Annotated in this window: 112 protein-coding genes, 4 tRNA genes and 1 pseudogene (2 of these 117 cut by a window edge); 46 read left to right on the plus strand and 71 right to left on the minus strand. The window is 40.0% G+C overall.

Translation table 11 applies throughout. From position 1 onward, the window contains the following. The 4 genes from mgtA to cspE form a co-directional block, all read right to left on the minus strand. On the minus strand, positions 1–2,353 hold the 5' portion of the coding sequence (gene mgtA / locus M998_RS04130) for a magnesium-translocating P-type ATPase (RefSeq protein ID WP_068907691.1). 350 nt of this gene lie to the left of the window's left edge; only the first 2,353 of its 2,703 coding nucleotides appear in the window; it begins with the start codon at positions 2,351–2,353; its stop codon lies off the left edge, out of view. A gap of 207 nt (positions 2,354–2,560) precedes the next feature. Continuing rightward, positions 2,561–3,259: an MgtC family protein gene (locus M998_RS04135; RefSeq protein ID WP_068442489.1), complete on the minus strand. Its 699-nt coding sequence runs from the start codon at positions 3,257–3,259 to the stop codon at positions 2,561–2,563. A gap of 507 nt (positions 3,260–3,766) precedes the next feature. Further along, the gene (gene dsrB / locus M998_RS04140; RefSeq protein WP_068442487.1) at positions 3,767–3,958 is read right to left on the minus strand and encodes a protein DsrB; all 192 of its coding nucleotides are present in this window, start codon (positions 3,956–3,958) and stop codon (positions 3,767–3,769) included. Between the two features lie 127 nt (positions 3,959–4,085). Beyond that, positions 4,086–4,298, minus strand: a complete 213-nt coding sequence (gene cspE / locus M998_RS04145) for a transcription antiterminator/RNA stability regulator CspE (protein WP_068442486.1) — start codon at positions 4,296–4,298, stop codon at positions 4,086–4,088. Positions 4,299–4,779: 481 nt separating this feature from the next. Between cspE and M998_RS04150 the strand changes: the two genes are divergently transcribed. From M998_RS04150 to M998_RS19805, 7 genes are all read left to right on the plus strand, one after another. Continuing rightward, a complete protein-coding gene (locus M998_RS04150) occupies positions 4,780–5,283 on the plus strand; it encodes a YlaC family protein (RefSeq protein WP_068442485.1) in 504 nt (167 codons plus the stop codon). A gap of 136 nt (positions 5,284–5,419) precedes the next feature. Continuing rightward, positions 5,420–5,495, plus strand: a tRNA-Asn gene (locus tag M998_RS04155). 344 nt (positions 5,496–5,839) lie between these two features. Next, positions 5,840–5,915: transfer RNA gene (locus M998_RS04160), tRNA-Asn, on the plus strand. A gap of 268 nt (positions 5,916–6,183) precedes the next feature. Beyond that, positions 6,184–6,259 (plus strand) — tRNA-Asn (locus M998_RS04165). A 198-nt stretch (positions 6,260–6,457) separates the two neighbouring features. Continuing rightward, a complete protein-coding gene (gene pyrC / locus M998_RS04170; RefSeq protein WP_068442484.1) occupies positions 6,458–7,507 on the plus strand; it encodes a dihydroorotase in 1,050 nt (349 codons plus the stop codon). 211 nt (positions 7,508–7,718) lie between these two features. Further along, positions 7,719–7,973 carry a biofilm formation regulator BssS gene (bssS, locus tag M998_RS04175; RefSeq protein WP_068442482.1) on the plus strand — a complete coding sequence of 85 codons (255 nt, stop codon included), beginning with the start codon at positions 7,719–7,721 and terminating at the stop codon, positions 7,971–7,973. 238 nt (positions 7,974–8,211) lie between these two features. Then, complete coding sequence (locus M998_RS19805) at positions 8,212–8,805, plus strand: LuxR C-terminal-related transcriptional regulator (RefSeq protein ID WP_068442479.1); 594 nt, start codon at positions 8,212–8,214, stop codon at positions 8,803–8,805. A gap of 47 nt (positions 8,806–8,852) precedes the next feature. Here the strand turns inward: M998_RS19805 and trhO are convergent, their stop codons facing one another. Next, positions 8,853–9,899, minus strand: coding sequence for an oxygen-dependent tRNA uridine(34) hydroxylase TrhO (trhO, locus tag M998_RS04185; RefSeq protein WP_068907693.1), 1,047 nt, complete (start codon positions 9,897–9,899; stop codon positions 8,853–8,855). Positions 9,900–10,168: 269 nt separating this feature from the next. Between trhO and M998_RS04190 the strand changes: the two genes are divergently transcribed. Beyond that, the gene (locus tag M998_RS04190) at positions 10,169–10,804 is read left to right on the plus strand and encodes a DUF1007 family protein (protein WP_068907694.1); all 636 of its coding nucleotides are present in this window, start codon (positions 10,169–10,171) and stop codon (positions 10,802–10,804) included. Next, on the plus strand, positions 10,795–11,826 hold the full coding sequence (locus tag M998_RS04195) for a nickel/cobalt transporter (protein ID WP_082912995.1): 1,032 nt from the start codon (positions 10,795–10,797) through the stop codon (positions 11,824–11,826). Before M998_RS04190 ends, M998_RS04195 begins: the two co-directional genes overlap by 10 nt. 166 nt (positions 11,827–11,992) lie before the next feature. Here the strand turns inward: M998_RS04195 and ttrA are convergent, their stop codons facing one another. From ttrA to ttrB, 3 genes are read right to left on the minus strand one after another with little or no spacing between them, the layout of a single operon-like run. Further along, positions 11,993–15,067 (minus strand): tetrathionate reductase subunit TtrA, encoded by a 3,075-nt coding sequence (ttrA, locus tag M998_RS04200; protein ID WP_068907696.1) that lies wholly within the window; start codon positions 15,065–15,067, stop codon positions 11,993–11,995. Next, entirely contained in the window at positions 15,060–16,106 is a 1,047-nt protein-coding gene (gene ttrC / locus M998_RS04205; RefSeq protein ID WP_082787539.1) for a tetrathionate reductase subunit TtrC, read from the minus strand. Before ttrC ends, ttrA begins: the two co-directional genes overlap by 8 nt. Beyond that, positions 16,088–16,825, minus strand: coding sequence for a tetrathionate reductase subunit TtrB (gene ttrB / locus M998_RS04210; RefSeq protein WP_068442468.1), 738 nt, complete (start codon positions 16,823–16,825; stop codon positions 16,088–16,090). The genes ttrC and ttrB overlap by 19 nt, the downstream gene beginning before the upstream one ends. A 328-nt stretch (positions 16,826–17,153) precedes the next feature. Between ttrB and ttrS the strand changes: the two genes are divergently transcribed. The 7 genes from ttrS to M998_RS04245 all read left to right on the plus strand — a co-directional run bounded on the left by ttrS (position 17,154) and on the right by M998_RS04245 (position 25,494). Next, the gene (gene ttrS / locus M998_RS04215; RefSeq protein WP_068907698.1) at positions 17,154–18,911 is read left to right on the plus strand and encodes a tetrathionate respiration histidine kinase TtrS; all 1,758 of its coding nucleotides are present in this window, start codon (positions 17,154–17,156) and stop codon (positions 18,909–18,911) included. Positions 18,912–19,017: 106 nt separating this feature from the next. Continuing rightward, positions 19,018–19,614 carry a tetrathionate respiration response regulator TtrR gene (ttrR, locus tag M998_RS04220; protein ID WP_068907699.1) on the plus strand — a complete coding sequence of 199 codons (597 nt, stop codon included), beginning with the start codon at positions 19,018–19,020 and terminating at the stop codon, positions 19,612–19,614. 162 nt (positions 19,615–19,776) lie between these two features. Next, positions 19,777–20,724 carry an LpxL/LpxP family Kdo(2)-lipid IV(A) lauroyl/palmitoleoyl acyltransferase gene (gene lpxL, locus M998_RS04225; RefSeq protein ID WP_068442461.1) on the plus strand — a complete coding sequence of 316 codons (948 nt, stop codon included), beginning with the start codon at positions 19,777–19,779 and terminating at the stop codon, positions 20,722–20,724. Positions 20,725–20,783: 59 nt separating this feature from the next. Then, positions 20,784–22,010, plus strand: coding sequence for a multidrug efflux MFS transporter MdtG (mdtG, locus tag M998_RS04230; protein ID WP_068442459.1), 1,227 nt, complete (start codon positions 20,784–20,786; stop codon positions 22,008–22,010). A gap of 518 nt (positions 22,011–22,528) precedes the next feature. Then, positions 22,529–24,061, plus strand: a complete 1,533-nt coding sequence (locus M998_RS04235) for a peptide MFS transporter (RefSeq protein ID WP_068907701.1) — start codon at positions 22,529–22,531, stop codon at positions 24,059–24,061. Positions 24,062–24,180: 119 nt separating this feature from the next. Beyond that, on the plus strand, positions 24,181–24,972 hold the full coding sequence (locus M998_RS04240; RefSeq protein WP_068907703.1) for a PhzF family protein: 792 nt from the start codon (positions 24,181–24,183) through the stop codon (positions 24,970–24,972). A gap of 114 nt (positions 24,973–25,086) precedes the next feature. Next, positions 25,087–25,494, plus strand: a complete 408-nt coding sequence (locus tag M998_RS04245) for an acyl-CoA thioesterase (protein WP_068442453.1) — start codon at positions 25,087–25,089, stop codon at positions 25,492–25,494. 120 nt (positions 25,495–25,614) lie between these two features. Here M998_RS04245 and M998_RS04250 read toward each other — a convergent pair whose 3' ends face one another. Beyond that, the gene (locus tag M998_RS04250) at positions 25,615–26,943 is read right to left on the minus strand and encodes an SLC5/6 family protein (protein ID WP_068442450.1); all 1,329 of its coding nucleotides are present in this window, start codon (positions 26,941–26,943) and stop codon (positions 25,615–25,617) included. A 902-nt stretch (positions 26,944–27,845) separates the two neighbouring features. Here M998_RS04250 and M998_RS04255 point away from each other — a divergent pair. Further along, complete coding sequence (locus M998_RS04255; protein ID WP_068442447.1) at positions 27,846–28,415, plus strand: tetratricopeptide repeat protein; 570 nt, start codon at positions 27,846–27,848, stop codon at positions 28,413–28,415. Positions 28,416–28,788: 373 nt separating this feature from the next. Then, positions 28,789–29,226 (plus strand): universal stress protein, encoded by a 438-nt coding sequence (locus tag M998_RS04260; protein ID WP_068442444.1) that lies wholly within the window; start codon positions 28,789–28,791, stop codon positions 29,224–29,226. 305 nt (positions 29,227–29,531) lie between these two features. Here M998_RS04260 and agp read toward each other — a convergent pair whose 3' ends face one another. Then, positions 29,532–30,785 carry a bifunctional glucose-1-phosphatase/inositol phosphatase gene (gene agp / locus M998_RS04265; RefSeq protein WP_068907705.1) on the minus strand — a complete coding sequence of 418 codons (1,254 nt, stop codon included), beginning with the start codon at positions 30,783–30,785 and terminating at the stop codon, positions 29,532–29,534. Positions 30,786–31,237: 452 nt separating this feature from the next. Between agp and M998_RS20040 the strand changes: the two are divergent. Further along, positions 31,238–31,372 (plus strand): annotated as a pseudogene (locus M998_RS20040) (GNAT family N-acetyltransferase); the annotation flags it as partial. After that, the gene (locus M998_RS04270) at positions 31,369–31,929 is read left to right on the plus strand and encodes a GNAT family N-acetyltransferase (protein WP_197467556.1); all 561 of its coding nucleotides are present in this window, start codon (positions 31,369–31,371) and stop codon (positions 31,927–31,929) included. The pseudogene M998_RS20040 and the gene M998_RS04270, both read left to right, overlap by 4 nt. Positions 31,930–31,963: 34 nt before the next feature. Here M998_RS04270 and M998_RS04275 read toward each other — a convergent pair whose 3' ends face one another. Beyond that, positions 31,964–32,332, minus strand: a complete 369-nt coding sequence (locus M998_RS04275; RefSeq protein ID WP_068442439.1) for a winged helix-turn-helix transcriptional regulator — start codon at positions 32,330–32,332, stop codon at positions 31,964–31,966. A gap of 103 nt (positions 32,333–32,435) precedes the next feature. On the opposite strand from M998_RS04275, the gene nfsB reads away from it, so the two are divergent. Continuing rightward, on the plus strand, positions 32,436–33,089 hold the full coding sequence (gene nfsB / locus M998_RS04280; protein ID WP_068907706.1) for an oxygen-insensitive NAD(P)H nitroreductase: 654 nt from the start codon (positions 32,436–32,438) through the stop codon (positions 33,087–33,089). Between the two features lie 100 nt (positions 33,090–33,189). On the opposite strand, the gene fdnI is transcribed toward nfsB, so the two are convergent. Genes fdnI through fdnG form a run of 3 tightly spaced genes read right to left on the minus strand, consistent with a single transcriptional unit; the run spans position 33,190 to position 37,782 of the window. Further along, a complete protein-coding gene (gene fdnI, locus M998_RS04285; protein ID WP_068907708.1) occupies positions 33,190–33,843 on the minus strand; it encodes a formate dehydrogenase-N subunit gamma in 654 nt (217 codons plus the stop codon). Then, entirely contained in the window at positions 33,836–34,723 is an 888-nt protein-coding gene (gene fdxH / locus M998_RS04290; protein WP_166696242.1) for a formate dehydrogenase subunit beta, read from the minus strand. The genes fdnI and fdxH overlap by 8 nt, the downstream gene beginning before the upstream one ends. A gap of 11 nt (positions 34,724–34,734) precedes the next feature. Next, a complete protein-coding gene (gene fdnG / locus M998_RS04295; RefSeq protein WP_111750961.1) occupies positions 34,735–37,782 on the minus strand; it encodes a formate dehydrogenase-N subunit alpha in 3,048 nt (1,015 codons plus the stop codon). 383 nt (positions 37,783–38,165) lie between these two features. On the opposite strand from fdnG, the gene M998_RS04305 reads away from it, so the two are divergent. Further along, entirely contained in the window at positions 38,166–39,341 is a 1,176-nt protein-coding gene (locus M998_RS04305; RefSeq protein WP_068907709.1) for a hypothetical protein, read from the plus strand. Positions 39,342–39,397: 56 nt separating this feature from the next. Here the strand turns inward: M998_RS04305 and M998_RS04310 are convergent, their stop codons facing one another. Then, positions 39,398–39,664, minus strand: coding sequence for a DUF2798 domain-containing protein (locus M998_RS04310; RefSeq protein WP_068442421.1), 267 nt, complete (start codon positions 39,662–39,664; stop codon positions 39,398–39,400). Positions 39,665–39,981: 317 nt separating this feature from the next. On the opposite strand from M998_RS04310, the gene M998_RS04315 reads away from it, so the two are divergent. Further along, positions 39,982–40,680, plus strand: coding sequence for a GNAT family N-acetyltransferase (locus tag M998_RS04315; RefSeq protein ID WP_068907711.1), 699 nt, complete (start codon positions 39,982–39,984; stop codon positions 40,678–40,680). A 5-nt stretch (positions 40,681–40,685) separates the two neighbouring features. Here M998_RS04315 and dmsD read toward each other — a convergent pair whose 3' ends face one another. The 4 genes from dmsD to dmsA all read right to left on the minus strand — a co-directional run bounded on the left by dmsD (position 40,686) and on the right by dmsA (position 45,320). Next, complete coding sequence (gene dmsD, locus M998_RS04320; RefSeq protein WP_068442416.1) at positions 40,686–41,306, minus strand: Tat proofreading chaperone DmsD; 621 nt, start codon at positions 41,304–41,306, stop codon at positions 40,686–40,688. Between the two features lie 81 nt (positions 41,307–41,387). Beyond that, a complete protein-coding gene (locus M998_RS04325; protein ID WP_068907713.1) occupies positions 41,388–42,245 on the minus strand; it encodes a DmsC/YnfH family molybdoenzyme membrane anchor subunit in 858 nt (285 codons plus the stop codon). 1 nt (position 42,246) lies between these two features. Further along, a complete protein-coding gene (locus M998_RS04330; RefSeq protein WP_068442410.1) occupies positions 42,247–42,864 on the minus strand; it encodes a DMSO/selenate family reductase complex B subunit in 618 nt (205 codons plus the stop codon). Between the two features lie 11 nt (positions 42,865–42,875). Continuing rightward, the gene (gene dmsA, locus M998_RS04335) at positions 42,876–45,320 is read right to left on the minus strand and encodes a dimethylsulfoxide reductase subunit A (protein WP_068907715.1); all 2,445 of its coding nucleotides are present in this window, start codon (positions 45,318–45,320) and stop codon (positions 42,876–42,878) included. A 669-nt stretch (positions 45,321–45,989) separates the two neighbouring features. Between dmsA and rhaB the strand changes: the two genes are divergently transcribed. The 6 genes from rhaB to rhaM all read left to right on the plus strand — a co-directional run bounded on the left by rhaB (position 45,990) and on the right by rhaM (position 52,193). Then, positions 45,990–47,438 (plus strand): rhamnulokinase, encoded by a 1,449-nt coding sequence (gene rhaB, locus M998_RS04340; RefSeq protein WP_068907717.1) that lies wholly within the window; start codon positions 45,990–45,992, stop codon positions 47,436–47,438. 45 nt (positions 47,439–47,483) lie between these two features. Continuing rightward, entirely contained in the window at positions 47,484–48,734 is a 1,251-nt protein-coding gene (locus M998_RS04345; RefSeq protein ID WP_068907719.1) for an L-rhamnose isomerase, read from the plus strand. A gap of 10 nt (positions 48,735–48,744) precedes the next feature. Next, a complete protein-coding gene (gene rhaD / locus M998_RS04350; protein ID WP_068442400.1) occupies positions 48,745–49,566 on the plus strand; it encodes a rhamnulose-1-phosphate aldolase in 822 nt (273 codons plus the stop codon). A gap of 73 nt (positions 49,567–49,639) precedes the next feature. Next, positions 49,640–50,674: an L-rhamnose/proton symporter RhaT gene (rhaT, locus tag M998_RS04355; protein ID WP_068442397.1), complete on the plus strand. Its 1,035-nt coding sequence runs from the start codon at positions 49,640–49,642 to the stop codon at positions 50,672–50,674. A 41-nt stretch (positions 50,675–50,715) separates the two neighbouring features. Next, positions 50,716–51,867, plus strand: coding sequence for a lactaldehyde reductase (fucO, locus tag M998_RS04360; protein WP_068907721.1), 1,152 nt, complete (start codon positions 50,716–50,718; stop codon positions 51,865–51,867). A gap of 11 nt (positions 51,868–51,878) precedes the next feature. Then, complete coding sequence (gene rhaM, locus M998_RS04365; RefSeq protein WP_068907723.1) at positions 51,879–52,193, plus strand: L-rhamnose mutarotase; 315 nt, start codon at positions 51,879–51,881, stop codon at positions 52,191–52,193. A 37-nt stretch (positions 52,194–52,230) separates the two neighbouring features. Here the strand turns inward: rhaM and M998_RS04370 are convergent, their stop codons facing one another. The 9 genes from M998_RS04370 to M998_RS04410 form a co-directional block, all read right to left on the minus strand. After that, positions 52,231–53,082 carry a helix-turn-helix domain-containing protein gene (locus M998_RS04370; protein ID WP_068442385.1) on the minus strand — a complete coding sequence of 284 codons (852 nt, stop codon included), beginning with the start codon at positions 53,080–53,082 and terminating at the stop codon, positions 52,231–52,233. A 42-nt stretch (positions 53,083–53,124) separates the two neighbouring features. Beyond that, positions 53,125–53,934, minus strand: a complete 810-nt coding sequence (gene rhaS, locus M998_RS04375) for an HTH-type transcriptional activator RhaS (RefSeq protein ID WP_068907725.1) — start codon at positions 53,932–53,934, stop codon at positions 53,125–53,127. Positions 53,935–55,754: 1,820 nt separating this feature from the next. Continuing rightward, positions 55,755–56,222: a DUF1643 domain-containing protein gene (locus M998_RS04380; RefSeq protein ID WP_068907726.1), complete on the minus strand. Its 468-nt coding sequence runs from the start codon at positions 56,220–56,222 to the stop codon at positions 55,755–55,757. Between the two features lie 638 nt (positions 56,223–56,860). Then, a complete protein-coding gene (locus tag M998_RS04385) occupies positions 56,861–57,433 on the minus strand; it encodes a cytochrome b/b6 domain-containing protein (protein ID WP_068907728.1) in 573 nt (190 codons plus the stop codon). 345 nt (positions 57,434–57,778) lie between these two features. Next, complete coding sequence (locus tag M998_RS04390; RefSeq protein WP_068907730.1) at positions 57,779–57,967, minus strand: hypothetical protein; 189 nt, start codon at positions 57,965–57,967, stop codon at positions 57,779–57,781. Positions 57,968–58,158: 191 nt separating this feature from the next. Next, positions 58,159–58,434 (minus strand): hypothetical protein, encoded by a 276-nt coding sequence (locus M998_RS04395; RefSeq protein WP_068907732.1) that lies wholly within the window; start codon positions 58,432–58,434, stop codon positions 58,159–58,161. Further along, positions 58,418–58,639 carry a hypothetical protein gene (locus tag M998_RS04400; RefSeq protein ID WP_068907733.1) on the minus strand — a complete coding sequence of 74 codons (222 nt, stop codon included), beginning with the start codon at positions 58,637–58,639 and terminating at the stop codon, positions 58,418–58,420. The genes M998_RS04395 and M998_RS04400 overlap by 17 nt, the downstream gene beginning before the upstream one ends. Then, entirely contained in the window at positions 58,626–59,045 is a 420-nt protein-coding gene (locus M998_RS04405; protein WP_068907735.1) for a DUF5681 domain-containing protein, read from the minus strand. The genes M998_RS04400 and M998_RS04405 overlap by 14 nt, the downstream gene beginning before the upstream one ends. 37 nt (positions 59,046–59,082) lie before the next feature. Further along, positions 59,083–59,271 (minus strand): hypothetical protein, encoded by a 189-nt coding sequence (locus tag M998_RS04410; RefSeq protein WP_068907737.1) that lies wholly within the window; start codon positions 59,269–59,271, stop codon positions 59,083–59,085. Between the two features lie 642 nt (positions 59,272–59,913). Here M998_RS04410 and M998_RS04415 point away from each other — a divergent pair. Then, positions 59,914–60,333, plus strand: coding sequence for a hypothetical protein (locus M998_RS04415; RefSeq protein ID WP_068907739.1), 420 nt, complete (start codon positions 59,914–59,916; stop codon positions 60,331–60,333). 69 nt (positions 60,334–60,402) lie between these two features. Continuing rightward, on the plus strand, positions 60,403–60,774 hold the full coding sequence (locus M998_RS04420; RefSeq protein WP_068907741.1) for a hypothetical protein: 372 nt from the start codon (positions 60,403–60,405) through the stop codon (positions 60,772–60,774). A 233-nt stretch (positions 60,775–61,007) separates the two neighbouring features. Here M998_RS04420 and M998_RS04425 read toward each other — a convergent pair whose 3' ends face one another. The 19 genes from M998_RS04425 to M998_RS19245 all read right to left on the minus strand — a co-directional run bounded on the left by M998_RS04425 (position 61,008) and on the right by M998_RS19245 (position 73,665). Continuing rightward, complete coding sequence (locus M998_RS04425; RefSeq protein WP_068907742.1) at positions 61,008–61,580, minus strand: hypothetical protein; 573 nt, start codon at positions 61,578–61,580, stop codon at positions 61,008–61,010. Positions 61,581–61,953: 373 nt separating this feature from the next. Beyond that, positions 61,954–65,298 carry a coiled-coil domain-containing protein gene (locus M998_RS04430; RefSeq protein ID WP_068907744.1) on the minus strand — a complete coding sequence of 1,115 codons (3,345 nt, stop codon included), beginning with the start codon at positions 65,296–65,298 and terminating at the stop codon, positions 61,954–61,956. 11 nt (positions 65,299–65,309) lie between these two features. Beyond that, a complete protein-coding gene (locus tag M998_RS04435; RefSeq protein WP_068907746.1) occupies positions 65,310–65,651 on the minus strand; it encodes a hypothetical protein in 342 nt (113 codons plus the stop codon). After that, complete coding sequence (locus M998_RS19235; RefSeq protein WP_074379423.1) at positions 65,651–65,824, minus strand: 3-hydroxybutyryl-CoA dehydrogenase; 174 nt, start codon at positions 65,822–65,824, stop codon at positions 65,651–65,653. The genes M998_RS04435 and M998_RS19235 overlap by 1 nt, the downstream gene beginning before the upstream one ends. Positions 65,825–66,006: 182 nt before the next feature. Further along, complete coding sequence (locus tag M998_RS04440) at positions 66,007–66,522, minus strand: putative periplasmic lipoprotein (RefSeq protein ID WP_068907748.1); 516 nt, start codon at positions 66,520–66,522, stop codon at positions 66,007–66,009. Between the two features lie 70 nt (positions 66,523–66,592). Further along, complete coding sequence (locus tag M998_RS04445; protein WP_068907750.1) at positions 66,593–66,814, minus strand: hypothetical protein; 222 nt, start codon at positions 66,812–66,814, stop codon at positions 66,593–66,595. 12 nt (positions 66,815–66,826) lie between these two features. Next, positions 66,827–67,264 (minus strand): ProQ/FINO family protein, encoded by a 438-nt coding sequence (locus M998_RS04450; protein WP_068907752.1) that lies wholly within the window; start codon positions 67,262–67,264, stop codon positions 66,827–66,829. Then, a complete protein-coding gene (locus M998_RS04455) occupies positions 67,264–67,578 on the minus strand; it encodes a hypothetical protein (protein ID WP_068907754.1) in 315 nt (104 codons plus the stop codon). The genes M998_RS04450 and M998_RS04455 overlap by 1 nt, the downstream gene beginning before the upstream one ends. Before the next feature lie 464 nt (positions 67,579–68,042). Beyond that, complete coding sequence (locus tag M998_RS04460) at positions 68,043–70,736, minus strand: DUF927 domain-containing protein (protein WP_068907757.1); 2,694 nt, start codon at positions 70,734–70,736, stop codon at positions 68,043–68,045. Then, positions 70,733–71,077: a hypothetical protein gene (locus M998_RS04465; protein WP_068907759.1), complete on the minus strand. Its 345-nt coding sequence runs from the start codon at positions 71,075–71,077 to the stop codon at positions 70,733–70,735. Before M998_RS04465 ends, M998_RS04460 begins: the two co-directional genes overlap by 4 nt. Before the next feature lie 14 nt (positions 71,078–71,091). Further along, the gene (locus M998_RS04470) at positions 71,092–71,688 is read right to left on the minus strand and encodes a hypothetical protein (RefSeq protein WP_082912997.1); all 597 of its coding nucleotides are present in this window, start codon (positions 71,686–71,688) and stop codon (positions 71,092–71,094) included. Then, a complete protein-coding gene (locus M998_RS04475; protein WP_068907761.1) occupies positions 71,688–71,882 on the minus strand; it encodes a hypothetical protein in 195 nt (64 codons plus the stop codon). Before M998_RS04475 ends, M998_RS04470 begins: the two co-directional genes overlap by 1 nt. Beyond that, a complete protein-coding gene (locus M998_RS19640) occupies positions 71,882–72,055 on the minus strand; it encodes a hypothetical protein (protein WP_169817208.1) in 174 nt (57 codons plus the stop codon). The genes M998_RS04475 and M998_RS19640 overlap by 1 nt, the downstream gene beginning before the upstream one ends. Further along, complete coding sequence (locus M998_RS04480) at positions 72,052–72,636, minus strand: ORF6N domain-containing protein (RefSeq protein ID WP_068907762.1); 585 nt, start codon at positions 72,634–72,636, stop codon at positions 72,052–72,054. Before M998_RS04480 ends, M998_RS19640 begins: the two co-directional genes overlap by 4 nt. Beyond that, a complete protein-coding gene (locus tag M998_RS04485; RefSeq protein ID WP_068907764.1) occupies positions 72,633–72,842 on the minus strand; it encodes a hypothetical protein in 210 nt (69 codons plus the stop codon). The genes M998_RS04480 and M998_RS04485 overlap by 4 nt, the downstream gene beginning before the upstream one ends. Next, entirely contained in the window at positions 72,839–73,018 is a 180-nt protein-coding gene (locus M998_RS04490) for a hypothetical protein (protein ID WP_004906531.1), read from the minus strand. Before M998_RS04490 ends, M998_RS04485 begins: the two co-directional genes overlap by 4 nt. Then, a complete protein-coding gene (locus M998_RS04495; protein ID WP_068907766.1) occupies positions 73,015–73,275 on the minus strand; it encodes a hypothetical protein in 261 nt (86 codons plus the stop codon). Before M998_RS04495 ends, M998_RS04490 begins: the two co-directional genes overlap by 4 nt. A 2-nt stretch (positions 73,276–73,277) precedes the next feature. Beyond that, positions 73,278–73,451: a DUF4222 domain-containing protein gene (locus M998_RS19240; protein WP_004265088.1), complete on the minus strand. Its 174-nt coding sequence runs from the start codon at positions 73,449–73,451 to the stop codon at positions 73,278–73,280. After that, the gene (locus M998_RS19245) at positions 73,444–73,665 is read right to left on the minus strand and encodes a host cell division inhibitor Icd-like protein (RefSeq protein WP_232007512.1); all 222 of its coding nucleotides are present in this window, start codon (positions 73,663–73,665) and stop codon (positions 73,444–73,446) included. Before M998_RS19245 ends, M998_RS19240 begins: the two co-directional genes overlap by 8 nt. A 136-nt stretch (positions 73,666–73,801) precedes the next feature. Here M998_RS19245 and M998_RS20045 point away from each other — a divergent pair, with 136 nt between their 5' ends. Continuing rightward, positions 73,802–73,981, plus strand: a complete 180-nt coding sequence (locus tag M998_RS20045; RefSeq protein ID WP_111751002.1) for a hypothetical protein — start codon at positions 73,802–73,804, stop codon at positions 73,979–73,981. Positions 73,982–74,402: 421 nt separating this feature from the next. On the opposite strand, the gene M998_RS04505 is transcribed toward M998_RS20045, so the two are convergent. The 7 genes from M998_RS04505 to M998_RS04535 all read right to left on the minus strand — a co-directional run bounded on the left by M998_RS04505 (position 74,403) and on the right by M998_RS04535 (position 79,000). Further along, positions 74,403–74,999 (minus strand): BRO-N domain-containing protein, encoded by a 597-nt coding sequence (locus M998_RS04505; RefSeq protein WP_068907769.1) that lies wholly within the window; start codon positions 74,997–74,999, stop codon positions 74,403–74,405. Positions 75,000–75,011: 12 nt separating this feature from the next. Beyond that, the gene (locus M998_RS04510; RefSeq protein WP_068907771.1) at positions 75,012–75,407 is read right to left on the minus strand and encodes a PM1773 family protein; all 396 of its coding nucleotides are present in this window, start codon (positions 75,405–75,407) and stop codon (positions 75,012–75,014) included. Beyond that, on the minus strand, positions 75,407–75,625 hold the full coding sequence (locus tag M998_RS04515; protein WP_068907773.1) for a helix-turn-helix transcriptional regulator: 219 nt from the start codon (positions 75,623–75,625) through the stop codon (positions 75,407–75,409). The genes M998_RS04510 and M998_RS04515 overlap by 1 nt, the downstream gene beginning before the upstream one ends. A 124-nt stretch (positions 75,626–75,749) precedes the next feature. Beyond that, complete coding sequence (locus M998_RS04520; protein ID WP_082912998.1) at positions 75,750–76,520, minus strand: hypothetical protein; 771 nt, start codon at positions 76,518–76,520, stop codon at positions 75,750–75,752. Beyond that, positions 76,513–77,313, minus strand: coding sequence for a hypothetical protein (locus M998_RS04525; protein ID WP_068907775.1), 801 nt, complete (start codon positions 77,311–77,313; stop codon positions 76,513–76,515). Before M998_RS04525 ends, M998_RS04520 begins: the two co-directional genes overlap by 8 nt. Positions 77,314–77,526: 213 nt before the next feature. Then, positions 77,527–78,738, minus strand: coding sequence for a tyrosine-type recombinase/integrase (locus M998_RS04530; protein ID WP_068907777.1), 1,212 nt, complete (start codon positions 78,736–78,738; stop codon positions 77,527–77,529). 174 nt (positions 78,739–78,912) lie between these two features. Further along, a tRNA-Ser gene (locus tag M998_RS04535) sits at positions 78,913–79,000 on the minus strand. Positions 79,001–79,183: 183 nt separating this feature from the next. On the opposite strand from M998_RS04535, the gene tusE reads away from it, so the two are divergent. Further along, positions 79,184–79,513, plus strand: coding sequence for a sulfurtransferase TusE (gene tusE / locus M998_RS04540; RefSeq protein ID WP_068442337.1), 330 nt, complete (start codon positions 79,184–79,186; stop codon positions 79,511–79,513). Positions 79,514–79,520: 7 nt separating this feature from the next. On the opposite strand, the gene M998_RS04545 is transcribed toward tusE, so the two are convergent. Further along, positions 79,521–79,799 carry an acylphosphatase gene (locus M998_RS04545; protein ID WP_068442335.1) on the minus strand — a complete coding sequence of 93 codons (279 nt, stop codon included), beginning with the start codon at positions 79,797–79,799 and terminating at the stop codon, positions 79,521–79,523. A gap of 256 nt (positions 79,800–80,055) precedes the next feature. Between M998_RS04545 and hspQ the strand changes: the two genes are divergently transcribed. Further along, on the plus strand, positions 80,056–80,376 hold the full coding sequence (gene hspQ, locus M998_RS04550) for a heat shock protein HspQ (protein WP_175403138.1): 321 nt from the start codon (positions 80,056–80,058) through the stop codon (positions 80,374–80,376). A gap of 68 nt (positions 80,377–80,444) precedes the next feature. Here hspQ and M998_RS04555 read toward each other — a convergent pair whose 3' ends face one another. Next, the gene (locus M998_RS04555; protein WP_068907779.1) at positions 80,445–80,858 is read right to left on the minus strand and encodes a CoA-binding protein; all 414 of its coding nucleotides are present in this window, start codon (positions 80,856–80,858) and stop codon (positions 80,445–80,447) included. A gap of 114 nt (positions 80,859–80,972) precedes the next feature. Here M998_RS04555 and M998_RS04560 point away from each other — a divergent pair, with 114 nt between their 5' ends. Then, on the plus strand, positions 80,973–81,431 hold the full coding sequence (locus M998_RS04560; protein ID WP_068442331.1) for a methylglyoxal synthase: 459 nt from the start codon (positions 80,973–80,975) through the stop codon (positions 81,429–81,431). A gap of 64 nt (positions 81,432–81,495) precedes the next feature. Here the strand turns inward: M998_RS04560 and helD are convergent, their stop codons facing one another. After that, positions 81,496–83,550: a DNA helicase IV gene (helD, locus tag M998_RS04565; protein WP_068907780.1), complete on the minus strand. Its 2,055-nt coding sequence runs from the start codon at positions 83,548–83,550 to the stop codon at positions 81,496–81,498. 122 nt (positions 83,551–83,672) lie between these two features. On the opposite strand from helD, the gene yccS reads away from it, so the two are divergent. Then, entirely contained in the window at positions 83,673–85,823 is a 2,151-nt protein-coding gene (gene yccS, locus M998_RS04570; RefSeq protein ID WP_145980648.1) for a YccS family putative transporter, read from the plus strand. Between the two features lie 120 nt (positions 85,824–85,943). Here the strand turns inward: yccS and M998_RS04575 are convergent, their stop codons facing one another. After that, a complete protein-coding gene (locus M998_RS04575; protein ID WP_068442324.1) occupies positions 85,944–86,546 on the minus strand; it encodes a TfoX/Sxy family DNA transformation protein in 603 nt (200 codons plus the stop codon). Positions 86,547–86,777: 231 nt separating this feature from the next. On the opposite strand from M998_RS04575, the gene sulA reads away from it, so the two are divergent. Both sulA and ompA read left to right on the plus strand, forming a co-directional pair. Continuing rightward, positions 86,778–87,299 (plus strand): SOS-induced cell division inhibitor SulA, encoded by a 522-nt coding sequence (sulA, locus tag M998_RS04580; protein ID WP_068442306.1) that lies wholly within the window; start codon positions 86,778–86,780, stop codon positions 87,297–87,299. A 355-nt stretch (positions 87,300–87,654) separates the two neighbouring features. Beyond that, a complete protein-coding gene (ompA, locus tag M998_RS04585; RefSeq protein ID WP_068907782.1) occupies positions 87,655–88,716 on the plus strand; it encodes a porin OmpA in 1,062 nt (353 codons plus the stop codon). A 140-nt stretch (positions 88,717–88,856) separates the two neighbouring features. Here the strand turns inward: ompA and matP are convergent, their stop codons facing one another. Next, positions 88,857–89,324, minus strand: a complete 468-nt coding sequence (matP, locus tag M998_RS04590; RefSeq protein ID WP_068907784.1) for a macrodomain Ter protein MatP — start codon at positions 89,322–89,324, stop codon at positions 88,857–88,859. 174 nt (positions 89,325–89,498) lie between these two features. Between matP and M998_RS19255 the strand changes: the two genes are divergently transcribed. From M998_RS19255 to fabA, 3 genes are all read left to right on the plus strand, one after another. Further along, positions 89,499–89,675 carry a GhoT/OrtT family toxin gene (locus M998_RS19255; RefSeq protein WP_073890131.1) on the plus strand — a complete coding sequence of 59 codons (177 nt, stop codon included), beginning with the start codon at positions 89,499–89,501 and terminating at the stop codon, positions 89,673–89,675. A gap of 192 nt (positions 89,676–89,867) precedes the next feature. Continuing rightward, entirely contained in the window at positions 89,868–91,604 is a 1,737-nt protein-coding gene (locus tag M998_RS04595) for an AAA family ATPase (protein WP_068907786.1), read from the plus strand. A gap of 85 nt (positions 91,605–91,689) precedes the next feature. Continuing rightward, the gene (gene fabA / locus M998_RS04600; protein ID WP_068442293.1) at positions 91,690–92,208 is read left to right on the plus strand and encodes a bifunctional 3-hydroxydecanoyl-ACP dehydratase/trans-2-decenoyl-ACP isomerase; all 519 of its coding nucleotides are present in this window, start codon (positions 91,690–91,692) and stop codon (positions 92,206–92,208) included. Positions 92,209–92,440: 232 nt separating this feature from the next. Here fabA and rmf read toward each other — a convergent pair whose 3' ends face one another. The 6 genes from rmf to rlmKL all read right to left on the minus strand — a co-directional run bounded on the left by rmf (position 92,441) and on the right by rlmKL (position 100,528). Continuing rightward, positions 92,441–92,611, minus strand: coding sequence for a ribosome modulation factor (gene rmf / locus M998_RS04605; RefSeq protein ID WP_068442291.1), 171 nt, complete (start codon positions 92,609–92,611; stop codon positions 92,441–92,443). 362 nt (positions 92,612–92,973) lie between these two features. After that, the gene (gene pqiC / locus M998_RS04610; protein ID WP_068907788.1) at positions 92,974–93,528 is read right to left on the minus strand and encodes a membrane integrity-associated transporter subunit PqiC; all 555 of its coding nucleotides are present in this window, start codon (positions 93,526–93,528) and stop codon (positions 92,974–92,976) included. Further along, complete coding sequence (gene pqiB / locus M998_RS04615; protein ID WP_068907790.1) at positions 93,528–95,177, minus strand: intermembrane transport protein PqiB; 1,650 nt, start codon at positions 95,175–95,177, stop codon at positions 93,528–93,530. The genes pqiC and pqiB overlap by 1 nt, the downstream gene beginning before the upstream one ends. Next, entirely contained in the window at positions 95,174–96,448 is a 1,275-nt protein-coding gene (pqiA, locus tag M998_RS04620; protein ID WP_073890127.1) for a membrane integrity-associated transporter subunit PqiA, read from the minus strand. Before pqiA ends, pqiB begins: the two co-directional genes overlap by 4 nt. Before the next feature lie 51 nt (positions 96,449–96,499). Beyond that, positions 96,500–98,407, minus strand: coding sequence for an ABC transporter ATP-binding protein (locus M998_RS04625; RefSeq protein WP_068907792.1), 1,908 nt, complete (start codon positions 98,405–98,407; stop codon positions 96,500–96,502). A gap of 12 nt (positions 98,408–98,419) precedes the next feature. Further along, positions 98,420–100,528 (minus strand): bifunctional 23S rRNA (guanine(2069)-N(7))-methyltransferase RlmK/23S rRNA (guanine(2445)-N(2))-methyltransferase RlmL, encoded by a 2,109-nt coding sequence (gene rlmKL / locus M998_RS04630; protein WP_068442284.1) that lies wholly within the window; start codon positions 100,526–100,528, stop codon positions 98,420–98,422. Positions 100,529–100,627: 99 nt separating this feature from the next. Between rlmKL and M998_RS04635 the strand changes: the two genes are divergently transcribed. After that, entirely contained in the window at positions 100,628–101,743 is a 1,116-nt protein-coding gene (locus M998_RS04635) for a YcbX family protein (RefSeq protein ID WP_068907794.1), read from the plus strand. Between the two features lie 143 nt (positions 101,744–101,886). Here the strand turns inward: M998_RS04635 and M998_RS04640 are convergent, their stop codons facing one another. From M998_RS04640 to pepN, 3 genes are all read right to left on the minus strand, one after another. Further along, on the minus strand, positions 101,887–102,432 hold the full coding sequence (locus M998_RS04640) for a cell division protein ZapC (protein ID WP_068442281.1): 546 nt from the start codon (positions 102,430–102,432) through the stop codon (positions 101,887–101,889). Positions 102,433–102,679: 247 nt separating this feature from the next. After that, positions 102,680–103,690 carry a quinone-dependent dihydroorotate dehydrogenase gene (gene pyrD / locus M998_RS04645; protein ID WP_068907796.1) on the minus strand — a complete coding sequence of 337 codons (1,011 nt, stop codon included), beginning with the start codon at positions 103,688–103,690 and terminating at the stop codon, positions 102,680–102,682. Positions 103,691–103,991: 301 nt separating this feature from the next. Further along, complete coding sequence (gene pepN, locus M998_RS04650) at positions 103,992–106,610, minus strand: aminopeptidase N (RefSeq protein WP_068907798.1); 2,619 nt, start codon at positions 106,608–106,610, stop codon at positions 103,992–103,994. A gap of 461 nt (positions 106,611–107,071) precedes the next feature. On the opposite strand from pepN, the gene pncB reads away from it, so the two are divergent. The 4 genes from pncB (at position 107,072) to M998_RS04670 (ending at position 113,376) form a co-directional block, all read left to right on the plus strand. Then, positions 107,072–108,286: a nicotinate phosphoribosyltransferase gene (pncB, locus tag M998_RS04655; RefSeq protein WP_068907800.1), complete on the plus strand. Its 1,215-nt coding sequence runs from the start codon at positions 107,072–107,074 to the stop codon at positions 108,284–108,286. Between the two features lie 487 nt (positions 108,287–108,773). Continuing rightward, positions 108,774–110,174 carry an asparagine--tRNA ligase gene (gene asnS, locus M998_RS04660; protein ID WP_068907802.1) on the plus strand — a complete coding sequence of 467 codons (1,401 nt, stop codon included), beginning with the start codon at positions 108,774–108,776 and terminating at the stop codon, positions 110,172–110,174. A 571-nt stretch (positions 110,175–110,745) separates the two neighbouring features. Continuing rightward, a complete protein-coding gene (locus M998_RS04665) occupies positions 110,746–111,876 on the plus strand; it encodes a porin (protein ID WP_269459834.1) in 1,131 nt (376 codons plus the stop codon). A 309-nt stretch (positions 111,877–112,185) separates the two neighbouring features. Then, positions 112,186–113,376, plus strand: coding sequence for an amino acid aminotransferase (locus M998_RS04670; RefSeq protein WP_068442239.1), 1,191 nt, complete (start codon positions 112,186–112,188; stop codon positions 113,374–113,376). Positions 113,377–113,466: 90 nt separating this feature from the next. On the opposite strand, the gene M998_RS04675 is transcribed toward M998_RS04670, so the two are convergent. The 3 genes from M998_RS04675 to ldtD all read right to left on the minus strand — a co-directional run. After that, entirely contained in the window at positions 113,467–114,114 is a 648-nt protein-coding gene (locus tag M998_RS04675; RefSeq protein ID WP_068907807.1) for an MBL fold metallo-hydrolase, read from the minus strand. A 39-nt stretch (positions 114,115–114,153) separates the two neighbouring features. Further along, a complete protein-coding gene (mepK, locus tag M998_RS04680) occupies positions 114,154–114,702 on the minus strand; it encodes a peptidoglycan L,D-endopeptidase MepK (protein ID WP_068442233.1) in 549 nt (182 codons plus the stop codon). A gap of 294 nt (positions 114,703–114,996) precedes the next feature. Further along, on the minus strand, positions 114,997–115,343 hold the end of the coding sequence (gene ldtD, locus M998_RS04685) for a L,D-transpeptidase LdtD (RefSeq protein ID WP_068907809.1). Its footprint extends 1,414 nt past the window's final position; the window shows 347 of its 1,761 coding nt (coding positions 1,415–1,761); the start codon falls outside the window, past its right edge; the stop codon is at positions 114,997–114,999.

Here is a 115,343-nt window from a genome sequence, read left to right on the forward strand (position 1 = left end):
ATGTCGTAATATCAAAAATAGAAGATGTTGGGCCAATCCAAAGCATAAATCGCCCAATATTTTTTGCATCCCACTTTCGTGGACGCTTTAAGAACTCTTTATCCATTTTATCCCACGGCAAAGCGAGTTGGGAAATATCATATAACAGATTTTGAACCAGCAAGTGGATCGCGAGCATCGGTAGGAAAGGAATAAATGCACTAGCAATTAATACAGAAAATACATTTCCAAAATTAGAACTTGCAGTCATATTTAAGTACTTAATAATATTACCGAAAGTTTCTCTTCCTTTTATTACTCCTTGCTCTAATACCATTAAATCTTTTTCAAGTAAGATAATGTCTGCCGATTCTTTAGCAATATCCGTTCCTGTATCAACAGAAATTCCTACATCAGCATCGCGCAAAGCTGGCGCATCATTGATTCCATCACCTAAAAAACCAACAGTATGTCCATTTGCCTGTAATAATTTTAAGATCCTCGATTTTTGTAATGGTGTTAACTTACAAAAAACGGAAACTTGCTCTACTTTTTCACTCAGTTCTTCGTCACTCATTACTTCAACTTCAAGCCCTGTCATGATTTCACTGATATTCAAACCGACATCATGACAAATCTTTTCAGTGATAACCGCATTATCCCCTGTCAAAACTTTTACTGTGACACCATTTTCACGTAGTGCAGCAATTGCTGTGATAGCACTTTCTTTTGCCGGATCAAGAAAAGTAAGAATACCTTGCAGTTCAAGCTGTTGCTCCGCTTGGGCAGATAACGGTAAGCTTGCCTCCGCACTATTTAGTGGACGTGTGGCTAATAATAAAACTCTAAACCCTTGTTTATTATAATCACTTACAAGCTCACTAATTCTTACTCTGGCTTGCTCATCTAAAATGAATGACTCACCGTTTTGTTGATAACTTTGACAGGCGACCAACATTTCTTCAGCTGCGCCTTTACAGATAAGTAAAGCATCGCCTTCCGGTGTTCTTACCGTGACAGATAATTTGCGGCGAATGAAATCAAAAGGAAGTTCGTCTATTTTTTGATAAGCCTTTAATTGCTCGACTTTTTCATTACCTCGACCTCGCCGAATAATGGCTTGGTCCATCATATTTTTAGCACCGCTTTGATGGAAGCTATTTAACCATGCTAATTGCAAGATTTTGCTATTTTTCAATCCATTACTATCGAGATAATGTTCCAAAATAATGCGGTCTTGTGTCAATGTACCTGTTTTGTCCGTACAGAGTACATCCATAGCCCCAAAATTTTGAATGGCATTAAGTCTTTTAACAATCACTTTGTGCTTAGACATCGCGATTGCCCCTTTAGCAAGGTTAGAACTGACTATCATTGGTAACATTTCGGGCGTTAAACCGACGGCAACTGCCAGCGAAAACAAGGTTGCCTCGAACCAATCACCTTTAGTAAACCCATTGATTAATAAGACTATAGGAACCATGACTAACATAAACCGTATCAGTAGCCAACTCACACTATTCACACCGCGATCGAAAGCGGTTTGAGCTCGACTACCGACAATACTTTTCGCCAGTGAACCTAAATAGGTTTTCCCTCCTGTTGCAACCACGATCCCTCTCGCTGTCCCACTGGTTACGTTAGTCCCCATTAAGCAAATATTGGAAATCTCTAATAATTCATTCTCAGAAGGAGAAACTGGCTCAATGTTTTTCGCTGAAATATCACCCAGCGTGTCATATTTTTCTACAGGGATAGATTCCCCTGTCAAAATAGCTTGGCTAATAAATAAGTCTCTTGATTCAACCAGTTTTAAGTCTGCGGGAACCATATCCCCTGCGGATAATAAAACAATATCACCAGGAACTAGGCATTTGATTGGAACTTCTTTACGCGAGGAACGCCCTGTTTTATTGTCTCGACGAAAAACAGTCGCGGTTGTACGAACTAAAGATTTCAATGCTTCTGCAGCTTTATTGGTTCTGTATTCCTGCCAAAAGCGGAGTAATCCACTCAGAAGAACCATCGTCACAATAATAATAACACCCGTTAAATCAGTCTCTTCACCGTGTTGCTCAGGGATAAAATAGTCGGTAAAAAAACTCACAATGGCTAATACTATCAATACAAAAATAAAGGGATTTTTAAATGATGCGAGTAGCTGTTTCCACGCTGGAGGCGCTTTTTCATGAGCCACTTCATTTTCACCTTCGGATACTAAGCGATCCATCGCTTCGTTCTCAACTAGGCCTAATAGATTAGTTTGGTACTCATTGAGAACCTGCTCAATCGTTTTATTGGCTTGTTCACCAACAATATATTTTTGACGCGTAGGCGCTTTGGCACTTTTGCGTTGATGCCTTATTTCAGTCATAACGTTGTCTCTACGACGCACTAATGTGCATTTTCAAACGCTATCTAACTGAAAATAAATATGATTACTCTAAATAATTCAAATCATATATAAATCACTGATTGAAATATAATGAGTATATTAACAGTTAGATAGCTCCCGTTTATATCTCCATGACGGAGGGTGATCGTCCATTTCGGCTCCTATAGTTAATTAATTTTTTGGCACTTAAGCTGGTAGCTCTGATGCCACTTTCCAGTTGATAGCACTAACACTCTGCTCAAGGCTAATTCGGCATACCAATGCTTCGATCTCTTTTTGCTCAAGCGGTGTTGCCAGAAATTCTGCACAAACCTCAAGCTGTTCCGGCTTCAAGGTATCGGCACTACTGAGTGATTGCAGGCGAATATGTAATCCATTAATCGCTTGTAGAATTAATGTTCTCACTAAAATTTCATCGCCTTGATGGCACATAACGCGAATTTTATAACACTGTTCCACATCGAGGGCTTGCTGCTGTGGTTGTTTATTAATTCGTGATGCGGCTTCTCTTAATAAAATATTGGCGCAAAGAATTAATAAGGTCGCCATAAAAGCCAACGAGTACTGACCAAGGCCACATAAAACACCAATTCCAGCGGAACACCAAAGTGTGGCAGCAGTATTGAGACCACGAATGTTCATACCTTCTCGCATAATGACCCCGGCCCCAAGGAAACCAATTCCCGACACAACTTGTGCCGCAATACGGCCGGGACTATCAGGGGAAGTTGTCACCGAACTAAGAATGAAGACTGCCGCACCGGTTGCAACTAATGCATTAGTTCGTAAGCCAGCCATACGCTGACGCCATTGACGTTCTGCGCCAATTAATGCGCCTAAAAACATTGCTGCAACAAGATTTAGAATATCAGGAGTAAAAAGCATAATTGCTCCTCCAAAAAAATAATTTGGATAACGAAATATGCTTAACTATGCCCTAAATAAATTGAGTTGAAGTTAGACGGCTCATTATAAGCCTCGATATTAACGAAGAATATCCTACAACTTGAGATATAGCGGGTATAAAAGCATATAGCCCTAATATCGAATAAAATATTATTCAATATTTATTGGCTATTGCCTGGAGGGAAAAGAGAATAAAAATAGACCAACATAATATTCACCCAATACAATAAACGCTTCATTAAAAATGAATCATTACTGAATATAATACATTAGGGAGTATGCTTGATGGTAACATCAGATACCGCCCGCCATGGTGGCAAGCAGTTAAAAGAAAAGACGATTAATTACTTGCCATAATTTAAGTTTTTAGTACAACTCTGACTGTCCAAGTAATTGTCTCCGAAATAAAATCTGTCTGGAGTATAGATGTGGAAATTTTGTAAGTAAAGAACAAAGTTTTAATATATTTTAAATTATCTTATTCCCCTACCCTTCAATAGGGGTAACAAAAATCCCAGCATCACTTTCTTTTTCATTAAAAAACCAAATACCGCCGGGATATTCTGGCAAAGAAATTAAATACATAATTCCTTCATTAAAAGGTTCAATCAATAATATGGTGCCTTCACGGCGCGCTTGACCATCCGTTTTCACATAAACTCGATCATTAACTTTCATTACGTACTGATCCCCTCGCTAAAGTTCATCTTTAAAACATCATATCTTCAAGATGTAAATGTAACCCAAACGAAAAAGCCCGTCATTATAAATGACGGGCTTTAGAAAATTTGTTACGTAATTTAGCTTAGATAGCGTTTACGTTTGCAGCTGCTGGACCTTTAGCACCATTTTCAATGGTGAATTCAACATTTTGGCCTTCGCCCAATGTTTTGAAACCAGCGCCTTGAATGGCAGAGAAGTGGACGAAAACGTCTTTGCTACCGTCAGCAGGAGTGATGAAACCGAAACCTTTAGACTCGTTGAACCACTTAACTTGACCTTTCATTTTGTCGGACATTTGACTTTTCCTATATAACATCAAAAAAACTTGCCTTTTGGCATATATGGCCAGAGTCAACTATTTAATCGGGGAAACACTAAGATGAAGCGTCAAGGACAAAGGCTATCAGGGATAACATTCTCTTTAAAACACACTAACTCAGTACTCGTACATCAAATAGGACTGCTAAACAGGCCGATACACATTAACTCATGACTTAAAGATAATAGCAACTATTTTGTACATGAAAATCCTAAAATTATGTGGCTTTTTCGATTGTGTCACTTTCCGCTATTCTTTCATTAACAATAGCACTGCATTTTATTGATAGATTACAGATTTTTTTAAATTCAAACGCCATTTAGAAGAGTAAAATAAGTAAGAAAAATCCGATATAATGACAATATTATTAAATATTTTTTTTAACTGATATATAACAATTCAATCTACGCATGATACCCTCATACCATAGATATCTTACTCAGAGAGTCATCACATCATGGATACTATCAAACAAATACTTGTCGACGATTTAAACACCATCAATAAAAATGAGAAACGTGATGGAAAACCTTATTTCAATAGCCAATTTTTAATTGGCCACCCTTATTTATGTGTTGGAATGATTGCAGCTTATATTCCACTCGCCATTATCCTTTGGTATGCCCCTTATTTTGGTCCTTATTGGACGCTTGGTATCACCTTATTATTTTTAATTTTAGCTAGCGTTCTCTTATTTGATGTTAAGCCTATCTACCGTTTTGAAGATATTGGCATTCTAGACTTACGCGTTTGTTATAATGGCGAGTGGTTTGTAACGGAAGCTGTATCTGATAATGCAATTAATAAAATACTTGAATCAAAAGAAGTTAACAGTGCAATAAAGCAAGAAATCTCTCGCTTGCTTGCCTTGAAAGGTATGATTTCATTTTATGATATATACCACATTGCATTTCCAGAAGTTTCAGTCCCGACACAAACAGCTTTCGCTGCTCAAAATTAATGCGATATCAATAGACTAGAGTGAAATTCAATCACAATGAGCAGTGAGTGAGCAACTAAATTTTTTTTGTATTTTTATCATTGACAGCTTGAGGCGATATCGTTAATATTCGCCTCGTTCTCAGGAACGAAGTAATTCCTCCATAGTTCAGTTGGTAGAACGGCGGACTGTTAATCCGTATGTCGCTGGTTCGAGTCCAGCTGGAGGAGCCAAATTTAAAAAGCCTGCCTTGTGCGGGCTTTTTGCTATCTACCTTTCTATCCCACAACATACCTAATCAAATTACCAACTTCTTTTCACTATCATGTGAATAATTAACTACACCGATAATGAAGTTTAATTTCATGCCTAGATCGCCTCGTACAAATTTCTTCTATTGTTTTCTTTTTCATCTTCCGCGAATTTTGCCCAAATTTATTGCTTATTTCCGCCTTCCTAGTAGAGATAATCATCAAATTGTTTACTTTACACCCATTCAGTCATTTTTTTAATTTTTATACTTTACAAGCGGAGGTAGGATAGGTAATATGCGCCTCGTTCTCAGGAACAAAGTAATTCCTCCATAGTTCAGTTGGTAGAACGGCGGACTGTTAATCCGTATGTCGCTGGTTCGAGTCCAGCTGGAGGAGCCAAATTTAAGAAGCCTGCCTTGTGCGGGCTTTTTGCTGTTTATCATTTAGCCACCAAGTTCGTACTCTTCTTTTCTTTATATTTGCCACTTTTTTTATCACCCCCAGCGCTTTTCATCCCCTTATTTTTTCACAAAAAAAAGTGAATACCTTTATTTTCGATGAAACTTACAACGATTCGAGCACATAACAGGCAGTCAGCCATTTTTTACGATATTCACCTTTGACATTAGCAATCGGGGGCGCTAATATCCTCTGCGTATTAAGGAGTTCCTCCATAGTTCAGTCGGTAGAACGGCGGACTGTTAATCCGTATGTCGCTGGTTCGAGTCCAGCTGGAGGAGCCAACTTAATATCCCTTTCTTGTAATACCCTTATTTATATATCCTAGTATTAAACAATACCTACCCTTAACGTTAGTCCTCCTAATAACCTCTAAATTGTTCATAATTAACATAGCTATTTTATTGCTTTCACTTTATCATTCTATCCCGGCCTGAGCGCTTCGCTCATCAATATTTCCTCCCCTTTATGGAGCCGGTTTAATGACAACTGTAACAGCCCTAACAATCCGCCGCCCAGATGATTGGCATGTACATTTTCGCGATGATGATATGTTAAAAACTGTCGTACCGTTTACCAGTGAGTTTTTTGGTCGCGCTATTGTCATGCCTAATCTTGTCCCACCAATTACAACAATTAAAGATGCTAAAGCGTATCGTGAACGTATCTTACAAGCTGTTCCTGCGGGTCATCAATTTGCGCCGCTAATGACCTGCTACCTTACAGACAGTGCAGATGCTAAAGAGATAATCCAAGGCTTCCACGAAGGCGTATTTACTGCATGTAAATTATACCCTGCCAATGCAACGACTAATTCAAGTCATGGCGTATCCGATATTAACAATATTTATCCTGTCCTAGCGGCAATGGAAGAGGCAGGAATGCCGCTACTGATCCATGGCGAAGTGACTGCAAGCCATATTGATATTTTTGATCGGGAAGCACTGTTTATCGAACAAGTGATGCTGCCACTTAGAGCGCGATTCCCTCAACTAAAAGTTGTATTTGAACACATTACGACAAAAGAAGCCGCGCAATATGTCCTTGAAGCTAATGAGTTCACTGCTGCGACATTAACGCCGCAGCATCTGATGTTTAACCGTAATCATATGCTTGTTGGTGGTATTAGACCTCACCTATTCTGCTTACCTATTTTAAAACGTAATATCCACCAAGAAGCCTTACGCTCTGCTGTCGCTTCTGGCTGCGAACGTTTCTTTTTAGGCACGGACACCGCACCACATATTCAATCACGTAAAGAATCTTCTTGCGGTTGTGCTGGTGTGTTTAACTCGCCAACCGCACTTCAGGCTTATGCGACTGTATTTGAAGAATTAGGGGCATTAGAGCACTTTGAAGCCTTCTGTTCACTGAATGGTCCCAAGTTTTATGGGTTACCGATAAATGAAGGTTTTATTACATTAACGAAAGAAAACAATATCACTTGTGATTCAATTAATTGTGTCGGTGATAAGCTAATTCCTTTTCTTGCTGGCGAAGATTCACACTGGTCTATTTCTATCCATCAATAAGACAGATAAATGGGAAGATCCCCACCTTCCCATTTACTTTTTCAAATACCAACCTTTCCTTTAGCAATTTCTGTCATTAATACAAAAAAACTTTTATTTGCTATCTTATTAGCAAAATCTCCTTATACTCAATAAGGTTCATACCCGCACTTTGCTCTTAGTCAGTTATAGATATTCTTTATTTATCACGATGTTTGATTAGGAGGTTTTTATGAATAGAAAAAATGATGTGATCCAAACTCATCCTGTTGTGGGTTGGGACATCAGTACTGTCGATGTGTACGATGCAATGATGTTACGCTTGCATTACCTCCCAGAACAAAATGAAAATGTACAAAGTGCCGTTGTTGATAAAACTATGTGGTTAACCACTGATGTAGCTAAACAACTGATTGATATTCTTCAAGCGGGTATTGATAAGATTGAATCTGGTGAATATACCGAGTTTAATTTTAAAACGCACTAGTGAAACCAATGGATATTTGATAACTTTCAAATATCCATTGCAAACCAATTAACACGACGCATTCTTCGCATGAATAATTACATCTAATATTCCCGCATTATATTATTTAACAAATAAAACCATTAATTTATAATTAATTGCAAATACAGATGTTATTTATTGTTTTTATTATTACCTAGTTGACTTCCATATCAATTCCAATTTATTGTAACACTCTTTCCGAACAAGGATGTTCCCTATGCGAATATTAGTTATTGATGAGTGTTATTATACCCGACTTGGCATTACTGAATATTTATCTTCTAATAAAAAATTAGAATTCATTAGTACAGGGTGCATTAATGATGCGATTGAATTCATAAAAAACAACTCACCAATCATTGTATTGGTCAACCTTACTTACTATTGTCATTATTCAAACTACTGCCCTACGTTAAGAAATCTATTAACTAAGAATAATAACATTAGATTTTACATTTATATAAACGCACCTTATCCATCAACCGACAGACCCTTGTTATTAAAAGACAATTTTTTCATTATGTCTAAAAATATTATCATTCAAACTCTCGACAAAGTGATTCTTGAATTTGAGCAAATTGAAAAAATCACTAAACTTGCTAATAATTCAGACTCATCAATTTTTACAATAAAAGAACAGAATATAATTAATAACTGGATGAATGAAACACCAAATCATATTATTTCTAGAAAGCTAGGCATTAGCAACAGTACTGTTTACTCACAAAAGAGGCATATTACATCAAAAGTTTTTGTTAAAAATAGAATTGAGCTTTTTTTCATTTACAATGTATTTAAATATTTATATTAAAAAAGCCCTTATAAAAGGGCTTTAATTATCATCAACAATAATGTGAATTATTTTCCGTTATTCAATAAGCCATCGGATAAGCGGTGGCGTGATTTATTAAATATTTTATTACTAACTTCACGCCCAGCTCGACGGGCACGTTGCTCTTCTTCTGGAAGTTTCATTTCTTCCGTACAATAAGCGCTACAGCAGCCTTCATATTTTTCTACACAAGTTGGACATTGGATAAAGAGTAAGTGGCAACCATCATTACTGCAGTTAGTATGTGAATCACACGGCTCACCACATTGGTGACATTGTGCCAGCATATCTTCAGTTATACGCTCGCCCATACGGTTATCAAAAACAAAGTTTTTACCTTTAAAACGTAATGGTAAACCTTGTTCTTTTGCTTTACGCGCATATTCAATAATGCCGCCTTCCACGTGATAAACATTTTTAAAACCGTTATGCAACATGTAAGCACTCGCCTTCTCACAACGAATACCACCAGTACAATACATCACAACGTTTTTATCTTTTTGTTCTTGCAGCATTTCAACAGCCATTGGCAGTTGCTCTCTGAAAGTGTCAGATGGCACTTCTATCGCATTTTCAAAGTGGCCCACTTCGTATTCATAATGATTACGCATATCGACAAAGACTGTATTTGGGTCATCAATCATGTCGTTAACTTCGTGAGCTTTTAAGTACTGCCCTGTATTTGATGGGTCAAATGACTCGTCATCAATACCATCAGCAACAACTCGCTCACGCACTTTCATACGTAATACCCAGAACGATTTGCCGTCATCATCAATGGCAATATTGAGACGTAAATTATTTAATGCAGGCATCGTGCTATAAATAAGCTGACGTAAGGCGTCAACGTTTGATTCTGGCACGCTAATTTGTGCATTAATGCCTTCTTTCGCAATATACACACGGCCAAAAACACCTAGCGCTTTAAATTGTTGATACCAATTATTGCGAAAAGCTGCAGGATCTTGGATGTTAAAATATTTGTAAAAAGAGATGGTCATACGCGGCTCGGTTTCTGCCAACATACGCTCTTTTAAAATTTTGTTTGAGATTTGGTTATGTAACACTGGCATGGTGTTCTCTTTTCCTTTGTAACTAATTAATATTTAAAGCTTAAAACTATATGATGTCCACGAGGTGTCCATACTTGTCTATTATCGCAGTTATTATGCTAATAAAAAACCATGTTAATAAAAAACCTTTTATTTGAAGCGATACTGTTAAGCAGATTTATCTAAAATAATTTGAGCTGTTATTTATCGATAATTTTTTAATAAATAAATTCCCTCCACTTTTGATGTTATGTTATAACATGAAAAACATACGTGATTAGAATATGACAATGACACAACTCAACGCTTTGCTTCTTATAATTTTATTCTCTTTTTCGCTAAAGTCGCTTGCTCATCCTCATAGCTTTATTGAAATGCAGGTGGCAATTGAAACAACACAAGATAATTATTCAGGGTTATCCTATACGTGGAAAATGGATCCGATGACTTCGGCTGATATTGCTTATGAATTGAAAGGGGTAAAAAAGGATGACCCACGTTGGAAACAGCAAGAAGCCATAATAATGGCGAATGTCTTAATGCAAAATTATTTTACAGATTTTTATTATCAAGGGAAAAAAGTCAGCTTTAAACAAATTCCTAATAGTTATCATTTGGAAAAAGAAGGGTTTCAATTAATTTTTTCATTTAATACTTCATTTGTTAGTCCATTGCCCATTAAAGATTCTCAAGTTGAAATGTTGACTTATGACCCTACTTTTTATGTCAGTATGACTTACCAAAATCGACAGCAGATAGTGCTACCTTTAGAAGTTGCCGCTAATTGTACGCTAGTATTAAAAGAAGCAGAGATCACAGATGCGATGCGAACTTACGCATTCTCATTGGATACCGAGCAATCTCCCGATGAAGATCTCGCGCTTGGTAAACAATTTGCCCAAAGGATCAATATTCAATGTCCTTAAATCAATCACATACTGCTTTCCCAACAAAGTCTGCGATTATTTATGCCATCGTGATCATCATGATTTTGTTGGGTGGATGGCAAATTTATCAACATTGGGGGATGTGGTTAAAACAGAGTATTTTCTGGCAAAAACAGCTTAATCAAGGCTTGTCCGCGCTACTTCAAGAAACCACAGAAGCACCACTTTATGCTGGCTCAATGCTTGTTGGGGGGAGCTTTTTATATGGATTATTGCATGCATTGGGCCCTGGTCATGGTAAATTAATCATCACGACCTATATTGCAACACAAGCCACTCATCTAAAACAAAGTGTTATCATTAGCTTACTGGCTTCATTGCTGCAAGGCATTGTCGCAATTGTGCTAGTCTCAACGATTTTGATTTTATTCCAGCTTTCGACCAAGCACCTCAACCAAGCCAGTCAATATGCGGAACAATTTAGCTATATACTGGTGATGATGCTCGGCGCGGGATTATGTTTAGCTGCAATACGCCAGTGGTGGCGATTAAAAAACAAACCTCACCCCTCTTTTCAAACGATCAAATATATTCAGTCTTTAAATGAAAATGTATCTTGTATTGTTAGCCCCACCCATTTACAGACACAAGATCAATGTCATTGTGGGCACAAACATGTTATTCAGCAAAGTGAATTACAACAATCTATCAAATCTAACATACTGATTATTTTATCTATGGGAATACGCCCCTGCTCTGGTGCGCTACTCGTTTTATTATTTTCATATGTTATTGATGTCTATCCTTGGGGAATTATCGCAGCTTTAGCCATGGCTGCCGGAACAGCGATGACTATCTGTGGTATCGCGATATTTGTTCATTTCATGCGCTACAGTGCCTTTAAATTTTCGCAATCTAATGGCATTCGGCTGCATCCTTACTGGCATGTGGGATTAAAATTATTTGCAGGTATGATTTTTATTTTGATGGGATTGTTGATGTACCAAAGTTTAATGATGAGTGACATAGCGTCTCCGTTACTTTCTCCTCGACCCCGTTGACCAAAAGAAAAAAGGGAGGGCTCCCCCTCCCAGGCACTTGCCGAAGTTACGATGCGGTAGCCACATCGTATTTGCGCAATGTCAACTGCTTAAAATAAGGATTGCAACTCATTCGCTATGCAGGGCCAACTCGCTGCAATCCCTTACTACTTCTTACTGTTTATAACTAACCAATTAACTCAATACGTGCGGGTAAACCTTGTCTTACCGAGGCACCGGAGACCCAATCTAACCATGTATTTGCAACCTCACGGGTTGGGTCGGCGAATCCTAAATCGTTTAAATTGATACCTGAACCATTGGCGGCATTCATTGGCATTGGATTACCATCTAAATAATGCTGTTTAGCCCCCATTTCGGTATGACCATACCCATGTTCAATCGCAAGTACACCCGGCATCACACCATCAAGCACGCTAACTTGCGCTTTAGCGAATCCACCTGGAGTGGTGATTTTAATCCAATCACCGTGCTTAACGCCCATTTTAGTCGCATCATCAGGATGAATAGCCACTAAGTTGGTTGGTTTCACGTGACGCAAGCGTTCAATCATGGTGGTTGAACTGCTCATAACGTGTGATTTAAATGACATCAATTTCAGTGGCCACTCTTTTTCTGGGAACACTTTATTAACGTCATCACCATTTGCCATACGCGGTGGATAATAAGTTGGACAACCACTGTAACGTTCACCGGTTATTGCATGACGGTTAACCGCAACGGTTGGGTTCCAAATTTGTAAGCCTTTTTTCCATTGAGGGCCCGTTGCATCACCATCCCATGCTTTTTCGTGTGGTGCAAAACGACCACCTCGGGTATAGATATAAGCAACACGACGAATTTCTTCCGGTTTCAGTGTGCGAGTCATTGCCGGTATAATGCGCTCAACACCGCTGATTTGAATATCTTCCAATGCGGCTTCTGGCACGGGCTTTTCACCCAGCCACGCCATATTTGCCGCGACTTTCAGATAGTAATCTTCTGCACTATTGAGTGAGTGCATGTTGCCATCCATATCTTCAATAACGTTGTCACCAAAGCCTGGAAGGTTAAGTTCTTTGGCCACAGCGATACAAAAAGTTTCCATGGAAACTGGCTGACCATCGGCTGTTTTTGCTGTACGTGATTCGACTATTGGCCAACGCGCAGTGCTGGCTTTCACTTGAACCCCTGACCACGGTGCACTGAATCCCCAACTTTCAAAGTTATGGGTATCGGGCACGATATAATCCGCCAGCGCAGTGGTTTCATTCATAAATGCATCAATACCAATGATAAGTGGTAGATGTTTTGGATCTTTAAGCTTTTCTTCCATCACCTGACGAATACCCGCAATGCCGTAGACAGGGTTAGTCATGTTGGTGATCCAAGCTTTGAGTGAGTACGGATACCCCATCAATGCCGAAGCCAATTGTTCTGTTAGTTGCCCTTTAGCAAACGGATACCAAGGTGCTTTTGCCGGATATGGTTGTTCTCCTGCTGCAATACGCGCTTTAAATTCATCTGATTTTTCATAGACTTCATTACTGCGTGATAACACAACACCTTTCGGTTTCACTTTGCCTTTATAGCTGGCGATTTTGTAACGAGGGCCATCATTTTCCCCATTAAATTTACCACCGCCGACTGAAACACCACCTTTTAGGTTTAAGTTTCCAATCAAGGCGTTAAGCATAATGACTGACCATGCCGTGTAGAAGCCGTTGCCGCCCATCATGCCGCCATGAGAAATCACCGCCGCTTTTCTATCATAGGAGGTTAATGCTTTACCCAGTGACTCAATGGTTTTCACAGGAACATGGCAGCGTTCGCTATATTCTTCAAGGGTCATGCGATTTGCCGCTTCTTTCAAGCATTCGAAGCTCGATTTTACGGTGACTTCGCTACCATCATGCAATGTCACTTGGCGTGTCACAAATAGCTCGGCGTTCGTGACATCATTGGCCAGCTTTAATTCGCCAGACGCATCTTGAACTAAGAAAGCTTTTTCATCATCCCCTTCACCTGTAATGTGAGAGGATATTAATAATTGCCCAGCTAATGGATGCGTGTCATCGGTAATAACCAGATGCGTCGAGTTAGTCCAACTTTTCTCGCCTGCGGCTTCCATGGATTTTTCGCTCGGTACACTGAGATATTTTGCGTTATAACGCTCATTCTCAATAATCCAGCGGATCATTCCCATCACTAATGCCGCATCGGTACCCGGTTGAACTGGAACCCAGTGACCATGGTCGTTTGCTAAGGTTGTGGTTAACGGCAATGCCGGTGAAACCACCACATAGTTAAATGAATCACGCAAACGTGCCGTTGCTAATTGGCGAGCTTGACGTTTGAATGGGTTACCTGACTGTGCCGGTGAGGTCCCAATAAATAAAGCAAAACTGACATGATCCCAATCGGGCTTCACGTGCGCGTTTTTATCGAGATCATCCATCAATGCACCGGAGCCTGCACGGTAAGCTAATCCACAATATGAACCGTGAGCACCAAAGTTTTTACTGCCAAAACCATTTTGTGCAAAACGACGAATAAAGCCATCACGACCATCATCACCCGCGTTAGTCACTAGTAATTGATTTGCTTTTGGCCCGAGTTTTGGTTGTGAAGGATCTAACGGCGTTTCAAGGTCGCGAATGGCTCGCAGACCATCAACATGCCCTTCACCGAATAGATCCCCCCCTTCCACCACTTCTGTAATCAATTGCTCAAAACTAATACGTTCCCATTTACCTTCACCACGCTTACCAACACGTTTCATTGGCTCAAGGATACGCAATGGACTGGTTAAGCCTTCCATTAGCGTTGCCCCACGAGCACAAGCGGTTGAACGATGCTCAAGTCCGCTTTCACCACTCATTTTGGTAAATGCAGTTTTGAGAGGCATCCCATACGGAAAATGTTCTTCATGGGAAAGTGGGTGATATGGGTTACCCGCAATACGTAATACTTCATTTTTTGCAGTATCGACACGAGCGCGAATACCGCATTGTGTCCAACAACCAAAACATTGTGTCATTGCAACGACTTGCTCTGGGTTTTCTTTCCAACCATTTGTTGCCTGCCCTTCAGGGCGCAATGAGTTACCGTTAATCCGGTCGAGAGTCACTTTACCGGAAGTGCCATTAACCAGACCATCCACTGCACGTTTGGCAACATCGCGGTAGCTCGCACCAAATAACGCGATACCACCGACAACTAAACCACCTTTAAGCCATTGACGTCTTGAGAATTTAGCCATGTTGCACTCTCCCCGCAAACCAACGAATACCTTCGCGAACAATAATAGTTAACGCTATCCATAAACCGAATGTGCCGATGATGGCCAACAATCCATCTGTCCCCAGAGGGAACTGATATGGATTAGCGATAATGTTATATTTAGGCACTGCTTGTACTTCCATCAGGAATATCCAACGTAACGTCCAAGCCAAAGCCATTGAAACCAAGGCCAATACCGTAATATAAGGTACTGAGCGAACTGCTTTTACATTGCGCAAAGACATCAGGAACGAAACGGCCCATAATGCGCAAACCCCCATCAACATCCACCAGCCAGGGCTTGTAACTGTTAGCTGCTGACGAACTGCAATACCTGAAGTGGTATCACCAGAAAGCCATAGTGCAAAACAAACTGCTAACAATAACAATGAGATAACTTGGAAGCGAGCTAAGCGGTTTTGATATTGAGGCTCGCGGCGAGCACCTAAGCCAATTAAAGCAGGCAATACTTGCAGCGCACTTAGGAACATTAAAATCGGTATCCACCAGCTAAACCAAATCGGACGCGCATTTAATACTGATGCCTCACGACCGGTATACAGTAGTAGTCCGATAGCGGATAACGCGGCTAACAGTGCAACCCAGCGAGTCGCTTTAAATTCTTTTTTCCAAATCAATTTCACCACAAGGGCAACAAAATACAATCCCATAAATGTGGTGAATAACGGCAGTAAAACCGAGCCCCACCACATCCAAGACCATAGTGTTGGATGCGCATAGAAATGCCAAACCCTTGCCGTTTGATGTAAATCTGCGGTTAACGCTAAAGGTGCAGTTATTCCCATGGTGATAGCAATAAATGCAGAGATCATTTCTAATCGGCTGTTTTCACTTTTGTTTTGCCAATGTAAATAACAGGCATAAAGTACAGCGCATGACGCTATTCCAATAAAGAAGAAATATTGTACTGCCCAAGGCAGCCAGAAGAATTCTTGTGGCTGAGCCATAATTTCTGAAATATAAGTGACTTGGTCATTCATCAGAATACCTCCTGCCATAATGCGGGTTGCCCTTTACCTTCGAGTGGCTCTACAAAAGCATCGTCCAAACCGATGTAAAACACTTGAGGTAAGGTGCCACTTTCAGGTTTAAGCACTTTAATCTCGGCTTCATGCTCAGTCAGCATCTGGCGAATCGTGCTGTTAGGATCTTTTAAATCACCAATAATACGCGCACCACCAACACAAGACTCAACACAAGCTGGTAGTAAACCGACTTCTAAGCGATGAGCGCAGAATGTGCATTTATCTGCAGTTTGCGTTGAATGGTTAATGAATCGAGCATCGTAGGGGCAAGCTTGTACACAATATGCACAACCTACACAACGTTCGTTATCCACCACCACAATGCCATCTTCACGCTGAAAAGTGGCTTGGACAGGACAAACGGGAACACAAGGTGGGTTATCACAATGGTTACATAGACGAGGAAGCAATACGTTGGTAAACCCTTCTTCACCTTTAACTGCAACCTGATATTGATTTACTGTGGTTCTAAATTGCCCTTGCGGTGTTTGGTTTTCTACCGAACAACTGACGGTACAAGATTGGCAACCGATGCAACGGCGCAAGTCGATCAACATTCCATAACGTTTGTCAGGATTGCCCTCGCGACGCGTTGGGGAGAAACTTAAACCTGCTTCGGCAATCGGGATCATCGATGCGCCAGCTGTCACTGCCCCTACCTGTTGTAGAAATTTTCGTTTACTCAGATCCATAATTGGCTCCAGTATTGACATTGCTAATGCTTAAGTAAAAAGTTAATAATCAATATGTTATTTCTTTTTCGAGTTTTATTGGCTATTGATATAGCCTATTTAATGCAACCGCCAAAATTCTTATTTCTCTTTCAAATCGGTGTGCTATCTTTGTCTCTCATAAACGTTGAATCATTCGAGTTATCAAAAACAGTCATTGGAGCAAACACATCGACGAACAGTAAGATGAAAGATATGGCTTCATTGTAGGGAGGCAGAGGTCTCAGCCCTATTGTGGTTTACCACATACCTATCGCTAAATTGATCTAACTCAACGAATAACCCAAATATGTTAAAGAAACTCGCTATGCCGTTGTATCGATTGCTAATAATAATGCTACTAATGTGGTCGCTTCCGGCTATGGCAGCCCAATGGACAATTGGTGTCCTCGCCTTACGAGGGCCGAGTACCACCCAATTACATTGGCAGTCATTAATAGACACATTAAATGAATCAATTCCTGGCGAACACTTCACCTTGCAACCCCTTAATCTCGATGAAATGAAGGAAGCGATTTCCCATCGTAAAATTGATTTTTTGCTGACCAATCCCGCACAATTTATTCAATTAGATAATCGATACAACCTGCGTTGGCTACTGTCGTTGCGCTCTGATGTCGAGCCTAATAGCACTACTCGTAACGTGATTGGCAGCTTAATTTTAGTTCGAGCTGATAGCGATATTACTGATGTGCAAAATTTGATCGGTAAAAAAGTCGGCGCGATTTCTCCTGATGCATTCGGTGGGTATTTATTAGGCTATAAGGTACTGCGAGATCTCGGGGTGGATGCCGAAAAAGATTTTCGGATGCAATTTTTAGGATTTCCAGCGGACGCTTTACTGTATGCCTTACGTGATGATTCACTGTCAGCGGCAATTGTTCCTGTGTGTTTATTGGAAAATATGGACAGCGAAGGGTTGATCGACAAAAGCCAGTTTCGCCCGTTAATTCAACATCGTAGCTCACTTTCTTGCCTAACTAGTACCGAGCTATACCCCAACTGGTCATTTGCTGCATTAAGTGATGTGCCTGATAATCTTGTCGACAAAGTCACCAAGACGTTGCTTTCTGCGGATAAAACAACCATGCGCTGGGGAGCGCCCGCTTCGGTAACACAAGTAGAAACTTTATTGCGTGATGTTAACCAACACCCGCAACAACGCCAAGTTTGGCAAGATGTGGTGAGCTGGACAATACAACACCAAATTACCCTCGGTTTTGTGGCATTATTTTTCATTCTGTTAGGCGTTAATCATGTGTGGATTGCTTTTTTAGTTAGACGCCGTAGCCGACAACTTGAAGCGGCACATAATCGCCTGCGCCAACAAGAAGCTAATCTACAAAAAGCGCAGCGCTTAAATATTCTTGGTGAGATGTCTTCAGGTTTTGCACATGAACTCAATCAGCCTTTATCTGCTATTCGTCATTATGCTCAAGGTTGTATTTTACGCCTAAAAAAAGAGTCAGATGACCACCCTTTAATCGGCGCATTAACCAAGATTGATACCCAAGCGCAGCGTGGTGCCGATATCATTCGTAATCTACGCCTTTGGGCGGGGAAACCTAACCCTGATTCAACTTCGCAACTCGGCCAACAATCGGTTAAGCACACCATTAACCATATTTGGCAATTATTACAGGTAGAACAACACTATCCTTCAGCCAGCTTATTGCTACCCGATACCGACGATATCTTGCTAAAACTGCCCGATACTCTGCTCGACCAGCTTTTATCTAATTTAGTCAGTAATAGCTTACAAGCCGGGGCGAGTATTCTTAGCTTTGGTTTTCACTTTTCTCAAGACCGTTTTTTGTTAGTTTTACAGGATAATGCCGGCGGTATGCCCCATCAACAACTTGAGCAAGGCATCACCCCTTTCGCCACCACAAAAGAAGAGGGCTTAGGCCTTGGCTTAGTTATCTGCCAAAGATTAATGCAGAGTCAAGGTGGCGATATTCGTATTGAAAATAACCAGACCGATGATGGATTAAATGGGTTACGTGTGACGCTAATTTTTAGCCAGCACTCTTTTTTCAACGAATAGCGCATGTTTTGCCACACAATTGATAACATTCACATTAGCTATATGTGACAATGCCAATATTGCTATAATCGATATCTAAACAGCTTACATCACGAGGTCAGAACAAATGCCAGTTATTCATCTAGTGGATGACGACACCGATGTCACAGACGCCTGTCAATTTTTACTAGAGACGCTGGGCTATGAGGTGACAGTTTGGAATGACAGTGAACAATTTATCCAAAACGCACCTTTCCACCAAGAAGGGGTTGTTTTGCTCGATATGCGAATGCCTAAGCTTGATGGTAGACAAGTTCACCAGCACCTAAGAGAAGCGCAAAGTACACTTGCCGTTATTTTCCTCTCCGGTCATGGGGATATCCCTATGGCGGTTGAGCAAGTTAAACTGGGTGCAATTGATTTTCTTCAAAAACCCATCGATAGCCAATTACTCGCTCAAACCCTTGAACAAGCTCGGTTACATACCACCAAAGCGACAGAGGGTTACTTAGTCAAGCAACGTTACGATACTTTGACACCAAAAGAAAAAAACATCTGCGGCTATGTGTTACAAGGAATGATTAATCGAGAAATTGCTGAAGTTGCCTGTATTTCCGTACGTACAGTTGAAGTGCATCGCTCCCGAGTGATGGAAAAAATGGCCGTGCGAAACTTAGCTGAATTAATGGGTATAATGCAGTCTGCTCACCTGTTAAGCGAATAATTTGATATACTCGCCATCGTACCGCTTATGGCTTTGTTGGTTACGTTTACCCTCGCCAATGACAAATTGAGCCTACCGCTAGCTGCGCCTTGAATAATTTAGGGTATATAATTAAGCATGTACTTTTCTTTTATCATCACACACTAAAAAAATTGGAAAACAATGATACTCGCACCAACTTTTCAAAAACGTTTTTTACATCCTCGTTACTGGCTAATTTGGTTTGGTATCGGCGTGTTATACCTTCTGGTATTACTTCCTTATCCGGTTATTTATTGGATAGGTATACGCTTAGGCCGCTTTTCTAAACGCTTTTTAAAAGAACGCGTACTTATTGCCGACCGCAATATACAGTTGTGTTTTCCTGATATGAGTGCACAAGAGAGAAAAGTTTGGGTCGATAAAAACTTTGAATCCGTCGGAATGGGGGTATTTGAAACCGCAATGGCATGGTTCTGGCCAGACTGGCGTATTCGTCGCTGGTTTAAAGTGGAAGGTATCGAAAACATGCGAGCCGCTCAAAAGACAGGCCGCGGTGTTATTGTTCTCGGCGTTCATTTTTTGACCTTGGAAATTGCAGGCCGTGCTTTTGGTATGTATAACCCGGGTATTGGGGTTTATCGCCCAAATGACAATAAACTCCTCGACTGGCTGCAAACCCGTGGTCGCCTCAAATCCAACAAATATATGCTGGGACGCCGAGATGTTAAGGGTATGATCCGAGTCCTAAAAGAAGGCGAAATTTTGTGGTACGCACCTGATCATGACTATGGCCCACGTAATAGCTCATTTGCCCCGCTATTTGCCGTTAAGCATGCTGCAACGACCAATGGCTCGGCGATGTTATTAAAACTCGGGGAAGCGTTAGTGGTTCCTTTTGCAGCTCACCGCTTACCTGATGCCAAAGGTTATGTCCTAAAGATCCAGCCCGCTGTCGATAATTTCCCTGTAGACGATAATGTCGCTACCACCACGATGATGAATCAAGTTATCGAAAAAGAAATTTTAAGAGCCCCTGAGCAATACATGTGGATGCATCGTCGCTTTAAAACACGACCCCAAGGAGAACCTTCCTTGTATGGTGATTTAGATAATCTACATCATAAATAAATGTGGCGGCTGTTAAATATTTAACAGCCGTTTCGTTTTTAAAAATAAGTTAGGAGTCTATGCTTAGCAGAAGCAATTACTGGAAACGTAATCTATACGTCGTGTGGTTCGGCTGTTTTTTAACGGGCGCTGCATTTAGTCTGATCATGCCTTTTCTTCCTCTTTATATTGAAGAATTAGGGGTGACAGACCATACGTCACTTAATTTATGGACTGGCGCCGTTTTTAGTATTACATTTCTGTTTTCTGCTATTGCTGCCCCATTCTGGGGACGTTTATCCGACCGAAAAGGTCGAAAATTAATGCTATTACGATCTGCCCTCGGTATGGCTATCGTGATGGTGCTCATCGGTTTTGCACAAAATATTTGGCAGTTATTAGCACTGAGAGCCGTCTTAGGTCTGCTGGGGGGCTTTGTCCCAAATGCTAATGCGCTTATCGCCACACAAATTCCTGTGAAAAAAAGCGGTTGGGCAATGGGCGTCTTAGCCACTGGTGCCGTTAGCGGTGCCTTGATTGGCCCGTTGATTGGCGGGTTCCTTGCAGACCAATATGGTTTGCGCCCTGTCTTTTTTATCACAGCAACGGTTTTATTTATCTGCTTTTTTGTCACGCTGTTTTATGTTCGTGAACGTTTTACCCCGGTATCCCGTAAAGATGCACTTTCCACCAAACAAGTATTTGCCTCTTTACGTAACAGGAAATTAGTCATTAGCCTCTTTTTCACCACGATGATTATTCAAGCGGCAATGGGCTCAATTAATCCAGTCATCACCCTGTATGTCAGAGAGCTGTCGGGTTCGATTGAAAACTTAGCCCTGATTAGCGGTATGATTGCATCCATTCCGGGGGTCGCGGCACTGATCAGTGCCCCCATGCTCGGGAAGCTTAGTGATAGAATTGGTCCTGAAAAAGTGCTATTAGCGGTTCTTGGCGCTTCAATCTTTGTTCTCTTCCCTATGGGGTTAGTCAGTAGCTACTGGGAGCTTGGTGCACTGCGTTTCTTGCTGGGTGCGTTGAACGCCGCCCTATTACCTGCGGTACAAACCTTAATTATTTATAATATTTCCCATCAAGTAACAGGCAGGATATTCAGCTATAACCAAGCCCTACGTGACGTTGGAAATGTTACTGGTCCGTTAATGGGTTCATTTGTTGCCGCCTCCTATGGTTTCAGAGCCGTTTTCTTCTTTACCTCCGTACTTGTTCTTATTAATCTAATCTATTCATGGTCAGTCATAAAAAAACAATCCGATGGGCTTCGTGCTGAACCGACTGACCAATAAATGAGCTGATACTTTTTTATACAAAAACCCAATTATTTATGCGTGTTATGATGTTTTCGGTAAAAAACCGAGTGACATCACATTAACTTACTGTTTTTAAACAACTTAATCGATTCAAAATTTACACTTTAATTGTCAACTAAAATCCTGTATTGTCCCCTACCTTATCGTGAGAATTGAGAGTTACATCGACTTTTCACCTTAAAACTACGCCTTTTGCAATAAATATATTCTGTTCTAAGGCGATTCTATAATAATGTATGTTAAAAATATGTTTACAGACTGAAAGTTAACATATCTATAATTTATTGACACTCGAGTGCTCAGCTTGGTGTTTTTTTATCAGACATATGCTTTAAGTAATTCAAGGTACAGCTAGGCGACAAGAGAATCAGTCTCTGGAAGCCCATATAAATAGGCGACTAGCGCTAACACACAGCGCCAATCTTCACAATAATGCTGAAACTTGAAGAATGAAAAGTATAACCTCTCAAGAGATTATTTATGGGAGTTCACAGATGAATAATTCTGCGACTAAAACAAAAACCTTTTTCGGGCATCCGTACCCGCTAAGTTCACTTTTCCTGACGGAAATGTGGGAACGATTCTCTTTCTATGGTGTTCGTCCACTGCTTATTCTGTTTATGAGTGCGGCATTACTCCAAGGCGGTATGGGATTACCGATTGAACAAGCCTCCGCGATTGTTGGTATCTTCGCGGGTGGTGTTTACATTACTTCGTTACCCGGAGGTTGGTTAGCGGATAACTGGCTAGGGCAACGTAGAGCAGTTTGGTACGGCTCATTAATCATTGCATTAGGCCACTTATCTATCGCAATGTCCGCCGTGCTGACGAATACCTTTTTCTTCGTTGGCCTATTGCTGATCGTTCTTGGTACCGGTTTATTCAAAACCTGTATCACCGTTATGGTAGGAACGCTGTATAAAAAAGAAGATACACGCCGCGACGGTGGTTTCTCTCTATTCTATATGGGGATCAATATGGGCTCATTCATTGCGCCACTTATTATTGGTCCTTTACATGAAAAATACGGCTGGCACATAGGCTTTGGTCTTGGTGGCTTAGGGATGTTGGTTGCGCTATTGGTATTCCGCTTCTATGCAATTCCACAAATGCGCCGCTATGACAAAGAAGTTGGTTTAGATTCAACCTGGAACCACCCTACCGTTCAACGTAAAAACGTTGGTAGATGGGTGACGTTAGCGATGATATTACTCGCCGGTTTAGTGGTTTTAATTGATAACGGTACCATTCCATTTAATGCCGCTGTAATAGCAAAAAGCTCTGCCTATGTGATTTCAACCTGTGTGGGTATCTATTTCTTATTTATGTTTTTCTTTGCAGACCTCAATAGTAGCGAACGTTCCCGCTTACTTGCCTGTTTGATCTTATTAGTTGCTGCGGCGTTCTTCTGGTCAGCATTCGAACAGAAACCAACCTCATTCAATATCTTTGCCCGTGACTATACTGACCGACAAATGGGTGATTTTGAAATCCCAACAATTTGGTTCCAAGCAATCAACGCATTATTCATTATTTTGCTTGCGCCAATCTTTAGCTGGTTCTGGCCATCATTAGCCAAACGCAGTATGAACCCAAGCAGCATGACAAAATTCGTCATCGGTATTTTATTTGCTGCGGGTGGTTTTGCTGTGATGATGGTTGCTGCAAACCACGTTCTCGCCACACAAAGCGGCGTATCTCCGTTCTGGCTGGTTGGCAGTATTTTATTACTGACACTGGGTGAGTTGTGCCTTAGTCCAATTGGTTTAGCAACCATGACTTTACTCGCTCCTCATAAAATGCGTGGGCAAGTCATGGGGCTATGGTTCTGCGCCAGTGCGCTCGGTAACCTAGCAGCTGGTATCATGGGCGGTAACATTCGTAAAGACCAACTCGATTCAATGCCTGAGTTGTTCTCCCATGTTTCCATCGCATTAGTTATCTGTGCCATTGTTTTAGCTGCGTTGATCATTCCGGTGAGAAACATGCTGAAAAATGCAGATAAAAATGAAGCGGAAGCGAACTAACCTGCTCTAAAATGCATTGCTCGATAACCTTTATTTGGTTATTGGGCAGTGCAACTAAAATGTTATTTATCCCCTTAGTATGCCAAGCAACACGACTCAGCCTTAAAGGATAGCTTTCTATGAGTGCATTTTCCCTTCCTGTTTACTACGTCGATGCCTTCACCGATACCCTATTCCATGGCAACCCAGCAGCGGTTGTATTACTTGAAAATTGGCTGCCCGATGAACAGCTTATCGCCATTGCAGCGGAAATAAATTTATCGGAAACGGCATTCTTAGTCGAGGAACATATCCGTTGGTTCACTCCTATCACGGAAGTGGCACTTTGTGGTCATGCCACGCTCGCGGCTTCGTTTGTTCTCAATCAATTTAAACAGCACCCCGCCAATCCCATTATTTTTCAATCCCTTTCTGGTCAATTAACCGTTACTAAAAAAGAGGATGGGTTTACACTCGATTTCCCAATTTTAGATTGTGAACCTGTGAATATCGATCAATACCCTCAAATTAGTGAGATATTGGGTACCCGTATCGATGCATTATGGCTAGCCAAAGACCGCTATATTTGTTTTCTGGCTAGCGTACAGCAAGTCAAAGATTGTCAGCCAAACATGAGTGAATTAGCTAAATTACCTTTAGCCGGGCTAACAATTACCGCAAAAAGCGATGATACTCAGAGTGACTTTGTCTCGCGTTATTTTGCCCCGGCAAAAGGGGTGAATGAAGATCCTGTAACCGGCACATCCCATTGTGCTATTGCGCCACTATGGGCTAATCGACTAAATAAAAATCACTTAGTGGGACATCAAATTTCAGCGCGTGGTGGGGTTATTCAATGTGATGTCGGTGATAAACGGGTAAAATTAACCGGTAAGGCAACCTTATTTTTGACTGGTACGATCCACCTTTAATTTAAGGTAATCCGCTGCAACTTGAAGTATCAAGGGGATTATTGCTGAATTTATTTATGATGAGTATTACACTAGAGTTAAATAAACGCTAAGTAATCATTTTAAGGTTTAAACATGTCCTCAGAAGTTGATGATGCTATTGCAGTAAAAATAGAACAATCAGTCACTCGCGTCTCTAAAGTTATTTTCCCTACCACAACCAATCACCATAGTACCCTTTTTGGGGGGACTGCACTTGCTTGGATGGATGAGGTTTCGTTTATTACTGCCACACGTTTTTGCCGTAAGCGTCTCGTCACCGTATCCACAGAAAAAATTAATTTTACTCACCCAATACCCTCCGGCACTATTGTCGAATTAGTGGGTAAAGTCAGCCGTGTTGGCAGAACCAGCTTAGCCGTGAATGTCTCTATTTTTTTAGAAGATATGTATTCCGAGGGACGAGAAGAAGTGATCCACGGTCAGTTTAATTTCGTTGCCGTTGATGATAATGGCAAACCCACCCCATTATTTGAAAAATAAACCTTTCTAAAAAAATCAAAAAGAGTGTGCGATATTAATTTTTCGCACACCCTTACTTTACCTTTTATCCTAATTATCGTTTATACCATTACTAGGCTAATCTGAACTTATAACCTCTTACTAGGCAAAAGCTAAGAACGGTGAGATACATAACAAGAACCCAGTAAAAATAATCAGGTACAACGATGTACCTTTATATTTATGCAGCATTGGGACTTTGTAAACTAAATATGCTGGAATTAAGCACCCAACCATCCCGAATATTGGGCTACAGATTGAAGTAAAACTCAATACTGGGGCATTCAGAATAATCGCTCCCCATGCCAATAAGACCGCAAATACCATAATGCCATTTTTAACCCATGAATCTCTAATTCGCTCAATAGGCATCATTCGTTGAAGGATATTCATCACGATCCCTTGAGTTGCCTCACGAAAACCAAGGTAAACACCAAAAAATGCCGTCATTACAGCGAAAATATTGAGCATGACACTCACTACAGTTACCCATCCACCAGGGAAGAACTTAGCGGCGATTGCCAATGCAGAGATATTTTGCTCATACGCTTTTACGGCTTCTTCATGCCCCATTGCCAATGTAAAAGATACCGCGTAGAAAAATACCGTACAAAACAAAATACCAAAGGCTATGTTCATTGCTCTCAATGCTTTATAACGAGCAACTTCCCGATTTTTATTTTGGCTACGAAATGAAATAACCATCGGGCTTAACGTTTGAATAAATAAAATAGAGGTTAGGGTAAATGGCAATGTAATGATGGCTTCTTTAAATAAGCGTCCAACAGGTGGTAAAGAGCCAGCATTATATAAATGCCACATGCCAATCATTGAAATTCCTAAGGCAGCGACAACGAAGAGCTTAGTCAATACCATAAAACTAGAAAGCTTAAATAATAACTTTTCACCACGGGATGAAATAGCGACAAGAATGCAAATTAACGCCAAACCATACCACGGGTTTTCAGATAACAACCCTTCAGTTACACCAAAAGTTTGAAGATATGAAGCACTGTCATTTGTAATTGCAGTTGAATAAACAAACATCCAAATGACTAACATGACAAAATAAAGCGCTCCTAATAACATTCCCCAGTTTTTACCTAAATATCCACTAATTACACTGGGGTAGTCTTTACATTCAGGTGATTCCGCAAGCGTATTAATAAATAAACGTTGAAATAAATACATTGCAGGATAACCGACAATGGATGAGAGTAAAAAAACCCACAACCCCATCAATCCAACTTGTACAGGTAAAAAAACAATCCCCGCCCCTATTGCCATACCGATACTCATAATTACCCAACCAGCGTCAGTACCATCAAACTTAATAGCCGCACGCCATTGATCTTCTGTCATACCTGCTCGAGAAGCGGCTGTAGAGCCGTTCTGTTTTTCTTGATTATCTATCGTTGGAATTGTTGCCATAATTAGTCACTCAATAGTTAAATTTTTGATAAAAAGCTTTTTTGGTTTTTAAATGCGATTAAATGGGTTATTTATTGTAAGTATTTTGAATAACCTTAATTATTTGCAGGCTTTTATCATGTACAAATCATAGAGGATATATAGGAGAAAAAACGACTCTTTAATGGCCTATAAAACCCGATGTAAATAGAAAAATTTTCTCCTATAAGAGCATTACGACGAAAATATCTCTATCTAGCAGAGGAAATAAACTTGAGTCACTAAGTCATGACTGCATAATATGTAATGTATTGTTTTTAATATGAAAAATAAAAATATCTACGAAGCGATGCTTATTAACAATTTCAACAATTTCTGATTTAATACGTGCTAAACATCACAAGATCTTATGATAATTAATATCACGCTGAGCAATAACTCTGTATTTTGTTTTATTTTTGTGAACTTTTGAAATATACCACTATAGTGATATATTCCATGAGATTAAATTTTTCGTTTCAGCTTAATATGACATAATCTAATAATGTTACATTGTCATTTTTTAGCACTATCACTGCAATTTTATGATTTTCTTGCGCGTTTTTAATAATAAAGATATCAACTGTAATCACAATATGAACAATAACACTCTCATAAAGTGTAATCACCATTACTTGTTGATATTCATCAAATATCGAAGTAAAGTAATCAATAATAAATGGCAGTAATCAATGACATTTAAAGCGTTTAAATCCAATAAAAATAGATTTTTTATTTAAATAATAAGCCTATTGTTATTATAAATTTTGTTACACATGTAAATTGCATCTAATTAATGACATGTTAAAGTTCAACCTGTCGTTTAGCTAATAACGAATATTTTTATTAAGAACGTTTATCACCAACATAAGACATAAAATATCATGCTTAGAATTCTTTCATTAATCTTACTATTTGCCTTCTCTATTAACCTTAGCTTTGCAGCCGTTCCTAAAGAAACGTTAAAACTAATAGAAAAAGAGGCACAAAAAGGCGATATCAAAGCACAAGTTATGCTTGGCATTGGCTATTACTTAGGCAATGAAATTAAACAAGATTATCCTAAAGCTAAAAAATGGTTAACCATGGCATCCCAAAAAGGTAATTCTGATGCTCAGCTATTTTTAGGTGATATGTATTTAAACGGTAATGGCGTAGAACCTAATCTTGAAACGGCAATAGGATGGCTAGAAAAATCTGCCAATAAAGGAAATGCCGAAGCCCAAAATTATATGGGGCAATTTTACTATCAAGGTATTGGCGTTAAACAAAATTATATTACTGCCTATGAATGGTTCAAAAAATCCGCTGATAAAAAATATCCACCCGCACAGTATCAAATTGGTAAAATGCTTGAAAGTGGTGAAGGAACTGAAGTTAACGAAAAATCAGGTTCTGAGTATTTAACACTAGCGTGTAAAGCGGGGCTCAAAGAAGCGTGTAAGAAGCCATAACTGTATGGATATTTTTTATCAAATTTGCGCAATCATAGTAATGTGCATTTTCTCTTATTTATAACAGTGCAGGTAAATTTTAGTCATTACTAATTTTACCTGTCTTAAATATAACAAGCCTCCTTTATTTCTTACTAAAAATGCCCTCATAACGCACAGTTGCTCACATTTTTTTGTTCAAAGTCGATTATCATTAATCTATTGTCGATATATACCCAAAACAGACTAAAATGATCTAAACTTATAATATGTATACTCAAAGTTATTTGAGCTGTGTATAGGTGTGAAGTATAAATAATGATACAGATTCGATTTGCTAAGCATCACGAGCATACTGCTTAAGGTATGATGAGAAAAATAAAAAGGAGAATTTATGTACAATACTATTCTAGTTCCGATTGATGTAACTGAAGACACACTAACTAGCCTTTTAATTCCACATGTTAATTCATTACAAAAAATCAATAATGCAACGGTTCATTTTTTGGCCGTTACTGCACCTATTTCAAACTATTTACGTTATGGTGGGACGATCCTACCGAATGATTTCCCTGATGATGCGAAACAAGCAGAGATCATTCTCAATGAATTAAAAGAAAAGATTAAGCTATTCTCAATCCCTGCTGATAAAGTTCAGGTAAAAGCCGCCATTGGCTCAGTAAAAGATGAGATCTTAGCGACTGCAGAAGACATTAAAGCAGATATTATTTTACTGGGTTCACGCCGACCGAGTATGTCTACCTATTTATTAGGGTCAAATGCAGCCTCTGTAGTTCGTTATGCTAAAACTAGCGTGCTAGTTGTTAGATAGGGTAATTTAACCCAAACATATAGACTTTAAAGCCAAAAAAACGCTTATTATGCGGAACCTTAATGATTGTTACATAAAACAATAAACCCATACAATTTATATGACTATTTAATATTTATTTAGGGTAAATTATAGGCTCATAAACATTTTCGTGGCTTTCACGCCCTGCTTTTTAAGCAGGGTTTTTTATTTGTTAAATTATTTTCTCATTAAAGGTTTTATTTTTTGTTAGAAAAACAAAAATAGCCCGTATTCAAAATATTACGAGCTATCTAAACGTTAAATTTGCCTGACTTACTGTAAAATTACTGCTGTAATGCGGCTTTCATCACTTTTTGGAAATCATCCCAAGAACAATAACCATTTTTATCGATAGAACAATCCTTTAGCTCTAAAGTGACATGTTTTGGCGGCGTCTTTAAAGATAGATAAGTGCTATCTCGTAATTGGTCTGAGGTTTGATAAACATACTCTACCTTCATGTAATCTTTGTTATCCTGCTTATCATGCCAGCGTTGGAAAACTAACTTACCGCCAATTGGTGTATGCTCATATTGTTGGGGCAATTGATATGGATTAAAATTCATTGCTGACATCAAGGAAGCAATATTAGAGTCATGCCCCACTAAAAATATAAATTTAGCTGTTTCACCTTTATCAACAGAAGCAAAACCATTATTAATATAATTCAAGATAGGATGAGCGACATTTTTTGCGATTATTTTAGGACCAAATAACGTGTTTTGATAACCATTTTTTAGTGTATTAAGCTTCTTCCACTTTTCTGGCGAATTAACTAATCCCCAAGCAACATCATTTAATGGAAAGCCTTCATAATATTGAAGATCAATCGCATCTGCCGCAGAGTTCGCCATTTTCAATGGGCCACTTACACCCGGTTCTTTATCGGCTTCAACAATAAAACTATTTTTTGCTACCGCTAAATTACACAGTTTATCTGTTTTACATTTTTGAGAATCTTTAATATTAAGAATACTGTCTAACTCATCATAACCCGGCTTAAGATCTACCCCCTTAAGGTGTTGATCCATCGCGGATATCGCTTTTTTCTTAAACTCCGGCGTATTATTTGTGATAATTGGATTAAATACTGGATCCATCGTTCCAATTTCAGGTTGATGATGAATATTCACCTTACAGCCAGGAAATGCACCGGCGGCAAAAAATTGCCCCGTTGCTATCGTTCTTTGCAAACTATTGGTATATATATAAATATCATCACGGCTTGTTGGGCATAATTCATCTGCTAATAATTTATTTTGATCAATCCATTCCCTAAAATAATGCCCCATATAAACTTCAAGAGCACCACCTTTCGTGGTTAAATAGCCACTTTGAGCATCCCATTCAGGCCATTTTTTATCCGTGATTTCCGTTAAGACGCCTGTGTTAACAATCGGGGTACGCAGGTTATGACGGCTAAGTACGAGAACTTGGTCTAAAACCATATCTTGCGTATTATCTGTACTTGCCAATACTGGGGACATTGGTGTGAATAACGCAGCAGATAAGCACAGTGTGAGCATTCTATACTTCATCAAGATACTCCTACATTGATATAATAATAAAAATAGGGATGGCAAACTTGTCATCAATAAATAATTAAAATATTGATTCGTCAGTTTAAATATAATCTAATAATGAACTAATGGGCTTTTTTTTCTGCGATTAATATCTCAAATTCAGCCCTTAAGCAAAATATACGAAAATAATAAAATGAAAATTAAAGCTGCAATTTCGGCTCCGTATGATGAAATAATTCAGTTATGGGAGTCTTCCGTAAGAGCGACACATGACTTTATAACTGAAAAAACAATAGAAGAAGCTTATTCAATATTCTATTAAATAAACTAACCTTAATAAGCTATGCCTAAAATAATTCGAGTTACAGGTAGGCGACAAGCGAAGATAGTCCGATGAACATAGGTAAACTATGTGATTCGGATAGCTGAGTGTAGTCAACAACCCTGCAACTTGAAGAATGATGGGAATAGATGTAAATGAACAAAACCCACAAGCCGTTGGCTTCTACCAACACATGGGGTTTTCACAATATCGCCGCTCTGAATTAGATGGCCAGGGTAATCCATTTCCTGTTCTGCATATGAGGCTAAATTACCAATGAATATCATTGAATTAGAAACATCACGTTTAAGATTACGCCATTGGAAGGAAGAAGACAGAAAGCCTTTTTATTTGCTAAACAGTTCTCTAGAAGTAATGCGTTACTTTCCTTCTGTGCTGAATAAAACGCAAAGTGATCAGTTAATGGATACCATTGTGAATAAATTTATTGAGCAAAATGGCTGGGGATTTTGGGCTGTAGAATTAAAATCTAATAATCAATTCATTGGTTTTATTGGCTTAAATATCCCTTCACCTATACTTCCTTTTTCACCCTGTGTTGAAATTGGTTGGCGCTTGCTTCCTGAACACTGGCGGAAAGGGTATACAACTGAAGGTGCCAAAGCGGTGATTGAATTAGCCTTTAATCATCTGAATATCAATGAGCTAGTTTCATTTACCGCCGTCCCCAACACTCCATCTGAAGCGGTCATGAAAAAATTAGGGATGATAAAAGATCCCAGCCATTTTCTTCATCCAGCACTTCCTGATGGGCATTGGCTGCAAGAACATGTGCTATATCGTATTAGAACCAATAGCTCACAAACTCAACTGTAGCGATAAAATTATTAGCGACTAATCGCTATGAACTTTAATCATTATTTTCTTGGCCAATTAAAAAGGGCAATGCATTTTTCTCCCCCCAAGCCTTAAGCATAATTAAAATTGGCTGCAAAGATTGGCCTCGCTCAGTAAGACTATATTCCACTTTAGGGGGAACTTCTGGGTATACTTCGCGATAAACTAAGCCACTCGCCTCTAACTCCCTTAGCTGCTTTGTTAACATACGTGGCGTGATAAATCGCAATAATCGCTTTAATTCATTAAAGCGCAATGTGCCGCTCATCAAGTGATAAAGGATCATGCCTTTCCCTTTACCTCCAATAAGCTCCAATGAGGCTTCAACTGGACAAGCTTCATATGAATATGACTCATAGCGTGGTTTTTTGACAGTATCCATTATGTACCTATATACCAAAAATGTACGTACTTGTTTAAATCATAGTATATGCATATCATGTTTAACAATCTATTCGCCACTTAATTTTTAATAGGGAAAAATCATGTCTATTACTGATATCGCAATGAAGCGCTACTCCACAAAATCGTTTGATCCTGCAAAGAAAATTAGCCCAGAAATATTAGAAAAGTTAAAAATGTTATTACGCTACAGTCCATCAAGCGTCAATATTCAGCCATGGAATTTTATTATCGCCGAAAGTGAAGAAGCGAAAGCACGTATCGCCAAATCAACCCAAGGCGATTACCACTTTAATACTTCTAAAATTACAGATGCATCACACGTTGTTGTATTTTGCGCAAAAACCCATGTTAACGAGCAATACTTATCTGAAGTTTTACAACAAGAAGATACTGATGGTCGCTTTGCGTTACCTGAACATAAAGAAATGATGGCTGGTGCAAGAGATTATTTTATTAATATCCATAAAGATAATCTGCAAGATTTACCACAATGGCTAGAAAAACAAGTATTTTTAAATCTAGGGAGTTTTTTATTAGGCTCAGCAGCATTAGGCCTTGATAGTGTGCCGATGGAAGGTCTTGATTTTGATATTCTTGATAACGAATTCAATTTATCTGAACAAGGGCTAAAACCTATTGCCGTTGTATCGCTCGGCTATCGCACTGAAGATGATTTTAATGCTCAGCTGACCAAATCAAGATTAGCTGAAGATAAAATTATCACCCTTGTTTAATAAATAAACGCCTTTGATAGAATGAAACCATACAAAAAAACAAAGCCACTTCATTAATGAAGTGGCTTTTACTCTTTACGCACACTCGCCAAAGAAAACGTTACGACTTTGTTTTTTCTTCTTCAGCTTCTTGCGCTTCAACTTCTTTATACCAACGCGGGTGATGCTTTCTTGCCCAGCGACGGCTGACTTTACCTTCCACCATACCGTTGATAGAGCCTTTGACCCAAAATGCCATGTACATATGGATCAAAATAGCATGGATAAGAACAATAGCCGCGACAGCGTGAATCAGCAGGCTCCAGCGGATCATCCACATAGGGAATAAATCAGCAAAGTAAGGACGCCAAATAATGATACCCGTTACCAAGAGTACAAAAATTAGACTCATGATACTCCAGAACATCATTTTTTGACCGGCATTATATTTACCGACATTTGCTACGTGGTGCTCGTTACCTTTTAATACTTCGATAATATTCTTAAACCACGGAATATCTTGCCTATCCGGTATGTTATGTTTGACAAAACGGACAAACATAAACATTAAGACAATGAAGATTAATACACCAAAGAATGGGTGAAGAATTCGTCCCATTTGTGGTGTACCAAAGGTTTCCGTCAACCATTTTAGCGTTGGGAAAAATAGCGCGATACCCGATAAAGCAACCAAGAAGAAGCTGATGACAACAGTCCAGTGACATGCGCGGTCAATAAATTTTGTCCGAACAATCATTTTGCTCTTTTTACTCATGGTCATCTGTCTCCTCTTCATCATCCACTTCTTTATTAGGTCCAATCCCCACATAGTGGAAAATGAGTCCGGCAAAAGTCGCTATAAAGCCCACTACAGACAGTGGTTTCAGGACGCCCTGCCACAGATTGATTGGCGTATCAATTTGCGGGTCTTTTGGCAATCCATGATATAGCTGTGGTTTATCCGCATGATGAAGCACGTAAACGACGTGTGTACCCCCTACGCCTTCAGGATCGTATATTCCCGCTTCTGCATAGCCGCGTTTTTGTAATTTAGCCACGCGTTCAGAGCCGTATTCCAACATTTCTTTCTTAGTACCGAAACGAATAGCACCTGTCGGACACGTTTTCACACAAGCAGGTTCCTGACCAACGCTAACCCTATCAACACACAACGTACATTTGTACACACGATTATCTTTAGGATTTAATCGTGGAATGTTAAACGGACAACCGGCGATACAGTAACCACAACCGATGCAATGCTCTGATTGGAAATCCACAATACCATTAGCATACTGAATGATTGCCCCCGCCGATGGGCAGGCCTTCAAGCAGCCGGGATCGGTACAGTGCATACAGCCATCTTTACGGATCAACCATTCTAGTTTGCCATTTTCACTGGTTTCACTAAAACGCATTACCGTCCATGATTTTGCACTTAGATCGGTTGGGTTATCATACACCCCAACACAATGGCCGACTTCGTCACGAATATCATTCCATTCTGAACATGCCACCTGACAGGCCTTGCAGCCTATACAGGATGACACATCGATTAACTTACAGACTTCAAGTTTGTCGTCGCGTGCCTGTGGTGGAGGCGTAATGCTATTGGTCGCGGAACGTTTAATGATGTCTTGAGATTGCATGGACATAGTTCCCTCCCTTACGCCTTCTCAATGTTAACTAAAAATGCTTTATACTCAGGTGTCTGAGAGTTAGCATCGCCCACAGATGGCGTCAACGTATTGGTAATAAAGCCTTTTTGTGTTTTACCCTCGAAGCCCCAGTGAATCGGTAATCCAACCGTTTCAATCGGTTTTCCATCTACGATTAGCGTTTGTAGTCGAGGTGTTACCACAGCAACAGCTTTAATGAAACCCCGCTTACTACTGACTTTCACTTGGTCACCCAATGCAATTCCTTTGGCTTTCGCTAAAGTCTCACTGATTTCAACAAATTGCTCTGGTTGAGCAATCGCATTCAGGCGAGCATGCTTAGTCCAAGTATGGAAGTGCTCAGTTAAGCGATAAGTCGTACCTACATATGGGAATTCTTTATGATCGCCAAGACGTTTCTTGTCTTCATCAAAAATTCGCGCAGCAGGGTTAGAGACTACATTTGGATGTAATGGGTTAGTGCCTAATGGCGTCTCAAATGGCTCATAATGCTCAGGGAAAGGTCCTTCTGCCATTTTATCAATAGCAAATAGGCGGCCTAAACCTTCAGGTTGCATAATAAATGGACCGGTTCCCACTTCTGGCGCAGAGCCATTAAAGTCTGGGATATCATTGCCTACCCATTTTTTGCCATCCCATTCAATAAGCACACAATCTTTATTCCATGGCTTACCTTTGGTATCACAAGATGCACGGTTGTAAATAACGCGGCGGTTCAAAGGCCATGCCCATGCCCAACCCAGCGTATTACCAATACCCGATGGGTCGCTGTTATCACGATTAGCCATCTGGTTGCCTTTTTGTGTCCAGCTACCTGTATAAATCCAACAAGATGAAGCCGTTGAACCATCAGCACGTAGCAGCGCAAAGGAACTCAGTAACTCACCTTTTTTCGCTTGTAAGTTGCCATCGGCATCATAGAGATCAACCAGTGCAACACCGTTATTCTCTTTTGCAACTTCTTCTGATTCAGGATGGAATTGACGTTTGTAGTCCCAACGCATCTGCATCAATGGCTCACGACCATTACCACCTTCTTGCTCATACAGCTCACGGATTTTGTATAAAATACCGGTCAGGATTTGCCCGTCATTGCGAGCTTCACCTGGGGCATCAGCTGCTTTCCAGTGCCATTGTAACCAACGACCTGAGTTCGCAATTGAGCCATCTTCTTCTGCAAAGCATGTCGATGGTAAACGGAATACCTCAGTTTGAATCGATGCACTATCAACATCATTCATTTCACCGTGGTTTTGCCAGAAGCTAGCCGTTTCAGTTACTAGCGGGTCAACAACGATCAAGTATTTTAATTTACTTAAACTGCTAACCACTTTGTTTTTATCTGGGAATGACGCGACAGGGTTAAAGCCTTGGCAAATATAACCGGTCACCTCATTTTTACTCATCATGTCAAAATACTTCATGACATCATAAGCTTGATCCCACTTAGGCAACCAATCAAAGCCCCATTGGTTTTCTTGCTGAGCAGCATCACCATAAAAAGACTTCATCAAGCTGACGAAGAATTTAGGATAGTTACTCCAGTAATTAACCTGATTTGGCAAGGTTGCTTTTGGCGTATTCGCGGTTAGATAATGATCAACCGTCAGATGTTTTTCAGAAGGTAACGTCAAGTAGCCCGGTAAGCTTGTTGAAAGCAAACCTAAATCCGTCAAACCTTGGATATTTGAGTGGCCGCGTAAGGCGTTAACACCCCCACCCGCCATCCCCATATTACCCAGCAGCAGCTGGATCATTGCCATTGTACGAATATTTTGAGCACCAACCGTATGTTGCGTCCAACCTAATGCATACAGGAAAGTCCCGGCTTTATCTGCCGCACTGGTGGTTGCTAAGATTTCACATACTTTGAGGAAATCTGCTTTTGGTGTACCACAAATATTTTCGACGACATCGGGAGTGTAACGTGAGACGTGTTTTCTCAGTTGATTCCAAACACAACGAGGGTCTTGTAATGAATCATCGCGTAATGCATGACCATTCTCATCAAACTTGTAGTTCCAACTGGTTTTGTCATACTGACGTTTTTCAGCATCATAACCACTGAATAAGCCATCGTTAAAATCAAAATCATCTCTAACGATTAAAGCCGCATTAGTGTAATTCTGAACATATTCAGCATTAATTTTATTATTTTCAATCAGGTAAAGCAGTACGCCTGATAAAAAAGTAATATCCGTACCTGAACGGATCGGCACGTAGTGATCTGCCACTGATGCGGTACGCGTGAAACGCGGATCGACAACAATCAGTGTTGCATCATTATTATTTTTTGCTTCTATCGCCCAGCGAAACCCAACAGGATGAGCTTCCGCAGCGTTTCCGCCCATGACAACGATAACGTTGGCATTTTTAATATCAACCCAGTGGTTGGTCATCGCACCGCGACCAAATGTTGGAGCAAGACTTGCTACCGTTGGTCCGTGTCAGACACGCGCTTGGTTGTCGACCGCTAACATTCCGAGCGATCGTGCAAATTTTTGAGTTAGCATACCCGTTTCGTTACTTGCAGCAGATGCACAGAGCATTCCTGTTGATAACCAACGGTTTACCGTAGTTCCTTGTTTGTTTTTCTCAACAAAGTTGGCATCACGATCATCTTTCATTAAGCGTGCAATACGCGAGAAAGCATCATCCCAACTTATGCGTTCCCATTTATCTGAGCCTGGAGCTCGGTATTCAGGGTAACGTAAACGATTTTCGCTTTGTATATAATCCAGCAGCCCTGCCCCTTTCGGGCATAATGCGCCACGGTTTACAGGGTGGTCAGAATCACCCTCAACATGGAATATAGCGGATTTAGCATTCATGGCGCCGTCGCCCATGCTATATATAAGTAACCCACAACCGACAGAACAGTAAGTACAAGTATTACGAGTCTCTTTAGACCTTAGTAATTTATTTTCACGTACATTGGCCATTGCCATTCCAGGCATAAAACCTAACGCAGCTACAGTTGTACCTGCCATCCCGCCAGCGCAGATTTTGAAAAACTTTCTGCGACTAACGTTCATTGCTAACCTCTTTATCTTTTTTGTATAAATCGATGAGAGGATATCAGTCCAATATGATTAGATATTGCCTAAAATCAATTAATATGAAGATAAATGTTTAATTAATATTAACTGAGTAGTTAAACAACGATTACAAATACTACTAATAGAGTATTTATTGTTAAATTGATTTAGATCAAATGTTACAATTTGAAAGATTATTAAATATTGATGATTAAAAATGAGGGAATTTAAGTTAAGTAATTAAATTTAAGGATTACCCTCTAACCTCTGGCATCATAACAACAAATACCTTTATTAAAATATCATTTCTTGCAAGATTTAGATAATAAATGAATATAATATTAATTAAAAGATTCGTTAATATTTTTCAGGTGATAAATATGCCATTAATTCAATCGCAAAATAATACGTCAAAGTCATTAGCAACTACAAATATAGGCAGCATCAATAAAATACCAAAAAATTGGTTACTACCAAAAAATAATTTAGTAGATACAATAAGTTTAAATAATATAAAAGATAAACTACCCGCCCTAGAATTTAGCGAACCAGAAATAACAGAAATCAACGAACTTAATGATTTAAAAAACACTATTAAAGATAAAATCCTCAATATAACGCAGAATCGATTTCCTGATAAAAATGAACACTCAATGGTGGCAATATATGGCTTCAGTCACCAACAACTCGCTACCTATGAATTTATTAAATCCATAAAACCAAATGCAAATGTCGAAACGATCGCTAAATTTAATCGCCAATTGGGCCTTGTAAAGCGTGATTTTGATCCTGATTATTTTTCAAAACCGTATCTTTATCGATGTCTAAAACAACTTTTGGATGACCTTACTTTTGCTCTCAGCCAAGTCCCTCAATGGAGTAATAATAAAGAAGATGTTTACTTCTCTTATTGGAAAAACATCCTAAATGAAAATAAACATAAAACTGATATTTTCAATTACATTGATAGCAAAGAAATAACTATTGATGAAAAAACCATATTATTGAAAAAATTGATCGTTAAAAATACACCCGATTCAGTCGATGCCGATAAACTAGAAAAATTTATAATTGAGAATAACATTCTCGATTGCAGATCTCTATCTGACATGATGAATAAACTTCATGAACTCTATACATATAAAAAAGACACTTTATTTAGTAATACTATTGGTTTACTTGAGTTAATCCAAAATCATTTTTTTCGAAATACCAGTAAGCTTGGACTTAAATTTTTTAACGACATCAATGCCTCTGTCATTATGGCATGGAATAGTGACTATGAGAGTTCCCTTTCATTAGATAAAATCAACCAAAAAGAGTATAAAAATGGCAATAGACGTTCATTTGAGAATAAAGGTGTGGTTGAACCTATTACTTACTCAGAAATAAGATATTTAGATAAAAAATCGAATATATTCAATGATAGTATGGCAAGGATGATATTAACTCAAGACCAAGACAAAATTGCATTTTCCCTTGGATTAAAAAACCAATGGGGTATATATCAGCAACAAGAATTTAAGATCCAACCAAAAAATAAATTTAACTCATAAAGTTATAAGTCTCAGAGTCACTTATTTATGCCATCCTCTATTGGATGGCATAATAACTAATTAGATTTAACCAACATTAAAGAAACTCGTCTTGCAATAGGCAATACAAATAATACAGTCGGAAATGCAATCATCCACGAAAGACCCCAGGAACTGAGCCAAGGCGTTAAAACATCAGATGTAAAACCTAATGCTCGAATCGTGCTAATTAAAGCAACGATACCACTCATGACAAGGGATAAAAAGAAAGGAACAAGAAAAATCATTGCTCTAGCAGGAAATTTAGGAATACCTAAAACGTAGTTTTTATCTTGGTATGACATCAGAGACTCCATAATTAAACGGTACGCACAGCACATAACTGTTAGTACAAAAAAGTTATATGCGTTGATTAACGTAAACGCTTACGAGTCTTTAAGACCAATCGCGAGTTATTCTATAATCAGTGTCTTTTTTGTCAACGCCTAACTTAAGAAATTATTTATTATATGAGTCTGAATAAATTGGTATCACAACTATCTTTCGGCAAAATTTAACTTTATTCAATTGGCCCTTCACACTCTAGCTAAAGTGGGTCTTTCCACTCGATTATTATTAGAATATTGTAGTAAAACAATCACCATTCGAGGGGTAAATAACGATGCAGTATAAAAATGAATTTGGACAACCTGTAGGCCAGTTATTAGAAAATTGGCTACCAAGACCATCGCCAGAAAGAATTTGTCTTGATGGTGATTACTGCCAAGTTGAGCCCCTGTCGTTAGCGCATGCTGAAAGTTTATATTCTTCCTTTTCTCAGTTAACGGACACTCGAAATTGGACATGGTTGCCTAATGAAGCACCTCGTGATCTATCTGAATATAAAGTGTGGATAGAAACACAATGTCAAAAAAATGACCCTTTGTTTTATACAATAAAAGATAAAAAAACCAATCAGTATATTGGTGTATTTGCCCTAATGAGAATAGATGCAATAAATGGTGTTGCAGAAGTGGGACACGTACACTTTTCACCATTATTAAGCGGCAAAACCATGGCAACTGAGGCGCATTGGCTATTGATGAAATACCTATTTGATATTTTAGGTTATCGACGCTATGAGTGGAAATGTAATAGCTTAAATGAACCTTCTCGCCGTGCTGCTTTACGTCTTGGTTTCCAATTTGAAGGACGATTCAGAAATGCACTCGTCGTGAAAGGCCGAAATCGTGATACAGATTGGTTTTCAATCATTGATTCCGAATGGCCTGCAATTAACCAATCAATAAAATCATGGCTATCACCGACCAATTACACCAAAGACGGTAAACAATTAAAATCGCTTATTGAGTTTCGATAAGCGTTTTATGCATGATAATAAATTAACTTTTTATCCGCTTCAATATTCAATAATTGCTGCCAACCTGTTAGCGTCAAAGACGCTAATTGGGCAAGGCTAGTATAGAACGGTGAATGCGCTTGTTTTTGCATTTTATCTAAATACAAAAAACCCCAAGGAAAAATATGTTGCCCCAATAATTCTGAGAGTTTTTCAGGATTATGTTCCGCAACCCAGGCCACCATCATCAAAAGTAAACCGAAATGGTCTTCAGGCTCATTCTGCGTTAAATGAATATCAATATGGTTCTCTTTCATCCATTCACGCAGTTGTAATGTAGAGCCTCCAAAGAGCACATTTTCTTTATCGAGCCACACTGATCCCCAAGGGGGTGATGGTAATGCGTAGGGACCGATAAATAGGCGTTGATAAGCCTCATTTAAGGTTTCATTATCATCGCGATGTATCGTTGCCATTTTAGCTGCAATCGCTTGTTTTTGCGCCATGGAACCGTAATGCCAATCAGTCACCCACTCACCTGATCCCAGTAATGTAATAATATCGGGCACTTGCTCTGGTGAATAATAAAATACTGCACCCAGTATCCGAGCCGTTACAGAAATATCATTTAAAGTGTGTTCGTTCATGGTGTGTAATCCATTGCTTATTTTTAATAAAAAGCTATAAAAACAAGGCTTAGTAACCTTCTGCTAAGCCTTGTTATTAATTTAACTCACAGCCATACCGACTGTCATATGTAAACCGTAAAATACGCCGCGCCCTATAATCTCACCAGCCAGTACTAACAAAACACCCACCCCTAAACTCAGTACAGAGGGATTACGTTTTGCAATCATTGGCATGATCCAACACCCTAGCCCCATAGCAACTGCCACAATTTTGATATCCATTAAGAAACCATAATTAGGCACTAAATCTGTGGCTCTTTGCACAGATGTTTCTATGCTTGCTAAATCAAAACCTTGAGAAATTGCTACCGCAGCACTCGCTAATAAAGCAATCACGCTGATAGCCGGAACACGGCGAATACACTGCAAATCAAATCCGGCAACACGCATTAACAATGCAGCCAAAATAGGACCGCCTAGGAATGCCGTTAACACAAAGTTAAACATGGTGTAATGGTTATTCCATGTTGGCACTGTCGAAATTTGGTAGACACGGAATGTCGCTACCACAAAAACAATTGCCAATACCGCAACCACTACTAGCCATAGTTTTCCAAGTGCAGCTGGCATTTTGTTTAATACCGCTAATAGCCAATACAAGCCGCCTAATGCAAAGAACAGTGCTCCACTGGCAATTTCATTACTCAGTGAAGAAGTGCCTAGGCGATTAAACGCATTGAATGCACGCAATGGTGTGCCCATATGCAGAGTGGATAATAGGAAACCAATCCCCATTAAGAGCCACAAACCAAATAGGCTATAATGCACTTTACGATTCAGTTCAGGGGATAATTTTCCGCTTAACAGTACCGCCGCCATCACAACAAATGCACCTGCAACACTTTGACCAATGACGGTAAAAAACATCAATGGCCATTCATGAATTCCCGCACCCATATTAAACTTCCTCCGGGTTAGCCAGATGTCCTGTCGTATCACCGACAGGTTTACTATTGGCATTCAGTTTTAAAACAATATTCGGATGGGTATATTCCGCTGAGGGTAATGGGGCTATCTCAGATAAATTGCCATATTTAGCGCGAAGTTCTTCAATCGGCGCCATATCCAATGCTCGCAATGGGCAAGATTCCACACAGATCGGTTTTTTACCTTCAGCAACTCGCTCATAGCAACCATCGCACTTGGTCATGTGGCCTTTAACTTGATCAAACTGAGGAGCACCATAAGGGCAAGCCATGCTGCAATAGCGGCAACCGATGCACACCGCCTCATCCACAACAACAAAACCATCTTCACGTTTATGCATCGCGCCACTTGGGCATACTTTCGCACAAGCAGGGTCATCACAGTGGTTACACGAAATTGACAAATAATAAGCAAAAACATTTTGCTTATAGACACCGTCTTGCTCCGTCCAATCCCCTCCAGCATATTCGTAAATTCGGCGAAAATTCACTTCAGGTGATAAATTTTTAAAGTCTTTACACGCTAACTCGCAGGTTTTGCAGCCAGTGCAACGACTTGAATCGATATAAAAACCATATTGCGTTGACATAACTGACATCCTTAAACTTTCGTAACTTCAACGAGATTAGAATGCGATGGATTCCCTTTCGCCAATGGCGATGGACGCTGAGTCGTCAGAACATTAATACTTCCCGCGTGATCCACTCTATTTCCATCTGGGTCATACCAAGCCCCTTCCCCCAAACCAACCACGCCGGGTAAAATACGCGGTGTCACTTTGACTTTGACACGAACTTCGCCTCGGTCATTATATATACGGACTAAATCCCCCTGTTTCAGGTCACGTTTAGCCGCATCTTGTGGGTTGATCCATAGCTCTTGAGGGCAAGCCGCTTTCAAAACATCGACATTGCCATAAGTTGAGTGGGTACGTGATTTATAGTGAAAGCCTGTTAGCTGTAATGGGAATTTTTCCATTAATGGGTCGCCATATTGCTCAAAACCCACCGAATAAACTGGCAATGGATGGATCACATCCCCTTCATCCAGCTCCCATGTATTTTGCAGTTCAGCTAATTGCGCAGAATAGATCTCTATTTTGCCTGATGGCGTTGTTAACGGGTTCGCGACTGGGTCTTCACGAAAGCTTTGGTAAGCCACATGATGACCTTTAGGATCGCGTTTTTTGAAAATACCTTGAGCTCTGAATTCTTCAAATGTTGGCAATTCCGGTAATGCTTCGCGGGATTGCTCATACAGATGACGCAGCCATTCTTCTTGGGTTCTATTTTCGGTAAATTGTTCGCCAACCCCCATACGTTTCGCAATTTCACTCGTCATTTCATAGATATTGCGACTTTCAAAACGCGGTTTAATGGCTTGATCCGCAAAAATTACATACGCCATATTCCCTGCGGATGCATCCAAACAGAAATCCATTTGCTCAGATGCGGTGCAATCTGGTAGTAAAATATCGGCATATTTCGCCGATGCAGTCATATGGTTATCAATCACCACGATCATTTCGCACTTCGATTCGTCTTGCAGAATATCGTGAGTACGGTTAATTTCTGAATGTTGGTTAACTAAGCAGTTACCCGCATAGTTCCATACCATTTTAATAGGCACATCCAGTTTATCTTTACCTCGAACACCATCACGCGTTGCCGTCATTTCCGCGCCACGCAAGATAGCGTCTGTCCACATAAACATCGAAATACTGGTTTGCACTGGGTTAGTTAGGGTTGGCATACGCTCAAATGGAATGCTGTACGAACCTTCGCGTGCCCCAGTGTTACCGCCGTTAATACCAATATTTCCTGTTAAAATAGCCAGCATGGCAATAGCGCGAGAAGTTAATTCACCATTAGAGCTACGCTGAGGCCCCCAACCTTGCACGATATAAGCGGGTTTGGCCGCCCCAATTTCGCGAGCCAATTTGACAATGCGATCTGCTGGAATTCCCGTAATTGCAGCCGCCCACTCCGGCGTTTTCGCTTGACCGTCTGCGCCATCACCCAAAATATACGCTTTATAGTGAGCATTTTTAGGCTCACCCGCCGGCATGGTCGTCTCATCATAGCCAACACAATATTTATCCAAAAATGGCTTATCGACTAAATCCTCGGTGATCATCACATAAGCAATCGCATTCACTAACGCAGCATCAGTACCCGGACGAATAGGGATCCACTCATCTTCGCGCCCAGCCCCCGTATCAGTATAACGAGGGTCGATGATGATCATTTTCGCATTGGATTTTTCACGAGCTTGTTCCACGTAATAAGTGACCCCACCACCACTCATTCGAGTTTCACCGGGATTATTACCGAACATCACCACTAACTTAGCGTTTTCGATGTCTGATGGGCTATTACCATCTGCCCAGCCACCGTAGGTATAATTCAAACCCGCGGCAATTTGAGCGGTGCTGTAGTCACCATAATGGTTTAAGTAACCGCCACAGCAATTCATTAAGCGAGCAATTAAGGTTGATCCTGGTGGCCATGAACGTGTCATTGTGCCACCTAACGTCCCCGTACCATAATTGAGGTAGATTGACTCATTACCATAGTCTTTGATTAAGCGTTTCATGTTGTTAGCGATGGTGTCATAAGCCTCTTCCCAACTCACCCGCTTAAATTTACCTTCACCTCGTTTCCCCACACGCATCATCGGATAACGCAAGCGGTCTGGGTTATAAACACGACGGCGCATTGAACGTCCACGTAAACAAGCACGTACTTGGTGCAGTTCTTCATAGACATCATTGCCAGTGTTATCGGTTTCGACATATTTGATTTCACCGTCGACAACATGCATGCGTAATGGACAGCGACTACCACAGTTTACGGTGCATGCACTCCATACAACTTTTTCATTGTCTGTTAGTGCGGGTGTTTTTTGCTCGGTCTCTGCTAATGTACTGAAAGGCAGCGTAAATCCCCCAGCTGCCGTTGCTAAACCCGTTATGGTTCCTGCTTTAACAAATCCTCGACGGGTAAGAGGAGCAAAACCAACGGCTTTCTCTTTTATATTGGCCATATATAACTCGCTCACTTAAATTGCAATAGACTAAAAAGGATATGAAACCTATTCTCTAACAGGCAGATTAGGATAGGAGCAAGTCACTGATAGTTAATGACCTTACTGTCCATAAAATGCGAAATGAGAATTTTTTATTAAATGAATAGTATCAATCATGAAATTTGATAGGTTGTTTTATGTCAATAAATATATTGATATAGTGTCCACTTATCCTAATATGACGCAGCTATAATTCAATTTCAGTCCTAGCACCTACAAATGCCAATATAAAAAAACTCGACGAACTCAAACCCAAACCATAAATATTCTAAAATTCGCTATTCCTAGTATAAAAACCAATAATTTTCATAGATCAAGCATAAATAAATCAAATAGAAAGGATTCGCATTAATATTCTCATTAAGTAAATTACGCATATATAAATATTTTTATGTTGTGCTTTCCGCATTAAAAATAAAATTAATAATATTCATCAAAAATTCATGAACAGGTTTATTCGTATATTTAATTTTATTAAACAATACGATGTTATTCCTGAACTGTGAATAACATCACTGTGACTTTGAATATATCGCCATTTTTATTTTTAAATGGCGCTAGGCCAAACGCGATTATTTTTTTCAACCTTTATTATTTAGCGATAAATTAAGTAATAGAGATTAAATCATGAATATTCGCCATGTTGTTGCTATTGATTTAGGCGCTTCTAGCGGTCGAGTGATGTTGGCTAGCTATGATGTTACTAATCAAAAACTATCTTTAGATGAAATCCATCGTTTTACTAATCATTTAATTATGGAAGATAACCATTGCTATTGGGATCTGGATGACCTTGAATCCCAAATACTTGTTGGTTTACATCATATAGCACAGTCTGGCATCACAATTGACAGCATTGGTATCGACACTTGGGGAGTTGACTTTGTCCTACTTGATCATGAAGGCAACCGTATTGGTCGCAGTTATTCCTATCGCGATCATCGCACTCAAGGTGTTATGGAACAAGTTCAATCCGAGTTGGGTATCCAAAGTATCTATCAAAAAACAGGGATCCAATTTTTACCTTTCAATACGTTATACCAATTAAAAGCACTACAACAATCTAATCCTCAAATACTAGAACAAGCCCAGCATCTATTATTAATTCCAGATTATTTGTCATACCGTTTAACGGGAAAAATTAACCATGAATATACCAATTCATCCACTAGCCAACTGGTTAATTTACAGACAGGCCGTTGGGATGAAGATTTAATTAATTATTTGCAATTACCTTCTCATTTATTCGGTGAGATTAAACAACCAGGTAATACGATTGGATTTTGGAAAACACCTCAAGGACATAATGTTCCTGTTATCGCAGTCGCTAGCCATGATACGGCAAGCGCGGTTATCGCTGCGCCACTAATTAATGATAACAGCGCTTATTTAAGCTCAGGAACTTGGTCTTTAATGGGTTTTGAGCGCTCAACCCCTTGTATTTGTGATAATGCTTTTTCTGCCAACATCACGAATGAAGGCGGTATAAATGGATATTACCGAGTACTAAAAAACATTATGGGATTATGGTTATTCCAGCGCATTTGTCTTGAGCACAACGTGCAAGATATTGATAATCTTATTCAATCCGTCGAAGCTATTACACCATTCACCTATCTCATCAATCCTAATGATCCTCGATTTTTAAACCCAGAATCGATGAGCCTCGCAATTAAAGATGCTTGTCAGGAAAATCAACAACCTATACCAAATACGATTGCTGAACTGACTCGCTGTGTATTCGATAGCTTAGCTTTGCTCTATCGACAAGTTTTCCTTGAATTACAACATATCAATAAATCGCCATTACAAAAACTGCATGTTGTGGGTGGCGGAAGTCAAAATGCTTTACTCAATCAACTGTGTGCAAATACTTGCGGGATCCCTGTTAGTGCAGGTCCTATTGAAGCCTCCACCTTAGGAAATATTGGGTATCAATTAATTGCTCTGAACGATATCCCAGATGTATCAACTCTTCGGAAAATTATCGCCAAAAATACCGCGCTTCGTTGGTTTAAACCACAAAACCTTTCACTTGATGCACCTTGGAAACGATTTAAAACCATTACGGATTAACGGATGTTATTTACCGTATCTCGCTAAGTTATAAGGAAACATTTTATGTCTAGTTACAAAGAAAGTTATCTTGTTGCCAAACAACGGTTTGCCGATTTAGGTATTGATACCGAACTTGCGATGCAAGCAATGGCAGATTTACCTGTTTCAATGCACTGCTGGCAAGGGGATGACGTTGCTGGATTTGAAAAATCAGCAACTGCACTAAGCGGGGGTATTCAAGCTACGGGAAACTACCCCGGAAAAGCAACCAATGCAACCGAACTACGAGCTGATATGGATAAAGCAATGAGCTTAATTCCAGGACCTAAACGCGTTAATTTGCATGCGCTTTATTTAGAGGCCGATACCGCTGTTGAGCGTAATGAAATAGAACCACGCCACTTTGCTAATTGGGTCGATTGGGCTAAAAAAAGCCAGTTAGCCCTTGATTTTAATCCTTCTTATTTCTCACATCCTCTCAGTAATGAGGCAACACTGACTCACAGTAATAAAGAAATTAGGGATTATTGGATTGGTCATGGCCAAGCATGTCGTCGTATTTCTGCCTATTTTGGTGAATCGTTAAACAACGCTTCTGTGATGAATATTTGGATCCCTGACGGCATGAAAGATATCCCTGTCGATCGCTACGCACCTCGCCAGCGTCTAGTGGAATCGCTAGATGAAATAATCAGTGAGAAAATTGATATTAAATACCATATAGATGCAGTTGAAAGTAAGTTATTTGGTATAGGTGCCGAGTCTTACACCGCGGGTTCAAGCGAATTCTATTTAGGCTATGCCATCACACGAAAAACCGCCCTTTGTCTAGATGCTGGACACTTTCATCCAACGGAAGTGATTTCTGACAAAATTTCAGCCGTGATCCCTTATGTTGAGCGCTTATTGCTGCATGTCAGCCGCCCTGTTCGCTGGGATAGCGACCATGTCATTCTCCTTGATGATGAAACACAAGCCATCGCTAATGAAATCATACGCCATAACTTGAAAAACCGAGTACACATTGGACTCGATTTCTTTGATGCATCAATCAACCGTATTGCAGCTTGGGTTATTGGTACTCGGAATATGAAGAAAGCCTTACTTCGTGCGCTGTTAGAACCAACTGCAAGATTACGCCAATTAGAAATCGATCGCGATTTCACCGCTCGTCTTGCACTACTGGAAGAACAAAAATGCCTGCCATGGCAAGCCGTTTGGGATGAATATTGCGAACGCAATAATGTCCCTGTTGGCGAAAAATGGCTGACTGAAGTTAAACAATACGAAAATTCTATATTATCAAAACGTTAAGGTAAATTGTATGCAAGATATTCTCGCATCTTGGTTTGTGCAAGGAATGAAGAAAGCCACCAATGATATGTGGCTTAAAGGTTGGGATGAGCGCAATGGCGGTAATGTTAGTTTACGGTTGACCGAAGACGATGTTATGCCATTTAAACACGCTTTTCATGCCGAGCCACGTTATATTCAAGCGACTGAGCCAGTAAAAGAACTCGCAAATCAATATTTTATTGTTACCGGATCTGGTAAATTTTTTCGTAATGTCGCACTCGATCCCGCTGATAACTTAGGCCTTGTCCGTATTGATAACGAAGGCCATGGTTATCATATTGTTTGGGGTTTTGTGAATGGTGCAATCCCAACCTCTGAATTTGCCGCTCATTTCCAATCACATATTACACGTATGCAAGTCACTGATGGTAGTAACCGGGTCATCATGCATTGTCATGCCACCAATATTATTGCACTCAGTTATGTACTACCTCTCAATAGTGCATCCTTTACCCGCAATCTATGGGAAATGAGCACAGAATGTTTGGTGGTATTTCCTGATGGCATTGGTGTGTTGCCTTGGATGGTTCCGGGAACAGATGGGATCGGTTTAGAAACGGCAAAACAAATGAAACTACATGGTTTAGTGTTATGGCCATTCCACGGTATTTTTGGCTCAGGGCCAACTCTCGACGATGCTTTTGGCTTGATTGATACCGCTGAAAAATCCGCTGAAATTCTAGTAAAAGTACTTTCAATGGGAGGTAAGAAACAAACAATTTCAACCGAAAATTTGATTGCGCTTGCTAAACGATTCAATGTCACACCAATGCCTGATGCATTGAAATAAACCTGTTTCTCTGTGGATGTCGATTAGCTTTCCACAGAGAAATTAAAACGAGAATAACAGTGAGGGATAGTTCATGGGCAGTGGAATTTTACTCGGTATTTTCTGGCATTTTGTCGGGGCAGCCTCAGCAGCCTGCTTTTACGCACCATTAAAGAAAGTAAAAAATTGGTCATGGGAAACCATGTGGTCTATCGCAGGTATTTTTTCGTGGATTATTTTACCTTGGACCATCAGCTATATTTTACTTCCTGATTTTTGGGCTTACTACAGCTCTTTTAGTGCAAATATTCTGATCCCCGTATTTCTATTTGGCGCAATGTGGGGAGTCGGAAATATTGGCTATGGCCTTACTATGCGCTATTTAGGAATGTCGATGGGGATAGGAATTGCCATCGGTATTACCTTAATTGTCGGTACCTTAATGACGCCGATTATTCAGGGAACTTTTGGTGAGTTAATTGCCTCTACAGGCGGAAAGCTAACTATTTTAGGTGTATTAGTTGCCGTGGTTGGTGTCGCAATTGTTTCCTATGCGGGACTACTTAAAGAAAAAGCCACCGGTGTACAAGCTGAAGAATTTAACCTTAAAAAAGGGTTATTACTTGCCGTCATGTGCGGTGTTTTTTCTGCGGGGATGTCATTCGCGATGAGCGCAGCGGTTCCAATGCATGAAGCTTCAGCAGCACAAGGCGTTTCTTCTCTTTATGTCGCATTACCGAGCTATGTCATCATCATGGGTGGTGGCGCACTTGTTAACTTAGGTTACTGTTTTATTCGATTAGCTTATCGTCAGGATATCTCTTTAAAAGCAGATATTTCCGTTCCTAAAGTTTTGTTAATTAGCAATATCTTATTTGCCATTCTTGGTGGCGGCATGTGGTATTTCCAATTCTTTTTCTATGCATGGGGCCATGCAAATATTCCATCGCAATACGGATTTATGAGCTGGATGTTACACATGAGCTTCTATGTTCTTTGCGGCGGTATCGTTGGCTTAGTACTCAAAGAATGGAAAGGTACGGGTAAAAAACCCGTCCGAATCTTATGTCTCGGTTGTTTAGTGATTATCCTCGCGGCCAATATTGTTGGCTTAGGTATGGCAGCTTAATGCTAATGCATTTTTCAGTTTAATTTATTTGGAGATCATTCATGACTCATAGAATGGTATTAAACGAAACCTCATACTTTGGTGAAGGAGCGATTACTCACCTCGTAGAGGAAATTCAGAAACGTCGATTTAATAAAGCATTAATTGTTACAGACAATGACCTTGTTAAATTTAAAGTCGTCGATAAAGTAACCCAATTATTGGATAACGCTCTATTAGACTATGACATTTATGATGCAGTTGTTCCTAATCCTTCAATTGATACTGTCCAACAAGGACTTAAGCGCTTTAAAGAAGTTAATGCAGATTATCTGATAGCTATCGGTGGAGGCTCTCCACAAGATACCGCAAAAGCCATTGGCATCATATTCAATAATCCACAATATAACGATGTGGTCAGTTTAGAAGGTGTTGTACCAACTCAAAAGCCCGCGGTACCCATTATTGCCATTCCAACAACCGCGGGAACAGCAGCTGAGGTAACAATTAACTATGTAATAACCGATACAAAACAATGTCGTAAATTTGTTTGTGTCGACCCACATAGTATCCCAATTGTTGCAATTATCGACCCATTGATGATGGCATCAATGCCACCGAGCTTAAAGGCGGCAACAGGCGTTGATGCTTTAACACATGCCATCGAAGGTTATATCACCAAAGGGGCTTGGGAGCTCACTGATGCATTGCACCTCAAATCCATTGAATTGATTGGCCGTTCATTAAGGCAATCCGTAAAAGGAGATGCTCAAGCCGTCGAAACCATGGCACTTGCTCAATACATTGCAGGGATGGGTTTTTCAAACGTCGGTCTTGGGCTTGTTCATGGCATGGCTCACCCTCTCGGGGCTTTTTATAATACACCTCATGGTGTCGCTAACGCTATTTTATTGCCGCATATCATGGCTTATAACGCTGATTTTACTGATGAAAAATACCGTGAAATTGCTCGTTCAATGGGTGTCGAAAATGTGGATTCCCTTTCACTAAAACAGGCGAGAGACTCTGCTATTAACGCAGTTTTTACTCTCAATAAAGATGTTGGGATCCCTGAAAAATTACGCGAAATTGGAATGAAACAAGAAGATATTCCTTCTCTTGCCCAAGCGGCATTCAATGACGTTTGTACAGGCGGTAATCCACGGAATGCGACATTAGAAGAAATAGCCGAACTATATCAAGCAATTTATTAGAGGGTAGCCTTATGATAAAGAAAGCTTTTGTTATGCAAATCACTTCTGGCGCTCATCAAGAATATCAGCGCCGGCACGAGGATATTTGGCCTGAATTAGCGCAAACACTTAAAGCTCATGGAGCACACCATTATTCTATTTTTTTAGATAAAAAAAAGAATTTACTCTTTGGCTATGTTGAGATTGAATCAGAAACTCGTTGGGATGATATTGCTAACACAGAGGTTTGCAAAAAATGGTGGAAATATATGTCAGATATTATGCCATCCAATCCTGATAACAGCCCGATAAGTAATGAGTTAACACCTGTTTTTTACTTAGATTAACCGCAAATCATAGAGTGTTAGTGTATTCACTATCACTCTATTTTTTAATTTGGAGAAAGTCGCGTCGATAAGCGCTCGCTGTCATATTCATTTTTTTGTGAAATACAGCAGAGAAATAATTACTGTCTTCATAACCACACCGCCCAGCAATTTCACTAATAGATAACGTCGTACTACGCAATAACAATGCAGCCTGACATAAGCGCAATTGCTGCAAGTATTCCATTACTGTCATCCCTGTTTTAGCTTTAAATAATCGATGTAATGAACGCGCTGAACACATCTTCTCTTGGGCAAATTTTTCTAATGAAAAAGGTGCATTAATGCTTAAATTTAAACAAGTAAGCAATTGATCCATCTGATGCAATGAACTGATTTTGCCTTCTTCAGGCTGACAGCGTAAGCGATAAATAGAAATAGCCAGTTGCAAAAATAGTGCTTCACACAAATGTATCGAGGGAATATCCGGTTTTTGACATTCTTGTGCTATTTTTTCAATAGTAGGTGTTAACGTCGATAAGCTTGAAGGAGGTAATTTCCAATGTCGAGAAAACTTTAATCCATGCTCTAACAGGATATATTTTTCAATTGCGTGTTTAATCAGAAATGCATTTGGTTTATACAGTACATTGATCAATTTTAAATTATTTACCGAATGATAACCATGGCAATCATCGGCATTAATATAAAACAGATCACCACAAGTAATAGGAAAATCATTGCCATTCCAAGTATGTAATCCATTTCCTGAAAATACGATAACAAGCTCATTAAAATTATGGTCATGAATAACAAAATCCTCCTGAAAGTCACGCGTTTCTATCGTAACTGTATTTTCAGGCCTAATAAAATAATCGCTACTATTGAGTGATAATATTTTTTGTTTCATGAGCACCTCAAAGAAGAGTAAAAACAATCATTACTCGCTTTTTTAGTTAGTGCAATGGCGCAAGTCACGGGGCGTGATGCTATACTCATTTTTAAATCGAGTTGAAAAATAAGCGCTATCATTAAAACCACTTTCTAATGCAATATCGGTAATACGCTTATCTGTAAATCTGATTTGATAATAAGCCTCAGATAATCTCAATTTGATCAAATAATTTTGCGGCGTAACCCCTAGCGTATTTTTCATATAACGATGAAATGTGCGCAATGAAATGGAAAATTGAGCCGTTAAACTCCCCCAGTCAATTTCTTCGGTATAATTTGCATTTAGCCACCTTAGCATTTGAATAATTCGCTGTTCATTATTTCCTTCGCCAGTATGATGATAACGCCCTTCTTGTAAATTTACGATTAACTGCAAAAAAAGACTTTCTTTATAGACTGGATCTGAATCATCACTTTCATTAAGTTTATCAATAATTTCTTGTGCTTTTTCATAATATAATTTACTTAATAACCAATGAGAAATGTTCTTCTCTGTGTCTGTAGGAAATAAATGGTTAATATTATTTAAATAAGTAAAACTTGAATCAGAGCGATACAGCACATTAGTTAAGTTTAAATTAGCGACATTTTCAAATAAATGATAATCACTTGATTTTATATAACACACCATCCCTGGACATAATGTGTAAGGTCGCCCATTGAGTACATGGGTTCCAATCCCTTGAGTTACGAGGAAAATCTCACTAAAATCATGGGTGTGTTCTGGAAAAATAGGCTGAGGTATTCTAGGCTCTACAGCAATATGCTGTTGTGGCGTCGTAAAAAAATCTTCACTATATAACCTCATGAAAACTCCCCCTAGATAGCACGTTACCTGTATAAACCAGATATTGATGGATTTATTTACAATATGCCGCATGTCAATATCCTTAAGATCCATTCTAGTGATCCAATCTAAAATAACCTTGAAATTACTGCCACATCACCATTGATTACTGGCAAATTATCAAGAGTCCTTAGGTAAATATACAAAATGTGACCTTAGCCACATGAGATATTAAGTGGGTTTCGTTAAGAGTTTATATTGTTTCACGGTGTAGAGATTATGATTACCACGATGCTTTGATTATCCTGAGCTATAACAATCAATACTTATCAATCTACTGGCATAAAAACAGACTAATTTTCTAGCATTAAAAATGGCAATCAACAAAGTAATAACCTAGTTCGAAAATTAAGACTCGTTATTTCTGTATTAACCGATTTAATTTTTATGGGACGTTTAAAATTAGATAACAATGATGAAATTAATGTATATGGCATATATCCTATATGTTTACTAATAGTATAGGATATGAGAAAAAATTAAACGTCAATAGTAATACCGGAACATGGTCGGTTGGAGGTGAATATATCATGACTAACCTATTCAGTTTAAATGACATAAACTTTAATCTAATCTTATCCAATGATATCGGTGGATTCTAGGATAAGGACTATAGAGAATTATCATTTGTATTTATAAATAATATCTCACTGGCATTAGAACCCCTCTATTAATATTTATGATAATCGAGTAAAAGCCAAAGCTGAGATTGGCTATCTATCTAGCGAAAATACTCATGGTATCGGCTTAACATTAGGAATTAGATAATCTCGGCATTAATGCGACTACTTAAACCAATAAATCAGCAATATTGCATATAGGACGATTGTATAGATTTAGAAAGACGTTAGTAGACTTCGGTAGAGTGAGGTTTCGCTAGAATGCTTGATTTAACTGGGATTAGGAGACTCTAATAGACTTGATTGGAAGTGAAGATGGCGGAGGAGAGAACCATACAAAGCACTTATTTGATTGATACTTAATAGTTATTTAAATTCTAACTTTCATTCTATACAAATTTCTATACAACCAAGATCATTGCTAGGCTGTTTTTGATGCCTGTTCTTTCTTGTCTCAATAAATTATCGTGATTGCAAAAATACCATCAATTAGTAATTTCATTGCAGATAATGAAACACCGACCAGAAATAACCCTACCCGTAACCTCCCCGTCTTTTTCACTGCCTCCGTTTCAAACGGAACTATAGCAACCTAAAAATATTTTTCATCTGATAGGCTACTCTCTTTAAGAGGTGCGGTTAATTTGCACACATCAATATGAGTTGTACAAAATAGAGCTAGATAGGCTGCCCACAAATAGTAGGTAGGTTTAAACTGCCCCGACAATTTCGGGTTAGCTGAACCACTTATCTTTAAGAGTTTCAGTTGTGAACTATGCCAATAATATTGGGTTAGTTTAAAGAGGAGAAATAGCCTATTTACCGTGAGCTATAAGGCTAAAATTTCAGGACCTAATAAATACAGAGAAATATACCATTAGATCAACAAAAAATGCCTTATAGCGTTGACGTTTCGTTGACGTAATATTTTAACTGTAACCACCTTGTAAGCCTTGCTACCTCTGACCTTGAAAAGCTTTTATTCATGATCAATTCGGACTTATAGAAATTAATTTGTATAAGGGTGATTTTCGATAACGTCAAACGTATAGGCAAGCCCACCAGCGTAATGTCAACGATTTCTAAGACTTTAGGTCAACGTAACATCAAAATTGGTGCTCTTAATGTCAATATTGACCTATATCAGTATTAATTAATCGCTCATAACTTTTTCAGTTTGGTTTCACTATGAATATAAAGGGGATGCTTTGGCTCACCCGTTTTATTTAGCTCTAAATAATATAATTTGTTAGATAAAAGTGATCTTATCTCAGCAGAACGCCCCTTAAACCTTCCATGATTGCCCCATGAGGCAACTATTTTATCTACTTTCTCGGCATGAGATAACAAAATAGCATCATTATCACTGCCAATAGGGTCTAATGCTTTGAACATTTCTTTTGGTTTAGTTGCTCGATAGGCAAATAAATTACACATACATAAACCACCATATCCCCACATCTTAGAAAAATTAATACAGCGGGTGATAGTGTTATCGTTTATTTCATGATCGGCATAAGAGGGGTTTAAGCCAATAAACATAATGCTAGGTTTAGTGTTATCCCATATTCGCCAAAGGTCATATCTGTATAGCTCATCTTTTGATATATGCGCGCTTTTGATTTCCATTATGTTTTCTCCTATTTAATACTACATGAGGGATAATCCCGTATGTGGGTATAATTTATTGATTATACTTGATTTTGTTAAATCGACAGAATCAAAATACAACTGACCACTTGAAACTTTAGCGTAACCTTAGTGTTAGTTTCCATTTGCTAAAGTGCGTTTTCACTGGAAATCATTATGGAAACCTCGCCGTATTCTCGCCCTGATTCCTTACCGTAACCTTAGCGTTATCAGCTTAACCCTCACCGTAATCTCACCGTTAAAACTTCCCGTAATCTTGCCGTAGTCGTTGCTGCCGCTACCTATCTTTCCCTCATTAACGAGGGTAACATCAATTTTTAAATTTTGCGGCAACGCTTAGGTGTTATTTATAAAGTCGTAGATAATAGCTTGATATAACAATTAGTTGCTAACTGAATTTACTCTGAGTTATCTATAAATTAATAATCATAATATCTATAAACTTCTTGATTTGGTTCCCTCATTGATGAAGGTAGCACAATGTAAGTAGTTGATTTCATCGGTAACGCATATTTGCGTCACGGTAACTTATCGGCATCTATAGATTTACAACAAAATATCATTCAATACATATGGGCGACTAATCACCCATATTGTCTATAAGGTATTAAGTAAATCTATTTATTTTTACTTTTTTTCCAAATTACAAAATGAATAACCCCTAAACCACCGTGACCATAAATATAAATCTCAATTAAAATGGTGAGTGATTTATGAATGCTTCTAGCCTCTAAAGCGAGCGGAGACTGCTGTAGCCATAGAATGAACCAAGCAATGCCCGACAAAATAACAATTGATAAAGCGCCTAATCCCAACCCTTGAACTGTTGCGGCGAGTCCTTTAGGAGAGCTATCTGGTAGTTTTTTAGCTAAAAGAGAGCTTATATCTTCTTTGATTTGCTTAAAGTCGCCCCAGAGATAAGGATAAAAATATCTAAGGCCGTGCTGGTTAAAACACGATACGACTAAAAATAACGTCAAGAAAAAAAGTACAAAGCCTGAAACAATATGAATCCAAGTGAATAAATAAGCCTCATCAAAAAAAGGAAGAACTATTGACTTTGTTCCCGTCATCCAATTACTAACAATAATTTGCGATATCACTAAAAGTAGAATCAACACATGTAAAATTCTTATTCTTTTAGTCTGATACAAACCGAAAAAATCCCAAATCGATTTAAATATGCTCACAATGTTTCACCTTTTTTATAATCTTTCGCACGGACACAATTTAATAGCTTATAACACGCTTATTTATGGCTTTAAGTCCTAGCCGTAGAATATTTTATATGAAATATAGCTCACATCTACCAGTTAATTGCGACCATCCTTTTAAGATGATTACATTTATAGTTTTAAGATGTGTTTATTTTCAGTGTGGGATTAATACTCAAAGGACAAATTTGCCCTGCGCTTGTCGCAATGCTTATTTGCATTGTGGTTACTTTTATCTCATGTCCATGATTAGAATATTGCCAGCCAGTGACGAGCCTCCAATTTCAGAGCCTCATGTCTCCTTGATTTCAAGGCAACCTATTATCGTTTCGGTGCTGGCTTAGTCCATTGGTAGGTTGGTGCGGTCATTCTCCGCCTGTGACGCTCTTTAGCCTGTATTGTCTGGGCTACACCTATTCTAATTGCTAACCTATCGCGTCCATTGAGTGATTGCCCTTGCTGGTGGGCTAACTCCATCATAACGGATTCTATTGCTTCACGCTGTAACATGGCTTTACCTCAAAGGTGTGATTATCGCTATATCTTGATTGTGCTTAATTGAAATAAACCAAAGTGACGGTCTCGACAGAATCAAATAGTTACCAATGTGAATAGTATCAATTTACTGCGTACCTATTGCGTACCCATTTAATTTTGGACGGTGTTTAGAAATTTGTTTGACGTGATGTCAGGTTCTAATGTCAATTTTTGACAATAATAGCGGCAATGTTATCGTCCTGTTCTTTCGTGCTATCAGGACACGGTGAAAAGAGCTGCTTTAGTTCTTCGCTTGCAGGGAAAGTATAGCCGGTACGCTTATGTAGTTGTTTGACTATTTTCTCTGCTGTACCTTCGGGTTTGATTTCTGCTATCTCGTCCATAATAGCCTTAATCACCATAGAATCGGCGTTTTCGCCCGTAACGCCATATTGCTTAATCATCGTTTTAATCTGTTTAATTCTAACCTTCGTGCTCATAGGTTCGCCTCTCGTCATCATCTAAGTATATTTCTGTTACTGATTCCCTTGTTTTCATATCGTAAAGCGTATGCCCTGAATAGAATAACTCGCCTGTTTCTTTATTTTTTTCAACCGCCATTAGTTTAATTGCTGTAATCCTATCATCAGGTTTAATAACTGATATTTGCTCTCGAATCTGCTTTAACGTATTACGAATTGTCATTTTTAATCTCTTCCATCGCTTCTTTCAGTGCCTCAACTTCACGCTGTAAACTCTCAACCTCGATAATCTTAGAAGCATCAGCAATGCCCTTTAAAATAACGGTTCCCACATCTGGCGGCACTAATCCCTGACTTATAGCCGATACAACGCTTAATGCTGCGCTCGATAGGTCTGTGGTGTCACAAAGAAATTCGACAGGCTGAATAGTAGATTTCGAAACAGGGTCGCAACGGTCAGCCCATATTTTTAAGCAGGTAGCATCACCGCTTTCAATACCTGAAAGGATCGCTTTAATCGCTTGCGGAGTCATATCCATTAGATTACGCCTTATTTCAGCGCCTTTGCTTGGTCTACCTGACGGATTACCTGATTGCCCTTTTTGCCACCTTGTCGGGTGCTTGCTCATTTACTTACCTCTTACGATAAGCCATCCAGAAAGTAATTCACCGAACGGCATCGACTTGTTTTTCCATTTGATTAAGCGCGGAATCTACTAAGCCTCTCGCTATAGCGTTAATTGTCGGTGCTAGGTTCAGTGGTGATTTGTCTTTCTCAGCATCCTGAATAGCTCGGATTCTTTCCATTTGTGTCATCGTTAACATCACTGGTTTAAAGTTAGGGTTATAGGCCATTATCATTACCTCACACTCATCATTTCATAATTAGCAATAATTATATTTATTATCCCATTTATAGCAATGATATGAGCGATAAATGTTTGAGGGGTATTCTCTTTTTAGAGGTGTCACCGTGGTTTCTTGCTGGTACCATTTTGATACGTTATTACCGTGAGTCTTTCTGATGACAAAATAACTACACCGTGTTTTTAGTATGGGTTAGCTGTACTTGCTAATATTTAGCTGCTTTGGCTAAAGCCACTAATTTGCGGTTTTAATATGAGAGCTTCATTTCAAGCCGTCCTCAGCGTCAAGAGTAGCATTTCAACTGTCACCCTTTCTGACTATGGCCATAATCACAATCGTTAACCTTCCTCAGTTTTGAGGGCACTGTTTCTATTGATAAATACAGGCTCAAAAATGAGCCGATTGATTCTATTGGTAAAAATAGACTGCGCTCAAATTTGAGCTTTGCCATGTATTCAGTCAGTTACAAGGCGCAATAATACGCTTTGCTTGTTTTACAGTAAGTTACTCTAACTTTAAGTTATGGAATTACTCATTCAAGCCACCAGCAATTTTATATTTTTTTATCTGTATAACACTGTTATACGCTGATATAATGAGCGCTCACTGAGTCAATAGCGGACTATTTTCATGAGTAAATCTAATCTTATCGCCTTTCGTCTACCTGCTGAACTGCAAGCCCTGTTTAATGATGCCGTGTCGAACTCTGGTACCGATAAAACAGCGTGGATAGTCTCAGCCATCAAAGAGAAGTTAAACCGCCCTGACAGTAATCCTGACGCTCGTATTTTATCGCTAGTGGAACGCCTAGAATCGTCTGTGGCGTCTTTAATTGCTGGTAAGGCAGATATCCCACCGTATACCTATAATGAGTCTGCTGTCGTTTCTGTAGTTAATTTGGTGCTATCGGAAGGCATAGATAACGGGCGCATTATCGCTGAACGAATTAACGAGGCTGGCTATCAAACTAAAGGCGGCAAAGCGTGGGATAAAGATATTTATTCTGCATGGAAACGACACAAAGATATCTTAAACAAGTTGAATTTCTGATTTTTATAAGAGAGTATTTTCCTAAATCATCCATTACTTGAACATATACAACCATTTAAGAGATTTGAAATGAATAATACTGAAATCTATGGACTTGAAAAAATAAATAATGCCTATCGTTTGCGATTGCACGAGATTGAATCTTGTCATTCATCAGGGGAAAGAATTGCTCGGGTAATGGCTTGGAATGCTTTTATCAATGACCAAATTAGCTTAGATGATAGTAACTCTTCAACTAATAAAGTAGCCAACTTAAAGTATATGGAATCAATTGAGCTTAATGACGGTGATATTGGCATAAGTAAGCCAGAGTTTATTAACTATTTTTTTGATGAAACTTGCGTTATCAACAAAAGGGTCACTCTAAAGAAAATTAAATTTGTATTTTACTTATTTCTTGCTTTAGCTGCTTACGGAATTTACGCCATCTTTTTTAAATAAAATCAACATCCGTAGTTGCGCTTATCAACATCAAAGATAGTAATTTACTTGCGCACGATACCTTATCAAAACTTATCATCTCGTGCGCAATTTACCGATACATTCCGATACATATCAAACCACCAAAAATGGCTAATTTTTATTAAGTTTAACCTCTAGTTTTCCCTAGTAGCAAGGCTAGTTTTGGCTAGTAGTAAAATATCAGTTTCGTGAGGTGGTACTGCGTGGAAATATTAGGCTATCCTTATCTTAATACCCGACGTTAATTTATCGACAAATGGTATAAATGCCTGCCAGTAATAATCCTCTAGTCTTGCCTGTTCTGCCACTTTCTCCCTGAATTTCCCCCATTTCATGCCTTTGGGTTTATCGAAAGAATACACATGCTTCACTAGGTTACTAACATCAGGACTATACCCCCAAATAGCAAAGCGGCCTACTCGCACCTTGCGCCTTAATCGGTCAAGCTTATTTTCACTCTGGCTGGCATAGTGGAAATTCCAACACGACCTACAGGATAAATCTTTACGACTAAAATAAAGCTCTGCTCTACGTTTACGACAATAGGGGCATGAATACCAATAGCGAACGCCATAACCTGCTTGAGTAGTGACTAGTGATAAAGAGAATCGCTTATCGCCTATAACAACCAAGTAATTATCACCATTTTTACCTATGATTAATTTGCCTGCGCTAGTATCCCACTGTAGCCCTTCACCATTATTTTTAAACTTTCTGATAGCAGCTATAGTGCCATGCCCGATAGTTGGCAATGCGTCCGTATAGTGCCTTGATTGTGGTCTCATAATGCCTCGCCATTTCCAATCCGAAATAATATGAGTTTTTCATAAGTTGTCATTCTCATTATTCCGCCAATCCCTGTGATACCAATAGATACAAGCCTATTTCAAGGTAAGATTAATATTCTCTTTTTATGGACTGAAAATACTCTTGCTACGATGTCCGAAAACTAACCGCTAACGTGTCCGATAATTCCGTCTAACGTGTGTAAAAACTCCCGTTCTACGATGTGTAAAAACTATTTGCTACGGTGTATAAAAATCATCATCCCTAACGTGTCACATAAGTCGCTAAAGTGGGGTGAATTCTCGCATCACCGCCCTCGCGCGTACTGTTCACGAAAGTATCAAAATAAAGGGCAGAAACCTGCCCTATTTATCAAAAGTTACCTAATGCTTTTCTTTGTGCGCCATGATGTGTTGCTATTGCTCGACTGACAGTACCGCCAGTTAGAATATCATTAGTCACAACCTCAATGATCCGTCTCCCGTCATCTCCTTGAGATTCGTTATAGCCTGTTACTTGCTGAGGAGTGCCCTGATTAATCATATTAAAAGTAATTGATGAACCACTCCCTCCCTGTATATCTTTATTCGATATTGCTCGCTCATTATTCTTATGGTTCAGATATTGCTTACCTGTAGGCGCTTTGGGTATCACTGGTGCGCCTGTTATTTCGTCATAACTGAACACCCTCCCGTTATTGCCTGGTATGCCGATCAGCTTGTTTCCTATTTGCATCAATTCTGGCAGATTCTTCTCACCAAGCTCATAAGCTGAACCACCTTTTACGGGCCCACCGTTGTATCTCGCACCGGCTAACCCGATAGAGAGAGCTTGACCAGATAGCATTGATGTTTGAAATGCGGTTAACCCTGTCGCTGAAGCTGCCCCACCTGTGGCAATTGAAGCGGCTATTGCTGCTGGCGTCCATGCTGCTAATGCTGCTGCTCCACCAGCTTTGGCTGCTAACGCATTGGCAACTTGAGAGGCTTTACCGATAGTCTGATCTATGATGAAGTTTTTCAGCATTTCAACGCCAACCTGCACGATTGAGTTAACGACACTGTTTAGAATCGTATTACCCAGCGAGCGCATAGCATCAGCCGCTGACATAGTGCCTGTCATTAATCCAGTAATAACGTTTGAAGCATTGCCAGCCAGAGAATCAACCGCTGAAGCCAACATTTCATAGCCTAGGTTCTGCTGCCTCATTAGCTCCCATTGTGCCGCTAATTGCTGCTGTTGATATTGCTTATCCATTGCTGTGATTAACAGATGATATTGCATATCGGTTGCAGATTTAGCCGCTGTGTACTGCTCGTGGGTCATTTGCTGCTTAGCGTATGAATCATCCAGTAGCTTCTGTTCCTGATCGTAATACTCTTTCATCATTGCAAGCTTACGGGTGTTTTCATTAGCCAATGCTTGGATAGGGTCGAATTTAGCGCGGTTTTCACCAATATCTGTGATGATATTGTTTGAGGTTGTTTCTATGCGAATATCAGACATGCCCTGCTCAAATGCCTGAGTAGCTTCTCGGCCTAGTCGTGTAAACGTTTCTTTATCGATGAATCCCTCATCAAACATACGTCGAATAGTTTTAGCTTCCTCTCCGAACTCACGAGCCAGCTTTAATTCTGGAGTGGCTTCTTGCGCTTGGATGAAGTCATTGACCTTTTGAGTAAGGTCATATATTTCCGCTGCTTCTTTTTCCACAGCCTCTTTCTGCTTAACTGTAGCTTTCTCGCCTAGCTTTTGAACAGCTTCAAATATCGCCATATCTCTATTGGCATCAGCTACGCCAGTGCTAAGCAATTCAAACCTTTTATTAAGTGCTGCGACTTCATTTTGTTGGCGTTTAAGTTCCTCCGCTGCTTTATCCTTTTTGCCGCCACTGCCTTTTTTCTTTCCGTTAGATATTTGCGTTTGAAGTTCATGCTGCTTTCTTAACCCACTAATTAAGCGATCAAGCATACCATCATCGCTAACGCCAGCCTTAGCCATTTGGACAGTAGCCAAATACTCTATAGCAGCGTCTTTGCCTTCTTCCATCTCTATCTTTAAGGCTTGAACGTTTTCCTCAATGCCTTGAAGCATTAATTCAAAGCTGTCAGCCCTTCCAGCTTCTAATGTTTGCTTTAAATTGGAAATTTGAGTTTCAGCTTCTTCTGAGCTAATTCCAGCCGCAGATAAACTTAGTTCAAGTGCGGAAACTTCCATTTCCATCTTGGCCAGCGCAGGAGAGCCTAGCTCTATCGTTTTGGCTAGCATTTTGTTGGATTCAATAGCACCTTTAGCGGCATCGTTAAAAATGTTCATCGCATCTACACGTTCATCTTTAAGGCCTTTCCTATCTGCTTCAACTTTATTTAGTTGTTTTCGTTGAGCTTCTTGCTCTCTTATTCTTCTTGTTCCCTCAACAACAACAAGGTTGTATTCCCCTAACTGTTTAGTAGCCAACTTGATGGATTGTAATACATCTGAGTTCTTATTGGGGATAGCATTCATCCTTTCTAGGCTACCTTCTAGCTTTTTGACTTCATTAACGCTTTTTACTAATTCCTCTTTTGTTTTAGCTATCCTAACGCCTAGCTCCCTCGATACCACTTCCGCCTGCTTAGATGTCAGAGAGTCAATCTTAGTGATCATCTCATCGATTTTAGCGTTGTACTCTTTTATTGCTGTGTCATCAGTCATTGCCTCATAGAGAGCATAAACTCCTGCGGCTGCCAAAAGAAATAAACCAGTAGGCCCACCAAGCAAAGCCATTACACCACGCAAGCCATTCATCGCTATAGCTTGTGCTTTAGTTGCCGCTGTCGCTTTTGCGCTAGCTGTAGCAACTGCTTCATTGGCGGTTGCCAGTGTCACCTTAGCTTTCTGTTCAAGCGCTGTAGCGGCTGTTACTTTTGCGCTAGCCGCTATTTCTGCTTCTTTAGCTTTTTTCAGGGCCTGTGATGCGGAAACTTGCTCTTTGTCTATCTGATTACCGATGGCTTGTATTTTCTTTTCGGTAGCCATCATTTTATTTCTAGCGACAACAACATCTTGAAAATTTTCATCTTTTGGCGCTATTTTGTATGTTTCTTTAGCATCTCTTAATATCTGTCTTTGGACTTTTACCTGCTGCTCTAACTCTACTCGCTGTTTTTCTAACGATATAGTCAAGCTATCTGCTGCCGCCACTTTATCTTTAGCGAGTTCAATTGCTGATTGTGCGGCTGCTTTTTCTTCTTTGGCATTTAATACCATTTGCGCCGCTGATGCCTGATAGGACTCAGCTTGTTTCTTGTTGGCTTCTGCGTTCGCTAATTCCGCCTGTGTCGCTTCTAAGGCTGCTTTAGTATGATTGATTAGTGATGCGGTGGCACTGCCCACATTACCGATATACCCAGCGCTTAACTGACTTGATACGGTGCTAAGTACACCTGTAAATCTATTATGTGACTGCATGGCCTTATCTGTTGCGATGGAGTTAGCCCCCATCTTCCCTGATAATTGAGCCATATCTCTGGATAGCCTATTTAGTTCAGGCATTTTCAATGAGTTAGATACCGCCATTGCGGCTTTATCTAATCGCGCAATCCCCTTGCTGGCCCCATCAAATCCTTTCTCAAGCTTGGTTAGTTCTTTTTCTACAACCTTTCCGCCACCGACTAACCCCTCAATATTCATGTCTACATCATAATGAATACCACCTACACTTTGACTGTCAGCCATATCATCACCTATTAATTACAATTCGTTTTATTGGATAAAATATTTCGCGCTTTTAATGCTTTTGTATTTAAAAAATTAATCACGTTATAAGCACGCTCTGTTAGTGAGTAAGGCTTTGTTGAAAGGTTAATCAGTGGTGACAGTAAATTAAACGCCTTACCTTCAACGTCAATTTGCTCTCCATCCGTTTTAACGATATGCACCGCATTATCAAATAGCCCTGCCGCCAGCAATTCAGGGATCACCTCGCCTGTAATGCCGTTATAAGTCACTAATGTTGTTCCCGTTTCCGCTTTTAGCCCATCAACATAAATCTGAGCTATCGTGCTTGCTAACTGCTGTAACTTTTCCATTAGAACCCCTCACGGCGTAGAGCTTCATTCAATAACCCTCTAATGATTTGGGTCATCGGTGCGCCACTGAGTAAAAAATCTTTTTCTGCACGTTTTTGGCGTAACTTCTCAATACGTGCCACTAACTGCCCGTCAATGGAAACTGTTTTAAAGCCTTTCTCTGTTCTGGTCATGTTCATATCCTCAGTATGTTTATTAATACAGTTAATTATAAGCCAGCACAAAAAATACACAACAAAATAATTCCACGTAAAGTTAATTATGTAGAAAATATTTTCATTTAAATTTTAAATCATAGAATTAAGACAACAAAAAACCGACTCAAGGCCGGCTTTCATTTCTAAGTTTTAAATAGTCATTTTTTGGGGATTGTATACTCTGTTAGTATAAATACGTCGTCATTTTTACCATCTACCATATACAAGTTTGCGGCATATCCATCTTTATTAAACTTGGTGGCAAATTCAGCACAGCCAGCTTTTTGTAAGCACCCAAACAAATTAGAGGCATCATCCAATCTTTTTATATTTTGTATTGGGCTACCATAAACCGCAGTCAAATTGGTGATTGCTCGTTCATATTCATTAAGCGCCTGTTCTTCGCTGGTATTCATGATTTCAAGCGTATTTGTATAAAGTATTTCCACTAACTTTAATTCATTATCAAACATCAACACTGCATGACCTCGGGTGTGGTCTGGCATTTCCTCAACGTTACAAACCGTCCCCCCATAGCATATTATCCCATCTAAGTTTAACTTTTGGATATCCTCCACCGATTGCCCCCACTTAAATCCGTAGGGTGCTGGCGGACTGTTATCACATCCCGATAGAAACAAAGCCAATAGAGCCGTTATCATGATTTTTTTCATTTAGTGATCCCTTTAGTTGATAAGGCTAATTATACATAACCGCCTCAGCTTATACTTTGGCGGTGTTCAATTAATGGCTATAACGCCTAATCAAAGCCTTTCTAGCGATTTTTATTTGCTCTGGCGTACCAGTAATGACCATGCGTCTAAAAATAAATCCGAAAGTTTTGACATCAACGTCAGCAATACGCCTGACCGATTGCATGGCATATTTAATTTTATCAAGCTCAAAGATTGTATAAGCTAATTCAATTACATCTTGATTACCTTTGCTTCTATAAATAATTTTCATAAAGCTCCTGTGTTATTTCTTTAGCCACTCTATCAGTTTTTGCTCCGCTATGCTTTGCTGTTCTGGTGTGACTTCTCCGCTAGGTTGCCCGTTCATATCAAACCTATTGCCACCCAGAGTAAGGGCTTTCAAATAAGCCTTGCGGCTGATGTATGACCGTAATCCCTGTTTAATATGGCTCTCTGGAATGTCTAGCTCTCTATCTTTCGCATCTTCAATCAGAGCTTCTTTGATACCAATCATCAGCGGCTTGGCTTCTGGCTCACTGAATAGTGTCCAGTGCTGCGCTATACGGTCGATACGGTGCTGTTTCTTCTTCGCGTGAACATCTGCCTTATTTTTCTTCTTCGGCTGCTGTGGTGTTTCCTGTAGCGTTTTAACTTGTATTCTTTTTGGCGTATTCGTCGCTGGTGGATTTTTCCGCTTTAGTGTCAGTGTTTGAATGGTCATTACTTCCCATCCCCCTTAACAATTGCCCATGAGTACACGCAAGGCTCTCCCATACGAATAAATTTATCATTGGGTAAATAAAGTAATTCACTATATGTCTCGGCTGGGTGTAATGGCTCCATGCCCGACTCCCCTGTCAATACAGGCAGAATTTGGGTATATACTTTCGACTCTTTTTCATAGCTCACATCACATAGCGCCCATGCAGCTACGGGTGAGTACCATTCTGTTTTATCTTCGTCATTATCGGTGATTTTAGCCCACCAGCCAGAGATAGCAGGTGTCAGGCTTTTGATGGTTAAGTTGTTGCTCATTTTGTATCTCCCTTACTATAGTTTTTCGTAACAATTTCGTTACTTTTGCTTAGTGATAATTTAGCTCTAGCCACTTTTAAATCTCTCTCAACAAAAAATGTTTTTATAGAAGCGTAAAAAAAGGGTGTGTCGAGTGTGTCAGTGTGTCAAATGCGGTACAAAAAACAGTCATACCCTTTAGTATCAATAACTTTAGTCTGTATTATATTTAATCACCTGACACACTTCACCCCTGTTCTGACACACTCGCCCCCTGACCTGACACACTCCGCTTGTTTTTTAACCAGTCATGCAAATAAAAAATAGTGTGTCAGAAACGATGATTAGTGTGTCAGATATGCCTTAAAGTGTGTCACGAGTGTGTCAGCTTTTTTACTTAATAATCTTATAAATCAATCTTATGTTATTTTTTATACAGGTCTGACACACTTGACACACTACTTTTCCTTCATTATGTGAAAGCCTTATTCTGGCTGGCAATCTTCGGGCGCATACATCAACACATAGAATAATGGTCGAGTACCATCAACGGTAATGGTGCGTTTTTTATACCGCCCTTTATCACCTTTTTGTAACATTCCGATTTCTGCCAGTGCCTTTTCTGCCATTTTGACGTTAAAGTCTTTGACGATTTCATCGGTAAACGCTTTCGGGAATGTATGAAATAACGTTATGCCGTCTCTGATTTCTCGATAACCTGCAATATTGTTAACTCGGTCACTCCCCATCACATATGGATGAACCGCAAAACGACTAAACGCATACGCATTTAAAAAGCCCTCGGCTTGCTCCTTAATTTGCTCTATTTCTTTGTTGCCCGTGCCGAACTCTGCGACCCATACGTTAAATATTGTTTGAACCACATCCCGACAATCCTGTTCATTCCAACCCGTAATAACGCTACCCATCAACAAGGCGGCTTCCAGTGTGGCGAATCGGTCTGTTGCTCTGTGTACCTGCTCACCGTAGCTGGCTGGTATTAACTTGCTCCAGCGTAATTTAGCAACGCGGTAAGTCTCCTTTGCTTCATCTTTATGGCTGGATAGGTATTCAATCCAGTAACGCCCTGCTGCCCCGTAGCTATCACGACAATTCACCTTGATTAAATCTGCGTGGGCTTTTCCTGTTTCACAGCCGTGTAATTCAGTGGCACGTTCCATTGGAATATTGAGTAGTCGCACTAATTGACCTGCATTGACCTTAATCCCTGCCATAGATAGAAACGTCTCAATATCTTTCTCACCTGTACTGATTGCTACGGTACGCCAGTTTTGAACTTGTCGATTGCCGCCCTCTTTCGCGCCTTGTATCTTGCCTTTGCCATTAAACAGCGTGTAAGCCGATTTATAGACGTGCCTAGGGTCTGCCCCTTGTCCGACTTCATCTAAATATAAAAGCCCGTCATTGTGCGCTACGGCTTCGTTAGTCATGCCGTATTCCGTGCCGTACCACGTTAAACGCTGTAAATCGGGTTCGCCGTATAAACTCACTGCCATATCTGCGGCGGTGGTTTTCCCTGCGGTAGACTGTGCGTATAAGTGAAGCCCAAAACTGTCAGCCCCGACAATGCTTGTCATGGGTGCGGCGAGTGCTGCCCCAATCGCTATCATCATGAAACTGTTTCCGTTAGCCAATCGCGCTACGTCATTCCGCCAGCTTTCGACTGTTCCGCTTGTCTGGTAGGCGGTAGCCGCTGCGCTTTGTCCGTTAAAAAATATCGGCTGCTCAGGTGTACCAATAATTGAACCATCAGGCATGATATACGCGCCTTTGTGCCAGCCTGATTTATTGGTGATACTCCAATTTTCTTTGAATGGTTGACGCAATAACCAATCAGAAAAAGATTGTCTTAACCCTGATTTTGTCGTGACAAATAATCCAGCATTTTTCAGTACACGCCAACCTTCACGTTCTCCAATATCGCCTGTTGGCACTGCTTGAACTTTGCTCTTACCCCACTGGATAATTAAATATTCATCACCAAGGTCATTAACGCCTTTTGTGATCTGCTTTATCGCGTTAGATAGCCATTGCTCATGATTGATAATTTCGCCTGTTTCCTTGTCAGCCTTTGGTGTAACAAGAAAAACACCATCTTCCCGTGACTCAAAGCGCGTTTTCATCGGGTCGGATTTAATCGCTTTTTGATTTATATCAATTTGGATCATTGCCTCGTCTCCTTGTGGCTGATACATTCCCTCGCTGAAAGCAGGGGCAGCGGCTTCCCCCTCTCTGGATTGCAGGTAATCGTTCCAATCTCCCTGACAAGGTGGAATTGAAACATAGCCGCTAACTTCTCTCGCTGCCGCTTCTGCTTTCACCCTGCCCGTGTTGACCGCATTTTTACTGTCGTTATCCCCTGCAATGATGATTTTGCTTTCTGGGTACTTCGTCCGTATCACCTTAGCCACATGAATTAAGTTATTCGCATCAATTGCCGCTACTGTGTGTGCTTCTGGGTTCAGCAAATGGCACGTCATGGCGGTTGCTAATCCCTCAGCGATAATCACCGTAGACACGTTTATAGGCTCATTGATTGGGTAATAACTGCCATTCTTCACGCTATCGAGTAATAGTCGTTTCTCGCCATTGGGTTTAATGGTCTGTGCGGCGGTAATTGCGCCGTCAGCATCTATCAATGGAATAATTAGCGATCCATCGGCTAATAGGGTCACGGTGGTACTATCAAAGCCTTTCGCTTTCAGGTAATCGGATTCACCCTGTTTAGCATTGGCAATAGTACGGCTGTATCGCGCTGTAAAACGTTTGTGCTTCTCTACCTGTTCGTTGGCTTGGTTCTGGGCTTGCTGCGCTTTCAATACGTCCTGTTGCGCCTTTACCTCATGACTACGGTAGGCTGGTGGATTATCTGAACGGGTATCAATACCAATTATGCCAGCAACCTCCTGCGCTGCCTCGGTCACACTGCCGCCTAAAATACGCTGAACTAAATCCAACCCATCACCCGAGCCGCACTGGTTACAAATAAACGTGCCGTTGTCGCCTTTATTGTCGAACCTAAAACGGTCTTTTCCACCACAAGCAGGGCAGGCTGTGTGCGTGTTTAGGGGCACTTCTGCCCCAAGGTTAGATAATATGTTTTGCCATTGTCCGTTGGCTTTCAGCTTCACATCACGGATAACATCAATTGGTTTCATTGAAACGCCCCCTTATCGACTAAAGAGTCGCCCATATCATTAATCATGCTTTGCCAAACCTCGCGCCCGTACCCCGTGATATAGCCATTAATCACGCACTGATCCATTAAACTAATGGCTGTTTTTTCCCACATAGAAACAGACTGTTTGAGTGCTTCCAGCAAATAACTATCGACGAGCATTCGAATACCTTTCACACCGTCAATAATGGCAACCTCAATGGCCTTGTTGCCTACATTCATCGGAAACCAATCACCGCCGTTTCGCGTGGTCACATCATGATAAATAGCGGCTGCGTAGCTATTCGCCAGTGAATTAACTTTAAAATTCTTCGTTATCATGTCATTACCTCCTTTTAATGAATGGTCACGGTGTCGTTGAACTCGCTAGCTTCAATGACTCGAATTAAATCATCGTGAAGTATGCTCAATCCCTCACGCCCTCGGTCAGATAGTCGACAACCTTTTTTAGGCTCAAGGTCAATAAAATCCTTGTACATCTTCACCGCCATGATTGCCCCATCATTCGCCCCAAAGTTCTCATACGCTATGCCCTCAACATGGTCAGCCAATAACAGGCGTTCGCTGGCGGCTGTTACAGTTAATGCTGCATGGTCATTGCGGTAAGTGGCAGCGGTGGCAATATTCCCGTTACCATGGTTAACTTCATGTGAACCATTTCTATCAGCCTGCTCCATGACGAACGAGGCGGCGGTAATCCAACGCCACAAAATAACAAGCTGTTGATGAGTAGAATTAAAAAAGCCGTCACGCTCTCCCTTGCATATTGCTAAGACCAGCTCAAAGCCGAACAGCAAATCACCGTCAAAGTGTCCAGTATTCAAGGCTTCTAGTGCGTCTGCATAACAGATTGCCTCTTGGTTAGCTGCGTCAGTAATGAGAATTACGCCCTGTTCGCTGTGCTCAAATGCGTTAATGTTTGTAATATTCACTATTTACCCTCCACTGCTTTATCCAGTGATTCTTTAATCTGACAGGCAACCGTTAAGGCAATGCTTATCATGTTTCGAGTTTCGTTATCTTCCTCAGCCGCACACCATGTAGACAACAAAGTCAGTAATGTTGATGTATGGTTCTGAGGCGTTTCAATAAGCATTTCTATCTGGCGTTTTTGTTCTGGTGTCATCACTTCACCTCACGCACATAATTAATTCGAATATGAGATAACCCATCACGTTGAGCTTCACGCATGACCAGTGATTGCGCATCTTTCTGGCTGGCTGATGTCACATGCTTACAAAATCCAAGTGTTAAGCCTTTTGGTGTTGCGCCATAACCTGCAATTTGAAACGTTCTCATGATTGATATTCCCCCATATCCTGAATGTGTAGCTGTGAAGCTTGCTCAATGGCGATTACCATCGGTTTAAGTGCTTTCTTCTCCTTGCGGCGTAGGTTCATGGCATAACTACCGCGCCTACCGTGGCCTTGATAAGAGTCAGCTTCTAAACGGCTAATTAAGTTCTGAGCCTCACCTATTGGCATGGCTTCAAGCTCCGCCAGCGTGGGTATTTGAATGTGTTTAATTTCTGGAAACTCAGACAAACGAAAGTAGCTGTTAACCATTGAGCGTTGAACCTGCCACGACAAATCATCAGTAAATGGCTTGGCAACCATCAAATAACCTGACTCAGTGATAAGCATTAACTCTTTTGCTTTGCCGCCTATTTCTAGTTCGGGTAACTCGGTACGTATTACGTACTTAGTGAGCAAAAAGTAATCTACCCCATCAATGAAGTGCTTTTTGTGCGTGTTAAATGTGCGCTTTGCTGTACCTTTTGGGCGTTGGTGTACCTCGTCAATCATGGCAAAGGTGACAACTCGCTTACCTTGATACATAAATGGGCTTAAGCTGGTGGCATTAATAGTGACTTGTCTCATTTCATCACCTCCGCTAACCGAGTAATTTCTTTCCCTTTAGCATGTACAAGGCGATTAACTGCTCTCAGTAGAAAATGTGTATCTGTATCAACCTCATTCTCTACAGCCGTTAACAGTGGGATTAACAACGCTTGGAGTTCTTCGTTGATATGCTCGACTTCTTCCAAGGTAGATAAGTGACCAACTTTTAATTTAATTGTTTTCATTTGGTCGCCTCCTCGAGGGATTCCCGTATTTCACCACTTAAATCACAAGCGATAGTAATTAGGTCTACTAATTCAGTCGGGCATCTCCCGTTAGCCTTTTCCAGTATGGCCATAACTAATGAATGGGCTTGTTGTGCCTTGTATGCCGCTACATCTAAAGAAATTGGCTTGCTCATGCTTTCCCCTCCGATTTAGCGTCTACGGCTTCTGCGTCACTGATACGGTTAATAGCTTCCAACCAGTAATAGAGTTCTTGTTTTTTTGGATCATCAATCTGAGGGAATACCTCACAAAGAATATGAGCCATACCTTTTCTAACCCTAAGTAAACGGTCACGGCTGCGTTCTTCTGAGTGTAAAGGGGTGTTATTGCCTAACATGTCCGCTATTTCAGCTTGAATACGCTGATAGTTATCAGGATATAAACGACTCATAATTAAGCCCTCCCTGCATAGGTGTATTCGTTGCTGAACTGGCTTAATGGAACAATGACAGGACTATCAAAGCCGTCTCGCTGAAAGGTCACACGGTTGAATTGAACCGATAGAACTTTGACGGTTTCACCATTATTTTTGTGAGTGTAGAAGTCATTAGGTTGAGGGTTACGCATGAGCCACCTCCTGAGCAGGTAAGCGACCAGCGAATATCAGCATGTAATCACGTACAAGCATCAGTCTTGCACTGTTCTCGTTCGGTGCTGTAACAGCAATACGGCAAGGTTTAGCGGTGTAATCGCTACGGTTTAACGCGAGGAATAACCATCTGTACGATTGGTTAGGGGTGAGACTAGTCCGCCCTGTGACGGGTGTGTTATGATCTGGCATAGCTACCTCGATACTAGTGTTATCGTTGGTGGTTAGATGCCCTGTTAGTGTTCCACCACTTCGGGGCATTGTTTTTTGTGTCGCTAGTGTGTAATGTGTAATGACACATAAATACCATACTACGGGTGTAATTGACGTGTCAACACACAAAACAGAAAGACGAGGAAATCCACCATTCCAATTCAGACTTGATCCTGAACTACGAGAAATGATGGAAGTAGCACAGGCGCAAGATGGCGATGAATCCCTTGCTGCATGGATTAAAAGAGTTATACGAAAAGAATTACAGTCACGAGGCATTGAGCCTAAAAACTGATATTTGCCATACCAGAGAAGTAAGCTAGTATTAATATTCTCACTTGCTCGGTATTTAATATCGACGTTTCCAAGGGTAGCCGATTGGCTGCCCTTTTTTATGGACTCCGAAAACTCTTCGTGCTCCTTTTTTATGGACTGTAAAAACTCAATTCTGCCTCGTGTAGTGATGCCGAATAAACCTTGCATAAGGTGAGAAAAATCACCTTTAGCAAATGGTGTAAATTTCCCACTTTTTAGATTATCGCCGCTATCCCATCCTCCAACGGTGGTTAGAATTAATTGATTGGCGTAAATTTTCGCTGATACATCGGCTAAATTTTTAGCTGATTGCTGAGCAAATAATTTTGCCGGGTGACCGGACGAAAGTTTGTCTGATTGGTTGCCAGCCAGAAATGAGGTGTTCTCTTGGTAGGTAAGCATTAGTGAACCTCCCCATCAAGAAAATCAGGCTGGTACTTTAGCCACATCGCCTTTTCTTCACGCTTGAGGCTATCCTTAGCTGGCTTGCATGCTTGCAAATCACGCCCACGCTGAGATGCCATCAATTTGTATTGCTGTTGACGTTTGGTGAAATCATTTAACGCTGAGAATGGCACACCATACGCGCCAGTTTTACGAATAGATGGGATAACGTCACGGAATACCCAGTTAGTAAAGCGGTGTGCAAAAGTGCCTTTAGTGGTTGCCTTACGGCTACGGGCAATCAGCTTATAGAAACCAGACTCCGCTATAACCTGCCTGTTCGGGTTTCCCTGAATACCATAGTTTAAAGCTATAGTATTTTTTTCGTCCAAGTCTAATGATTTTAAAGCATCACTTGAGTTTAATATTTCCAATGCGTCACAAACATCTTTAGCAACGAACCACGGATCATTATTAATTTTAACTATCCGTACCTCTACCCCCTCAAAGCGAATAACGGAAATATCATCTGAGTTAATATTTAAAATAGCCTCGTCGCTGAATTTAGGGTGAGCGAATCCACCAGCATTTAAGCTGTCATTTTTTAGTTTCATTTTCTTATTCCGTTATATTGTCGGGTAGAGGCTTAAAATATTATTTACGAGTGCTTTATCCAGTGATTGATAATTACCGTGTTCAGCGCGTTTATTAATTAAATTGATAACCTTCTGCGCGTCCTGAGCCGTCTTAAAGCGGTAACGGTAATGTGACCCAATACCATCAGGGTTAGGCTCATCAATGCGTTCTAAGGTGATATTTAATAAACGTTCTAATTCATTCGGGTAATTACGGCCTGACGATAAACGGCAATGAATTAATATTTCATTCTCTGTAAATCCATTAATGCCAGTACCTAACATATATAAACGGGCACGGTGTTTTTTCGGTGGGTTCTTTGGTAGAATAGACGCTGTGACGTTATTCTGATAAGCCACCTGTAGCGGGTGGTTTTTCTTTTCCATTAAGCCACCTCTCCAGTACGTGATTCAGCAATTTTACTAGCGATCCACTCATCTACTTCCGATTCAACGAAAGCAACAGAGCGAGTACCTATTTTTACTGATTTAGGGAATTGACCTGTTTCAATGAGGCGATAAATCCACGCTTTACCATAGCCAGTACGACGCATAACTTCAGGTAAGCGAATGAGGTTTTCTTTTAAGGTTGTTACTGTTGGCATGATGCCCCCTGTTATCTAGTTTGTAATACGCCTTGCTAGACGCTCTTAGACTCAGGGGGAACTTTATGTATATTTGATATTGCCGTCACCGCAGTTGCGGCACTCTTTACCGCAGTTGCGGTAATTATCCTTTTAAACTTTTATTTGCGTCAGAAAACTTTTCTTGTAATGTTCTTTCGCTAATCCCCGCTTTCCCTTCATGCCTCGCAAGCAAGGCATCTATCACGTTAGTTTGATTGTTATAAACAGATAATTTTTTGCCTGATGGGGATGTACCTAGAATAACATCTAATAACCCACCTATTATATTTAGGTATGTTTTTTCTGCTCTAGAGTTGATACTTGGTAAACTCTGTTCATTTGTATTTTTTAAAGCTAAATTTTCTCTTTTCAATAACTCCAATTCTTTTTTTTGTTCTTTAAATACCTCTTCGGCATTATTTATTCTAACTTGCAAGTGATCTCTATCTGCCCTAAGAATTTGATATGCTTCAACCGTAATTGATGTATGCATATTTCGCTCAATATCATCAAATATAAGTTTGGGCTTCTCATTAGGATAAAACTCAATTAACCATTCTTTAAAATCTTTTAATAACACCGTTCTTCTTTCTGGGGCTATATGGTCATGCTCATTTATTTCATGATTACTTCCATCACGTCCAACAGCTAATTGCCTCGCTTCTATTCCATCCATGATAGCCATAGCTCGATGTTCCAAACATCCAATATATGGGTGTTTAGGTACGGCTCTTTTTATATATTCACACTCAGAGATCACCTCATCGAAATCAGATGGCTTTATTCCACACCATAGCATAGCCATTTGTTCAACATGATAGTATGAATATAAACGCTGAAATGAAGCGCAGCTCTCCTTATCGTAATCAATCATTTTTCACCTCATCAGAGATAGCCTTTAACTCATCGAACTCAAATCCTTTATCTTTTAAAACTTTTTTAGATTTAGAAAACCTTTCTTCTAAATTTCTTTTAGAAAATGGCTCAGCATCTTGAAATAGCTCAGTTAGTTCATAAATAACAGAACTCTGATTTTTTTTACTATTTTTGATAATGGTAACCAGCAACCCACCAATAATCGCATGAAGGTTATTTCTTTCTCTTGTTCTCATGGGTTTGTCTAGTTCCGCTGAATGTGTTGTAACCGTTATTTCTTCTGTAGCTATGCCATCTATAGAGTCCTCTCTTTTTGAGGGCTTAGTATCAACAATCTCAAGCTGCTCAGGAAATTTAATATTATGAGAATTTAAAAAAGATTTAATTTCATCATATTTAAAATAAAACTCAGGAAAGAAACCTTGGTAATCATCAGGTAATCCAATATATTCATTCGGAGTTACCATGTAGCCAAACTCATATTCTGGTAACTCTTCATCATAAATTTGATACTGTTCGCCAATCGCTCTTATCAAATCAAAGCATCTTTCTTGAAACCATTGATCAGGATACGGATCGAAACCAGAAATTCGAGAGTACGTATAACACTGATATGCAGGAACTGAGATATTATCCAACTCTTCATCGGAGCAAATATCTGTTCTATTTCTATAAAAAAAGGCAGCGACAACATCAATTGGCTGTTCTTCTTGCTCTGCAATCGCGTCAAACAACTTTTTAAATTGAATAGCCTGATTTCTTTCCGCAATAAAGCTATTTAATACACTCACAACGCCACCTCACGCCCTCATTCTGTAGGAGCTATGCCAGCTAGTAGAGGTGTACTAGTTTTCGGGGATCAGCCTAGACATAGCTTTATTCTTTATAGTACATGCAAGTCTACTACAGTCTATAATTACTGTCTATTTGTCCAGTTATGACTATTTTAGGCACAAAAAAACCAGACCTTTTACTGTCTGGTTCTGTATTTGGTAGCTGGTGGATTAAGCACGTTTAAAGTTACCGTGCACAACGTTATCCCCGTTCTCTAATGCTCCCATGTAATCAGCGTACCATTGAAGCATTTCTCTACGTCCATCGATATATTGAGCATGATTATACGTTCCACGAATAGAGTTTTTATCAACGTGCGCTAACTGTGTCTCAATCCATGCAGTGTTATAGCCTTGCTCGTGTAGGATAGTGCTCATTGTGTGCCTGAATCCGTGGCCTGTGGCTCTGCCGCTGTAGCCCATGCGCCTAATCATCGTATTCAATGCCATATCTGATATGTGCTTTCTATAATCAGTGCGGCTAGGGAATATATATTGATAGCTACCACTGATTGGATGTATCTGTTTCAATAAATCAATAACCTGCTCTGATAGCGGCACAATATGAGGTCGACGCATTTTCATTTTTTCAGCCAGTATTTCCCACACTCCAGTATCAAAGTTAATTTCTGACCATTCCGCCTTTCTCAATTCGCCTGGTCGAACTCCAGTTAATATAAGTACCCTTAATGCCACTCTCACAATCTGGCTTCCCATGTACTTATCTATAGAAGAAAGAAACTCTGGCAACTCACTTACTGAAAGGTGGGCGTAGTGCTCACGCTTATGTGGAACAAAGGCACTGGCTAAATCTGGCGCAGGGTTATACTCAGCCCTACCAGTGATAATTGCGTACTTCCACACCTCACCACAACGTTGACGAACTTTCTTTAGCTTTTCGGTTGCTCCGCGCTTTTCCATAATAGAAAGCACTTCAAGTAATTCCATTGGTTTAATTTCAGCAATCGGGCGATTACCTATATAAGGAAAGACGTCTTTTTCGAATGCGTCCATCATGTCATCACGATAACCAACAGACCAGCGATCCTTTCTACCTTCATACCATTCAAGGGCAATATTTTTAAAGGTGTTTTCAGTTTGGTTAATTGTTGCCGCTTTTTCTGATTTTCTAGCTTCACTTGGATTAATACCATTGGCAACCTGTTTTCGTGCCTCATCTCTTTTCGTTCTTGCTTCATTGAGCGTGACAACAGGATAGATGCCTAACGATATCATTTTGGTTTTACCAGCGAACTGATAACGATAACGCCAACCTTTGGATCCGTTAGTTTCAACTAACAAAGATAGCCCGTTACCGTCCGCCAGCGTGTATGATTTTTCTTTTGGCTTGGCACGCTTAATTGCCATGTCTGTTAGCTTCATAAATCACCAATATTGTATAGGAAAATTGTAGAGGTAAATTCTATACAAGAAACTATACAATAGATTGTATAGATTTAGAAAGACGCTAGTAGACTTCGGTAGAGTGAGATTTCGCTAGAATGCTTGATTTAACTGGGATTGGTAGACTTTAGGAGACGTTGCTAGAAGTGAAGATGGCGGAGGAGGAGAGATTCGAACTCTCGGATGGTTACCCATCGGCGGTTTTCAAGACCGCTGCCTTCAGCCGCTCGGCCACCCCTCCGCAATGACGAGCACTATAAACATCCTCGCTTTCGATGTAAACCCCTAATTATATCATTCGTCTTAAAAATAAGCGGTTAGCATACTGATGGGCGAAATTATCAACATTTATCCCACTTTACTTGGGTTATTGCTTAATTTTTGCTAAATTTACTGTCTACTTTGGTTTGGATTGAAAATAAGTATGTTGGTTTTTAACAATCAAGAAATTGAAACTGATGCTCAAGGCTACCTGCTTAATAGCCAGCAATGGAGTGAAGAATTAATTCCGCTACTTGCAGAGCAAGAAAACATAACGCTCACAAACGAACATTTAGAAATTATTCGTTTTGTCCGTTCTTTTTATTTGGAATTTAATACCTCTCCAGCAATTAGAATGCTAGTGAAAGCAGTGTCTCAACAATTTGGTGAAGAAAAAGGAAATAGCCGTTATTTATATCGATTATTTCCCAAAGGACCCGCAAAGCAAGCAACAAAGCTTGCAGGTCTTCCTAAACCTGTTAAATGTATCTAAATAACCATCAATAGCGGACAGAAAAATCCGCTATTGCTTCAGTTTGCCAATTTTCACTAAAGAAGTGGTCGATTTTCGCACCAGGTGGCCCACCCGCTTTCAGCCAATCTTCTATAAAGCTAATATCCTGCTCAGACCCATAAATAGCCAGCTTTACACTGCCATCATCCCGATTACAAACAAAACCCTTTATGCCATTTTGATTGGCCCAATGATAAGTTTGATAACGAAATCCAACCCCTTGAACACGACCATAAATATAAAAATAGCGACCTGATGCTGCCATATTTGCCTCCGATGTGCGAGTTAGCTTGCTTATTATCGACATACCTCGGATTATTTTGGGTATATATTGATACTTTTTTAGCTATTGTCTTTTTTTCATTGAGCAGATAATCTGCTTTATAAGGCACTGCTTTTTTCGTCGTTATGTATAAAGACAGTGTATTGCGTTATTAATAATTGTCCATATATTAGCTTGAAAACGCACAGCACTGCCCCTATATAGTTTAAAGTATAAGCAAGGCTTTTAGGAGGTCGCTATGATGATCACCAGTAAATATGGCATCGGGCAACAGGTAAGACACAAACTTCTCGGCTATTTAGGCGTTGTGGTTGATGTTGACCCGGAATATTCGCTCGAACAACCACATGATGATGATATCGCATCTAACACAACACTACGCGATCTACCTTGGTATCATGTTGTTATGGAAGATGATAATGGGGATGCTGTTCATACGTATTTAGCTGAAGCACAAATCACTTATGAAATTATTGATGACCACCCGGAACAACCGTCAATGGATGAGTTAGCTGAATCAATAAGATCACAATTGCTGGCACCGCGTCTGCGTAATTAATTTAATCATGAACACAACCAGTAAAGCAGCTTTATAGCTGCTTTACTTCATTATGCCTTTGTAAAAAATTATTTTTCCAGGCCTAATGCAGGGATTTCTTGTTTTGGGCATTTATCCATTACAAATTTCATACCCGCAGCTAAAGCAATTTGTTTTGCCTCTTCACTAATTACACCCTGTTGAAGCCACAATACTTTTGCATTTACTTCAACGGCTTCTTTGGCTACACCTACGGCAGCTTCTGCATTACGAAAGACATCCACCATATCAATCGATTGTGGGATATCACTCAGCTTTTCATAAACGTGCTGTCCCAGAAGTGTCTGCCCTGCTAACTTAGGGCTTACAGGTATAACCGCATAACCTTGCTGTAATAGATATTCCATCACTTCATAACTAGGTCGATTCTCACGATCGCTAGCACCGACTAAAGCAATTGTGTTAACACTCTGTAGAATTTGAGCAATTTCTTGATCTTTCATCTAAATATCTCCCAAAACCAGTAAACTATTTACCTGCATTATGCTATATCTTGTAGCTATATACTCAATCACTTTCTAGAGCCGCACTAGCCGCTTCTTATTTAAGGGAATATCATGGAATCAACAACCCGCAAAATAGCCGCTTCTAAAAATATCGCATTGGTTGCCCATGACCATTGTAAGCCCTCGTTACTTGCTTGGGCGAAGAAAAATAACGAAAAATTGCAACTGCATAAGCTATTTGCCACGGGAACAACAGGTAGTCTAGTTAATCATCATACCGGTTTACATGTTACTGGAATGCTTAGCGGCCCAATGGGGGGCGACCAGCAAATTGGTGCGATGATTGCCGAACAAAGAATTGATTTACTTATTTTCTTTTGGGATCCACTCAATGCTGTCCCCCATGATCCAGATGTTAAAGCGCTTTTGCGCCTAGCCACCGTATGGAATATTCCAGTCGCAACAAATGCTGCAACGGCAGATTTTCTGATTACATCGCCTTATTTTGATGAAACGATTGATGTGGTGATCCCTGATTACCAAAGTTATTTAGATAAACGTACCCGTTAAGAATATATCGTGCCGGGAAGTCTTCCGGCACAATATTGTTTTCAATACCGTATAATAAATACCATTACGGTTTTTTCTGTCTAGGCACGCCTAACCCTTTCAAGTCCTCAACGAATTCTGAAGGGTTTTCATGATTATACAATAACCATACTTGCTGCTTAGCTCTGGTTATCGCCACATAAAGCAATCGACGTTCTTCCGCATGTTCAAAATCTTCATGTTGTGGCAATAATGCTTGCTCAATAATCGATTCTCTCGCAGGTGCAGGAAACCCATCTTTTCCGCTATTTAAGCCACAAATAATGACATGGTCAGCTTGTTGCCCTTTAGATGCATGGATCGTCATAAATTGAATATTCAACTTTGGCCAACGAGTTGGGGCTTTATTTAAAATTTCAGGCTTTAAATAATGATATCGAGCGAGTATTAATATTGTTTCTTCATCAAGAACATAACCACTCATTTTATCTAATAAACGCTCTAATGCATCCTCATACAATAAAACCACTGACTTTTTATTACCCTTGGTCAGGCTATTTAATGGTTTATCTAATTGTGATGGGTTTTGCAGAATAAACTGGTTGGCAATATCACCAATTCGTTCATTAAAGCGATACGTGGTATCTAAAGCACAAAGTTCACCCTCACCAAAATTGGTTTGGAATGAGGTTGTCAAATCTAATTCAGCACCACTAAAGCGATAAATCGCCTGCCAATCATCACCAACAGCAAATAATGCAGTCTGTTTATTTTGTTGACGTAATGCTTGCAACAATTTAGCTCTTAGAGGCGAAATATCTTGGAATTCATCGACTAATATATGTTTCCAAGGGCTAATAAAGCGGCCTTTTTCCAAAAGGTTAATCGCTTGATGGATCAGCCCTGAAAAATCAATAGCGCCCTCTTCTTTTAAAGCGCCCTTCCACACTTTTAATAATGGCGCCATCAAACGAATACGCTTTTGGAAAAGATCTTTTATTTCTTCATTGGTATTTTCTATCATTTCCTTTTGGCTTCCCCCATGCATACGCATTAGGCTCAACCAGCGTTCTAAACGCGCACTGACCTTATTACTTATTTTTTCATCATGCCAAAACTCCCCATCAGGAATATTCCATTGCAGTTCATCAGACAGCCATTCCCGCCACCCTTTAGCTTGTGCTTTTTTCGTGGAACATTGCTCTCGCCATTCATCTACAAGTAATTTTTGACGTTTTTTAGTATCCGTTTCTAACTCACTAATAACAGGCGACTTATTACTGCCTTCACGGATAATATGCAACGCTAAAGCATGAAATGTTTTTGCCTCAATATCTTCTTGCTGAAGCCTTAATTGAATACGCTCATTCATTTCTTGAGCCGCTTTACGACCAAATGCAAGTAATAGAATTTGCTCTGGCTTTGCTAAGCCCCTTAATAATAACCAACCGGCTCTCGCCACCAAAACAGATGTTTTCCCACTCCCCGCACCGGCAAGTACGAGCACATTATCTTCCCCATTAATGACTGATAATGATTGCGAATAATTTAATGGAGAAGACTCTATATTCTGGAAAAAATCGTTATAACGAATAAGTACAGATTCACACCACTTTTTATTATTTTGAGTGCGGCATTGCTCGCTATCATTTAGCCATTTAGCGCATAATTGATATTGCGACACACAATTTTCAAATAATGGAATTCGGGCTAAAGGGAGAGGAAGCGAAGAAAATTGCTCGGTAATATTTTGCTTGATGGTCGTTAAATGTCGAAAACTCAGCCAAGCATCTTGGTTTGTCTGTTGCAAGATAGTATTCACGAGTGAAGTTAATACGTCAGCACTAACCGCGCTCATTTCAGCGCTCCATTGCTGCCACTTATCAGTAACATAATGATAAAAATGCTGAGTTTGCTTCCACTCTGTACCATGCAAACGCACGACTTGCTCATCAATGACTTCAAATTCTAATTCACCCCATACAATCCCGCGTTTACAACGAATATCAATTAGCTCGTTGAATGGAATAAGGTATTGGTGACTTTCACCACTGACTTCAATGCCTGCATTGAGTAAGCGAACCCGGTTATAGGGATGCTGAGCCAGGCGCTGTCCAATCTGTGTCGATTTCAGTTCCATACGTCCTGCACCTGAATAATCAAAAATGAAAATAAGGGTAGCTTGATTTCAAACGGTTTTTTATTCGTCGTAAACACGCTATCCTATATAAACTAGGGACTGTCTTACCGTTGAGGTATTTTGTGCTAACGCTGCTAACCAGTTATCGTCGTGTGCTGTATAACAGCCATATTTTGTATTATATCCGAATCTTAATAGCCCTAACAGGGACAACCTTAGTCCCTTGGTTATTAGATCAAGAACCTAAAGTCACTATTCCATTGACTTTGGGTGTCGTCGCGGCTGCATTAACTGACTTAGATGATAGGCTAACTGGCCGAATAAAAAACTTAATCATTACTTTATTTTGTTTTTTTATTGCCTCGGTCTCAATTGAATTACTTTTCCCCTACCCAGTATTTTTCTTTTTTGGGCTGGCTTTTTCTACCTGTGCTTTTATATTACTTGGCGCACTCGGACAACGTTATGCGACTATCGCTTTTGGCGCATTACTCATTGCCATTTACACTATGCTTGGTGTGCCTATTTTTGATACTTGGTATCAACAGCCTGCATTGCTATTGACCGGCGCGATTTGGTACAACATCTTAACCTTAATAGGCCATATTCTCTTCCCTGTTAGGCCACTTCAAGATGCAATAACCCAGTGTTATCAACAATTATCAGCTTATTTAGATGCTAAGGCTAGCCTATTTGATCCTGACCTTGAAGATGATTATCAACGGTCTGTTTATGATTTAGCCTTGGTAAATAGCAATCTAGTTAACACCATGAACCAAGCTAAAATAGTCTTACTCAGTCGATTAAAAGGCGATAGAGGACAAAAAGGCACTCGAAATACACTGCATTACTATTTTGTTGCACAAGACATTCATGAACGAGCCAGTTCTTCACACATTCAATATCAGCAACTCAGCCGCACACTGCGTCATTATGATATTTTATTTCGTTTTCAGCGCTTACTGACTATGCAGGCAAGAGCTTGTCACCAAGTGGCTCAATCTGTGTTATGGCGAAAACCTTATCAACATAACCCGCGTTTTGAACGCACTTTTGCATACCTTGAAAATTCCCTGCAATTGTTAAAAGCACAGTCCCCTGAAATGCATGAAATCAAAGCATTGCATAACTTGCTTAAAAATTTAAAAGGAATTGATGTTCAGCTTAAAGGGTTGAGCCTCGAACAAAGTACCTGGCAACAAAGTAATAAACAAATCGAGCAATTATCTGATGAATCACTTTCTGGTATTGGTGATGTCATCACCCGAGTTAAGCACCACTTAACTCCGAAATCTTCACTTTTTCGTCATGCAGTGAGAATGTCGATACTACTTTGTACTGGTTACGCCATTATTCAATTATTTGATATGGAAAGAGGTTATTGGATTTTGCTAACTAGCTTATTTGTCTGCCAGCCAAACTATAGTGCGACAAAACGGCGTTTAGCTTTACGTATCATTGGCACGATTGTGGGGATATTAATCGGATTACCCTTACTCAATATTATTCCATCGATCGAGGGACAACTGGCTCTGATTGTTGTTTCAGGGTTGCTTTTTTTCATGTTCCGCAGCAGTCAATATGCCCAAGCTACCTTATTCATTACTTTACTCGTGCTATTTTGTTTTAATCTACTCGGTGAAGGATTCGACATTGCACTACCGAGGATCATTGACACGATAATCGGCTGTTTTATCGCGCTATTAGCGGTCAGCTTTATTTGGCCAGACTGGAAATTTCGCCAACTTCCGCAAGTTATACAAAAAACCATGGACAGTAACTGTCGATATTTGGATGCGATTTTATTGCAGTATTATCAAGGTAAAGACAATAGCCTTGAGTATCGAATTGCAAGGCGTGATGCTCACAATAATGATGCTGAATTTGCTTCTATTGTTTCTAATATGGCATCTGACCCAAAATCGTATCAGATCACGCAAGAACAGGCATTTCGCCTACTTTGCTTGAATCATACTTTATTAAGCTACATTTCAGCATTAGGTGCTCATCGTGAGAAAATACAAGATGATGAAAATCTAGCATTATTGAATGATGCGATTTGCTATGTAGAATCCGCGATCCAAATCACTTCGATAGATCCGGCCATTATTGATGAAAAGTCAGATAAATTACGCCAAAATTTACTGAGCAGGATTGATAGCACATCCATCAGCGATGATGAAAAAACACTATTAATCATGGAACAAACCAAGTTGCTACTTGAGCTTATTCCTGAAATAAAATTGATGATCAAACAAATTAGTTTGTCATAAAATAAACTGATGAGCGGGTATTTAAATCCTAATGTGATGTTTTTAAAACCCGCATCATCGCTAACTTAGCTACTATAATAAAAATCAATTAAGCGATATCAACTTAGGCCAATTAGATAGTTAATCGACATTGTTATACCAATTGATCAACTCTTGCTTAATATTCGAAGGTAATACTGCACTGTGACAGCCTTCAATCGCAGCCGCGAGGCCGATCAAAAATTTAATACTTGGATTATTTCGTCCATACTGCCTCAACTTTAAAAAACAGGCCTTAGCCCCCAACATTCGTAATTCATCCACATTATAAATACCAATTTTACCCAGAGCCCTTTCAACTGACATATTCATGTTAGGCAAATCTTTTATTCGCCTAATCGCAGAACATTTTTGCTGTAACTCTTCAATTGCTGACCGATAAGCTAGCTCTATATAGTAGATACACAATTTTTCATCATGCCACATTTGCTCAGATAATTGATAATAGCGAAGTTCCAGCGGGATCCCCTTTTTACTATAGACTAGCCTATTGAGGCCCGATGCTTCGAAATGACTCCCTGCAAACAAGCACCCTCTTAAATAAAAGTGCCCATCTAAAAGCACACCCACAATTGCATTATCGACAAGCAAACAGTACCCACCGAAATGATTTTTTCTTTTCAATTCGCCAAATTGACTTAATAACCGATACAAATGGTAAATTTTCTCTTCCTGTAATGGCATATGCCCTCACTCCTTTTGAGGCTAGATTAGCTTCCGTCCTTGATAAAAAACTTTAGAAGTTCTTTTTTTACAAATGATTACACATAACTGATTCTGAGAGTTTCGGTTAAAAATGCCAAGCACAATGCAGATAAAAACCACAAAGTTGCGAAGCGCTTTGAAAAAATAGCCTTGATATTGGATGGATATACAGTTACTGTATGTTCATACAGCATTGTAACGAGGTGAATTATGAGCATCTACTCTTGGAACGACACAACAGAACATTCTCTTAATAATTACGCACAAGCCATTTCAACCGAAAATTGTATTGGCAATCCTATTCAGCAAGGAATGGTGAGTGAACTTGTTTACGATGAAAAACATCCTATTCTAGATTACATTCTACTTCCTATGTTGCGCCAATTTGGTCATCAATCACGCTGGTTGCTTTGGTTAAGTCCAAATAAAAAATTAAGTCGCGATTGGCTTAAGCAAGCAGGACTTCCTACCCATAAAATTATGCAACTAAGTAATACACAATCCATTACGACAATAGATGCAATGGAAAAAGCACTTAGAAGTGGGAATTATAGTGTCGTTTTAGGATGGCTTCCTGAAATCAGTGAACAGGATTTTATTCGCCTACAATATGCAGCTCAAGAAGGTCATTCGATAGGCTTTATTATGCGCCCACAAAAAACATATAATATGGCGAGTCTCCATTCTGGACAGCAAAATCACCTAAAAATTCATTCAAACTACTATCACTAACCAAGATTAAGAATATTCTTACTAAATTTGGGCTTTTGTAATAATTAGCCCTAAAGTGAAATGAAAAGTATTGAAGATCAACTAGATAGACAAAAAATGAACAATACAATAAATGCACATATCCCTCTGATTTATACACTAAAAAAATACTTTTTTTAACGTTTATTGCTTGCTGTACTTGTATCTTTTCGAGTTCGTTGTAAACTTTAACTTGTTCAGCTTATGGCATTATTTTTTACTTTTTGTAATTTTTTGTAGATAATGTCAGCGAAACCTAGCAAGTAAATTAAACCAATGGCGAATAATAAGGCTCATTGAAGCCATGCCAGTATTGGATGATAACGAGGCGTAAAAAATGAAAAAGACAGCTATCGCAGTAGCAGTAGCAGTGGCAGCATTCGCAACTGTTGCACAGGCAGCTCCAAAAGATAACACTTGGTATACCGGTGCTAAATTAGGTTGGTCTCACTATGAAGACACTAAATTCACTCCAAATGGTGGCGCATCTGTAGGTAACTCTACTGACCGTGACACTATTGGTGCGGGTGCTTACGCAGGTTACCAATACAACCAGTACATGGGTTTTGAACTCGGTTATGACTGGTTTGGTAAAATGAAATACAAAGGCGCTGGCAACAGCGGCGACCTGAAATCTATGGGTGTTTCATTAACAACCAAACTAAGCTATCCAGTAATGGAAGACTTAGACATCTATACGCGTCTGGGTGGTATGGTTTACCGCACAGAAGCTAAAGCTAACAGCATCAACTACAAAGAAACTGATACTGGTGTTGCACCAGTATACGCACTAGGTGTTGAATATGCGATTACTCCACAGTGGGCTACTCGTTTAGACTACCAGTGGGTTACCAGCTTAGGTGATAAAGACAACATCGGTGTTCGTCCAGACAATGGCATGCTGAGTGTTGGTGTTGCTTACCGTTTTGGTCAAGAAGCAGCGCCAGTAATCGCGCCAGCTCCAGTTGTTGAGCCAGCTCCAGTTGTTGAAAACAAACGTTTCACACTGCGTTCAGACGTTCTGTTTAACTTCAACAAAGCGTCTCTGAAACCAGCTGGTCAAGAAGCGCTGAACGAACTGTATAACGAACTAAGCAGCATCGACCCAACTCAAGGTCGCGTACTGGTAGTTGGTTTCACAGACCGTATCGGTTCACAAAACTACAACCTGCCACTTTCTCAGAAACGTGCTCAGTCAGTAGTTGATTATCTGGTTGCTAAAGGCGTTCCAGCAAGCGCAATCGCTGCTGAAGGTCGTGGTAAAGAAGATCCAGTAACTGGTAACAAATGTGATGATGTTAAAGGCCGTGCTGCTCTGATCGAGTGCTTAGGTCCAGACCGTCGCGTTGAAATCGAAATTCAAGGTACAACTGAAGTTGTAACTCAACCAGGCGCTTAATTACTAGCCCTAGTTTGAATTTTGAACTGAATACAAAAAACCCCATGAAAATGGGGTTTTTTTTGACTATCATCATCTAAAAGGCATTATAAAACTTAATAATTATTCGTGAGACTCAGTTAATACCCGCAGTTAAACACTTATTTGTTATTATCTTGTGTATTTCCCAAAATAGCTTGAAGATCTTGTTTTAGTACGCTCATTTGGCTTTCATATTTATCTTTATGTTCTGCATCCTCAATCAATTGGATAATCGTTTCAGATAACGTTTTATTTCGTTTAACTGCCAAGTTAGATAAGCGTTGCCAAACAGAAAAATTGAGATCGATTGATTTTTTCCGCGTATGAGGATGTTCTGCATTGAAATGACGTTTTCGTCTCGCTCGAATACTTTGTTTCATTCGATTATCAAGCTGCGGATTCATATGATCCGTAATCCACTTTAAAACGTCAATGGGGCGATTTTCCATTTTCAGCAGTAGTTCAATTGCTTCTTTTTCTGCGCTTCTTTCTATATAACGGGTAATCGCTTCGCCACCTCTGGCTTTGTTTACCAAATATTCCCATTTCCAGCCACATTCAAGATTTTCAAGCTGCTGATATTTCATAATTTTTCCTGAAGAAAATCGACCCTACTTTTATATTAGCAATTTTCTCAAGAAAATGCTCAAGCAGAAATTAAATTTGATGAATAATTCATAGTTAACCGCAAAGAAGATCACAGTTGATGCTTAAAATAGTGTACAATTCGCATCCATCTGTTAACAAATTAATAAAATTACATGTCCACTTTTGAATACATACTCCTCATCTATGGGATTGGAGGCGTATGCTCTATGTTAATTACCTTACTCTTAACCAAAGACCCGAGTTTCTGTATGCGGCTACTGAGTGCATTACTTATCGGCTTCACTTGGCCAATGAGTTTGCCTGTCGTATTAATGTTTTCTCTGTTCTAATCAATATTTCAACAATTCTTGCTGCAAGATCCGCTATCAAAGGCTAATATAGCAGACTTGCCCAGTGGGTAATAAACTGACCTGAAGACAATGAAGTTAATAATGTAATAAAATCAAACTCAATTCAGGTACGTGTGCCCAGCTGATTGGCAGGCATTTAATTTATAACCATATTAATAGCAGATAATTATAGTGATCAGTCAAGAACTAACATGGCAAGGCCTTGTACCTAATTTAGACGCTCTACAAACCCATTTTGTTTCTTCGGCAACCATAATGCCAACAACATTAGCGGATATTCAACCTCGGTTATTTGCTGGTATACAGCATTTTGTCAACGAGTATGCCAAAACTCGATTTATGTTTATCAAATCAGATGAAAGTGAAGAATATCTCAATCTATTTACGGATGTTATTCAGCCATTATTAACTAATTCATGTCCCCTTGATGGCGATTATCAACTATCTGAAGATAAACAATTATTTCAGTGGCAAGAGGGTTCGAAAAGTCGCTTTTCTACCCGTACAAATATTGCTTGTCGTCATTGGATTGAGCCCGAACAACTCTTCGGTTATGTCACACCATCCATGACACTTGTTCCTGGCCTGCTTCACCAAATTAACGGTGGCGTTCTCATTATTTCAGCGAGTACATTAATCACCCAACCACTGATGTGGAACCGGTTAAGAAATATGGTAACCCGTCGTCAATTCGAATGGTTGCCTCTTTCTGATAGTCACCCACTACCGATTGAAATTGAACCTCACCCACTTGAGCTTAAAGTGGTGATTATCGGTGATAGGTTAGCATTGGAAGAATTTGAATATGCTGACCCTGAATTATTTGAAAGTGCAATTTACGGTGAATATGAGCCGGTTATGTTCTTTGAAGATGAAGAACAATTAGCATTGTGGATGCGTTACATAAAATCAATCATTAATTTAAATCAGTTACCCAACATCGCTGCTGATGGTTGGTCTGCATTCATTAACCAAGCAACCCGCTATTGTGAAGATAAATTTAATTTACCACTCGATGTTTCGTGGTTAACTCGACGCTTGATGGATGCCTCACACTATCAATCCAATAATCTACTAACCCATGAGTCATTTACTCAGGCAGTAGAAAACCGTCTCTGGCGTCACAGCTTTCTTGCTGAACGTACCCAAGATGATATTTTGCAAGAACAAATTCTTGTCAAAACGGAAGGGGATGTTATTGGTCAAGTCAACGGGTTATCGGTTTTACAGTATCCTGGGCACCCTGAAGCGATCGGTGAGCCATCACGAATTACCTGTGTTGCTCATTTAGGCGACGGTGAATTTGTTGATGTTGAACGTAAAGCAGAGCTCGGTGGCAATCTCCATGCAAAAGGCATGATGATAATGCAAGCCTATTTAAATTATGAACTTAAATTAGAGCAACCTCAGCCATTCTCAGCATCTATTGTATTTGAGCAATCATATGGTGAAGTTGATGGCGATAGCGCGTCTCTCGCGGAGCTGTGCGCATTAATTAGCGCATTAGCCCTCCAACCTATCGACCAACAAATTGCAGTTACCGGTGCAGTTGACCAATTTGGTTATGTGCAACCAATCGGTGGCGTAAATGAAAAAATTGAAGGTTTCTTTGATATTTGTGCAAAACGTGGTTTGACTGGGGAGCAAGGCGTTATTATTCCTATGTCTAATGTTCGCCACTTATGTACAAAAAATGAAGTCGTCGAGGCAGTAAAAGAGGGACAGTTCCATATTTGGCCTGTCGAGCACGTTGCTCAAGCTATTACACTACTCACCAAACAACCTTATTTTGAACAACAAGTTGAAGAAGATAATGTACACCTGTTAGCTTTAATTCAGGAACGGATTCATCAAGCCAATACACCGGATAAGGCAAGGCTTCCATGGTTCCTAAAATGGCTTGGTTGAGTAAAAAGTATCAGATCGGAGTTGTTCAGCGTACAAGTGTAAGCTATTCTATGCCCTTACACATAATAAAGGCTATCTGACGAACATGGTTGATAAACGCGAATCCTATACAAAAGATGATTTAATTGCTTCTGGAAAAGGCGAATTATTCGGAGAAAATGGACCTCCACTTCCATCAGGGAATATGTTGATGATGGATCGCATCATCAAAATGACTGAAGATGGTGGTACATTTGGCAAAGGCTACGTTGAAGCTGAATTGGATATTAATCCAGACCTATGGTTTTTTGGCTGTCATTTCACAAATGACCCAGTCATGCCTGGTTGCTTAGGTCTTGACGCTATGTGGCAATTAGTTGGTTTCTATCTCGGCTGGCTTGGCGGCGAAGGTAAAGGTCGTGCTCTGGGCGTAGGTGAAGTAAAACTCACAGGTCAAATACTGCCAACTGCAAAGAAAGTCACTTACCGTATCAATTTTAAACGTGTGATTAACCGCAAATTAATCATGGGTGTAGCTGATGGTGAAGTATTAGTAGATGGTAAACCTATTTATACTGCTACTGATTTGAAAGTGGGTCTATTTAAAGACACTAGCGTTTTTTAATCTCTTTCAATTCGCTAAAAATGCAAACCTCCGCAAATGCGGAGGTTAATAAATTGAATGGATCACATACCCCAAATAATTTTAGCTGCGTCTCAGCATTAAGCTAAATATCCCTTGATATTCTGGGTAGTTGAACGCTGATAACAGCGGCTTGGTGTATGACGAGTATCGTTAAATAAGCACCTAAATAATTACCGAGTGTTTAATTTAACAATTCACAGTAAACTCTGCGCTATACGGAAACAACTGCCCTATCCTCCATTGCTTTACGCCAACCACCTAGCCAATGCGAACGAGCATCTACTGCCTGATAGGGACATAATTCTTTCGAGCGCCCTACGATACCTGCTTGGTAACCTCTCGATAAAGCTCTTTCTAAACGGTCTCGCTTCTGTCTTTTCATGCCTTACTTCCCTCATCATTTAAATGGAAAAGAAAACAGCACCTATACTGTTTTTTATAGGTACAGTATAGAAATAGCCTTCACAAGACAGAAAATCAAGTAAAGATTTTAATATAATTGTCATGAATGTCATAAATGTGACTTATATTGTTAATTTAATCTAACATATTGAATTAACAAGTGAACGAAATTATTTCCATATAAATCAAAACATTACAGTAAAACATATATGATATTAATCGTCTTTATGCTCGAACCAATTTATAGTGCAGATTGATGATGAGAAGATATATAACTAAAAAACTACACGCTACCGAATAAGCAGTAGCGTGTAGTTAAATAACCTTAATAATAAAAGTGAATTAAGGTTTGTTTATTTCTTTAGCAATACTCTTGGCTACTTGCTCCCACCCTAATGCTAAAGTACGAACTAATTCAGGATAGCCATCTTCTTTTTGCTCTAATTGAATATCAAAGTTGCGACGGATTATTTCATTATCTTTAGATAAGGTCCAAAAACCTTGAATTAATACGGTGCCATCATAACGGCCATTGAATGCCGTTAACGTGATATCCAATGCCTCTGGCGATTTTTGCAAAGGTTGTAACGACACAAGACGATTAGGTAACGCAAATGAAAGCTCACGTACCATAGATTGCCCTAATTGTTGTTCTAATGGACTCGCCCACAAATGCGTACTGGCATTACTGTAACTTACATCTGAGGTTTGGTATGTGATCCCATTGGTGGTCAGTACATCCGATAGCATTATACGTTGCAGCCAAACCTGCTCTTTACCCATAACTGATGCTTCTTGTGCCACAGGGGCTTTCATTGGCAATTGATAGTATTTCTTTTCAGGAACACTACTACACGCAGCCAACATCAAAACAAATATTGATAGTAAATATCTCATTATTTTTTCACTCCTTTTGGCTCAACATCTTTAGTTGGCTCAGCTTCGAAGACTAACGCATTACTCTTGTTGTTCAAGGTACGTAGTAATGGCTGCACTTCCCTTAAGACCTGATCTAAGCGTTGCATATTATCAACCATCTTATTATAAGCTGGTGAGCCTGGTTGGAATCCTTGCATTGCACGGTTCATTTCTTGCAATGTTTTTTGCAAGTCCTGTGGTAAGTTCTGGAATTCTTTGCTTCCCATCACTTTGTTTAACTGAACTAGCATGGCGTTGGCTTCTTTAACCACTTTTTGCCCTTCTGCTAGCGTTTGTGTTGTTTGGTTCAACATTGGCTCTATTGGCATGTCGTTAATTTTATCCAACACCGCAATCACTTTTTGCTGTATTTGCGCTAAACCGCCACTAGTTGTTGGGATAATCTTATAACCCGCAACGACGGTTGGGCCTTTATATTCTTCAGCATTTGGAATAAAGTCTAAATCAATATAGAGTGCGCCTGTCAATAAGTTCCCTGACTTCAATGACGCTCTAAGGCCATTTTTCATTGCGGCTTTTAATTCATTTTTTAAATTAAAGTTTGCCCCAACATCTTTTGAAAAACGTTCAGGCTCAATGTGAATTAGCACTGGAATACGGAAATCATTATCCAATGATTGGTCAAGTCCTTCGGTATAAAAAGGAACTTGAGCAACTGTACCTAAGCGAATACCTCGGAATTCCACGGGTGCGCCTGGCTGTAATCCACGAACAGAATCAGAGAAGAATAAAACGAAATCTTGATACTGAGTGTATAATGAATTTTGAATACTACTTTGGTTATCAAATAATCTAAACTCAGCGTTTTCTTTTACACCTGCCCCCGGAACCCAGCCCGCAGGCACATCAAAACTTACGCCACCCGTTAGCAATGTTGCAATTGACCCCATTTCAACATGAACGCCTTGCGATGACATATCAAATGCAATGCCGCTGTCTTTCCAAAAACGGACATTTGAGCTAATTAACTTATCGTAAGGAGCATTAATAAATAGCTGGTATTTCATATCGCGAGTTTCCATATCGAAATCACTGGTTTCGACAGAGCCAACACGATAACCACGAAATAGAATTGGGTCGCCTGGATTAAGCTGCCCAGCTTTGTCACTGACTAGCGTCACACGGATCCCTTTGGCATCAGGTGAGGCTAAAGGGGGAGTATCTAGCAGATTGAATTCAAAATGCTCTTTCGCTGCAAGCCCTGGTTGAAGCTCGATATAAGCCCCTGATAACAATGTTCCTAACCCAGTTACACCATCACGTCCGATTGTCGGTTTGACTATCCAAAAAGCCGAATCAGTACGCAGTAATTCTTTCATATCATTACTTAAGCGCGCTTTAATCATTACTCGACTATAATTGTCGTCTAGCGTGACGCTTTCAACAATGCCTATATCGACGCTACGACTTTTAATTTTGGTTTTACCCGCTTCAATACCTTCCGCATTGTAAGTAATCAACGTCACTTCAGGACCTTGATGACTAAAGTGGTAAAACAATATCCAAGCACCAATTAAGACAGTCACTATTGGGATCACCCATACAGGTGACCAACTTTTCAATTTACTGACTTTAGCGTTGGTCTGCGGCGTTTCTTGATGAGTCACCCGATAGCTCCTTCTTGTTCAACAGTATTGACTGTGTGCTTCATTTCACAGCGATCCCAAGTTAACCTTGGGTCAAACGTCATCGCCGCAAACATCGTTAAGATAACGACGACACCAAAGAAAATAACGCCCAGCGCAGGAACAATACTCATTAATTGCCCCATCTGAACTAACGCGGCCAAAATAGTAATGACAAAAACATCAATCATTGACCAACGGCCAACATACTCTACTAATTCATAAATAAAATGCATTCTATGAGGATCTCGATTGCCATAACCTTTTGAATCAAGGCAAAGCCAAGCAATGCCGATCATTTTTAACGAAGGCACCATAATACTGGCAATAAAGATAATTAAAGCAACAGGATAGGAACCGTCTTCCCACAATAGGATAACGCCATCCATTATTGTTGACTGTAAGTCACTTCCTAATGTATTGGTTGTCATGACTGGCAATAAATTGGCAGGAACATAGAGCATTATTGATGTCATTAATAGTGCCAGTGTCCACTGGATACTTTGCTTTCTACGGACACTACCATAAGCAAAACAGCGGGGACACTGAGATTGCTCAGCAGGCAAAATAGCCGTACAGACAAGACATAACCTAACATCTTGGCTAATACCTGTTTGCCCCACTTTTAGCTTTTTATTGAGTTGAGGCGCCGCTTCTATTCTATTCCATAACCAATGACGATCAAGACACTGGAAAGCTCTAACCTGTAGCATACAAAATGCACAATAAGGTAAAAAGCTTAATCCAACACCAATATCACCATAAGCAATTAATTTAACAAAGCTAACCAATACCCCAGCTAAAAAGATTTCGGCCATGCACCATGTTTTCATCTGAAATAAGATGCGTGTAATCCACACTTTTAGTCTCTTGGGGAGATGAACTTGCAGCCCCAAGAGAATAATTGTCACCATACAAAATGCAGGAATGACTAATGAAAAAAATAGGAAAAATAGTGCTAGGCCGCTATAGCGGGTGGTTGAAATAATTTCAATAATTTGAAATAGCGAGATCTCATTTTCAATACCCGCAGCCCCCATTTTGACAAAAGGGAATAGACAAGCAATAAATAGCATTGCTAATGCACTAAAAGCATAAGCTGCAGGTTGCTTGTACGGATGCCGCCACTTTGATATTAATGTTGTATTACAGCGTGGGCAGGTTGCTTTACTACCTTGTTCCAATTCAGGAACAGCAACCAGCATGTCACACTGTGTACAAAGCACATGTTCATGAGACTCGTGAGAGCACAAGGTGTTTTCACTCCTTTCTATTTCAGATAGCCATTATTGCAGAGCGTTATATCAACCGTTTTTCAATAATTCTAGCTCTTGCCAGCGATCAAACGCTTGCTCTAATTCTTGCTCTTTCTCTGCAAGGGAGCTCAACGCTTTCTCTGTGACATCATGAGGTTGATTAAAGAAATCTGCATCACCAATTTTTGCTTGGAGTGTTTCAATTTCAGTTTCAAGTTTCTCCAGTTTTGGAGGTAACTGTTCGAGTTCTCGAAGTAAATTATAGCTTAATTTATTAACTCGCTTAGCTGCTTCCTTTGGCTTCACACTTTTTTCTTGGGCAGCAACTTTACTCGTTTGTTCAACTTTCAGACTCACGGTTTGTGCTTTTTGTTGCTGAGCATCGAAATACCCGCCCGCAAAACGGCTAATTACCCCATTCCCATCGAAAATCCAACATTCTGTTACACTATTATCAACAAACTCACGATCATGGCTGACGAGTAACACGGTACCTTGGTAACCATCGACGAGTTCTTCAAGTAACTCTAATGTTTCCACATCAAGGTCATTGGTTGGTTCATCAAGGATTAATAAATTACTTGGTTTCAAGAATAAACGCGCCAGTAATAAGCGGTTACGCTCTCCCCCAGACAATGCTCTGACCGGAGTCATCGCACGTTTAGGTGGGAACATAAAGTCTTGCAGATAACCAAGTACATGCCGAGGTTTACCATTAACCATGACTTCTTGCTTACCTTCGGCAAGATTATCCATCACCGTTTTGTCGGGATCCAATGCTGCACGATGCTGATCAAAGTAAGCCACCTCAAGTTTGGTTCCACAATGGACTTTTCCGCTATCTGCCTGTAAGCCACCCAGCATCAAACGTAGCAATGTGGTTTTACCACAACCATTTGGCCCCACCAGCGCAATTTTGTCACCACGCATAACTTGTGCAGAAAAATCTTTGACTAGGACTTTATTATCAATCTGATAATTAACATTTTCCATTTCAAAGACGATTTTACCTGAACGCGCCGCTTCGCCAACTTGCATACGGGCAGTTCCCATTACTTCACGACGCTCTGAACGCTCAACACGAAGTGCTTTTAATGCGCGAACACGCCCTTCATTACGTGTACGTCGTGCTTTGATGCCTTGACGGATCCACGTTTCTTCTTGTGCCAATTTTTTATCGAACTCCGCGTTTTGCATTTCTTCAACACGCAAAGCTTCTTCTTTACTGATCAAATAATTGTCGTAGTTCCCCGGCCATGACGCTAATTGTCCTCGGTCTAAATCGATAATGCGTGTCGCCATATTTCGAATAAAAGAACGGTCATGGGAAATAAAGACAATGCTGCCTTGGAAATCTTTTAGGAAGTTTTCCAGCCACAAAATTGTTTCGATATCTAAGTGGTTGGTTGGCTCATCTAAAAATAATACGCGAGGATTACTCACTAACGCCCGCCCTAAAGCGGCTTTACGTAGCCAACCACCAGAAAGTGAAGAAAGATCGGCCTCTCCCGGCAAATCCAGTTTTTTTAATACATCGGCAATGCGTGAGTCTAATAACCATAAATTACGGTTATCAAGCACCTCTTGCACTTCTGACAATTTATTTAAATTTTTCTCACTCGGGTCTTCACCAACCAATTTTAGGACATGGTGATAATCTTTTAAATATTGAGCTTGTTCCGCCACACCTTCAGCAACAAAATCATAAATCGTACCTTCAACATTACGGGGAGGATCTTGCTGCAAACGAGCAACAACTAAATCTTGCTCATAAATAAGTTGGCCATCATCCAATGGTTGCTCTTTGGTCAATACTCGCATCAGTGTTGACTTACCCGCACCATTACGACCCACTAAACAAACACGTTCATTATCTTCAATATGTATTTCTGTATTATCAAGTAGAGGCGCGTCACTGAAAGCAAGGTACGCACCTGACAAATTAATTAAAGCCATTGATTCTATCCTTTACTCTGCGTGGCGAATTAGCCAGCAGTTATGAATTTGACGATTACGGGCGAAATCTTCTGAACGAGTTTTACCGGTGATTTCTTCTGCTTTTAGGCCTAACTCACTCAACGCATCAAGATCCATTTTGAAACCACGTTTATTGTTAGAGAACATCACGGTTCCGCCACGACGTAATAGTCGTTTTAAATCAGTAATTAACTGAACGTGGTCACGCTGCACATCAAAAGTGCCATCCATACGCTTTGAATTTGAAAACGTGGGAGGATCAATAAAGATCAGATCGAATTGTTCATTACTGTTTGCTAACCATCCCAAGCAATCTGCTTGAACTAAACGATGTTGACGTCCAGTCAAACCATTTGCTTGGAGGTTTTTTTCTGCCCATTCTAAGTAAGTGCGAGACATATCAACTGAAGTGGTACTTTTCGCACCACCAAGCCCAGCATGAACTGTTGCCGAACCTGTATAGCAGAATAAATTAAGGAAATCAGCCCCTTTACTCATTTGCCCTAACATTCGACGCGCAACACGGTGATCAAGGAATAATCCTGTATCAAGGTAGTCAGTTAAGTTGACCAATAGCTTAGCGTTGTATTCTTGCACTAAAAAGGAATCGTCCTTTTGGGCGAGTTTCTCATACTGCTGTTTGCCTTTTTGGCGCTGACGCGTTTTAAGTATTAATTGATTGGAATTCAGCTCCAATACACTCATTGTTGCCGTAATAACATCAAACAAGCGTTGACGTGCTTTACGTTCATCCACTGTTTTTGGTGGTGCATATTCTTGAACCACTACTTTGCTACCATAAATATCCACAGCAACATTGTATTCAGGTAAATCTGCATCATAGACTCGGTAACAATCAACACCCTGCTGCTTTGCCCATTTACTCAATTTTTTATGATTTTTACGTAAACGGTTTGCAAAATCAGGCGAAATTTCAGCTACTGTTTCAGATGGTGTTGCGGCTAATAAATAGTTTTTCTGCACACAATCAAGTGGACCATTCTTCGCTTTAAACTCGCGTTCTGAACGTAATTGCAGGCAACTTAGTAGCTCAGGCGAACCGCTGAATATTGATAGGCGCCATCCTGGGAAACGTGCTTTAACAACACGTCCTAATTGGCTATGCAATGCAATCAGTGCCGGCTCACTTTCTAAACGTTCACCATACGGCGGATTGCTAACAATAGTACCTGTCACATCAGTTTTAACTGGGTTTTCTAATGCGGCAGCATCGCCCTGATTAAAGCTAATTAAATCTTGCAACCCTGCTCGACGCACATTACTACGCGCCATCTCCAATACACGTTTATCAATATCAAAACCATAAAAACGGGAGGTAGTTTCTTTAAGGCCTTGACGAAAACGCACTTGAGCTTCTGTTATCAATTCACGCCATAGTTCAGGGTTATAATTTGACCAAGCATAAAAACCCCAGTGTTCGCGATATAAACCGGGCGCTCTATCGGCAGCCATCATAGCCGCTTCAATTAACAGTGTCCCTGAACCACACATTGGGTCGATTAATGGCGTACCGACCTGCCAACCTGAACGGTTAATAATTGCAGCCGCTAATGTTTCTTTTAATGGTGCTTGCCCTGCAAGGTCACGATAAGCACGAATGTGTAAGGAATCACCGCTTAAATCTAAAGCAACGCTAACTTTTTCTTTATTAAGGTACACGTTAACACGAATATCGGCTTGTTGACGCGCCACATCAGGGCGTTGATCTAATTTACGTGCGAAGCTATCAACAATCGCATCTTTAACGCGTAATGCACCATATTGGCTATTACGAATTTCTTCGTTTGTTCCAGTAAAATGCACCACAAACGTGTCATTGACCGAGAAAATTTCAGTCCAGTCAATGGCCTGTACACCAAGGTACAAATCCATGTCACTGTAAACGTCAAATTCATTCAATGGTAATAAAATACGGGATGCCAGCCTGCTCCAAAGCAGACTCTGGTACATAACCCGTTCATCTGCCTGAAAATAGACGCCCCCTTGTGCAATTTTGCACTGGCTAGCTCCAAGAGCTTCCAATTCCGTTTTCAGTAGTTCTTCCAGGCCCCGAGCTGTGCTGGCAAACAGAGAATTCATAGTATTTATTACCGATTTCGATGAAAAATTGTTGCGCATTATAGCTAATCTTATGCACTTGTCATAAAGTTGCTGTGCAACAATTATAAGGATTAAAAAATGATCACGCTTTCGCGCATTTATACACACCCAGTTAAATCAATGAGAGGGATACGTCTGTCTCATGCATTCGCTGATATCAGCGGTCTGACCTTTGATCGTAATTTTATGGTAACGACACTGGAAGGTAAATTTATTACTGCAAGAAAATATCCGCAGATGTTACTGTTTACACCAGCAATGCTCAATAACGGACTCTATCTCAGAGCACCCAATGGTGAAAGCGCGACAGTATTGTATCAGGACTTTGATCAGAATCAGAGCCCAACTGAAGTTTGGGGCAATCATTTTCATGCCTTAATTGCACCAGCAGCAGTAAATACTTGGTTAAGCAGCTTTTTTGATGAACCGGTTCAGTTACGTTGGCTCAGTCCACAGCTTTCTCGCCGCGTTAAAACATTTAGTGATATTCCTCTCTCTTTTGCTGATGGCTATCCTTTTTTATTAATTAACGAATCATCCGTACAAGAATTACAGCGCCATTGCCCAGCAAGCATTAAGCTTGAACAATTTCGAGGGAATTTAATTATTACGGGCGCAAAACCCTTTGAAGAAGATACCTGGAAAAAAATTCAAATTGGTGATGTTACCTTTATATTAGATAGACCTTGTAGCCGCTGTATTTTAACCACGGTCAGTCCTGAAAAAGGGATCAAACACCCTAATAGTGAGCCGCTCGCGACACTACAAACTTTTCGTACTGACGAACACGGTAACGTGGATTTCGGCCAAAACGTCATCATTCAAAATACCGGAGTAATACGGGTTGGCGATACCGTCACTATTTTAGAAACTAAACCTGCTAAGCACTATATTTCACAAGAAAGAGAAACGCCCTTACCTGAAGAATTGAGCAAGTTAAAAGCAACTAAGCTAAGTCTCGTTTTTGAAGGCACTGAATATGAAGGTGATAACCAGAATGTGATCCTTGAACAACTCGAATCTCATGGTTTGTCCATCCCTTACTCATGTCGTGCGGGTATTTGTGGCTGCTGCAAAATAAGGTTAATTGAAGGGGAAATTACACCTTTAAAACAGAGCGCAATTAAAGATAATGGCTATATTTTAGCCTGCAGTTGCATTCCTAAAAGTGCAATTAAACTTGCCTTTAATTAACGAGTTTATAAATTTGCTTAACACCATCATAAAAGATCGTTTTTATTAATTGATGGTGTTAATGGCAAATAAATTAATTTTTGTCTTTTAAAGGAAGATCGTTTATATAAATATATTCATATAACGCGATCATTCCCGATCACTTAAATTGCATTCCCATATAATAAACGCTTAGCTTTCGATGAATACTGCATCATGCGATCATTCATGATCTTAATTGGATCGCAAAAGCGTAAAATACGATCAGGTAATTCAAGCTGAGGTTCGGCTAATAAACATAAACTCGCAGATGCACCTGCCTCAGCAATAATAAATGTTGAATAGCTGTTTGTATTTTCTAAGCATACTTGAATGATTTGCCCTTGTGTTGGCATATCAATACAATGCAGTGAAGAAAAATACCAGCTCTTTGGCATTTGCGGCTTTAAAAAACGAAACGCAACAAGGCTATTTAAAACTAACTCGGCTCTTTCTTCATGAGTTATATTTAGTCTCTTGGCTTGCTCGTCAAATAGATAAAATTCACCAGCGTCTTCTATACTAAATGGCATCTCATTACGAGCAAAAGCCGTTAGCATTTTCGCTGGAAAACATGACCGAAATATCATGCCGTTGGCGAGATCTAACATCACCCTGTCATGGTCATGATCAAAATACCAACGCCAATGATCATCAGGTTTAATTTTCATAAACGATCCTTTAGCGAATTATAGGCAAATAAAATTTTAGAAAAGATCATTATTGAATGTTCAAATCTAAAAAATACTATTTATTATACCTTGGATATTTCGAGTCACAGATAGCTGAATAACCTCCGTCACCGGCAACTAAATACTCTGCAAATTGAAGTATGGCTGATATAAAAATAGGCACTATTGACAATATAGTTTAAAAGGGGGAATAAATAAACCCCCTGTTAAGTATATTTACACTTTATTAGATATGGTTAACAATATCTTTTATTAATTTTGGGCCATGATAAATAAAACCAGAATAAATTTGAATTAATGAAGCACCGGCTTCCATTTTTTCTCGTGCTGCAGTGAGAGAATCAATTCCACCCACACCAATAATTGGCAATTTACCCTTTAACTCACGGGAAATAAGTTTAATAACTTGCGTACTTTTTAATTGCACCGGACGACCACTTAAGCCCCCCATCTCATTACAATAATTTAAACCTTGAACCAAAGAACGATCTAATGTTGTATTGGTTGCAATCACGCCATCCATATTATGTCTTACCAAGCTATCCGTTACCTGGATAATTTCTTCTTCTGTTAAATCAGGTGCAACTTTAACTGCTACTGGAACATATTTTTGGTGCAATGATTGGAGTTCAAGTTGCTTCGCTTTAATACCACTTAATAAATCATCTAGCGCTTCACCATATTGCAAAGATCTTAAACCGGGAGTATTTGGTGACGAAATATTAATGGCGATATAACCTGCATGGGCATAAACCTTATCCATACAAATTAAATAATCATCTTTCCCTTGTTCAACGGGCGTATCTTTATTTTTACCAATATTAATGCCAATTATTCCGCCATAATTTGACTTTTTGACATTCTCAACAAGATTATCAACACCTTTATTATTAAAACCCATACGGTTGATCAAGCCTTCAGCTTCAACCAAGCGAAATAGTCTTGGCTTATCATTACCGGATTGAGGGCGCGGTGTTACTGTGCCAATTTCAACAAATCCAAAACCCATCGCACCAAATGCGTCGATGCACTCACCATCCTTATCTAACCCAGCAGCAAGGCCTAACGGGTTTTTAAAAGAGAGTCCCATGCATTGAACGGGTTTAGTCGCAACAGATTGACGAAGGAGACATTGAAGAGGTGAATTAGATAAGCGATGAAGCTGACGAAAAGTCAATTCATGGGCTTTTTCGGGGTCGAGCTGGAACAGTGCCTTGCGGGCAAGGTGATATAGCATATCCAATAACCTATTTTGTTAATACGTTTTTGTCAAAGTATCAATTAGATAGACATCATACTGCGCGCACCAAAACACCCGCCAAATACAAATTGTCGAGTTTTTTAATCGTGCAAGTCATTTTTCGTCTGATAAAACGCGAGATAGATTACCCTATCTTGGCGCTGCTTTACCACGAAAAAATCAATAAAATTGTTGTTTGCCCGATTTTACAAATATAAATAATCAGCCCCTAATTTGCAATATTGCAAAATGAGGGGCTGAAGACACAAAAACTAACCTATCTATAAAGAAAAGAAAATTAGCTTTCTAGCGCTTTTGTTACCTTCTCAAATAAATCACCCGAGAGATTTTCTAGTGCTTTAAGCTGTTCAAGCACTTTTCGCATCTGCCCTTGGCGCTTCTCATCATAACGCTTTAAGCGGATCAATGGCTCAATTAACCTTGATGCCACTTGTGGGTTACGTGTATTGAGATCCACTAAAATTTCATACAGAAATTGGTAACCACTGCTATCGTCTGCATGGAAATTAACTGGGTTGCCTGCGGTAAAAGCGCCGATCAACGAACGAACACGATTAGGATTACTCATGCTAAATGAGCGATGGTTTAATAGCTTACGCACATTTTCTAGCACCTCTTTTGACGGGTTAGTCCCTTGTAGCGTAAACCATTTATCCATGACTAAACCATCATGATGCCAGCGCTCATCAAAATCAGCCATTAATTGCGCATAACAAGGTAACTGAGCTTCACTGGCCGCGGTTAATGCGGCAAGGGAATCAGTCATATTATCGGCAGATTTATACTGCGCTTGTACCAGTTTATCGGCCAGCGCTTGGTCGTCCCCTGCTGCAAGATATTGCAAGCAAGTATTGCGTAGCGCACGCAGCGCAATATCCTGGTGATCCACGCGATACTGATCAATCTTAATCGCACGATAGACGGCAAGTAGCTCATCATGCATTTGGGTTGCTAACTGACTATGAATAAAATTAATCACTGTATGGATAGCAACAGGATCAATAACTTGGAACAGCTCTGCAATTTCATTTTCTGACGGTAATGTCAGTATCAAAGCCGCTAAGGCAGGATCAATTGAATCGCTTAGCAATACTGCACGGAATGCATCTATAACATGTTCAGGTAGAACTAATGCTTCGCCTTGTTGCAATTTTGCTACGTTAATTTTTACATAGTTATTAATTAGTTGCTGGGCAGCATCCCAACGGGAAAATTCATTACTGGCATGCTGCATTAAAAAAGCCAGTTGCTCGTCAGTATAGGGATAATCTAGTTTAACCGGAGCTGAGAATTCACGTAGTAAAGAAGGTACAGGGCAACTTGTCACTTCATCAAAAATAAAACTTTGTGACTCCTGAGTAATATTTAGGACGGAGTTAACATGGCTTCCCTCACGTTTTAGCGGGATCACCGTACCATCTTGGTTGTATAACTCAATATCGAGTGGGATATGCAAGGGATGCTTTTCAGCTTGGTCAGCGGTTGGCGGCGTCATTTGGCTAACATGCAAGGTATACTGCTGTTTTTCTGATGAATATTCATCACGAACAGTTAATACCGGTGTACCTGACTGGCTATACCAACGACGGAAAAGTGATAAATCGACATTCGAAGCATCTTCCATTGCTTGAATAAAGTCATCACAAGTTGCCGCGCTACCATCATGGCGATGAACATATAATTGAATCCCCGCTTGGAACATCTCCTCACCCAGTAAAGTGTGGATCATGCGAATAACTTCAGATCCTTTTTCATACACTGTCAGCGTATAAAAGTTATTCATTTCGATCACTTTTTCGGGGCGAATTGGATGCGCCATCGGGCTTGCATCTTCGGCAAACTGAGCAGAACGCATCACTTTGACATTATTAATACGGTTAACCGAACGCGATCCTAAATCAGAACTGAATTCTTGATCACGGAACACCGTTAGGCCTTCTTTTAAGCTTAACTGGAACCAATCACGACACGTAATGCGGTTACCGGTCCAGTTATGGAAGTATTCGTGACCAATGACTGACTCAATATTCAAGTAATCTTTATCTGTTGCCGTTTCGCTTTTTGCTAGCACATATTTTGAGTTGAAAACATTTAGACCTTTATTTTCCATTGCGCCCATATTGAAGAAATCAACAGCAACAATCATATAAATATCAAGGTCGTACTCTAAGCCAAAACGTTCTTCATCCCATTTCATGGCATTTTTGAGCGATTGCATTGCCCAAGGTGCCCGGTCAAGATTGCCTTTATCAACAAAGAGTTCTAATGCAACTTCACGGCCACTACGTGTAATAAAGGTATCCTTTAAAACATCAAAATCACCCGCGACTAAAGCAAATAAATAGCTTGGTTTTGGGAACGGGTCTTCCCATTTAACCCAATGGCGGCCATCTTCAAGCTCACCGTCTGCCACACGGTTACCGTTTGATAACAGATACGGATAGCGTGTTTTATCTGCAGTAATGGTTGTCGTATAACGTGCTAAAACATCAGGCCTATCTTGAAAATAGGTAATGTGACGAAACCCTTCTGCTTCACACTGAGTACAGAGTGCATCCCCTGATACATATAAGCCTTCTAAGGCTGTATTTTTTTCAGGACTGATTTCATTGATGATGCGTAATGTAAAAGCTTCCGGCAAAGACTCAATAATTAATTTTCCATCTTCTTGTTTATATTGCTGCCAAGCTTGTCCATCAATTTCAATGCTCACTAACGATAGGTCATCACCATTTAACTCAAGCGTCGACGACTGCGGATTCATCCGTTTTACCTTGCTAACTGCTGTCACCACCGTTTTGGTGGGATCAAGGTTAAAATCTAAATCAATTTCAGTAATCGTATAATCAGGGGCTTGGTAATCTTGGCGATATTTCGCTTGTCGTAACTGGGTCATAAGTAACCTTTTATTCGTTAAATCGATATCGTATTGTCTCTTTGCTTAATACAATACTATAAGACGTGACAATGTGAATGGATTTGAGAAACATTTTCATCAAAAGCAATCATGCTTTTATGTCAGGATGTTGCTTTATTATAAATAGCAGTATCCTATTTTGTTACAGAATCGTTTGTTTGTTGGTGCTATCGCTCTATTAAATATTCCATTACATGTTAGTATCATTTCGTGATTAATGCGTTTTAATATGTCACTTATTGGTCAATAATCAGTAGTTGGTTCATTTACCTGACTTGAAGAGTCGAACTCAAGGGTAAATGAAGTGGGCTAAAGTTGAATAGGCCTCACACAACAGAGAGATAGAATAAAACTTCAATCTTTCGATAAAGTGGGTATACTTTTGCAACTTTAACGATTTAGCTATATGTAGAGAAGCTCCGCGAGGACGCCTGCACGCCATGAATTTAGACGCTACACCTATTATTACATCGCTGCTTGATACCGATGCTTATAAGCTTCATATGCAGCAAGCTGTTTTCCACCGTTACAAACAAGTACCGGTTGTTGCAGAATTCCGCTGTCGCAGTAGTGAGCTCCTCGGCGCTTATGCTGATGAAGTCAGGCAACAAGTACGCTTGATGGCAAAACTCGCACTTTCTGATGACGAGCTAAATTTCTTACGTAGCCTGCCATTTTTCAAAGATGATTACCTTAATTGGTTGAAATCATTTCGCTTTAATCCTGAGCAAGTCGCGATTACTGTCTCTGATGAAGGGCAGTTAGCCATACGTATCAGTGGCCCTTGGCGTGAAGTGATTATGTGGGAAGTTCCCCTTCTCGCGCTTGTCAGTGAAATCGTACAAAGAGATAGGCATCCTCAGGTTACTGCGGATGATGCCGTACAACAGCTGCAAAAATTACTTACCGTATTTTATGCGCAAGCGGCTGAAAACCAACTTGACCTCTCTGGCTTCAAGCTAATGGATTTCGGTACACGTCGACGTTTTTCTTATGCAGTACAATCCGCCATTGTTTCCATGCTGAAAAATGAATTTCCTTATTTAGTCGGCACCAGCAACTATAAACTTGCGCATAAGCTAGATTTAGCTCCCGTTGGCACACAAGCCCATGAATGGTTCCAAGCTCACCAGCAAATTAGCCCTGAGTTATCAAATAGCCAAATAGAAGCATTACAAAGTTGGTTGGACGAATACCCTGATCAGCTTGGTGTTGCCTTAACTGACTGTATCACCATGGATGCTTTCTTACGTGATTTTGATGAAGATTTTGCTAAGCGCTACCAAGGGTTACGCCACGATTCAGGTGACCCGATTGAATGGGGTGAAAAAGCCATCGCTCACTATGAAAAATTCGGAATTGATCCACTCAGTAAAACCTTGGTCTTTTCTGATAGCCTTGATTTGCAAAAAGCACTGGAGCTTTATCGCTATTTTCACCAACGTATTAATCTTGTGTTTGGCATCGGAACTCGGCTCACTTGCAATATCCCGAATGTGGTTCCATTAAACATCGTGATTAAGTTGATTGAATGTAATGGCAAACCGGTGGCTAAATTATCGGATAGTCCTGGCAAAACAATTTGTGAAGACGATGAGTTCGTCAATCAGCTTAGAAAAGCTTTCGACCTACCTAAAATGGAAAAAGCTTGCTAGTTAGGCCTACCCTCTTAAAGCTCTGAGGCATTTTTATTGCACAGAGCTTTAAAACTCTCTTTTTCTTTTATTCACTTACTATTATTATAGCTTTTAAGCTCAATAATCACGGTTCGATTGAACAGAAATGTTTTATCGCGATTTTTTACTTGTTTCCTAATCAATGGCAAGTAACATAGAGCTTTGGCCCCTGAAATATGGGATTTCGTAAATACCTACTTTACTATTTAATTCGTTATAAATTGGTTGTCATATCACCTTAAACGTGAAATATCTGACAGTTCAATTTTTCAAATGATTTTAGTACGATTTGAATTACATCCTAAATAATTCGAGTTGTAGGAAGGCGGCGAACAAATCGAGCCCTAGGAGCATACATTAGTATGTGACTAGGGTCGGTTTGAGAAGCCAACGCATCTACAGCTCGAAGTATGACGGATTGATATAGTAAAAGTAGATATCATTAAATATGAAGAGAGTGAATTATATGACAGTAGCGCCTGTAGTCGACGTACTGCAAGGCCAAGTAACGGTAGGCTCAGAAGTCACCGTTCAAGGCTGGGTACGTACAAGGAGAGATTCAAAAGCGGGTTTTTCTTTCCTCGCCGTTTATGACGGTTCCTGTTTTAATCCGTTACAGGCTATCATCAATAATAATTTACCGAATTATAATGACGAAGTTCTGCACCTGACAACGGGTTGTTCTGTCGAAGTGACGGGTACTGTAAAAGAATCTCAAGGTCAAGGCCAATCCTTTGAGCTTGACGCTACAGCAGTTAAAGTCGTCGGTTGGGTTGAAGATCCAGAAACTTACCCAATGGCGGCAAAACGCCACAGTGTTGAATTCCTACGTGAAGCGGCTCACTTACGCCCACGCACTAACTTAATTGGTGCTGTTGCACGTGTTCGCCACACACTGGCACAAGCGCTGCATCGTTTCTTCGATGAGCAAGGCTTTTTCTGGGTATCAACCCCGCTTATTACCGCATCAGATACTGAAGGTGCCGGCGAAATGTTCCGTGTTTCAACATTGGACTACAACAATTTGCCACGTAATGACAAAGGCGAAGTTGATTTTAGCGAAGATTTCTTTGGGCGCGAAGCCTTCCTAACGGTATCCGGCCAGCTCAATGGCGAAGCTTATGCTACTGCCATCAGCAAAATTTATACTTTTGGTCCAACCTTCCGTGCAGAAAACTCAAATACCAGCCGCCACCTCGCTGAGTTTTGGATGCTCGAACCTGAAGTGGCTTTTGCAAACTTAGACGATGTCGCCGGTTTAGCAGAAAAAATGCTCAAGTATGCCTTTAAAGCCGCACTCGATGAACGCCGTGATGACCTTGAGTTTTTTGCACAGCGTATCGATAAAGACGTCATTAACCGCCTTGAAAGCTTTGTAGATTCCGATTTCGCCCAAGTTGATTACACGGATGCGATTAAAATCCTTGAAAACTGTGGTCAGAAATTTGAAAACCCAGTTTATTGGGGTGTTGATATGTCCTCTGAGCATGAGCGTTATTTAGCGGAACAACACTTTAAAGCGCCAGTTGTCGTTAAAAACTACCCGAAAGACATCAAAGCTTTCTATATGCGCCTAAATGAAGATGGCAAAACGGTTGCTGCGATGGATGTATTAGCGCCGGGCATTGGCGAGATCATCGGCGGTTCACAACGTGAAGAACGTTTGGATATGCTTGATGCACGTCTTGAAGCGATGGGCATGAATAAAGAAGATTACTGGTGGTATCGCGACCTTCGCCGTTACGGCACGGTTCCACACTCCGGTTTTGGTCTTGGATTTGAGCGTTTAGTTGCTTACGTGACCGGTGTCGGTAACGTTCGTGAGGTTATCGCCTTCCCACGTACCCCAAGAAACGCAGCATTCTAATGTTTGTCTACAGTGTAGTGCGAATTTATCGCACTACACTGATTTATTAATATCACCTTAGCATTTCAACTCAGCATACCTTCTTTTTGATATTGGCGACAAAACTAAAGTCGCTCACTGATATTTGTTAACTGGATCACAATTTTTACGTTATCGCCTTATAATTGACCCTTTTGAACAATCTACTGCCCCATAGCTAAGAATAATCTGCTTTTTCGATTCGATTTTTCATTTCAACAACGATAAAAAATCATTTTTACTTACCTAAGTTACTCAAAAAAAGTTCAATTCGACTTGTGAAAAAGTTCCATTAATTTTGTAATATTTTTTAAACTGGTACGATGAGCGGTTATTTTTTAATCTAACTTTTACATTTAGAAACACCCTGTTACCATTTGTTGCAGAATCTTCGTTTTTGTAGCATTTTGAGGGTAGATAATTTTATTTATCAATGGAACACTGGTCGCCGACATAGACGACACTAATCTCTCATAAATAGTTCCAAATAATTTTGCGAATTGTTTTTGGCAGTGGCAGGTGTCCGAAAATAACACCAATGAGGGTAATAATAATGATGAAGCGCAATATTCTTGCAATAGTTATCCCAGCTCTGTTGTCTGCAGGCGCAGCAAACGCAGCTGAAGTTTACAACAAAGACGGCAACAAGTTAGACGTTTACGGTAAAGTTGACGTTCGTCACTACTTCGCTGATGCTGGTAAAAAAGGCAGCCAAGACGGTGATGATTCACGTGTTCGTTTAGGTGTTAAAGGTGATACTCAAATCACTGACCAACTGACTGGTTTTGGTCGTTTCGAGTGGGAAACTAAAACTAACAAAGCTGAAAACGAAGGCGAAAATAAAAACCGTCTAGCTTATGCTGGTCTGAAATTTGCTGACTTCGGTTCAATCGACTACGGCCGTAACTACGGTGTGGTATACGACACGAACGCATGGACCGACGTATTCCCATTATGGGGTGCGGACACTATGGCTCAAACTGATAACTTCATGACTAGCCGTAACCGTAATCTATTAACTTACCGTAACAGCGATATGTTCGGTTATGTTGATGGCCTGAGTTTTGCTCTGCAATACCAAGGTAAAAACGGCGATGACAACCTGTCTGCATCAAAATCAGGCATGGCTAAAGACAATGGTGACGGCTACGGTTTCTCTACCGCTTATGATTTAGGTTGGGGCGTTACACTGGGTGGTGGTTACTCTAATTCTTCCCGTACTCCAGACCAGAAATCAGGTTCTGTTACTGTAGCTCCAGGTGTTGATGCGCATAGTGCAACTGGTAAACGTGCTGAAGCTTGGAACGTTGGTGGTAAATTTGACGCTAACAACGTTTACTTAGCAGCAATGTACGGTCAAACACTGAACACAACTCGTTACAGTGAGTACAACCTAATCGCTGACAAAACTGAAAACGTTGAATTAGTTGCTCAGTACCTGTTCGACTTCGGTCTGAAACCTTCTATTGGTTATAACCAATCTAAAGGTAAAAACCTAGGTAATGGCGTTGGTAATAACGACCTAGTTAAATATATCTCTGTAGGTTCTTACTACTACTTCAACAAAAACATGTCTGCAGTTGTTGATTACAAAATCAACTTGCTGAAAGACAATGACTTCACTAAAGCAGCTGGTATCAACACTGATAACGTAGTTGGTTTAGGTTTAGTTTACCAATTCTAATTATCAGTTAACTGATAATCTAGAAACCATAAATATGTTTTTGTCAGGCAGCGCTTCGGCGCTGCTTTTTTGTTTTTATTATGCCATTACCAAACTGATTATCTGCCTGCCAGCCCAGCAATTTAGATGTTTTCGCTAGTTTTTTGTTAATTTGTGGTTATATTACATTCAATTCCTATCTAGCTCACAAGATCTCGCCAATTTTGGCTAAAACTATTGGCAAAAAGTCTTTCCCACGTTACCCTGAGAACTCAACTCGTTCGGCTAAATCGCCTTTCAGCTACATAACAGAGCTTTGGAATCGATAACATGTTTGAAAAAATTACTTCTGCCCCTGCTGACCCTATTCTCGGTCTTGCTGATAGTTTCCGTGCTGACCCCCGTGATAATAAAATCAACTTAGGTATTGGCGTCTACAAAGACGAATCCGGTAAAACACCGGTACTTGATACCGTTAAAAAAGCAGAAAAATTCCTGCTTGATAACGAGAACACCAAAAACTATCTTGCGATTAGCGGAATGCCAGAATTTGGCCGAGTCACACAAGCGTTGTTGTTTGGTGAAGAACATGAAATTGTGACGTCAAAACGTGCTCGCACTGCACAAGCTCCTGGTGGTACTGGTGCCCTACGTATTGCCGCTGACTTTATTGCCAAACAAACTAATGCTAAACGTGTTTGGATAAGCAACCCTACGTGGCCTAACCACAACAATATTTTCGAAGCTGCAGGCTTAGAGGTTTGCACCTACAACTACTATAGTGCCGCTAAGCATGATATCGATTTTGACGGTATGTTAGCGAGTTTGGCGACTGCAACCGCGGGTGATGCAATTGTATTACATGGCTGCTGCCATAACCCGACCGGTATTGACCCAACGGTTGAACAATGGACTAAACTGGCTGACCTTTGCGCAGAAAAAGGCCTGCTACCTATTTTCGACTTTGCTTATCAAGGTTTCGCAAAAGGTTTAGATGAAGACGCTGCTGGCCTGCGTATCTTCACCCAAAACAACCCTGAAATGATTGTGGCAAGCTCGTTCTCTAAAAACTTCGGTTTGTATAACGAACGTGTTGGTGCTTGCACCATTATCGCGAAAGACAGCGATAATGCAGAACGTGCATTTAGCCAAGCAAAAGCGGTTATCCGTGCTAACTACTCAAACCCACCAGCACATGGTGCAGCGGTAGTGACTACCATATTGTCTGACGAAGTCTTAAAAGCCGAATGGGTTCAAGAATTAACCGCTATGCGTGAGCGTATTAAGCGCATGCGTCAACTACTGGTGAAAACATTGGAAGAGAAAGGCGCTAAACAAGACTTTAGCTTCATTATCAACCAAAATGGTATGTTCTCCTTCAGTGGGTTGACTAAAGAGCAGGTAGAGCGTCTACGTAGCGAATTTGGCATCTATGCGGTGAGCTCTGGGCGTATTAACGTCGCAGGCTTAACCCTCGAGAATATGGTTCCACTGTGTGATGCTATTGTAAAAGTCCTATAAGATCCCCTTCTTAGGCTGAACAATTGAAAACACCCCTTATGGGGTGTTTTTTTATTTCTAGGGATTTTTATCTTGAGAAATTAGGCTAAATTACCAAACAGGTTGTTCATCCTGTAAAAAAGGGTTGGTTTTACGTTCATGACCTAAATTTGACATGGGCCCATGACCGGGAATGAACTGATAATCATCACCAAGAGGCAGGACTTTATTTTTGATTGAAGCGATTAAATCCTGATGATTACCACGAGGGAAATCACTGCGGCCAACGCCCCCTTTAAATAACACATCACCCATTGAAATAAGCTTATCGGCACGATTAACAAAAATAATATGCCCCGGTGTGTGTCCCGGGCAATGTAATACATCAAAGCTGATTGCACCACAGGTGACTGTATCCCCTTCTTCTAACCAGTAGTCAGGGGTAAAGTCTGGGCATTCACCAATATAAAACATCGCATTTTGTTCAGCTAAATTTTCGATCCAGAAGGCATCTTCTTTATCAGGTCCATAAATAGGCACTGAGAAGTGTTTAGAAAGTATCGCTGATGCGCCAATATGGTCTGAGTGACCATGTGTCAGAAGAATTTTAGTCAATTTGAGTCCACGGCTTTCAATGGCAGAAATTATTTTTTCTGCTTCACCACCCGGATCAACAACCACTGCTTCCATTGAATTTTCATCCCAAACCACCTGACAATTCTGCATGAAGGGAGTTACTGGGATAATAATGTATTTCATTGAACAATTACTCCGTAATCTGTGTCACCTAGGCACAGATTACCATGTTCTTGCGGGTCCTGTATCGATATGTACAAAATTGCTTTTTGGATAATAACCGACACCGCCCGATTTCATTTTTAGGGCTGCTTTACGCACGTTGCTTAACTGCAAGCCTTCGATGTGAAAATCCATCGCTTGCCCACGAGTGTGATAGCTTTTCTTAGCAACACCGGAGCCTTTATGACGTAAGGCATTATTCGTTTCTAATGAACGATACCCAGAAATTAATTGAACAGGCTTATTGGTGCCCATCATTACTTGTAATAGGTAGATTTGATCAAACAATTTGGGATCAATCGTTTTCACTTTATCGCAACGATAATCGCGGAAAAGGTGATTTAAACGCGCAAGTTCAGACTTGTTATAACTACGTCCATTAAAAAATTCTGTTTTTAAAAACTCGCCAGTATTGAGATTTTGAAATCTTAGAATTCTTGGGCGTGGTGTTGTCATTGCAGCAAAAACATGGCTTGGTAATAAACTGAGGCCAATGGTGGCCGCGCCAATTCCCAACCACTTCCTGCGGTTTTGGTCAATAATATCCATAGGTGATAACTCAGGCCTTCATAATTTCAACAAAAGTAATTGCACTAAAAAGCAATTTAACCTATTCAGTCTAGCAAATGATGTTTCGCTTTAATGTATAATTATGTAAATAAATACATTAATTACGCAAAATTCATTTCATTTTCGCCAAAAAGTGAGTTTCATCACTTAATCTGCGACTAACTGAACCTATATAACTAATGGCTTATCTTAAGCAATAATGAAGAATAACCAACAGAAGTTATGTGAAATGATATGAATATTTAGGGAGGTTTCCCCCCCTAAACACCAAATTTAATGCAGAATATTTTTTATGACAGGAAGGTACTTTTCAGCATTATCGATACTGTTATCATATTGATAAATATCTGCACGGTATTGAGGCTGGTTCTCGTTATCAACCCAAGCCGTTTGGTAATAAAGATAAACAGGGATCCTATCCGGTATATTCACGTAACGGGTCGACCCTTCTTTTAAAGCCCCATCAATCCGTTTTTGCTCCCATCCCGCATCGCCTAATAATATGCTCGCCAGCTCACTGGCTTTATTCACTCGCACACATCCAGAACTAATCGCTCTTGCATTGCGGTTAAATAAACTGTGGTTTGGCGTATCGTGCAAATAAATTGCATCAGAACTTG

The sequence above is a fragment of the Providencia heimbachae ATCC 35613 genome, from assembly GCF_001655055.1.
GTDB lineage: Bacteria > Pseudomonadota > Gammaproteobacteria > Enterobacterales > Enterobacteriaceae > Providencia > Providencia heimbachae.

Excerpts from the sequence above, each read along its gene's own strand:
- rhaD (WP_068442400.1), top strand. The coding sequence starts at position 48,745 with ATGCAAGATATTCTCGCATCTTGGTTTGTGCAAGGAATGAAGAAAGCC.
- M998_RS04510 (WP_068907771.1), bottom strand. The coding sequence starts at position 75,407 with ATGGAAAAGAAAAACCACCCGCTACAGGTGGCTTATCAGAATAACGTC.
- mdtG (WP_068442459.1), top strand. The coding sequence starts at position 20,784 with ATGCTTAGCAGAAGCAATTACTGGAAACGTAATCTATACGTCGTGTGG.
- M998_RS04465 (WP_068907759.1), bottom strand. The coding sequence starts at position 71,077 with ATGATAACGAAGAATTTTAAAGTTAATTCACTGGCGAATAGCTACGCA.
- lpxL (WP_068442461.1), top strand. The coding sequence starts at position 19,777 with ATGATACTCGCACCAACTTTTCAAAAACGTTTTTTACATCCTCGTTAC.
- bssS (WP_068442482.1), top strand. The coding sequence starts at position 7,719 with ATGAATAGAAAAAATGATGTGATCCAAACTCATCCTGTTGTGGGTTGG.
- ttrA (WP_068907696.1), bottom strand. The coding sequence starts at position 15,067 with ATGGCTAAATTCTCAAGACGTCAATGGCTTAAAGGTGGTTTAGTTGTC.
- M998_RS04625 (WP_068907792.1), bottom strand. The coding sequence starts at position 98,407 with ATGGCTTTAATTAATTTGTCAGGTGCGTACCTTGCTTTCAGTGACGCG.
- asnS (WP_068907802.1), top strand. The coding sequence starts at position 108,774 with ATGACAGTAGCGCCTGTAGTCGACGTACTGCAAGGCCAAGTAACGGTA.
- rhaB (WP_068907717.1), top strand. The coding sequence starts at position 45,990 with ATGAATATTCGCCATGTTGTTGCTATTGATTTAGGCGCTTCTAGCGGT.
- rhaT (WP_068442397.1), top strand. The coding sequence starts at position 49,640 with ATGGGCAGTGGAATTTTACTCGGTATTTTCTGGCATTTTGTCGGGGCA.
- ttrC (WP_082787539.1), bottom strand. The coding sequence starts at position 16,106 with ATGGCAGGAGGTATTCTGATGAATGACCAAGTCACTTATATTTCAGAA.
- M998_RS04330 (WP_068442410.1), bottom strand. The coding sequence starts at position 42,864 with ATGTCAACGCAATATGGTTTTTATATCGATTCAAGTCGTTGCACTGGC.
- M998_RS04260 (WP_068442444.1), top strand. The coding sequence starts at position 28,789 with ATGTACAATACTATTCTAGTTCCGATTGATGTAACTGAAGACACACTA.
- M998_RS04555 (WP_068907779.1), bottom strand. The coding sequence starts at position 80,858 with ATGAAAGATCAAGAAATTGCTCAAATTCTACAGAGTGTTAACACAATT.
- M998_RS04270 (WP_197467556.1), top strand. The coding sequence starts at position 31,369 with ATGAATATCATTGAATTAGAAACATCACGTTTAAGATTACGCCATTGG.
- ttrB (WP_068442468.1), bottom strand. The coding sequence starts at position 16,825 with ATGGATCTGAGTAAACGAAAATTTCTACAACAGGTAGGGGCAGTGACA.
- M998_RS04545 (WP_068442335.1), bottom strand. The coding sequence starts at position 79,799 with ATGGCAGCATCAGGTCGCTATTTTTATATTTATGGTCGTGTTCAAGGG.
- dsrB (WP_068442487.1), bottom strand. The coding sequence starts at position 3,958 with ATGAAAGTTAATGATCGAGTTTATGTGAAAACGGATGGTCAAGCGCGC.
- fdxH (WP_166696242.1), bottom strand. The coding sequence starts at position 34,723 with ATGTCCATGCAATCTCAAGACATCATTAAACGTTCCGCGACCAATAGC.
- dmsA (WP_068907715.1), bottom strand. The coding sequence starts at position 45,320 with ATGGCCAATATAAAAGAGAAAGCCGTTGGTTTTGCTCCTCTTACCCGT.
- hspQ (WP_175403138.1), top strand. The coding sequence starts at position 80,056 with ATGATGATCACCAGTAAATATGGCATCGGGCAACAGGTAAGACACAAA.
- ompA (WP_068907782.1), top strand. The coding sequence starts at position 87,655 with ATGAAAAAGACAGCTATCGCAGTAGCAGTAGCAGTGGCAGCATTCGCA.
- M998_RS19245 (WP_232007512.1), bottom strand. The coding sequence starts at position 73,665 with ATGCCAGATCATAACACACCCGTCACAGGGCGGACTAGTCTCACCCCT.
- M998_RS04410 (WP_068907737.1), bottom strand. The coding sequence starts at position 59,271 with ATGGCCTATAACCCTAACTTTAAACCAGTGATGTTAACGATGACACAA.
- M998_RS04665 (WP_269459834.1), top strand. The coding sequence starts at position 110,746 with ATGATGAAGCGCAATATTCTTGCAATAGTTATCCCAGCTCTGTTGTCT.
- M998_RS04380 (WP_068907726.1), bottom strand. The coding sequence starts at position 56,222 with ATGGAAATCAAAAGCGCGCATATATCAAAAGATGAGCTATACAGATAT.
- M998_RS04480 (WP_068907762.1), bottom strand. The coding sequence starts at position 72,636 with ATGAGACAAGTCACTATTAATGCCACCAGCTTAAGCCCATTTATGTAT.
- M998_RS04425 (WP_068907742.1), bottom strand. The coding sequence starts at position 61,580 with ATGAGACCACAATCAAGGCACTATACGGACGCATTGCCAACTATCGGG.
- pqiC (WP_068907788.1), bottom strand. The coding sequence starts at position 93,528 with ATGAGATATTTACTATCAATATTTGTTTTGATGTTGGCTGCGTGTAGT.
- M998_RS04575 (WP_068442324.1), bottom strand. The coding sequence starts at position 86,546 with ATGCCATTACAGGAAGAGAAAATTTACCATTTGTATCGGTTATTAAGT.
- M998_RS04485 (WP_068907764.1), bottom strand. The coding sequence starts at position 72,842 with ATGAAAACAATTAAATTAAAAGTTGGTCACTTATCTACCTTGGAAGAA.
- M998_RS19240 (WP_004265088.1), bottom strand. The coding sequence starts at position 73,451 with ATGCGTAACCCTCAACCTAATGACTTCTACACTCACAAAAATAATGGT.
- M998_RS04455 (WP_068907754.1), bottom strand. The coding sequence starts at position 67,578 with ATGAGCAACAACTTAACCATCAAAAGCCTGACACCTGCTATCTCTGGC.
- M998_RS04415 (WP_068907739.1), top strand. The coding sequence starts at position 59,914 with ATGAGTAAATCTAATCTTATCGCCTTTCGTCTACCTGCTGAACTGCAA.
- fabA (WP_068442293.1), top strand. The coding sequence starts at position 91,690 with ATGGTTGATAAACGCGAATCCTATACAAAAGATGATTTAATTGCTTCT.
- M998_RS04390 (WP_068907730.1), bottom strand. The coding sequence starts at position 57,967 with ATGTTACAGCGTGAAGCAATAGAATCCGTTATGATGGAGTTAGCCCAC.
- M998_RS04530 (WP_068907777.1), bottom strand. The coding sequence starts at position 78,738 with ATGAAGCTAACAGACATGGCAATTAAGCGTGCCAAGCCAAAAGAAAAA.
- M998_RS19235 (WP_074379423.1), bottom strand. The coding sequence starts at position 65,824 with ATGACCAGAACAGAGAAAGGCTTTAAAACAGTTTCCATTGACGGGCAG.
- M998_RS04460 (WP_068907757.1), bottom strand. The coding sequence starts at position 70,736 with ATGAAACCAATTGATGTTATCCGTGATGTGAAGCTGAAAGCCAACGGA.
- M998_RS04495 (WP_068907766.1), bottom strand. The coding sequence starts at position 73,275 with ATGAGTCGTTTATATCCTGATAACTATCAGCGTATTCAAGCTGAAATA.
- nfsB (WP_068907706.1), top strand. The coding sequence starts at position 32,436 with ATGTCTATTACTGATATCGCAATGAAGCGCTACTCCACAAAATCGTTT.
- M998_RS04150 (WP_068442485.1), top strand. The coding sequence starts at position 4,780 with ATGGATACTATCAAACAAATACTTGTCGACGATTTAAACACCATCAAT.
- matP (WP_068907784.1), bottom strand. The coding sequence starts at position 89,324 with ATGAAATATCAGCAGCTTGAAAATCTTGAATGTGGCTGGAAATGGGAA.
- M998_RS04400 (WP_068907733.1), bottom strand. The coding sequence starts at position 58,639 with ATGACAATTCGTAATACGTTAAAGCAGATTCGAGAGCAAATATCAGTT.
- M998_RS04305 (WP_068907709.1), top strand. The coding sequence starts at position 38,166 with ATGCCATTAATTCAATCGCAAAATAATACGTCAAAGTCATTAGCAACT.
- M998_RS04370 (WP_068442385.1), bottom strand. The coding sequence starts at position 53,082 with ATGAAACAAAAAATATTATCACTCAATAGTAGCGATTATTTTATTAGG.
- sulA (WP_068442306.1), top strand. The coding sequence starts at position 86,778 with ATGAGCATCTACTCTTGGAACGACACAACAGAACATTCTCTTAATAAT.
- M998_RS04195 (WP_082912995.1), top strand. The coding sequence starts at position 10,795 with ATGTCCTTAAATCAATCACATACTGCTTTCCCAACAAAGTCTGCGATT.
- M998_RS04635 (WP_068907794.1), top strand. The coding sequence starts at position 100,628 with ATGATCACGCTTTCGCGCATTTATACACACCCAGTTAAATCAATGAGA.
- agp (WP_068907705.1), bottom strand. The coding sequence starts at position 30,785 with ATGAAGTATAGAATGCTCACACTGTGCTTATCTGCTGCGTTATTCACA.
- rmf (WP_068442291.1), bottom strand. The coding sequence starts at position 92,611 with ATGAAAAGACAGAAGCGAGACCGTTTAGAAAGAGCTTTATCGAGAGGT.
- M998_RS04505 (WP_068907769.1), bottom strand. The coding sequence starts at position 74,999 with ATGAAACTAAAAAATGACAGCTTAAATGCTGGTGGATTCGCTCACCCT.
- M998_RS04670 (WP_068442239.1), top strand. The coding sequence starts at position 112,186 with ATGTTTGAAAAAATTACTTCTGCCCCTGCTGACCCTATTCTCGGTCTT.
- M998_RS04345 (WP_068907719.1), top strand. The coding sequence starts at position 47,484 with ATGTCTAGTTACAAAGAAAGTTATCTTGTTGCCAAACAACGGTTTGCC.
- helD (WP_068907780.1), bottom strand. The coding sequence starts at position 83,550 with ATGGAACTGAAATCGACACAGATTGGACAGCGCCTGGCTCAGCATCCC.
- M998_RS04135 (WP_068442489.1), bottom strand. The coding sequence starts at position 3,259 with ATGCTTTTTACTCCTGATATTCTAAATCTTGTTGCAGCAATGTTTTTA.
- cspE (WP_068442486.1), bottom strand. The coding sequence starts at position 4,298 with ATGTCCGACAAAATGAAAGGTCAAGTTAAGTGGTTCAACGAGTCTAAA.
- pyrC (WP_068442484.1), top strand. The coding sequence starts at position 6,458 with ATGACAACTGTAACAGCCCTAACAATCCGCCGCCCAGATGATTGGCAT.
- M998_RS04430 (WP_068907744.1), bottom strand. The coding sequence starts at position 65,298 with ATGGCTGACAGTCAAAGTGTAGGTGGTATTCATTATGATGTAGACATG.
- fdnI (WP_068907708.1), bottom strand. The coding sequence starts at position 33,843 with ATGAGTAAAAAGAGCAAAATGATTGTTCGGACAAAATTTATTGACCGC.
- M998_RS04420 (WP_068907741.1), top strand. The coding sequence starts at position 60,403 with ATGAATAATACTGAAATCTATGGACTTGAAAAAATAAATAATGCCTAT.
- M998_RS04435 (WP_068907746.1), bottom strand. The coding sequence starts at position 65,651 with ATGGAAAAGTTACAGCAGTTAGCAAGCACGATAGCTCAGATTTATGTT.
- M998_RS04250 (WP_068442450.1), bottom strand. The coding sequence starts at position 26,943 with ATGGCAACAATTCCAACGATAGATAATCAAGAAAAACAGAACGGCTCT.
- M998_RS04450 (WP_068907752.1), bottom strand. The coding sequence starts at position 67,264 with ATGACCATTCAAACACTGACACTAAAGCGGAAAAATCCACCAGCGACG.
- rhaM (WP_068907723.1), top strand. The coding sequence starts at position 51,879 with ATGATAAAGAAAGCTTTTGTTATGCAAATCACTTCTGGCGCTCATCAA.
- tusE (WP_068442337.1), top strand. The coding sequence starts at position 79,184 with ATGTTGGTTTTTAACAATCAAGAAATTGAAACTGATGCTCAAGGCTAC.
- M998_RS04475 (WP_068907761.1), bottom strand. The coding sequence starts at position 71,882 with ATGACACCAGAACAAAAACGCCAGATAGAAATGCTTATTGAAACGCCT.
- M998_RS04520 (WP_082912998.1), bottom strand. The coding sequence starts at position 76,520 with ATGATTGATTACGATAAGGAGAGCTGCGCTTCATTTCAGCGTTTATAT.
- M998_RS04515 (WP_068907773.1), bottom strand. The coding sequence starts at position 75,625 with ATGCCAACAGTAACAACCTTAAAAGAAAACCTCATTCGCTTACCTGAA.
- M998_RS04395 (WP_068907732.1), bottom strand. The coding sequence starts at position 58,434 with ATGAGCACGAAGGTTAGAATTAAACAGATTAAAACGATGATTAAGCAA.
- pncB (WP_068907800.1), top strand. The coding sequence starts at position 107,072 with ATGAATTTAGACGCTACACCTATTATTACATCGCTGCTTGATACCGAT.
- M998_RS04190 (WP_068907694.1), top strand. The coding sequence starts at position 10,169 with ATGACACAACTCAACGCTTTGCTTCTTATAATTTTATTCTCTTTTTCG.
- rlmKL (WP_068442284.1), bottom strand. The coding sequence starts at position 100,528 with ATGAATTCTCTGTTTGCCAGCACAGCTCGGGGCCTGGAAGAACTACTG.
- M998_RS04445 (WP_068907750.1), bottom strand. The coding sequence starts at position 66,814 with ATGAAAATTATTTATAGAAGCAAAGGTAATCAAGATGTAATTGAATTA.
- M998_RS04675 (WP_068907807.1), bottom strand. The coding sequence starts at position 114,114 with ATGAAATACATTATTATCCCAGTAACTCCCTTCATGCAGAATTGTCAG.
- mepK (WP_068442233.1), bottom strand. The coding sequence starts at position 114,702 with ATGGATATTATTGACCAAAACCGCAGGAAGTGGTTGGGAATTGGCGCG.
- M998_RS04560 (WP_068442331.1), top strand. The coding sequence starts at position 80,973 with ATGGAATCAACAACCCGCAAAATAGCCGCTTCTAAAAATATCGCATTG.
- pyrD (WP_068907796.1), bottom strand. The coding sequence starts at position 103,690 with ATGCTATATCACCTTGCCCGCAAGGCACTGTTCCAGCTCGACCCCGAA.
- M998_RS04275 (WP_068442439.1), bottom strand. The coding sequence starts at position 32,332 with ATGGATACTGTCAAAAAACCACGCTATGAGTCATATTCATATGAAGCT.
- M998_RS04235 (WP_068907701.1), top strand. The coding sequence starts at position 22,529 with ATGAATAATTCTGCGACTAAAACAAAAACCTTTTTCGGGCATCCGTAC.
- M998_RS04245 (WP_068442453.1), top strand. The coding sequence starts at position 25,087 with ATGTCCTCAGAAGTTGATGATGCTATTGCAGTAAAAATAGAACAATCA.
- M998_RS04315 (WP_068907711.1), top strand. The coding sequence starts at position 39,982 with ATGCAGTATAAAAATGAATTTGGACAACCTGTAGGCCAGTTATTAGAA.
- ttrS (WP_068907698.1), top strand. The coding sequence starts at position 17,154 with ATGTTAAAGAAACTCGCTATGCCGTTGTATCGATTGCTAATAATAATG.
- rhaS (WP_068907725.1), bottom strand. The coding sequence starts at position 53,934 with ATGAGGTTATATAGTGAAGATTTTTTTACGACGCCACAACAGCATATT.
- M998_RS04310 (WP_068442421.1), bottom strand. The coding sequence starts at position 39,664 with ATGTCATACCAAGATAAAAACTACGTTTTAGGTATTCCTAAATTTCCT.
- M998_RS04405 (WP_068907735.1), bottom strand. The coding sequence starts at position 59,045 with ATGAGCAAGCACCCGACAAGGTGGCAAAAAGGGCAATCAGGTAATCCG.
- M998_RS04255 (WP_068442447.1), top strand. The coding sequence starts at position 27,846 with ATGCTTAGAATTCTTTCATTAATCTTACTATTTGCCTTCTCTATTAAC.
- M998_RS19255 (WP_073890131.1), top strand. The coding sequence starts at position 89,499 with ATGTCCACTTTTGAATACATACTCCTCATCTATGGGATTGGAGGCGTA.
- fucO (WP_068907721.1), top strand. The coding sequence starts at position 50,716 with ATGACTCATAGAATGGTATTAAACGAAACCTCATACTTTGGTGAAGGA.
- M998_RS19640 (WP_169817208.1), bottom strand. The coding sequence starts at position 72,055 with ATGAGAACGTTTCAAATTGCAGGTTATGGCGCAACACCAAAAGGCTTA.
- dmsD (WP_068442416.1), bottom strand. The coding sequence starts at position 41,306 with ATGAACGAACACACTTTAAATGATATTTCTGTAACGGCTCGGATACTG.
- trhO (WP_068907693.1), bottom strand. The coding sequence starts at position 9,899 with ATGCCAGTGTTACATAACCAAATCTCAAACAAAATTTTAAAAGAGCGT.
- M998_RS04640 (WP_068442281.1), bottom strand. The coding sequence starts at position 102,432 with ATGAAAATTAAACCTGATGATCATTGGCGTTGGTATTTTGATCATGAC.
- ttrR (WP_068907699.1), top strand. The coding sequence starts at position 19,018 with ATGCCAGTTATTCATCTAGTGGATGACGACACCGATGTCACAGACGCC.
- M998_RS04440 (WP_068907748.1), bottom strand. The coding sequence starts at position 66,522 with ATGAAAAAAATCATGATAACGGCTCTATTGGCTTTGTTTCTATCGGGA.
- pepN (WP_068907798.1), bottom strand. The coding sequence starts at position 106,610 with ATGACCCAGTTACGACAAGCGAAATATCGCCAAGATTACCAAGCCCCT.
- M998_RS04490 (WP_004906531.1), bottom strand. The coding sequence starts at position 73,018 with ATGAGCAAGCCAATTTCTTTAGATGTAGCGGCATACAAGGCACAACAA.
- M998_RS04325 (WP_068907713.1), bottom strand. The coding sequence starts at position 42,245 with ATGGGTGCGGGAATTCATGAATGGCCATTGATGTTTTTTACCGTCATT.
- M998_RS04240 (WP_068907703.1), top strand. The coding sequence starts at position 24,181 with ATGAGTGCATTTTCCCTTCCTGTTTACTACGTCGATGCCTTCACCGAT.
- M998_RS19805 (WP_068442479.1), top strand. The coding sequence starts at position 8,212 with ATGCGAATATTAGTTATTGATGAGTGTTATTATACCCGACTTGGCATT.